Raw genomic sequence first — 100,040 nt, forward strand, 5'->3', positions numbered from 1 at the left:
AAATCGATGTTGGCAACTTGGGTAGAAAATAAGCTGCGACCGTAAATAAAATGGGCGCTGTTTCACCTGAAACTCTTCCTATTGAAAGAATCAAACCAGTCAAAATGTTCGGAAAAGCTATTGGTAAAACCACCCGGCTTGTCGTTTGCCATTTACTGGCCCCTAATGCTAAACTGGCATGCCTGAAAGTATCATCAACTGCTTTCAGGGATTCTTCAGTAGTTCGTATCACCACAGGCAGCACAAGCAATCCCAATGTTAAAGAACCAGCCAAAAGCGAATCACCAAATTCCAGTTTGTTCACGAATAATGCCATTCCAAACAAACCAAAAACAATAGAAGGAACTCCTGCAAGATTATTAGTCATTTGCTTAATGATCTTTTTCCCCCAGCCGTCCTTCACATATTCATTCATATAAATGGCAGCCAGAACCCCGACAGGAAACGCAAAAAGCATACTTCCCAAAACCAGGCAAAGCGTTCCGATAATTGCCGGATAAATTCCGCCCTGCGTCATTCCCTCTTTTGGCATTTCAGTAATAAATTCCCAACTGATAACGCTAAATCCTTTAATTACAATAAAAGCCAATATAATAAATAAAAGAGCTACAATCGAATAACTTATGAGCTGAAACAACCCGAAAGCTATACTTTGATTCCTTCTTTTAACTTTTGCCAATCGATTTTCTTTCTTCATTTTTTAGTGCTTTTTATGCGAATTTCTATGAGTTACCACTTCGACCAGCATATTAATACAAAAAGTGATAATGAATAAGATACAACCTAATGCGAACAATGCTTTATAGTGCATCCCTCCACTTGCCGCTTCTCCAAGTTCTGCTGCAATCGTAGCAGGTATTGTTCTAACCGGCGCTAACAGAGTATGCGGAATTACAGCGGCATTTCCGGTAACCATCAAAACCGCCATAGTTTCACCAATTGCACGCCCAATTCCAAGAATAGCTCCTGCAGTAATCCCGGACGCAGAATATGGTATAACAACTTTATAAATAGTTTGCCAGTGACTTGCCCCTAAAGCCAGACTTGCTTCTTTCATGGCACGCGGCGTGTTATTCATAGCATCTTCTGAAATCGTTATAATCGTCGGTAATGCCATAATTGCCAACACTATACTACCAGCCAGACCAGTTTCTCCCACAGGCAGATTAAAAACATCCTGCACCAAAGGAACAATTACAACCAAACCAAAGAATCCATAAACTACGGATGGTATTCCAGCCAACAATTCGATTAAAGGTTTAAGGAAGTTACGGGTACGTTTTCTGGCAATTTCACTTAAATAGATAGCGGCAGCCAAACCAATAGGCAAAGCAATCAATATTGCTCCGAAACTCACCCAAAGCGTACCTAAAATTAAAGGCTTAACCCCCATTTGAGCAACAGGATGCGCAGTTGGAAACCACTCTTCCCCTGATAAAAATTCTCGAACAGTTATCTTATTGATATCCAGTTCTCTCCCATGAAAGTTATTGGATTTGTATTTTTCCGAGAAAAATGCGATTACACCTGGTGTTTTAGACACATACTCATCTATCTTCTCAGGAAAATGTTCAAAGTTTTCACCTAACTCTTCTTCCGAATAAAACTCCGTAATATCTTCTGTGCGAAACGGAACAATTGGTTCATTCTTACCACCTAACGCCGACCAGTTTGTTATTTTTTTATCAAAAATATCCTTAATCTGAGCCGGTTCAAGTTTTTTAATTGTATTCGATGGATGAACCGCCAGTAAAAAGCCTTCCTCAATTGGTTTTTTATTAAAAACACCTACTCCTTCAATAAAAAGAAAAAACACTATCAAGACAACCGTGATACTTGTAGTAGCACTACTCAGCATCAGAATCGTTTCTATTACTTTTTCCTTTATTTGCTTAAAATTTGTTTTCAAATCTGTGATTTTATTTTCACCGCAAAAGTACACGAGGCAACCTTTAAGGATGTATTCTCTTTATTAACCTTGTGTTAAGTTAGTGTTAAGTAGGCACTTATAAATTTACTAATTTCTTTTTTGTTTACATAAAAAAAAGGCAACCTTAAAACAGATTGCCCTTTCCAAGTATAATAAAAACCTTTTCTTAGTTTAACGGAATATAACCTACTTCAGAAACCACCTTCTGACCTTCAGGTGATAAGGCATAATCTACAACCACTTTAACTTTTGCCGCATTTGCTTTATCAAACATGTAAAACAAAGGTCTTGCAATTGGATAACTTTTATCTTTAGCAGCCGCAATAGAAGGTGCTACAAATGTTTTACCCTGGTCATAAGAAACAGCAATATGTTTCACCTCTTTAGATTCGTAAGCCAACCCAACGTAGCCAATCGCACCTTTAGTCTGTCCAACCGCTTGTACAATAGCACCTGTAGCAGGCATACTTAAAACATCTGCTGCATAATTCTTTTTATCCATTACTTCTTCTTTAAAGAACTCATAAGTTCCTGAAGAAGACTCTCTTGAGTAAGTAACGATTTTCTCGTCTGCTCCACCAACCTCTTTCCAGTTTTTGATTTCTCCCGTATAGATTTTTTCAATTTGCTCGCGCGTTAACTGACCAACTTTATTCGCAGGGTTAACAATTACCGCCAATGCATCAAACGCGATAGTGACTTTTTCCACTTCTTTTTTACCTTCAGAAAATTTCAATTTCTCTTCTGTTTTTAAATCTCTGGAAGCCATTGCGATATCTGTAGTTCCCTCTAAAAGAGCAGTTATACCAACACCGGTACCTCCTCCAACTACAGTAACACTAACATCCTTGTTATTCTTCATCATTTCTTCAGATTCTTTTTGCGCTAAAGGCAAAACAGTATCACTACCTTTGATTGTTACGGCAGTCGCTGTTGAAGCCGTTTCAGTAGCCGTTGCTCCTTCTTCGTTTTTTCCTTTACCACAACTTAACATTCCAATTAAAGGCAACATTAAGAATAATGCTTTTTTTGTCATTTGTTTATCGTTTTAATTTTAATGCAAAAGTATTTGAGATATATTAACTTATTGTTAACCCTGCATTATTGAACTGTTATTTTTACTTTCTCTAATGTAGAGTTAATTTCTTAATTCTAATAAATTACATTTGATTTTTAATTATTTATTTACGTAAAAATCACTTTTTTATAAAAAGCATTGAAAGATTTTTAAACTCATCCGCAAACTCTAATTTTGTACAATAAAAAAGCGTTGATTTCTCAACGCTTTTTTATTTTTTAAAAATTAAACTGTGCCTGTAGACGCAACAAACTTCCTTTTTGATGATTGTCTCTCTTAGCTGCATCTTCATATATCCTGTCTGATATAGTATAATCTGCAACAAATTCGAAGTTTTTAAAAGGCTGCCATTCCACACCAATCTCTAGATCGTTAACTTTATAACTTCTGGCATCCAGCTCATGTTTTTTTCCACCTTCATACCAATGATACTTTACAAAAGGAAACAAAACGTGATTTTTAATTTTGGCATTGTACGTAATTTGTCCGTATGCTCCCTCAAGTTGCTTTTCTTCAATTGTATTGTTTACAGGGTTGTATTGAGGCCCTTTCCCAATATTTGCCTCACCTTGAAAACCAAAAGGCTTTGGATACCATACAAAGTGAACAGCTGCTCTTTGATCCGTAAATTCAGGATTACCATTTTCAATTAATGGAGCATTTGTACCTGTGGTAAGAGTATTCACAACATATTTACCATTGTAAGCCTGAATACCTGTTTCAAAAATCTGACCGTTGTCCAACACAACAGGATAAGTAAACCTTGCAACAATATGCTGGCTGGTGTTAGCTTCCGGACGGTTAGCAGTCTGACCATTAAACATACCAACACCAAAAACCCCATAATCTCCCGAACCTTTTAATCCGTCGTCTACTAATTTTTTAAACAATTGCCTTTTTTCTTTAGTAGCCCAATAAAAGAATATACCTAAGTCACGCTCATTTGCAACCGCACTATTCAAAGCATCTGCACGATCAAGAGCCAGACGATTTTGAGAAGACTGCAAGTTTTCAAAACCAAAAGGTATTTTACTTTGCCCTACTCTAATTCTGTATTCTTTATCTTTGTCTAAATTTAAGTCAAAATATGCATCTCTTATTTGAAAGAAATGCTTACCAGTTGGAGAAGCATCCGATGCAAAATCAGGTTGAATATATATATACAATCTCTCATGAACATCGCCGGAAAAAACAAGTCGTGCTCTTCTCAGAAAAAAGCTGTTTTTTCCTCCCCAAGATCTGTCGCACTGTTCACATCCCAAATCAGGATTTGTTTCTAACAACTTATTATATCTCACTTGTGCATATCCTCTCAGGGAAATTTTATCATACCATTTCTTTTCTTCCTTTTTAGGAGCAACTTCTTGAGGAGGAACTTCAGTTTTTGTTTCCACAGTCGGTTCTTGTGCCGAAGCCATTAATGATAATAACAGCAGAGACTGTAATAAAAATTTCTTCATTTTAATAAATAATTACCGTTGTTTAAATTCTGCGCAAACTTAAGGTTAAACATTGTTTCCAATATTAACTTAAGGTTATGTTTGCGGTAACTTACTGTAAAATCAAACAGTTTTTTTCATTAAAAAAACATAGCACTCCTCTAATAACAAGGGTTTCATCTTGAATCAAACGAAAAAGCATACTTTTTTTTTAAAATAACGAAACAAACTTAACTTTATAAGTTTTTACTTATTCAAAATAAAAAAATTATCTTGACTATAAAACCACAATTTCCTTTTATCAATAAGTTAGATCAAAAATCAAATCATTTAATTATAATCAACGGCTATAATACACCCACTAGCATATTTCCCACAAAAAAAGGGCAGCAAATATCATCGCCACCCTTTTCTTTATTGAACCTGAAAAACTATTCGTTTTCTTCAGTTGATTTCTTTTTAAAAATTGTAGTAAAATCTAGATTGTAAGTCAAAGCCAACTGATAAGTATGGTTATTTTCCTTATGAATCCCATCTCCTTTTTCAATGAACTGGTTCATATAACCGGTTTGGATATTACAATCTTTATTAAATCTCCAACCTAAAGCAAAGTACAAACGGTTCTGATCGAAAATGTTAGCCGTAACGTGTTTTCCGAAGTTTACAAAAATCTCATCGGAAGCAACAAAGAACAAAGTGTTATCCTTCATCTCCGGATTAGACAACGGAACCTGAACTCTGAAACGGTAACGGGCTCTTTGACGGAATCTCCAATCTTCCGCATTTGGATTAGCAGCCAGGTAAGCATCAGATGGTCTTGTATAATCAACACCATTTTCCTTAACTAAATTGGCTAACCATCTTTGCTCCAAACGAAAACGACTGTCATATTGGAAACGGCCGATATGTTCGTGATTAATGACAAACTGCTCCCAGATTCGCTGCTCGTTAAATGCATACTGATTGAATCTTGGAGTAGGTGTTTCTTTGGCTAATTCACCATACTCAAATGTTTCAACATAAGCCCAACCTGCCGTTACCATATAGGTTTTATTGATTTTGTAATCGACGCCAAATCGGACCAGGTTTTGCATTTGTTCTGAAAACCCCTCATTTCTTCTCCATTGTAATTCAGTATGAAGTCCCCACTTCTCCGAAAGCTTGTGATTTCCTGTATAAAAAATCCAGGCATTGTACTGATCTACTTTGGGATCGAAAGTTTGGGCAAAAGCCCCATTAGAAAAAGATAAAATCGTTAAAAATACGGTGATAAAAATTCTTTTCATTTTGTGTTGTCTTAATCTTTAGGCAAAACTAGTGCTATTTATCAATATTAAGTTAATGTTCGCATTCTGAAAACTTAAAATATCCGTTATCTTTTTAATTATCACTACTTTTGCAGCACAAATAAATTATAGTATCTGCATCTGATTTCCTTTTGCATTAAAACCGAAGTATACCATTAATAATGAATCTGTCTGAAATCCTATCTCCAAGTTGTTTCATATCCTTTAAAGCGGAAATAGGTTCGTATTCGTTGCCGGAACGGTTCACCTTTCCGTTTTATTATGAACCGCATCCGTTAAGCATTTTGGCAGCCAAGGAATTACAGAACTATCTCGAAAACCAAACGGATTGGGAACATAACTTCGGTTTGGATGAAAATCAGGAAGGATTGGTTATCGGAAAAATGTTTGGCGTGATGGTCGTTCGAAACCATCAAAATGAAATCGGTTACTTAGCGGCTTTTTCAGGAAAATTGGCTGATAAAAACAGTCATCCATTATTTGTCCCGCCAATTTACGATATGCTCGAAGAAGACAGTTTTTTCATCAAAGGGATTAAAGAACTCAATAAGATCAATGAGCGAATCGAAATCTTGGAAAACAATCCGGATTTCATTTCACTTACCAAAGAACTTCAAATCGAAACAAATTCGGCTGAACAGAAAATTGAAGATCAGAAAGTAAAAATGAGCGAGGCAAAAAAAGCCCGTAAACTGCTTCGAAAAAAAGCTCAGGAAGAAAATATGGATGCCGAATCATTGGAAACTTACATGAATGAATTAGTTCGTGAAAGTTTAAAAGACAAGTTTCTGATGAGAGAACTTACCAGCTATCTTGAGGAACGTCTCTCGGAAATAAAGAAAAAAATTACTGTTTATGCTGACGAAATCGCTTTCTTAAAAGAAGAACGCAAACAAAAATCGGCCAATTTGCAGCAACAACTTTTCGACCAGTATCATTTCCTTAATAATAAAGGTGAAACCAAAAGCCTTTGCAATATTTTTGAAGCAACGGCTTTACTTAAACCGCCTGCCGCTGCAGGAGAATGTGCTGCGCCAAAACTTCTGCAATATGCCTATCTGAATAATCTAGAGCCTATTGCCATGGCTGAATTCTGGTGGGGCGAATCACCTAAATCAGAAATACGCAAGCACGGTCAGTTCTATCCGGCATGTCGTGGAAAATGTGAACCAATCTTAGGTCATATGCTTGAAGGTCTTGAAGTGGATGAAAATCCGCTATTGGTGAATCCGGCGTTGGGTGTTCAGATTGAAACGATTTATGAAGACGATTATTTAGCTGTCATCAACAAACCAGCCGAATTCCTGTCGGTTCCCGGTATTAATATTCTGGATTCTGTTTACGAACGTATGAAACTGAAATACCCAGAAGCGACCGGTCCGTTAATCGTTCATCGCCTCGATATGGCAACTTCCGGATTATTGCTGATTGCGAAAGACAAAGACTCTCACAAACTTTTACAGGGACAATTTATAAAACGAACCGTTAAAAAAAGATATACAGCTTTGCTAAACGGAATCGTAACCGGAAACGAAGGCGAAATCGATCTACCTTTGCGAATCGATTTAGACGACCGTCCGCGACAATTAGTCTGCTACGAATACGGAAAACCGGCAAAAACAAAATGGAAAGTTGTTGAGAGGAACAACCAGCAAACCAGAGTACATTTCTGGCCAATCACAGGAAGAACACATCAATTAAGAATGCACGCTTCACACGCTTCCGGATTAAACTGTCCGATTGTTGGCGACGATTTGTATGGAAAAAAAGCCGATCGCCTTCACCTGCACGCCGAATGGATAGAATTCAAACATCCGGTATCAAGAGAAACGATGACTTTCGAAGTTGCTGCAGAATTTTAAAGCTCGATTTTCATTAAAGCTTCCAGCACATAATCATGCATTACCTGTTTGTAATCCAAATGAGTAACGATGCGTAATTTTCCTTTACCCATCGAGCTTATGAAAATATTCTTCTGTTTTAATTTTTCCATCAGCAATGCTTCATCAAACTGAGGCTTAACAGAAAAAATAAGAATATTGGTTTCGATTGGCTCCACAGTATCCACCCAGTACAATCGTTGTAATAAAGCACCGATTTCTTTCGCACGACGATGATCTTCTTCCAATCTACCTACATTATGTTGTAAAGCATACAATCCCGCGGCCGCCAAATAACCAATCTGACGCATTCCTCCACCTAATACTTTACGGATTCGCAATGCTCTGTGAATTGTTTCTTTGTCTCCCAAAAGCAAAGATCCCACAGGAGCTCCCATTCCTTTAGACAAACAAACGGATATTGTATCAAATAATTCACCGTATTGTTTCGGATGCTGGCGCTTGGCCACCAAAGCGTTCCATAAACGTGCACCATCCAAATGGTATTTCAGATTGTTATCGACACAAACCTGTTTAATCCTTTTTAGTTCCTCTATATCATAACAAGCTCCCCCTCCTTTATTGGTTGTATTTTCGATGCAAACCAAAGAGGTTTTAGGATTGTGGTAAAATTCAGGATCAGTGATATGTTCCTCAACCTGAAGGGATGTAATCATTCCGCGATTTCCATCAACCAGCGAACACGAAACGCCGCTGTTAAATGATGCTCCTCCTGCTTCATACAAATAAACATGGGCCCATTTATCACAAATCAGCTGATCTCCTGGCTGGGTATGCAGTTTAATTGCCGCTTGATTTGCCATGGTTCCCGATGGAAAAAACAATGCCGCCTCCATTCCGAACAAATCCGCTACCGTTTCTTCCAATTCCACTGCCGTAGGATCCTGACGGTAAACGTCATCGCCCACTTTGGCACGAAACATATACTGCAACATTTCCTGGGTTGGTTTGGTAACCGTATCGCTAACTAAATTAATTTCCATATTCTAAAAAGGAATGTCTATTTTTGCGGGATAAAACTACAATTTTTATGGTAAATACCGAACAGATTAAGGATATTATTGAGCGCCTTGGTGCGTTAAGGAGGTATCTTTGACGTCGACAAGAAACTTATCGAGATAGCCAACGAGGAAGAAAAAACCTTTGCTCCTGACTTTTGGAACAACGCCAAGGAAGCAGAAGTTATTGTCAGAAACCTGAGATCCAAGAAAAAATGGGTGGAAGATTATGAAAAAGCCAATAACTTAAGCGAAGAACTACAGTTAATTTATGAATTCTTCAAAGAAGGCGATGCTACCGAAGAAGAGCTTGATCAGCATTACCATACTACACTTTTACATATTGAAAATATTGAATTCAGGAATATGCTTTCAGATGAAGGCGATAACTTGAGTGCAGTACTTCAGATTACAGCCGGAGCCGGAGGAACAGAAAGTTGCGACTGGGCTTCGATGCTGATGCGTATGTACCTGATGTGGGGTGAAAAACAAGGCTATAAAATCAAGGAACTAAACTTCCAGGAAGGTGATGTGGCCGGAATTAAAACCGTTACACTGGAAATTGAAGGCGATTATTCCTTTGGATATTTAAAAGGTGAAAATGGCGTACACCGTTTGGTCCGCATTTCTCCTTTTGACAGTAACGGAAAACGTCACACTTCATTTGCATCCGTATACGTTTATCCTTTGGTGGATGATACCATCGAAATTGAAATCAGTCCTGCCGATATTGAAATCACTACTGCACGCTCAAGTGGTGCCGGTGGTCAGAACGTAAATAAGGTAGAAACAAAAGTTCAGTTGGTTCACAAGCCTACTGGAATTCAGATCCAGTGTTCGGAAACACGTTCACAGCATGATAACCGTCAGCGTGCGATGCAGATGTTACGTTCTCAGTTATATGAAATCGAACTAAAAAAGAAAATGGCGCAACGTGCTGATATCGAAGCCGGAAAGATGAAAATCGAATGGGGTTCACAAATCCGAAACTACGTGATGCACCCGTATAAATTGGTTAAAGATGTACGTACCAGCTACGAAACCAGCGACGTAGACGGCGTTATGAATGGGGACCTCGATGAATTCCTGAAAGCCTATCTGATGATGATGGGACAGAAGGAAGAATAAACCCAAAAGTAAAAAATCCCTTAATTAAGGGATTTTTTACTTTATATCAAGATTCACAACCATGAGGTCACGGGTTCAACTCCCGTCTTTGCTACAAGAACAAATTACCTTAGAATCAGCGGATTAGTACACACTAATCCGCTTTTTTTATGTCTACATTTTCGCTAAAAGTATTTACTTGCTAAGAAATAAGTGCAGAACTGTTCTTCTACCAATGCCATGTATCTTTCCTTGTGTTCATCAGGCAGAAATAAATTGTCAATCCATTCATTGTACGGCAATGCCTTTATTTGTTTTTTCGGTTAGCCCCAAACCAATACCACTTTCAAAATGCTCCACTTCTCTCTTTCATTCCGGCTCGCAACATGTCTATTTTTATCCAGAAGTCTCTGTTGGTTTCTTTAGGTTTTGGACGATGTCTTCAATAAGAACAGTGAACATAAAGAAACTCCATAAGCAAAAGAGGCAAGTATTATCACCGTCATAAAACCTGCTTCTATGGCAATTAAAGCTGCCAGGGAAGCACTGATTACAGACATGCATCCGTTAACACCCCAGGCCCATGGGACATTTTTTTCTTCAATGTGCGACAGTAATTTCAAACCTATGGGAAAAGGGAAACCCATTATAAAAGAGGGGATTATGACCAAAGTTATCAATACTGATATTCTTTGAAAAGCAGCCAGTCCTAAAATATTTTCAAGCAATGAAGGAAGAAAAAATGAATAAAGTAATAGCAGCGAGACGATCATTAAAAGGATAAACTTTAAAGTATGACGGTTTATAGGGTAATATGATGAAACCAAACTACCGATTCCCGAACCTAACATCATAATTCCTATAACCAAAGTGGCAGCATATACGGGATTGCCCAGAAACAATATGAATTTTTGCATAAAAACAATTTCGAGAAACATATATCCGATACCAATGCAACTGAAATATAAAAATGTCCAATTCCTGCTTTTGCCCTTCCACCCAATTTTGAAAAGAGGTAAAATAATAAGCACTATTGCAAGTAGCGAAATCTGAACAACAGTCAGTAATAATATAATAAATCCCAGTTCTATAAACGGAACAGAATCCGATCCAAACAGTGCGGAAAGTTTGGGTAAACTTTTTAAGCGAAGAAACTGTGAAAAATAAGGTTTGTTGTCCGTTGCGGGTTGCAGTTGAAAATCATATTCTGTGTAAAATTCTTCTCTCTTTGCCTTATCCGATAAAATTTGATCAATGAATTTAAAATAGGTAGGGTCGCTCATGCCATTGTATTTAGTACGCTCATCTTTGGAAATGTCAGGGAGCAGAACCGGATCAAAATAATAACGGTCGCAAAATTTTCTAATCCTACCAGTTTCAATTTCTGTCAGTGAAGATTTTTTTAAAATAAAAGTAATGGTTCCCCAATTTCTAACAGCAGCTAAATGCATTTCAGGATTGGCAATTTTGATTTCATCCATCACTTCGGCAATTGTTGATGCAATTTTCAAAGGGTTCCTGAAAGGATAATCCATCCATGCTGTTATACATACCATTCCGTCATTATCAAGCAAATTCCACATCTGCAAAAAAGCTTCCTTGGTCAGAATATATTCTTCCCGTGTGGCATGCAAGCCGGATGTCCCACCGAAGTCACCAATAATCGGAAACTGAATAAGATTGTATTTGTTTTTTGTGAAAGTCAAAAATGTGCGTGGTTCAATGGTATGCAGGTGTACGGCAGTATTATAAAATAGAGAATCATTATCTGAAGCAAGTTCATGCGTTAAAAGATCAGAGATTGCCGAGTGAGGTTCAACAGCATCGATGAAAGAGGCATTCCTCCTGAGTGCATGAGAAACAAACATACCTGTGCCTGAATGAAGTGTCAACACATTATTTATTTTCTTCAATTCATAAGGAAGAGCGCTGGTAGTATAATCAAGAAGATGAAAAGTATCTTTTACACTCCATGAAATTAACGGACCATACCAGTCGCCATTATTAAAGACTGCCTTTTTAACCGGGACTTCCCCGGTAAAGGAAAGACTTAATCCGGGTGCATAACGTAAAGCATCTGCGGATACCACCTGAACCAATCCATAAGGACTGGCTTTTTCCAATGAAATAGTTGCATTCGGGAGATTGAGTGTGCGGCTCAGGCTTTTGTATTCAGATGCGACAAGGGTGACGGGATAAAAAATCCTAAACGAACATATCGCGGTTGCTGTCGCTGCAAAAACAATCATCAGTTTGTGAATATCCTTTGTAAATAAAATTATTCCTGCAGCTATTGCTATCATTGAAACAACAGCCGGTAATGAAGCCGGAACAAAATACCATGCAAGCAGGGCTGCAATAACTGCCCCAATACCCGATCCGAGAAGATTGGAAAAATAATACTTTCCTATTTGAGAAACATTACCTATAAAAATAATTCCAAGTGCTAATGCACCGCAGAAAAAGGGAAGAAAATACAACAGGTAATTAATTACCAGAGCAAACCATTGCTTGCGTTCCACGAATAAAAGATAGGAGTCAAACCGCACCATGTCACTATTGCCAACCCATAATGGTAAAAGCATTAGTACCCCGCTGAGAATCATAAGAAATGGCAGTAATGTTTTACTTTGACGAAGCAGTACATCACGTTTTAACGAAAGAAAAGTGCCTGAAGCACCAAATCCCAGTAATGCTATAGAAATAACCATGTATGCATAATGATGCCATTGTGTGAACGACAGCACTTGTATGATGGCAATCTGGTATGCAATCAGAGCGATCGACAGCAACCCCGTGGCTGCAAGAAGGCGACTGGGATAGTTGAACATTTCTTTCATTTATTTTCTTGTAAAAGGGACAAACCGCACAGGCATCTTTGCCGATGTCCGGATCTTTCCTTTGGACTTTTCTATTAACATGAGTTCCTGAACCATAAAAGGCGACCCTACCGGAATAATCATTTTCCCGCCTTCTTTAAGCTGTTCAATTAATGATGGAGGAACATGTTCTGCAGCAGCTGTAACAACAATGGCATCATAAGGAGCATGTTCTTTCCAGCCATAATATCCGTCAGCGGTTTTAACATGCACATTTTTATAGTTCAAATTGGCAAGACGGCTGGCCGCCTGTTTGCTCAATTCATCAACAATCTCAATGGTGTAAACTTCACTTACAATTTCAGACAGTACTGCTGCCTGATAGCCTGATCCCGTACCAATTTCAAGTACGCGGTGAACAGGTTTCGGATTTATTATTTCGGTCATATAAGCAACTATGTATGGTTGCGATATGGTTTGACCATAGCCGATAGGTAACGGACCGTCTCCATAAGCATCCGAAACTTTATCAGATGGAACAAAGCGATGGCGTGGTACTTTTCGCATTGCATCAAGCACTGCAGCATTTTTTACACCCCTGCTTTGTATCTGATTCTTCACCATTTCTACACGTTTCTTTGAAAAGTTGTCTGTCTGGGTCGAAAACAACGCTCCTATTAATAATAAAAATAATGCAGATTTCATGATTATGAGATTTAAATAATAATCAAATCAAAAATTGCTCTCTATCAAAGTTAGTGATTTCAGGAATAAATTCAGGGTCAACCATACTTAAATAACTACCTGTATTTAAGTTTTTTAAATAAAAACATATTACCTTAAACATGCTAAAGTAAAGCCTAAACAAGAAATAGAAAACCTCAAGAAGACATGTGATGGAAACTAATCTGTCCCTCTGAACTGGAACCGGAACTGTGTCAGGACCCGTATTAAGTATTTTGTCCAATATCCATTCAATAGTTCGGTTTTGATTAGAAACCTTTTTATGGATATAATAATTCAGGTTACAGTCTCGACTTCTTGTTGTTTAGGAAAAGGCAAATCCAATTCAACATCTAGCTGATCTTTCACGTGCAAGATATTCTTTACCAGTTCAGCAAAGTCATATACTTTTCACATCTTGCCAACTGATAACCTCTCAAAGTTTTACTTTTCAAACACAACTGTTTCCGCAGTAGCACCCAGGTTGAACAAATGTTCTTTAATGTTTTTTACAAATTCATCAGGACCACACAAATAAAAATGTTGCCCGAAGTCACCAATGTTTTCAATAAGGAAATTACGGTCTATTCTGCGTCCGGTGAATCCAATAACATTTTCGCGCGTAAATATTCTTATAAAATCATTTTTAAGCATGAATTGAAACTCCCCTTCCATGATTACATCAGAAGATGTTTTATTGGAGTAAATTAAACTGTTGCCCCTCAGTTGTCCTTTTATATAAAGGTCCCGAAATATGGAAACAAACGGAGTTATGCCGGCTCCTGCTGCAATAAAAACTCCAGGACCCTTATACTGGATTGCACCAAAAACATCATGAAGAATCAGTTCTGCTCCTGCATTCATACGCCCCAGCATATTTGTTACTCCTTCATGATCAGTGTAAATCTTTATCATAAATTCAAGATAGTTTTGCTCCCTTAAACAAGTAAAAGTAAATGGCCGCAATTTCTTTTCCCATCCCGGAATGTTAAGAGAAACATCGGTTGCCTGTCCCGGAATAAAATCATAACCCGCAGGCTTTTCAACAACAAAACGCTTAACATCATGGGTAATGAAATGCGCCTCTATTATTTTAACGATATACTTATTCATTTTGCACGTATTATATTACTTATAAATTTACCAAATTCATGAGTATAATATTCCAACTTGTTCAATAATTTATTGAATCTCACGAACCCTGTAACGATTAGCACAATACCTGAAGTTAGGGTTAATTACTTAATCTAAATTGATATTTCACATTTACTCTATTTTAAACTGTCACAAATGAGTTTGACCTATACTATATTAGAGTATGTCTGAAAAGAAAAGGTTACACTTAGGGTTATGATTTTATATCAGTCAGAAGAATTGAACCAAAAAGAGAAATATAAAGGCATAAAAAAATCCCTCAAGTGAGGGATTTTATCGTAAACATTGAAATGAAGTTATTTATTAGAAAACAAACATTGCTCGTTCGCTCATCATGTCATAAACCTCTTCACCGATTTGCTCTAAAACTTCTTCGTTGGTGTGGTTCATGATAACTCTGTCAATCATGTCAACAATTGTTTCCATATCCGATTCAACCAAACCACGAGTTGTGATTGCCGGGGTTCCCACACGGATTCCTGAAGTCACGAAAGGAGATTTATCATCAAACGGAACCATATTTTTGTTAACCGTAATATCCGCTTTTACCAAAGCATTTTCAGCTTCTTTTCCTGAAATATTTTTATTTCTCAAATCGATCAACATCATGTGATTGTCAGTTCCGCCGGAAATGATATTGTAGCCTCTTTTTACAAAAGCTTCCGCCATTGCTTTGGCATTTTTCTGAACCTGCATTGCATAACGGAAAAACTCATCTGTTAATGCTTCACCGAAAGCAACTGCTTTAGCAGCAATAATATGTTCTAACGGACCACCCTGATTTCCGGGGAAAACCGACATATCCAATATGTGCGACATCATTCTGATTTCGCCTTTCGGAGTCGTTAAGCCCCATGGATTCTCGAAATCTTTACCCATCATGATCATTCCGCCTCTTGGTCCACGTAATGTTTTATGAGTTGTTGTAGTAACGATATGACAATGAGGAATCGGATCGTTCATCAATCCTTTAGCAATTAAACCTGCAGGGTGTGCAATGTCAGCCATTAAGATAGCCCCAACAGAATCAGCGATTTCACGGAAACGTTTGAAATCCATGTCACGGGAATAAGCCGAAGCACCCGCGATGATTAATTTAGGTTGTTCTTTGGTAGCGATTTCCTGAATGATATCATAGTTCAAACGACCGGTCTCTTTCTCTACTCCGTAAAAAGTAGTCTGGTATAATTTACCTGAAAAGTTTACTGGAGAACCATGTGTCAGGTGACCACCGTGAGATAAATCGAAACCTAAAATTTTATCTCCAGGCTTCAAACACGCTGCAAGAACAGCTGAATTTGCCTGTGAACCGGAATGTGGCTGTACATTAACATACTCAGCTCCAAATAAAGCCTTTGCTCTGTCGATGGCAATTTGCTCGATAACATCCACTACCTCACATCCACCATAATATCTTTTTCCAGGATAGCCTTCTGCATATTTATTAGTTAGTACCGAACCAGCTGCTTCCATTACTTGGTCGCTCACAAAGTTCTCAGATGCAATAAGTTCCAATCCGTGGATTTGTCTGTCTTGTTCTTCAAGAATTAAGTCGAAAATTTGTTCGTCGCGTTGCATTTTTCAATTATTTTGTTAAATGGAGTTCAAAAATACGAAAAGTGTTTGGTAAAATCACAATACAAAGTATATTTGATGTATCAAAATATGAACATACAAAAAACACAATATCATGGCAATTACAGCAAACGATCCCAATAGAAAATCATGGTTACATGTACCTGAAAACAGTGATTTTCCTATTCAGAATATTCCTTTCGGTGTTTTTATCACTAAAGAAGATGTAGTTACCATCGGAACCCGAATTGGTGATTTTGCCATTGACATGGGCGCTTTACAACAACTAGGGTACTTTGAAGGTATTGATTTGACAGACGATATGTTCATGCAGGACACGCTGAACGACTTTATCGGAGATGGTAAAAAAACCTGGAGACAGGTACGTAACCGTCTTGCAGATATTTTTGATGAAACCAATGCAACTTTAAGAGATAACAAAGCACACCGTGATGTGGCTATTTTCAATATTGATGATGTAGAAATGCAATTACCGGTTCATATCGGTGATTATACCGATTTCTATTCAAGTAAAGAACACGCTACCAATGTGGGTAAAATGTTCCGTGATCCGGAAAATGCTTTATTGCCGAACTGGCTGCACATCCCTGTTGGTTACCACGGAAGAAGTTCTACAATCGTTCCATCCGGAATTCCAGTTCACCGACCAATGGGACAAACATTGCCAAATGGTGAAACACAACCCGTATTTGGTCCTTCCCGTTTAGTGGATTTCGAATTGGAAACTGCTTTTATTACAACGGATGCTAATATTATGGGTGAAAACATTCCCGTAACTGAAGCGGAAGATTATATTTTCGGAATGGTTTTATTGAACGACTGGAGTGCGCGTGATATCCAAAAATGGGAGTATATACCACTTGGACCATTCTTAGCTAAAAACTTTGCATCATCCATTTCTCCTTGGATTGTAACATTGGATGCATTGGAGCCGTTCAGAACTGCTTCTCCTAAGCAGGAACCGAAACCGCTTCCTTATTTGCAGCAACCCGGTGATCATGCTTTCGACATTAATCTTGAAGTATCCATTGCTCCTGAGGACAGTGAGGAAACCTTAGTATGTAAATCCAATTTCAAATACATGTATTGGACGATGAGTCAACAATTGGCGCATCATACCATTAACGGTTGCAGAATTAACTCGGGTGACATGATGGGTTCCGGTACTATTTCCGGATCGACCGAAGACAGCTTTGGGTCTATGTTGGAATTAACCTGGGGCGGAAAAAATCCGCTAAAAATGAAAGACGGTTCCGAGCGTAAATTCATTAATGACGGTGATACCGTTATCATGCGTGGTTTCTGCCAGAATCATAATGTACGCATTGGATTCGGAGAAGTTGCCAGCAAATTACTGCCACCGATTACAACGAAATAATAAAAATCACAAAACTCCGAAATTCAACCTTCGGAGTTTTTTTATGCTTTTCCATTAAATCCGGCTTAGCCCCGATGGAAACGGCATCCTTTTTGTCTCGTTTTTTTTAAAACGAGACAAAAAGATATAGTGTACAGCGGGATTAGCTCACAAAAAATTATATTTTTGTCAAAATTCTATGTTTTATGAATAAAATTTATACTCTACTTATTTTATTGCTTTTCGCATTTTCATGTGGCGTTAAAAGCACTCAAAGTATGCTGAGTGATGGTGATTATGATCGTGCCATCAACCGTGCATTCGAAGCTTTGCGAACCAATAAAAATGCCAAAGGAAAACAGGATTATGTTTATCTGATGGAAGAAGCTTTTGCTAAGGCGAAACAACGTGATTTAGCCGATATCGAAATGTTGGCTAAGGACGCCAATCCTGCAAATTTGGAAAAAATCCACAATTTATATCTTGGATTAAACAACCGTCAGGAAAAAATCCGACCGTTATTGCCTTTATATTTAATTGATGCACATCGAAATGCAGCTTTCGATTTCGATAACTATTCGGACCAGATTATCAGCAGTAAAAATGCTTTGTCAAAATATCTTTATGACAACTCAAAATTAATGTTGGAGTCAAATGACAAGATGAGCTGCCGTAAAGCTTATGAGGATTTCGTTTACCTGGAAAGCATTAACCCAGGATACAAAGACGTAAAAAAATTAACCGATGATGCTAAGTTTAAAGGAACTGATTTCGTGAATGTTTTCACTAAAAACGAGACCAATATGGTTATTCCTTCTCAATTGCAAAACGACTTATTGGATTTCAGCACATTCGGATTAAACGACAAGTGGACCGTTTACCACAGTAACCGTCAGAAAGGAATTCATTATGATTATGGATTGATTGTAAACTTCCGTCAGATTAACATTTCTCCGGAACAGATCAAAGAGAAAGAATTCATAAAGGAAAAGCAGATTAAAGACGGAACCAAGACATTGGTTGATGCTAATGGAAATGTTGTAAAAGACAGTTTAGGCCACCCGATAAAAGTAGACAACTTCAAGACAATCCGTGTAAATATTTACGAATTCAAGCAGTTTAAAGCTTGTCAGGTTGCAGCTAAAGTTGATTACATCGATTTCAAAACCAACCAGCTTATTGAAACGTTTCCGTTAGCAAGCGAGTTCATGTTCGAACATATTTATGCTAATTACAATGGCGACAAGCGAGCTTGCGATGAGAGTTACCTACCTTATTTCGATTTGAGGGCGGTACCTTTCCCAAGTAACGAAAAAATGGTTTACGATTCTGGTGAAGACTTGAAAGGGAAACTGAAGAATATCATAACCCGCAATAAATTCAGGAAATAATTTAACCTTACTATTTAAAAAACACTTTCGATTTGAGAGTGTTTTTTTTATTCGTTTTTTTAAAAAAATAAGTTTTTTCTTTCAAATTTAACTTACGAATACTACTTTAGTGTTTTAAACTATTTTATATGAAAACACAATTAGTATTCGCCGCCACATTGATCAGCAGTTTAACGATGCAAGCGCAAAAACTGGAACAACCCAAACAGCTTCCGGTAAAAGAATCGTTCAATAATCCTGTAGTTTCTCCGGATGGCAAATTTGTATTACTGACAAAAGAACACAATCAGGGAGTGTATCTTTTGAACGTGAAAGAAAACAAGGTCAAACAGATTTCGAATAGTAGCGGCAGCGGTTATGCCTATACCTGGAATCAAAATAGCTCGACTTTTTACTTTCGGGAAAAGAGCAAAGCTGATTACCATTCTCATGCCGTTATTGCTTCTTACGACATTAAATCCAAAAAATTAAAGAAGCAAAATGGAACAAACCCTAATTGGCTCCCTTCATTTAAAGGATTTGAAGAAAACAAAACAGTAGTTTATACCAATCTTTCCACCTTAAAAATTGAAGCAAGAGATTTAGAAACTCAAAAAAGCTGGGTAATTACCAATGAGAATGGACAATATTACAACGCCGTTATATCAAATAACGGAAAAAAAGTGGCGGTTCACAAAGGAGCTGATATTTACATTTATGATATTGACGGAAAAAGCACAGGTACAAAAATCGGAACCGGAATTGCTACTTCATGGTCACAAGATGACAAATATCTCATTGGTTTTTTAGATGAAAGTAAAGATGGCCATACCGTAAGCAACTCAGATTTATATTTGTTTGACGTCGAATTCCATAAATCAAAAAAATTGACGGACACGAAAGACATTTACGAAATGTTCCCTTGTTTTTATGGCAACGATAAAGTAATGTTTTCCGATGACAAAACCGGTAAAATTTATGTTTCTGAATTAAACCTGTAAGCCATGAAAAATATATTGAAACTCATTTTTGTCGTTTTGATTTCTTTCACGGCAAAAGCTCAGATAATAGTCATAGATCCAGGACACGGTTACGGAGCTACCACAAGTGATAATCCAGACGGCAGAACGGCAACAGAAATAGAAACCTCACTGGAAGTAGGCCTGAGAACGAAAAACTTAATCCAAAATTCCTGTACCTCATGGACTGTACAAATGACGAGAACCACAAATCTAAACAGTTGGATTTCGGTAACTCAAAGAGCTCAAATGGCCAACAACTGGAACGCAGACCGACTTTTAAGTATTCATTGCAACGCTGGAGGCGGCACCGGAACGGAAACATTTTACTGCACAGATAGTGATACAAACACGCCGCCGGATATTGCTTTTGCACAAAAAATCCAAACGGACATGTCCACTAACGGTTCCTGGAACAACAGGCGATGTGTGGAAGACAATAGTTTTCTTGCCTATCATCTCGGGGTTTTAAAATATTCTTCTGCTACCGGATGTTTGAATGAAATAGGCTTTGTGGATTCTGCTGATGCAACTAAACTCACTAGTTCGACGTGGAGAGACACTTTTGCGCTTTCCTATTTCAATTCACTGAAGGCTAATTTAAATATCACTTGTTCTGCTCCAATGCCAGGTTCTTTCTCTTTAACAGCTACACCAGAATGCAACGGTTCTACGAGCCAGATTAAATTAATCTGGACAACCTCCGCTAATGCGAATTCGTATGATATTTACAGAAATGGAGCCTTGTATGCGAGCAACGTAACAGGAAATCAATTTCTCAATACTTACATAACCAGCGGAACATCATATACTTATTCGCTTAAGGCTAAAAACGCAACCGGTACGACAAACAATTCCAACGGAACATTAACTGCAACGGCATTAGTATGTCCGCCAGGAAGTTTCACACTTACAGCTACACCAACCTGCGGAGGTACAACCAGCACCATAAATTTATCGTGGACAGTATCGGCAAATGCTACAAGTTATGATATATACAGAAACGGTAATCTCTATGCATCGAATCTAACCGCAACAACGTTTGCAAATACCTATCTCATTTCAGCTGGATCGACGTACACTTATTACATCAAAGCTAAAAACAGTGAAGGCTCGGTTATCAATTCCAACGGAACACAAACCGTGACCGCGGTTAATTGTTCTGCAAAGACTGCTGTAGAAAATATCGAAATGGATTCAAATGCTTCCAAAACAGAAATTATTGTAAGTCCGAATCCAACTACCGGAATTTTAAATTTGAAGATAAACGATTTAAAAAACATAAGCATTGAATTTACACTTTTCGATTCCACCGGAAAACCGGTTGATAAGACTCAAATTCAATCGAATGAGAATGATTTAGAGCATAAAATTGACATCAGCCATTTAGCAAACGGGATGTATTTCGCAAAAATTAAAATTAGTGGACAAGAATATATCAGGAAAATAATTAAGCAATAAAACCATGTTTTAACTGTGAAATCCGAAGTTTTTGCTTCGGATTTCTTTTTATTAAAACACTGTAAGTCAACAACATATTTTAAATTTTTTCATTTTTTAAACATTTTTATTTGCATTTATATTTTTAATTTCTATACATTTGCAGCAATGAAAAAAACAACGTTACATAGTAACCTTTCTACACGGAAAACACTGACCCTTACTTCACGGTCAGAGCGGTCGACATTCTAGTACCCGAGTTTTTCAATTATTTTTTCATTTCTCATTTTTCCCGTTTTGGATCAATTTGCATTTTTTTTAGGATTATCATGTCTTAACCTTTTTACACATTCTCAACCGTTTGTAACTATTACAATCCGGCCGTAAGGTCTGCTGCCTTCCTATTTGGAACAAGTGCGTCTTGTTCCCTCCTCATCCCAATTTTCTTTTTTATCTATTAATCAATTATTCATCATTGCTTTAAAATGAATATAACCATTGCTGTCGCTCAGAAAGAGCACTATGATTTTGCACAGTTGATTTGTGACACCATTCAGACTTCCGCCCTTCAGAGAGGAACCGGAATAGCAAAGCGTACTCCTGAATACATCAGAAAAAAGATTGATCAGCAAGAAGCGGTCATTGCTCTAGTCGATGAGAAATTTGCAGGTTTTTGCTATATCGAGAGTTGGGAACACGGCAAGTTTGTAGCCCATTCCGGCCTTATTGTTCATCCTGATTTTCGTCATTTGGGTCTGGCTAAAAAAATTAAATCGTTTGTATTTGATTATTCGCAGAAAAAATATCCAAACGCCAAAATATTCGGAATTACAACGGGTTTAGCGGTCATGAAAATCAACTCGGAATTAGGATATCGCCCGGTTCCTTTTTCAGAATTAACAGACGACCCCAGTTTTTGGGCAGGCTGCAAAACCTGTACGAACTATGACATTCTTCAGCGCAAGGAAAACAAAATGTGCCTTTGCACCGGAATGTTATACGACCCGAATGAGAAGAAAAATCAAAAAGAAGAATACAATTTTAATCAAAAAGTGCTGTCACGTTTAAAAAGCATAAAGCAGGCACTTTTCCTAAAAAAATAATAAAAATGGCGAAAGTAGTTTTAGCATACAGCGGCGGATTAGATACCTCATACTGTTTAAAATATTTAATCAAGAACGGATTTGAAGTACATACCGTTTTAGTCAACACCGGAGGTTTTTCGGAAGAAGAATTAACCGCTATCGAAAAGAGAGCTTATGAATTAGGAAGTGCTCAGCACACTAATTTAGATATCGTAGAAAAATACTATGAGAAAGCAATCAAGTACCTGATTTTCGGAAACGTTTTAAAAAACAACACCTACCCGCTTTCCGTAAGCGCCGAAAGGGTTTTTCAGGCTTTGGAAGTCATCAAATATGCAAAATCAATTGGCGCATCGGCAATCGCTCACGGAAGTACGGGCGCAGGAAACGACCAGATAAGATTTGATTTGATTTTCAAAACCATAGCCCCGGAAATTGAAATCATTACGCCTATCAGGGACTTAAAATTATCAAGACAGGAGGAAGTCGAATTCTTGCAGGAAAACGGCGTTAGCTATTCATGGAAAAAAGCACAATATTCCATCAACAAAGGAATTTGGGGCACCAGTGTGGGCGGAAAAGAAACGCTAACTTCTCACCTTCCCTTACCGGAAGAGGCTTATCCTTCACAATTACAAAAAGAAACACCCGAAAAAGTGATTTTGGAATTTGAAAAGGGCGAACTCATCAGTATCAATGGTGAAAAAAAATCACCGGCACAAAACATCATCACACTTGAAAACATGGCAAACGCTTTTGCCATCGGAAGGGATATTCACGTTGGCGACACCATCATCGGTATCAAAGGAAGAGTCGGTTTTGAAGCAGCAGCACCTCTGATTATCATCAAAGCACATCATCTTTTGGAGAAACACGTCTTATCAAAATGGCAGCAATACTGGAAAGAGCAATTGGGTAATTGGTACGGAATGTTATTTCACGAAGGACAATTTTTAGATCCGGTGATGAGAAACATCGAAACATTCCTGACCGACACGCAAGCAACTGTAAACGGAAAAGTGACCGTAACCCTGAAGCCGTACCATTTTTCACTGGAGGGAATCGAATCGGAGAACGATCTGATGAACACGCAATTTGGACAATACGGCGAAATGAATAATGCCTGGACTGCCGATGACGCCAAGGGATTCATCAAGATTCTGGGTAACGCACAAATGATTTATTCACAAGTAAACGAACTGAATTATGATTAACATAGGAATTATTGGCGGTTCAGGTTATACTGCCGGAGAATTACTAAGATTATTACTGAATCATCCTGAAGTTAACGTTGATTTTGTTTACAGTACGACCAATGCAGGGAAATCAATTTCTAGTGTACATCAGGATTTATTAGGTGAAACCGATTTAAAATTCACGGACAAAGTTAATCCAAACGTGAATGTTGTTTTTCTGTGCCTGGGTCACGGAAAGTCTAAGTCGTTTATAAAAGAGAATGCATTTTCATCTCAAACCAAAATAATCGATTTAGGAAACGATTTCAGACTGAAAAATGATGCAGCTTTCAATGATGGTGAATTTATATATGGACTTCCGGAAATGAATAAAATGCAAATCAAAAAAGCACAATTCATTGCCAATCCGGGCTGTTTCGCTACGGCAATTCAGTTGGCTTTGCTTCCCTTGGCGGAAAATAACCTGTTGAAAGATACCATTCATGTAAATGCGACTACAGGCAGTACCGGCGCGGGAGTACAACCATCGGAAACCACGCATCACAGTTGGAGAAACAACAACATGTCCCATTACAAAGCTTTTGAACATCAACATTTGGGAGAAATCATTCAGAGTCTGAAACAAACACAAAACGGTTTTGATCAGGAGGTTTTATTCATCCCGAATCGCGGGGATTTCACCAGAGGGATTTTTGCAACGCTTTACACAAAAACGGACAAGTCATTGGAGGAAATTGCGAAACTGTACGAAAGCTATTTTCAAAATGACCCTTTTGTGAATGTGACTACCGACGCCATCCATCTGAAACAAGTGGTGCAAACCAATAAATGCAATATCAGCCTGATGAAAAAAGGTGATTATCTGTTGGTTACTTCCATCATTGATAATCTGGTGAAAGGCGCTTCCGGTCAGGCTATCCAAAACATGAACCTGATGTTTGGACTAGAAGAAAAAACAGGTTTACAACTAAAATCAGGCAATTTTTAAAATTTACGACTATGAGTTTATTCGAAGTTTATCCGATATACAACATTACCCCAACAAAAGCTTTAGGAGCTAAAGTCTGGGACGAAAACAATCAGGAATATCTTGACTTCTATGGGGGCCACGGCGTGATTTCCATTGGTCATTCACATCCAGCCTACGTGAAAGCTATCACTGAACAGGTTAATAAAATCGGATTTTATTCCAATTCGATTGTAAACCCGATTCAGGAACAATTGGCACAAAAACTAACCGAACTTTCCGGTTATCCTGATTATTCCTTATTTCTGTGCAATTCAGGTGCTGAAGCCAATGAGAATGCACTGAAACTGGCTTCTTTCCACAACAAAAAATCTAAGGTAATCGCATTTGAAAAATCATTTCACGGCAGAACATCGGCATCTGTTGCGGTAACTGACAATCCTTCTATCGTGGCACCATTGAACAAGAACCATGAGGTTGTTTTTCTTCCATTAAACGAAATCGAAATGGTAAAAAATGAAATCGCCAAAAATGATGTCTGCGCCGTAATCATCGAAGGGATTCAAGGCGTTGGCGGATTGGATGAAGGCACAACCGAATTCTTTCAACAGTTGGAAAAAATCTGCATCTATAACAATGTGGTTTTGATTTTAGACGAAATTCAAAGCGGATATGGCAGATCGGGGAAGTTTTTCGCTCATCAGCATCATGGCATTCAGCCGGATATTATCTCAATGGCAAAAGGAATGGGCAACGGTTTTCCTATCGGCGGCATTCTAATCAGTCCGAAATTCAAGGCTTCCCACGGATTGTTAGGGACAACTTTCGGAGGTAATCATCTGGCTTGTGCAGCTGCCCTTTCGGTTTTGGAAACGGTGGAAAAGGAAAACCTGTTAAGCAATGTAAACGAAACTACAGCTTATTTCAAACAACAAGTAGAACAGTTTTCTCAAATCAAAAAAATAAAAGGAAAAGGATTGATGCTCGGACTGGAATTTGATTTTGACGTGAGCGAATTACGAAAAAAACTGATTCACAACGAACGTATTTTCACTGGAAGCGCTTCACAGAAAAACCTGTTGCGAATACTTCCACCACTTTCCATCACGAAACAAGACGTTGATTTTTTTGTGAATGGACTTGGAAGTCAGTTAAAAGAGATAAGCAATAAGGGATAAGAAACCCATAACTCATAATTCATATGAAACATTTCACATCAGTTAACGATATACAGGATTTAAATGAACTTTTGCTTTTGGCAAAACAAATTAAATCCGCGCCTTATGAAAACAAAACGTTAGGCGAAAATAAAACCATCGGGTTATTGTTTTTCAACCCGAGTTTAAGAACCAGATTGAGCACTCAAAAAGCGGCGACCAATCTCGGCATGAATACCATAGTGATGAACCTCAACAATGACGGTTGGAACCTGGAATTTGAAGACGGTGCCATCATGAACGGAAATAAAGCCGAGCACATAAAAGAAGCCGCTCAGGTAGTTTCACAGTACTGCGACATTATCGCCATCAGAAGTTTTCCGACTTTAACTGACAAGGTGCAAGACGAAGAAGAACAGGTGATTAATTCGTTCAAAAAATACGCTTCGGTTCCGGTTATCAGCCTTGAGGGAGCTACTGAACATCCGCTGCAGGCCGTAGCTGATATACTGACTATTTCGGAATTCAAAACTAAAAAAAGACCAAAAGTGGTTTTGACTTGGGCACCGCATCCGAAAGCCCTGCCGCACGCGGTTCCTAATTCATTCGTAAAAATGATGCAGTTGTCCGATGTTGACTTCGTGATTACACATCCGAAAGGTTATGAACTGAATCCGGAAATTACCAATAAGAGCAAAATTATACATGATCAAGAGGAAGCATTTAAAGATGCCGATTTCATCTATGCCAAAAACTGGAGCAATTACAACGATTATGGTCAAATCACTTCTCAGGATACTTCGTGGACAGTAACTTCGGAAAAAATGCAACTGACGAATAACGCAAAATTCATGCACTGCCTCCCGGTGAGAAGAAATCAGATTGTAACCGATGCTGTTTTGGATGGTGAGAATTCAATTGTTATTGATCAGGCAAATAACAGAACTTTTGCCACACAGGCGATTCTAACTCAAATCTTAGAAAATCATGGTAAGTAAACCCAAAATAACGATAGTAAAAATTGGCGGAAACGTGATAGACGATGCCAAAGCGCTTTCAGAAGTCTTACTGGCATTTTCAAAAATTGAGGGTGCTAAAATATTGGTTCACGGAGGCGGAAAAGAAGCCAGCAGATTAGCCGAAAAATTAGGTTTGACACCACAAATGATTGAGGGAAGAAGAATCACTGATGCCCCGATGTTAGATGTGGTAGTGATGACCTATGCCGGCTTACTGAATAAAAAAATTGTTGCTCAACTGAATGCCTTCGGAACAAATTCCATTGGTTTTTCAGGTGCTGACGGTAATGTAATTCTGTCAGAAAAGAGAGAAAAAGGTACTGTTGATTTTGGGTTCGCAGGCGATGTTGTTTCGGTAAACCATCAGTTATTGAAAACACTTTTAATATCTGATATTCTTCCGGTTTTTTGTGCCATAACCCATGATGGAAACGGGCAATTATTAAACACCAATGCCGATACGATTGCCGGTGAAATCTCCATTGCTCTGACACCTTATTACGATGTCGAATTATGCTACTGTTTTGAAAAAAATGGTGTTTTGATGAATTGGGAGGATGATGCTTCTGTAATTGAGATTCTAAACGGAGAGAAATATGATGATTTGAGTAAAACCGGCGCCATTCACTCCGGGATGATTCCAAAACTAAACAACTGTTTTGAAGCTTTGGAAAAAGGGGTCAAAAAAGTAATTATTGGCCACCATTCGTTAATCGGAAATGAAAATTCAATCCATACAGCCATTCAATTATAAGCCAATGAAATCGCCACTAACAACAGGTTTGCGCAAGCAAACGCCAACAAATAAAAAGGCGATACCATATATGACCGCTAAAAAATAAAATTTACATATATGAAAACCATAGAAAATTTGACACTAGAAGCCATCAGTCTTTTAAGAGAATTGATTGAAACGCCGTCCTTTTCAAGTGAAGAAGATAAAACTGCGCTTTTAATTGAAAACTGGTTTGAAAAAAATAACATTCCGTTTCAAAGGGAAAACAATAATATCTGGGCGTACAACCTTCATTTTGACGATGCAAAACCGACCTTCCTATTGAATTCGCATCATGACACCGTAAAACCGAATCTGGGATATACGTTAGATCCGTTCACGGCAATTGAAGAAGGCGGTAAATTATTTGGTTTGGGAAGTAACGATGCGGGCGGATGTCTGGTTTCCCTTCTGGCAACTTTCGCTCATTTTTATGCGATGGAAAATTTGTCGCACAACATTGTTATTGTGGCTTCCGCCGAAGAAGAAAGCAGCGGTCCAAACGGATTAAACAGTGTACTGAAAAACCTGCCGGAATTGGATTGCGCTATCGTTGGAGAACCAACCGAAATGCAATTGGCTATAGCCGAAAAAGGTTTATTGGTTTTAGATGTAATCGTTAAAGGAACCGCAAGTCATGCAGCACATCAAAATTTTGACAACCCGATTTATAAAGCTACTCATCTAATCAATTGGTTTAATACTTATTCTTTTGAAAAAGTATCCGAAACTTTAGGCCCGGTGAAGATGACCGTTACCCAAATCAATGCGGGAAAACAGCACAATGTTGTTCCTTCGGAATGCCATCTGGTTGTCGACATCCGAGTAAATGATTGTTATTCAAATGAAGAAATATTGAAAATTGTTACCGAAAATATCGATGCGGAAATCAAACCCCGCTCATTACACCTTCGTTCTTCATCAATCGATAAAAACCATAAATTGGTTCAAAGCGGAATCAATTTAGGAAGAACCACTTACGGCTCCCCAACCCTATCTGATCAATCAGTTTTAAGCTGCCAGTCGTTAAAATTAGGACCGGGAAATTCCCTGCGTTCACACTCGGCTGACGAGTTTATATTCATTAACGAAATTGAAGAGGGCATCAGCTTGTATACTAAAATACTGTCCGGTTTCCTTCTGAAAAACTAAAAGACAATACTACTATGAAACTTTGGGAAAAAGGCATTGCCACCGATCAAAAAATAGAGCAGTTCACGGTTGGAAACGACAGGGAGCTGGATACTGTTTTAGCCAAGTACGATATTTTGGGTTCAATGGCTCATGCAAAGATGCTGGCGGAGACAAATTTGCTCTCACAAGAAGAAGCAAACAGTTTATGTATTGCTTTAAATGAACTTCTATTAAAAATTGAAAATAAAAATTTTATCATTGAAAATAACTTTGAAGATATTCATTCCAAAATCGAATTTCTGCTGATTGAAAAACTGGGCGATACCGGAAAGAAAATCCATACCGCGCGTTCCAGAAACGATCAGGTTTTAGTCGATGTTCATTTGTATCTGAAAGATGAAATCATCACCATTAAAAACCTCATCAAAGAACTTTTCGATTTACTGATGGAATTGGCCGATAAAAATAAAGATGTGTTACTTCCGGGTTACACTCACTTACAGGTTGCTATGCCATCCTCTTTCGGATTGTGGTTTTCTGCGTATGCCGAAAGTCTGATTGACGATATCACGATGCTTAACGCCGCCTTACAAGTTGTTGATCAGAATCCGTTAGGCTCGGCTGCCGGGTATGGAAGCTCCTTCCCTATCGACAGAACGTTCACCACTGAAGCGTTGGGTTTTTCTACTATGAAACACAATGTGGTAGCCGCACAAATGAGCAGAGGGAAATCGGAGAAAATCATGGCTTTTGCAATGAGCAGTGTCGCCGGAACCTTGTCGAAACTGGCCATGGACGTTTGTTTGTATTTAAGTCAGAATTTCGACTTTATTGCCCTTCCCGCTCATCTCACAACCGGTTCGAGCATCATGCCTCACAAGAAAAATCCGGACATTTTTGAACTGATCAGAGGGAAGTCCAACAAAATTCAGAGTCTGCCTTACGAACTGACATTGCTCACAAACAATCTTCCCAGCGGTTACCACAGGGATTTTCAGTTGCTAAAAGAAGGCTTATTTCCGGCTATCGAAAACCTTAAATCATGTCTTGAAATGACACATTACGCCATTAAAGACATTAAAGTGAAAGAGAATATTTTAAACGATGAAAAATATAAATACTCCTTCACCGTTGATACTATCAATCAAATGGTTGTAAGCGGAATTCCGTTCAGGGATGCTTATAAAATGGTTGCAGATCAGATTGAAAACGGTACTTTTACAGTTCCTGAAAGCACCAATCATACACATGAAGGAAGCATCAATAATCTGTGCCTGGAAGAAATTAAAAAGAAAATGGAGTTTAGTTTTTAAATAAAAAAGCTGCACTGATGCAGCTTTTTTTATTTATACGAATCTTTTCAAATCTTCCGCAGCAATATCGCTGTGGGAGGCATCATAAACCGTTTTCCCTTCTTTAACAATTATCATTTGCGGCGATTGATGAACCACTCCAAACATGGAAGCGATCTCATTTGAAATTTCCCGATGTTTGAGCAAATCCAAAAAATATGGCGTAACTTTATCCTTCAAATCAAATTCGTTTTCAAACTGCTTTAACGCCATTCTGCTGATACTGCAACGCGTACTGTGTTTGAAGATTACAACCGGATTTTCATGTGACAATTCTGTTATTTCATTTAATTGCTCCAAATCAGTAAGTGATATCCAATCCATATTTAGCCGAGGACTTTCATCACTTACACTACCGAAAATATTTTTTATAAAACTCATTATTTGTCTGATTTTACGACATTTTGTCTTGATTTAACTTCAAAAAAGAAGGAAACAAGTCATTTTGTCCTGATTTTAACATTGGAACACAAATTGTCCATTGCAATGCAAAGCTAAACAATTACAACAACGATAAATAGTATTTAACAATATGAATTTAAATAATTTAACCATTAAATCGCAAGAAGCTTTGCAACAGGCACAGCAAATTGCGCAAGGAAACGGGCAGCAACAACTTGAGAACGAACACATTTTTAAAGGCATTCTTGAAATTGATGAGAACGTTACCCCTTTCATTTTGAAAAAACTGAATGTAAACATTAATCTGTTCAAGCAAATTCTGGACAGCACCATTCAGAGTTTCCCTAAGGTATCCGGCGGGGACATAATGCTATCAAGAGAAGCAAACAACTCACTTTTGGAAGCCAATAATATTGCTAAAAAAATGAACGATGAATACGTTTCCATCGAGCATTTGATTCTAGCTATTTTCAAATCAAGAAGCAAAGTTGCTCAGATTTTGAAAGATCAGGGTGTTACCGAAAAAGAACTGGAAGCTGCCATTGCTGAAATCCGTAAAGGAGAACGAGTAACCTCAGCGTCTGCCGAAGAAACATACAACGCCTTGAACAAATACGCTAAAAACCTCAACGAATTAGCCAGAACCGGAAAATTAGACCCTGTTATTGGCCGTGATGAGGAAATACGCCGCGTATTGCAAATCCTAACCCGAAGAACAAAAAACAACCCAATGTTGATCGGTGAACCCGGTGTGGGTAAAACCGCCATTGCCGAAGGATTAGCGCACAGAATCATAGCTGGTGACGTTCCGGAAAACCTGAAAGACAAAATTGTTTTTTCCTTAGACATGGGAGCGCTGATTGCCGGTGCCAAATACAAAGGAGAATTTGAGGAACGCTTAAAATCGGTAGTAAAAGAAGTTACTTCCGCTGAAGGGGACATTGTCCTTTTCATTGATGAAATCCACACTTTGGTAGGTGCCGGAGGTGGCGAAGGAGCGATGGATGCTGCTAACATTTTGAAACCGGCTTTGGCCAGAGGTGAACTGAGAGCTATCGGAGCCACAACGCTTGACGAATATCAAAAGTATTTTGAAAAAGACAAAGCTTTGGAACGACGTTTCCAAAAGGTAATGATAGACGAGCCCGATACGGAAAGTGCGATTTCTATCCTGCGTGGTATTAAAGAAAAATACGAAACACATCACAAAGTACGCATCAAAGACGAAGCTATTATTGCTGCGGTGGAATTATCACAACGTTACATTACAAATCGTTTTTTGCCGGATAAAGCCATCGACTTAATGGATGAAGCCGCATCAAAACTTCGAATGGAAATCAACTCCAAACCCGAAGAACTGGATGTTTTGGATCGAAAAATCATGCAATTGGAAATCGAAATTGAAGCCATTAAACGCGAGAATGACGAGAATAAATTAAAAGTTCTCGGCATGGATCTGGCTAATCTGAAAGAAGAACGCAATGTAATTTTTACCAAATGGAAATCGGAAAAAGATGTTGTTGACAATATTCAAAACGTAAAACAACAGATTGAAGATTTCAAATCAGAAGCCGAACGTGCTGAACGCGATGGAGATTATGGAAAAGTTGCCGAAATCCGATATGGCAAAATCAAGGAAGCTCAGGAAAAACTGGACGGTCTTCAAAAACAATTGCAGGAGAACCAATCTGAAAAATCGCTGATAAAAGAAGAAGTAACTCACGAAGATATTGCCGAAGTCGTAGCCAAATGGACCGGTGTTCCGGTAACAAAAATGCTGCAGAGCGAGCGTGAAAAACTACTGAAACTGGAAGATGAATTACGTCACCGCGTTGTTGGTCAGGAAGAAGCTATTCAGGCAATCAGTGATGCTGTGCGACGTAGCCGTGCTGGACTGCAAGATCCTAAGAAACCTATCGGAACATTCCTTTTCTTAGGAACTACCGGTGTTGGTAAAACCGAATTAGCTAAAGCTTTGGCTGAATATTTATTCGATGATGAAAATGCGATGACGCGTATCGACATGAGTGAATACCAGGAACGTCACAGTGTGAGCCGTTTGGTGGGAGCACCACCGGGATATGTTGGATATGATGAAGGCGGTCAGTTAACCGAAGCCGTTCGACGCAAACCTTATTCTGTTGTCTTGTTAGATGAAATTGAAAAAGCACATCCGGACACGTTCAACATCTTATTGCAAGTATTGGATGAAGGACGCTTAACGGATAATAAAGGTCGTTTGGCTGATTTCAAAAACACAATTATTATTATGACTTCCAATATGGGAAGCGCTATCATACAGGAAAAATTTGAAAATCTGAAAGGCGGAGTTGAAGCTGCTACCGAAACCGCTAAAACGGAAGTCTTAGGTTTGCTGAAAGAAACAGTTCGTCCTGAATTTATCAATCGTATTGATGAAATTGTAATGTTCACTCCGCTTAGCAGTGAAGACATCGGAAAAATAGTTCTTTTGCAGCTTAAAAATGTGATCAAAATGGTAGCTCATCAACATATCATGATGGATGCCACACCTGAAGCAATCGCTTATCTCTCAGAAAAAGGATATGACCCACAATTCGGGGCGAGACCTGTAAAACGAGTGATTCAGAAAGAGGTTCTTAACGAATTATCAAAAGAGATACTATCCGGTAAAGTTTCAACTGACAGCAACATATTATTGGATTGTTTTGACGGAAAATTGGTTTTCAGAAACCATATCGATTCTGACAAGTAAAAGTCGCGCAGTACGTTAATCAATATAAAAACCCTGACAGTTTTAAACTATCAGGGTTTTTTATTTAAAATAATTGAAAAATCAAGACTTTGTATACCGCCACAAAGTAAATCATCTTGTTTTCAATTCAACTAAAAAAAATTACGCAATATTATGTCCTTATTTCAAAGGATAAGCATACGTAAAATCTCTTAAAAATTATTTGGAGTGCTCAATACGATACTTGGCACTTTCCCAAATCGGATTGTAAATTATAAGATGTCTTTTGTATTGGTCCGGAGTAAGGATTTTTTGAATTTTAGAATTCTGCTCTCGGACAATTTTATCAACACCTGCTCTATACTGTTCTTTTGTTTTGGTTCTGTCTTTGTTGATGTAGCTTAACTTATTGGTATAATCGCTTATAATCTTAGCGTACTTTTTTTCTACCGCCGGACTCATCCCAATGGTTTTGACTTCCTTTTTGTAATTCTGGCGGATCTTTTCGGCCTCTTTTTCGGTATAGAGTCTTTTCGTAACCACTTTATTCTTATTGGTCTGACTCTTAGGTTTAGTGGTCTGAGTCGTTGTCGTTGTGGTCTGACTTAAAACAGTTAAACTGAACAACAGAACAAACGCCAGAATTAGTTTTTTCAATGATTCCATAATTTTGATTGTTTTTAAAATTACTACCTAAAACTTGTCACTAATTTAGTAAATATTCCACAAAATCAATACATTATTCTGACAAATGTCTGAAAATAATAAAAACATAAACACATTTATTTTTCTATTTTTGACACCCTAATTAAAAAACCAAAATGAAAGAGTTTACCCTTAATGAAAAACTAAAGCATCTTTTCTCTTTCCCTGTGATAGTTGCAGCTTTAGGTTATTTCGTTGATATTTATGATTTGTTGTTATTTGGAATCGTAAGAATACCTAGCCTGAAAGACCTGAATTTAGATGTTGACTCTGCAGGGACATTGATTTTAAATTATCAGATGACAGGGTTATTATTGGGGGGTATTCTCTGGGGAATTCTAGGAGATAAAAAAGGAAGGCTCTCTGTACTTTTCGGTTCTATTCTGGTTTATTCCATAGCAAATATTGCCTGCGGTTTTTTACCGCAAATGCCTTTTGAAGATAAAACGACTGTGTATGCCCTACTCCGCTTTATTGCCGGAATTGGGCTGGCTGGAGAATTAGGAGCCGGAATTACCCTGGTATCTGAATCTTTACCCAAACAACTTCGCGCCATTGGAACTTCGATAGTGGCCGGTTTCGGATTATTAGGAGCTGTTGTGGCACAATTAACCGTAGAATTGGCCGGCGAATGGACCGTAGCCTACTTTATCGGTGGCGCTTTGGGACTGATGTTACTGTTTCTTCGTGTAAGCGTAGTTGAATCAGGAATTTATAAAAACATCAAACATTCCGCTTCAATAAAAAAAGGAAATTTCTTTTCCTTCTTTACGGACTGGAATCGTTTTGTTAAATACATGAAATGCATAGCTATCGGATTACCTACCTGGTTTTGTATCGGCATCTTAGCTATGATGGCCAATCAGTTTGCACCCGTTATGGGAATCACTTCAATTGTGCCGGGAAAAGCTATTATGTGGGCTTATGTCGGTATTTCGGCAGGTGATTTTGCCAGTGGATTTATTTCGCATTGGCTTCATTCCAGAAAAAAAGCCATTTTATATATGATGTTGTTTACACTTATCGGGGTTTGTCTGCTTCTTTTTAACGGTGCAAAATCTGAAAATGCCTATTATTTTTACTGCGCATGGCTTGGACTGGGAACCGGATATTGGGCAATGTTCGTAACCGTTGGATCTGAACAATTCGGTACAAATATCAGAAGCACAGCTACAACCACCATTCCGAATATGGTGCGCGGACTCCTTCCCGTAATGCTGATTGCTTTTGATAATCTTAAAATAAATAGTGGCGTGATTATGGCTGCGGCTTTAGTCGGATGCATGGCTTTTGGGTTAGCCATTTATTCTACTCTGACAATCGAGGAAACGCACAATAAGGATTTAGATTTCAATGAATAAAAAAAGCGGTCTTAGAAAGGCCGCTTTTTTTATATATATTTTAGATTACGCTATCAGTGATCTAACCTTTTAGAATATCACCTTTAGAGTTTACCACAATTTTTTTTGTTTCATCCCCTTTGGCAAGCTGGATATTATATTGTTTTTTCTTTATATCTCCATCTTCTTGAGAATATAAGTATTTATCGTTAACGATTTTCCAACCAGGATAAGTTTTATAGACATTATAAATAACGGCTGATGGAAGTTTTACGTTGTTGTATTTTTCAACAACACTCATTAATTTACCATTTTCGTCATAAGTTGCTGCAAGTGAACCGTCTTTAACTTTCATGGTCACCAAATAATTTTCGTGACCTTCATAGTCTTTACCTAAGTCATAAGCTATGAAAGCTTCTTGCAGACTTTTGATTTTTTCATCCTGATTTTCATATTCCGGAAGATAAACCGAAAAATCGGTTCCAGCTCTTTTAATTACCATCTCAGGCAATTTTTTGGTTTCCATAGTACCTTCAGCCGGCGCCGAAGTTGTCTTAACCTGTGAATAGCCCGTAAATGCGAAAGCTACACTAACTAATAAATAAATGATTGATTTCATAATGCTCGATTTTTGATTAAGTAATTTATTGATTAATAACGCATCAATTCTAAGGCATACCATTTTACTTCCCCTTTTTGTTAAATGATGTACGTTACTTTGATTCAAAAATATAATACCTGCATTAGCAACCAATTCTCTTTCTACGGATATTTAACCTTCCTTACAAGAATCCGGCACATGTAGTTTTGGAGTTTAACAGAGTAAAGTTAGGAGTTTAAATAAGTTAGGCATGTTAAATTTATCTGTAAGTTATGTTATAATTATGCCAACGTATTATTATTATTTTTCATAAAAAAAGCTATCAAATGATAGCTTCATATTGTTTTGTAAATTCTGTTGATTGGGATTACAACACCTTGCTTCAGGATAATCCTCTCTTCTGTTAAGCCCCAAATAGTTGTATCGACCATTTTTTTTGACGTATCATCTTCAAAATAAATCTTGATTTTATGGTGTTCTAAATTCCCCAAAGTCAGCGCCCTGTCTAATTCATCTTTTCGCTGTTTGATAGCCTCTTTATCATCATCAAGTACATCTGTAGTCGGAAAGTTCAATGAACCGATTCTTTCTTTGTCTATAACTTCAAAATTGTAATCCATAATATTATTAGTTAGTTTTGGTTCTCTAATTTAATAATTTTTCTTAAAAGAAAGAATAAATGACATTTTTTTTAGTAATTTTCTTCTGTTATTCTAAAAAACAAATCAACTCTTATAAAATATGATCACTTTCGATTTCACCGTATTTCCTGTCATAACAACCAAACGTTTAATTCTACGCCAGATTACCAATAAAGATGCCCCCGAAATGTTTGCTTTACGGTCAAATCCGGAAATCATGAAATATATTCCGAGAGAACTTCCAAAAACGATTGAGGATGCAATAACTCATATTGAATATATGCAGGGACTTTTAGAAAATAATGAATGTATCAATTGGGCTATTTGCCTTAAAGAAGACAATCGCCTGATTGGGAACATCGGTTATTTCAGGATGCAACCCGAAAATCACAGGGCAGAATTGGGCTATATGCTTTCAAAAGACTTCCACGGTAAAGGAATTATGCAGGAAGCACTCACTGAAATCATCAATTACGGTTTTAATAAAATGAAACTGCATTCTATTGAAGCCATAACCGATCCTGAAAATTTTGCTTCATGGAAACTTTTAGAAAAAAACGGTTTTATCCGTGAAGGCCATTTCAAAGAAGACTGCTACTGGCAGGGAAAATACCTTGACAGTTATGTGTATTCGCTATTGAACCGCAACGATTAAAATTTACGCCATGGAAAAATCAACACAACCGCATCAGCAATCCACGGTAATTTATCTCATTCGTCATGCTGAAAAAAAAGCTGATTTAAGCAACCCAGGTTTAACCCAGGCCGGTTTAAATCGTGCTGAAAACTGGGGCAGGATATTTTCGGAAATAGCTTTTGATACAATTTACAGTACCGATTACCTTCGAACAATCCAGACGGTCGCCCCTACAGCTCGTGAAAGTAAAAAAGAAATCACAAAATACAGTTCAAGGCTTTTCGATTCAGAACAATTCAAACAGGATTGTTTTGGAAAAAATGTTTTGGTAGTCGGACACATGAATACCATTCCCGTTATTGTCAACAGACTGATTAACCGCAATATTTATGAGGATATTGACGAAAATATTTATGGAAATCTTTATATCATAACTATCACCGAAAATACTATTACACATCAATTGCTTAAATTACCTTAAGCTATTGTACTTTCTTCATTTTGTTCTTACATTTGCCATCCTATGCTAAAAACGGTCAACATACTTAATAAAAGAGCCAAATTCGATTATGAAATACTCGAAAAATACACGGCTGGAATTGTATTGACCGGAACCGAAATAAAATCCATCCGACTGGGTAAAGCTGGAATTGCCGAAAGTTTTTGCGAATTCCATGGAACCGAACTTTTCGTAATCAATTCACACATAGAAGAATACCTTTACGGAACACACTACAATCACAAGGCAAAAAGCGAACGTAAATTACTTTTAAACAAACGTGAGCTCAGAGGCCTTTTAAAAAGTGTTCAGAACAAAGGATTGACTATTATCCCCCTTCGTCTTTTTACAAACGAAAAAGGATTGGCAAAACTTGACATAGCGCTATGCAGAGGCAAGAAAAATTACGACAAGCGCGACACTATAAAAGACCGTGATGTAAAACGGGATTTAGACCGTGTAAAAAAGTCCTTCTAACTTTAATTTTCAACACTTTACAAAACTTTATAATATTTTTCTTAAATTGGTATAAACTTAAACAGGTATACCATGAAAAGATATTTAGCCTTGTTTTTACTCACCTCTCTTATGAGCTGTAGCAGTGCGGACACAGTTATTGTCAACAGCTGGAAAGATCCCGAATCGAATGCAGCAAAAGAGCAGTTTAAAAAAGTAATGGTAGTTGCATTAGTTAAAGATGATAAAACCAGAAGAAATATTGAAAATGCAATTGTCGACAACAATCCGATATTTAAAAGTTCCTACGCTTTCCTAAATGGAACAACCGTCGAGCTTACAAAAGAACAACGCTTAAGCATCCTTAAAAGCGAAAATTTCGACGGGGTGATAACAATGCGATTGGTTAACATGGAAAAAGAGACTACTTATGTTCCTGGTACTAACACCGGGATGTATTATGGCGGAATGGGATACGGTTATGGCTATGGATTCGACAACTGGTATGGCTATTATTCACCCAATTTCTATACTCCGGGCTATTATCAGGAAAACACTTCCTATATGGTTGAAACAAATGTCTTTTCCTTAAATCAGAATAAATTGGTTTGGACCGGAACTACAAAATCCACTAACATTACAGATGCAGAAACTACAACCCGTAATATCATGATAGAAGTTGTAAAACAGATGGAAAAAGATGGGTTTTTAGATCCAAAAAGAAAATAAAAAACGAATATAAATAAAAAGGCTGTCTGCAAATAATAATGTTTCGCAGACAGCCTTTTCAGTATTTACTACATTTTAATTTTTATCTTCCAAAAGCGGAACAAAACGGAAATCCCCAAATTCGTGTTTTTCAAATTGGGTTTCGTTTTTTCTTACAAGTAAAGTCATCACCTGCACGTCTTCACCAACAGGGATAACCAAACGCCCCCCTATTTTCAATTGCGCCATTAAAGGCTGAGGGATATAAGGCGCTCCGGCAGTTACAATAATACTGTCAAACGGAGCAAAATTTGGCAATCCTTTATATCCGTCCCCAAAAGCAAGGTGTTTGGGACGAATACCTAATTTCGGCAATAGTAAAGACGTTGATTTGAACAATTCATTTTGTCTTTCAATCGAATATACCTTTGCGCCCATCGTATATAAAACCGCAGTCTGATAGCCGGAACCCGTTCCGATTTCCAATACCTTATCGTCTTTTTTAACCTGTAATAATTCAGTTTGAAAGGCAACAGTATAAGGTTGCGAAATCGTTTGACCCGCGGCGATTGGAAACGGTTTATCCTGATAGGCAAAATCCTCAAAACTCGAATTCAAAAATAAATGTCTCGGAATCTTTCTGATAGCTTCCAATACATTTTTATCGGTAATTCCTTTTCTTTCCAAAAGGCTTACCAACTGATTTCGAAGTCCTTGATGTTTGGCTAAATCTCTCACTTTTTTGGCATATTTATTTATGTAAAATTAGGCTTAAAAACCGTAAAAACAAAAGTCAAAACCCGAAACTTTACACCAAAAAACATTAAACATTAAACAAATAAATTATACTTTTGTTCAAAATAAATTTCTATGCTTAAAGTAGGCGTTTTAGGTGCAGGTCACCTTGGAAAAATACATTTACGATTACTCAATCAATCAGAAAAATATGAATTAGTAGGCTTTTACGATGAAAATCAGGAATATGCCGAAAAAATTGCCGCCGAATTTGGTTATAAACGATTCGACACCATTGCAAAATTAATCCACGCTGTAGACGTTGTTGATATTGTAACACCTACCCTTTCCCACTATAAATGCGCAAAAGTTGCCATCAAATCAGGAAAACACGTTTTTATTGAAAAACCAATTTCGACTACTGTAGAAGAAGCAGAAGAAATTATCGCTTTAGCCAAAGAATACAACATTAAAGGTCAGGTTGGCCATGTGGAACGCTTCAATCCTGCCTTTAAAGCGGTGAAAGACAAAATTGAAAATCCAATGTTTATCGAAACACACCGATTGGCAGAATTTAATCCGAGAGGAACAGATGTTCCGGTAGTTTTAGATTTAATGATACACGACATTGATGCGATTTTGAGTGTTGTACAATCAAAAGTAAAAAGCGTAAATGCAAGTGGTGTAGCGGTAATCAGTGATTCTCCAGACATTTCCAATGCCCGTCTTGAATTCGAAAACGGTTGTGTGGCCAATATAACTTCAAGCCGAATTTCAATGAAGAACATGCGTAAATCGCGATTCTTCCAAAAAGATGCTTATATCTCTGTGGATTATCTTGATAAAGTTTGTGAAGTCGTTAAGATGAAAGACGCTCCTGAAGTTCCGGGAGATTTCGACATGATTTTACAGAATGCCGAAGGCATTAAAAAGCAAATCTATTACGATAATCCGTCAGTGGAACAAAATAATGCCATCTTAGACGAACTGGAAACTTTCGCAGATGCCATCTATAACAATACAACACCTGTTGTAACGTTGGAGCAGGCAACCGAAGCATTACGAGTAGCATATCAGATTATCGACTGCATGGAAAAAAATTAATCTTTAAATTTTTAAATCTTTAAATACAAAAATGAAAAACATAGCTGTAATCGGATCAGGAACCATGGGTAACGGAATTGCACATACTTTTGCGCAATCAGGTTTCACCGTAAAATTGATTGATATTTCAGAAAAAGCCTTGGAAAAAGGAATGGCAACAATCGCTGCTAACCTTGACAGAATGGTTGCAAAAGGCTCTATTACAGAAGAAGACAAACATAAAACAATCGGAAACATCATTACTTATACAGACGTTAAAGATGGTGTTGTAGGTTGTGATTTAGTAGTGGAAGCAGCTACAGAAAATGTTACATTAAAATTAAACATCTTCAAACAATTAAGTGAAGTTTGTGATCATAACGTAATTTTAGCTACCAATACATCCTCAATTTCAATCACTCAAATTGCAGCTCAGGTAGTTCATCCTGAAAGAGTTATCGGAATGCATTTTATGAATCCGGTGCCTATCATGAAATTAGTGGAAATCATCCGTGGCTACAACACTACCGATGAAGTTACTAAAATCATCATGGATTTATCAGTTAAATTAGGAAAAACTCCAACGGAAGTAAATGATTATCCTGGTTTCGTAGCTAACAGAATCCTTATGCCGATGATCAACGAATCTATCGAAACATTATACAATGGCGTAGCAGGTGTTCAGGAAATCGACACGGTTATGAAATTAGGTATGGCGCATCCAATGGGACCATTACAATTGGCTGATTTTATAGGTCTTGACGTATGTTTATCCATCTTAAACGTAATGTACGACGGTTTCAAAAACCCTAAATATGCACCATGTCCATTATTGGTAAACATGGTTATGGCAGGTAAATTAGGAGTTAAATCAGGTGAAGGCTTCTATGATTACTCTGAAAGCAAAAAAGCGGAAAAAGTTTCTAAACAATTCGTATAAAAGTAAAAAGGGAAAAGAGAAAAGGGAGAAGCCAACCGCTTATCCCTTTTCTCTAATCACTTATCCCTCAATAAATGGCCAAAATAATTCCTTTCAAAGCAGTTCGTCCTACACCTGATAAAGTCAGCCTTGTAACTTCACGTTCCTATGACGATTACGGAGCAGCCGAACTGGCATCCCATCTTGAGTTCAACCCTTTTTCTTTCTTACATATTCTTAATCCTGCTTATGTAAACCAACAAAAGTTAGGTTGGGAAAAGCGGTTTAAATTGGTAGAACACAAATATCAGGATTTTAAGAATGAGGGAATTTTGATTCAGGAAGAAAGCCCTGCCTTCTATCTGTATGAAATTCATTCAAACAGACATACATTTACGGGTATTTTAGCCGGAACTTCCGTTGAAGATTATCAAAAAAACATTATCAAAAAACACGAAGACACACTACAATACCGTGTGGATTTGTTTAAGGATTATTTGCACGAGACAGGCTTTAATACTGAGCCGGTCTTAATAACATACAAAGACAACCCGGCTCTTTCGGATTGGATTGTAAACAAGAAAAAATCACGGCCCGTTTATGAGTTTTCGACCACTAACAAAGAGAAACATATTCTTTGGTCGGTTTCAGACTCAGAAGAAATAAATTGGCTGGAAAAACAATTTTCGGAAATCGGCACGTTGTATATAGCTGATGGTCACCATCGTTCGGCTTCTTCCGAATTATTGTATGAAGAAAACAAAGCTTCCGGAAATGTAAATCTGAATTATTTCATGAGTTTCCTGATTCCTGATTCTAACGTTAAGATTTACGAATACAATCGTGTGATAAACGATCTAAACGGCCATTCGAAAGACGATTTCATCAAAAAAATTGCCAAAAACTTCGTCATAAAAACTAAAAAGCAAGAGTTGTGGAAGCCCAGACATAAGTTTGAGTTCGGAATGTACCTTGATGGCGAATTTTATGCTTTACGATTGAAAGAAGAGCAATTTTCATTTAAAAATGTGCTGGAGCGTTTAGATGCACAAATTTTATACGATACAATATTACATCCCATTTTAGGCCTGGGAGATTTACGCACCGATGAACGCATCGCCTATGTACCAGGAACAAAATCAATCACTTCAATAAAAGACATGGTGGATGGCGGAGAATTCAAAGTAGGTTTCATGCTCTACCCTATCAACATTGAGGAAATTAAAGCCATAGCCGATTTAAACATGATCATGCCTCCCAAAAGCACTTATATTGAACCTAAATTCAGAAGTGGTTTGGTGGTGTATGAGTTATGATGTATGAATTCAGAAGTTTGAAATAATAGTAGATGGATTTTAAACAGATTCTTTACTAATTTTGTAAGAGGATCTATTAGTCTTAATTTATTATTCAAGCAAAGTTTTAATCATGTTTTTTAAACAATAAACTATGTCAATCCAATCCAATCTTCAGCATATAAAATCCACATTGCCATCAGATGTAACATTGGTAGCAGTTTCCAAAACCAAACCGGTTAGTGATTTGACGGAAGCCTACGAAGCCGGTCAGCGTATTTTCGGTGAAAACAAAGTTCAGGAAATGACCGAAAAATGGCAGCAAATGCCAAAAGATATTCAATGGCACATGATTGGCCATGTTCAGACGAACAAGGTTAAATATATGGTTCCTTTTGTAAAACTGATTCATGGTGTTGACAGTTTTAAACTGCTTAAAGAGATTGACAGACAAGGCAAGAGATACAGAAAAACAATCAATTGTCTGCTGCAGGTTTATATTGCGGAAGAAGAAACCAAATTCGGCTTAAATGAAACTGAAATTGATGAAATACTGAATTCTGAAGAGTTCAAAGATTTTCAAAACATAAGAATCGTTGGTTTGATGGGAATGGCAACTTTCACAGAGAATCAGGAACAAATTAAAAAAGAATTTCAGCATCTTAAGCAGATTTTCGACAAATACAAAGAATTTTCAGCTTTCAACTTTCAACTTTCAATCCTCTCTATGGGAATGTCAGGCGATTATGAACTCGCAATTGAATGTGGAAGTAATATGGTTCGGATTGGAAGTAGTATATTTGGAGAGCGAAATTAATATTAAGGATTACTTAGTCCTATAAATTGACAATCCTATAACTTAACTGTAAACTGACTTGTACGCGATTTTAGACATAGAAACCACCGGAGGACAATACAACGAAGAAGGAATTACTGAAATTGCCATCTATCGCTTCGATGGTCATGAAATTGTGGACCAGTTTATCAGTTTGGTCAACCCTGAAATTCCCATTCAGCCTTTTGTAGTGAAGCTTACCGGAATAAACAATGCAATGCTGCGTTCGGCTCCAAAGTTTTACGAAGTAGCAAAACGTATTATTGAAATTACGGACGGTTGTACTATTGTGGCTCATAATGCGTCATTTGACTACCGAATCCTCCGTACGGAATTTCGACGTCTGGGTTATGATTTCAGCAAACCTACACTTTGTACCGTAGAGCTTTCCAAAAAATTGCTTCCCGGACATCATTCCTATAGTTTGGGCAAATTAGTCAGAGCCTTGGGAATTCCTATGGCCGACAGACATCGTGCAACCGGAGATGCCATGGCAACGGTAAAACTTTTCAAAATGCTTTTATCTAAAGACTTAGAAAAAGAAATCGTGAAAAGTTATATCAAAACCGAAATAAAAGCGGGCATATCTCCCAAATTATTGGATATCATCGATGGAGTCCCTTCAAAAACAGGGATTTATTACATCCATCGCGAAGACGGTACCATCATTTACATAGGAAAAAGCAAGAATATCAAAAAAAGGGTAAATCAGCACTTTACCAGTTCCGATCGTAAGGCAAAAAAACTGCAAAATGAGGTGTTTGCCGTTACTTTCGAAGAAACCGGCAGCGAATTGATCGCGCTTTTAAAAGAAAGTGAAGAGATCAAAGTAAACCGTCCTCCTTATAACAGATCGCAACGCAAAACCATTTTCCCGTTTGCGTTGTATGCAGAAAAAAACAAGAATGGTTATATTGCTTTACAAGTGCAAAAAGCAGATGGAAGAAAAAAAGAAATCACTTCTTTTTCAACTTTGATTGAAGGAAAATCACTGTTGCATAAAATTACGGAAGAAAATAATCTCTGCCAGAAAATAAACGGTTTATATGATACCAAAAAAAGTTGTTTTCAGTATGATTTAAAACAATGCTATGGCGCTTGTATCGGGGAAGAAGCTCCCGAAGACTACAACAAACGCGTTACTCATTTCATTGAGAACAATCAGTTGCAAAACCAAAGCATGGTAATTGTCGATCAAGGGCGAAACGTAAATGAACGAAGCGCCGTACTGATTGAAAACGGAATCTACAAAGGCTATTGTTTTTATGATTTGAATTATCAGATTAACAATATCGATATCCTGAAAAACATCATTATCCCGATGGAAAACAACAGGGATTCCAGAAACATTATTCTGAATTACGTCCGAAAAAAGAAAGTTATTAAAATTGTCAGGTTTTAATTAACTTTAAAGTATCTTTTTTTACGTACCATGAAAAAAATTAAATCTGAATATGAACTTCTTCGGCAGAGAATTTACATCATAGTTTACGGTTCAAATACTGTTGCCGGTCGTCTTTTCGATATAGTTTTACTAGGCGTTATTCTTCTGAGTGTCTTATTGGTTATGCTGGAATCCGTGGAACATCTGGATCAAAAATACCATTCCACTATAATTGTATTGGAATGGATCATAACAGTTTGTTTCACTTTAGAATACGTGCTTCGGATTCTTTGCAACAAAAAACCATTTACTTTTATTTTCAGCTTCTACGGTATTGTCGATTTCATTTCGATTCTGCCGATGTATCTATCCTTTTTCATTCCGGGCTCCCGAATACTTTCCGTGATTAGGGCGTTGCGTTTGCTTCGTTTGTTTGGTATATTGAATTTAGTCCACATCACAGGTCAGGAATCACAGTTAAAACTAGCCATAAAAGCCAGCCGATCGAAAATCATCGTGTTTATTTACTTCGTCTTAATTGTTTCCATATTATTGGGTGCCATAATGTATGTTGTTGAAGGAAAAGAAAGTGGTTTTACCAGTATCCCTACCAGCATTTATTGGTGCATCGTTACCCTGACAACCGTTGGATACGGAGATATTGCACCGGTTACTATACCTGGACAAATTATAGCTTCCTGTATTATGATCTTAGGTTACGGAATTATTGCCGTACCAACAGGAATCGTTACAGCCGAATTTACAGCTGCGAAAAGAAATCAGAAATCGATCCAAATCGCCAAAAAATGCCCGTCCTGTTCTACAATAGTCACTGTTGAAGACGCGAAATATTGTTATCATTGCGGCGAAAAATTAGACAATGAATAATTACCTTATTACCATTATTGGTCCGACAGCCATTGGAAAAACAGCTTTAAGCATTAAATTGGCACAGCATTTTGGCTGCGACATAATTTCTTGTGACAGCCGACAATTTTTCAAGGAAATGACTATTGGAACCGCTGTTCCTCATCCGGAAGAACTGGCAGCGGCGAAACATCATTTCATTCAGAACAAATCTGTTTTTGAAGCGTATTCCGTCGGTGATTTTGAAACGGATGCCATAGCTAAACTGGAAGAACTTTTCAAGAAAAACAACGTTCAAATCATGGTAGGCGGATCAGGATTGTATGTTGATGCTGTACTGAAAGGTTTTGATGATTTTCCCGATATTGATGCTTCTGTGCGCGAGGAAATCAATGCCAAATATGATGCATTGGGAATTAATTATCTTCAGGATTCCTTAAAAGAGCTGGACACTGATTATTATAACAAGATACTTTCCGAGAATCCCCAAACCCTTCAAAATCCTCAACGAATGAAACGTTTTGTGGAAGTTTGTTTGGGCAGCGGCAAGCCCTATTCATCTTTTATCGGTCAGAAAAAAAACAACCGAAACTTCACTCCGATTGTAATTGGTTTGGAAGCCGAAAGGGAAAAAATGTACGAACGTATTAACCTTCGTGTTGATTTAATGATGCAGGAAGGATTATTGGAAGAAGCAAAAGCTTTGTATCCAAACAAACATTTAAATGCGCTGCAAACTGTGGGTTACCGCGAATTGTTTGATTATTTCGACGGAAGAGCAACCTTGGATTTTGCCATTGAAGAAATCAAGAAAAATACACGCCGATTTGCCAAACGCCAGATTACCTGGTTTAAACGTTCGGAAAATGCAATGTGGTTTGATTATCAAACTGATGTTTCGGAAATCATTAACTTTGTTGAGGAAAAAGGGACAAGATATAAGGCATAAGGACTAAATATAAATTTCTTTTCACTTTTCACTTTTCACTTTTCACTCACAACTAATAACTAATAACTCCAAAAAAATGCCAGTATCACCAAATTTCACTTCTGTATATACACACGAATGGGACATTAATTTTACCCTTTGCGCGTCAAATGCTTATTTGAAATATGTTGATTTGTGCAATTTGCTTCAATTGACCGCTGCGGAACATTCCATTTTAGGAGGGCTGAGTTTTAACGACATGCAACAACACCATCAGGCTTGGGTATTGAGCAGGATTCGTATTGAAATTGAAGCTTTACCGAAGTGGCAGGATAATGTGAGCATTAAAACGTGGATTGAAAACCTGGAAGGTTCCCGTTCGATTCGTAATATAGAAATGTACCTTAACGGAAAGAAAATAGCCGGAGCCACTACGTATTGGGCAGTTTTCAATACCCAACACCGAAAAGCGGAACCTTTGGCCTTACCGCACGAACACTTTGAAAAATACCCGGATCACAAAGCAACCAGCCAAAGTTTTTCACGAATAAATGTTTTACAGGATACAGAGAAAATTACGGAACGAACTGTAGTTTTATCGGACTTGGACATTGTAAACCATGTGAACAACACTAAGTACTTGGAATGGTGCCTGGATACGATGAATCCGAAAACGATTCTTAAGCAGGAAATCAAAAGTCTGGAAATGAACTTCCTGAGAGAATTAAACCTTAAAGACCACGTTGAAATTCACGCGGATGGAAGCCGAAATTTTTTCACGGTTACCAAAGATGACAAAGTTTGCTTTGCACTGGTTTTGGAAAAGAAATAAAGTTGTAATCAGTACTACTTCTGTTGATTGCCCCTAACCCGGATTAAAGCGAAAAGTACTTTGAGCAAAAAAAATTAGAAGTTCCTGAATAAAAAAAGCGACCAAAGGGAGCTCTTTATTGTGCTTTGGAACTACTTTTTTTTTAATCAAAATCTTGAAGCGGAAAGCCGGAACAGTTCCAAATAAAAAAAGCCCTGATTTCTCAGAGCTTCTTTCCAATAATATAATTAATCTATGAATTATTCGGCTGCTTTTCCTTTGACTACCAAACGGAAACCTTCACCGTGAATATTTAAGATTTCGACTTCATCGTCCTGTTTCAGGTATTTACGCAATTTGGCAATATAAACATCCATGCTTCTGGAAGTGAAGTAGTTATCATCTCTCCAGATTTTTGTTAACGCTAATTCACGCGGCATTAAATCGTTTTCATGCAATGCCAACATTTTCAGTAATTCATTTTCCTTAGGCGACAATTTGATTGGTTCGTCACCCGGGAAAGTTAAGAAACGTAGTTTTGAATTCAGGTGGAATTTACCTATTTCGAATTCAAAACGTGTATTGTCAGTTTTGGTTTCAGAAGCTTTACGCATGATAATTGCTTTGATTTTCATCAATAATACTTCCGAATCAAATGGTTTGTTCAAATAGTCATCGGCTCCAACTTTATACCCTTTCAATACATCCTCTTTCATCGATTTGGCCGTAAGGAAAATAATAGGCACTTCTTTGTTTTTCTCACGTATCTCACGAGCTAAAGTATAACCATCCTTATAAGGCATCATCACGTCAAGAATACACAAATCATAGTTGTCTTTCTTGAACTTTTCGAAACCTTCCATTCCGTTTTTGGCCAGAGTAACATCGAAATCATTTATTATCAAATAATCTTTCAATACTGCTCCGAAATTTGGATCATCTTCTACTAAGAGAATTTTTTTGTTAGTTGTATCCATATTTTTTTAATTAATTAAAGGCATTTTAATCGTAAAGGTACTTCCCTTCCCTTTCTCACTTTCCACAAAAATCTGACCATTATGGTCATCCACAATTCTTTTTACATAAGCCAATCCTAAACCGTGTCCTTTAACATTGTGTAAATCACCGGTATGCTCCCTGTAAAATTTTTCAAATATTCTTTTTATAGCCACTTTACTCATTCCTGCCCCATGATCTTTAACTGATATGAGGACAAAATCTTTCACATTTTCCGTTGAAACCTCAATTAAAGGGGCTTCGGGAGAATATTTTATGGCATTGTCCAGAATGTTAACCATTACGTTGGTAAAGTGAACATCATTCAGCAAAATTGTGGTCCGTTTTGCCTGAAGATTACTCTTAATCACACCGCCGCGATCTTCTACGATCAGGTTAACGTGCTCGATGGCTTCTTCAATAATTTCATGAACATTCGTTGGTTCTTTGCTTATTTCCAATTCCCGGCGCTCCAACTTGGAAATTCGGAGAACGTTTTCCACTTGGGCATGCATTCGTTTGTTTTCGTCACGAATCATCTGCAGATAGCGTTCTACTTTTTCCCGGTCTTCCATGATTTTTGGGTTTTTAATCGCATCTAAAGCAAGATTGATAGTTGCAATAGGCGTTTTAAACTCATGGGTCATATTGTTGATGAAATCGGTTTTAATTTCCGAAATCTGCTTTTGTCTTATCAGCTGGTTTAAAGCACTGAAATAGGCTACAATAATTACTAGGGTAAAAATCAGCGAAAGCGACGTGATTCCAATCAATGATCTAAACAGGAATTTCCCTTTCTGCGGAAAACTCACCAGCAACTGGTATTTGTTTTCATTGTCATTATCGGTAAACACAGGAATTCCGTAGGTTGATTTCTTATCGTAATTAAAATCCTCCGACTTGATTTTCGTCGCCAGACCATCGCTGTAAATACCAAATTCAAAAGGTGTTTTTACACCATATTGTCTCAATTCGCTTTCAAGCATGGCATGAAGTCGCTCATTTGAAATCCTGTCTTGTAAAGGTTTTAAGGCTACTATATCCTTAAAATAGATTTCAAATTGAGCTTTATCCAAAATATCCAGCGATCCGGATTTTTCAACCGTAATATCAGGTGTATTGGACTTTTGTATCGCAGAGTTATCAATAAGATTCCCATTATAGATTTCTGTTTTTCGTTTGGCTACAAAACTCTTTAACGGAACGGAATCGGAATTTTTATCAAAGAACGAACGATTTAAACTATAATCTTCTGAAATGATTGTATTGGAATAAATGATCTGCTCATTTGTCTTCGGATCACGCTCCACAAAGAAATATTCTTTTAAATCACTTTGTTTTGGCGCTTTCCCAATACTGTCTTTCAGCTTAATGTATTTTCTGTTAAACTCAAATGCCTCTTGCTGCTGCAGTTTGTTGGCAACATTTCCTATAACTTGCAGAACATGAAACTTGAATTGTTCTTCGTTATTTTTATAGGAACTTTCAATCCAATACAACTGAACGAGAATTATCCCTAAAAGAGACATACTCATTAACACAACAAGTAATCGGAAACGCGTTTTATTCATCCAAACAAAATTAACATTTTAACATTTAGACCTTAAAAACATTAACCAAACATTAACATCTGCTAAAGTTTTTACATTTTATTCAATTCTTTAAGAATTTCACTAACATTTTTTTTAACTTCAGCCAGATCGCTATTTTTCACAATATAATCCGACAAGGGAATTTTTTTTTCATCAGGCCATTGATGCGACATTCGCTCTAAAACCTGTTCCTCCGTCACCTTATCACGATTCATTACCCTTTGGATTCTTAATTCCTTAGGTGCTGTAACCAAAATAATTTTGTCACAATCTTTATAACTGCCGCTTTCAAAAAGGATGGCTGCTTCTTTAATAACAAAAGTGTGATTCTCGTGTGCTTTCACCCAGTTTAAAAAGTGATTCCTGACTTCCGGATGAACAATACTGTTTAATTTCTTTAACTGTTCCGGAGCAGAAAAAACGATATCAGCGATTTTCTTTTTATTTAACCGATTGCCATCACTGATATTCTCTACAAAGACCGATTGTATTTTTTTTATCATTTCGGGAGTGTCCATCAGTTTTTTAGCCTCATCATCAGCTATATACACCGGGACACCGACTTCTTCAAAATAACCGGCAACGGTTGATTTTCCGCTCCCAATTCCACCTGTAAGTCCGATTATCTTTGTCATATTACTTTTTAAAAAACAACTCCGGGAAAGCTTTCTCAGGCTGCTGCTTTTTTATTTTGATTTTGATGAAAGACTGCAAAAAACCGACTCCATATCCAACAAATTGGAAAGCTGCTGCAAAAACAGATAAAAATCCAATCCACGGATTCATATTTTCAGTTGCCCCAATCCAGAATAAGAGTATAAAATAGGCTGCATATACTTTAATCGGAAGAGAAAAACCGAAGATTAACAAAATCACAGAAACCACGAATCCTAATAAAAAAAGTGTCGGAAACCAAAATGTTATCTTACTGTGTTTTGGATACCATGAATCTAATATTGGTCTTGCTTTTCCAAATTTGTTCACTTGTTTGTAGAATTTACCGAAATCGATCCTGCGTTTATGATATACATAGGAATCTTTAAAAAGTCTGGTTTTGAAACCTAATTTCCATAGACGGATCGACAAGTCCGGATCTTCGCCAGGATGGATGTTCCCGAAACCTCCGGAAGCTTCAAAAGCCTTCTTCGACAATCCCATATTAAAACTCCTTGGCTGGAATTTACCTATCTTTTCAGATCCTCCCCGAACACCTCCGGTTGTCAAAAAAGATGTCATCGTAAAATTTATTGCTTTTTGAACGGATGAAAAAGAATCCAATGCATTATCAGGACCTCCAAAGCAATCCACGAATTCCTTTTTTAGATTTTCATCGACCGATGCCAAGTAATTTTCAGGTAAAATACAATCGGAATCCAGTATGAGAAAATAACTTCCCATAGCATGTTTCATACCGAAATTTCTTGAATCACCAGGCCCTGAATTAGGTTTATTAAAATAGGAAATAAAAATTTTTCCCTCATATTTTTTCACTACATCGTAGCAAGGGATTGATGAGCCATCTTCAATGATAACAACCTCAAAATCTTCATGATAATTCTGCTCTGCTAAGCTTTTCAGCAGTTCCTCAACTTCATCAGGACGGTTATAAACCGGAATAATAAACGAAAAATACATTACTGCAACTAAATTTTAACAAAGATACTGCTATAAAAACAAAAAGCCGCTTCAGAAAGCGGCTTTTTAAACTATTTAATCGATTTTGTTATTGCTTTACAACTTTAATCGTTTTAGTCAAACCTTCAGCAGTAACCTTAACAATATAGTTTCCTGCATTTAAATTTGACATATCAATTTGCCCTTGTGCAATATTTAATGTCTTAGTTAAAACTTTCTGGCCTAACATATTATAAACTTCTACAGAAGAAATTTCGCTTGAATAAGATACATTCAATACATTTCTAACAGGATTTGGATAGGCTTTGAATGAAGTCGCATCAAATTGAGCAGTTCCAAGCAGTGTGGCCGTTCCAGACAAACTAACTGTTAAAGGCCCTTCCAAGCCATCTTCCAATTCATCCCATTGTCCGATATTCACCCAATATTGACCCGGGGCCAAAGCTGTTAATTCTAGTGTTTCGTCTATACCTGAATAACCATCATCCTTAGAACCTACACAAGTAAAGGTTCCACAACTTCCCGAATATACAGCTAGTTCAGGATCCCAACCGGTCACCCCTGTCAATGAAATTGCTACATCACCTGCTGTTGCAACTGTAAAAGTGTACCATACACCATCATTCATACCATCTTCACAATTTAAAACAAAACCGGTATTATTAGTTGCCCCTAATGCATTCTGAGAATTTGAATATGGAAATGACGCGATTGAAATTGCATTCGCACAATTATCATTCACAGGTGGAGCACAAGATGGCGATACACATTGAATTGACAGTACATGACATTCTTCATCCACTCCACAGGCTGCATCAGTATGAATATGTAATCGAACTGTACTAACTGTAATATTATTTACTGTAAGTGGTGAAACTCCGCTGGCAATAACAGTATTTGACTGATCTGTCACCGTTAGATAACCACCTGATGCACCTGAAGATGCAAATTCATAATTATTTCCTACTATGATTCCTGAGATTGTTGCATATTCACCAGCATAATTGCATTCATCAATTTCCTGGACGCTTCCGTTATTCAATGAATTTACAGCAGATTCTGGCCATTCTTCAGTACTCAAGCACTGACCAAATGAGGCTGTTGAGATCAACAACAATAAAAAAGTAATTTTTTTCATACATTTAATTATTTAGATTTTGCTCAAAAATACTAATTAATATCACAAAACAAACAATCTGTGTATTTTTTATAACAAAAAAATAATACTATTTCTTACATATTTAAATCACAATTTAATCATAACGTATATTTACATAGAATTCTAAAAGTAATTCCCCTACAAAAAAAGGCTGTCTTTTTCAGACAGCCTTTTTTAATTTATAGGACTAATAAATTATCGTTTTACCACTTTGATCGTCTTTGTTAAACCTTCAGAAGTAACCTTAACAACATAGTTACCCGCATTTAAGTTTGACATATCGATTTGTCCTTGTGCTACGTTTAATGTCTTCGCTAGCACTTTCTGACCTAACATATTATAAACTTCTACTGAAGAAATCTCAGCCGAATAGGTTAAATTCAACACGTCTTTAACTGGGTTTGGATAAGCTTTGAATACAGTTGTATCAAAATCAGCAGCACTTAAAGTTGCATCATAAGCAGAAATCGAGAATTCACTAGAATTTTGAGCCGGAGCCGCAACACCAGATTTCCAAACTCCAACATAAAGAGTTTCTCCCGGGGTACGATTTGTCAGTGACAACGACGACAAACCATATTGACTATACTCACCATCATTATCAGAACAAGCTACTGGAACCAACGTCCCACATGCACCTGAGAAAGCCCCAATAACCGTATCCACCAATTGGTATGAAGGAGTAATAAATGTTTCAATTTTTAAATTCCCTGAAGCAGGAACCACTACACTATACCAAACATCTGCTGCAAAATTGGTCGCACAACTTGGAGCTACACCCGAAGTTGTAGTAGCACCCCAAATAGTCCCAGTAATATAGTTATCCTGAAATACACCACCTGTTGTTAATGCAATTGCATTAGCACAAATATCATTTACCGGAGGAGCTGGAGGAGGTGGTAAAGTCGTAAAAGAAACAGTTGACCAAACACCGTAAACACCTGAACAATCCGTTCTAACATGTAAATAATATACTGTCTCAGGAGACAAAGGACTTGCACTAAATGAATTTGTTGCAGTGTCAGTCCCAGCTCCAACCGGATCAGAAGCTACCTGATCTAAAACATACTGATAACCACCTGCCACTGAATTCCATGTAATAGTAGCCGCTGAATCAGTTATGTTACTCGCAGTCAATCCAGATAAATCAGCACACGGAGGAGTCAATCTCAGATTAAAATTGTCAATTGAAAAATCAATATCAGCATTTCCGTTATCAGTTCCCTCCACAGCGCGAAATGCAAAACGAACATTCTGTCCTGCATAAGCATCCAAATCAATAATATTTGAAGTTCCTATATTTGAAGGTACATTAGTGTTATTATAGGTATACAAAACTGTCCAGTTGTTCACATCATTTGAAACTAAAACCTGAACCACGTCATCAGACTCCCAAGGAGTAGTTGGTGCAGAAGTTAAATTGTGTTGATTTGCAGCAGCATCGAATTTAAGTTCATAACCCGTTGCAGGAATAGTAAACAGCGGGGATACAACCCATTCATTACCAGTATTCCAGGCAATGTTATAACTAAATGCACCTGTAGAACCATTATTTGCGAACCCATCTTCAAACCATGCACTACCTATAAAAGTTCCAGGTCCGGCCGCTAAATCACCGTTTTTACCTTTCTGCCAGCATCCTGGTAAATAAGTTGTAAAATCTTCTGACACCGGAACACTAACTGCCCCACAAGTAGTAAAAGTAGTTTCCGCACAACCCGTTGCATCACCAATGGCATTATAAGGAATTACTTTTACATAATAAGTTGTTCCCGGAGTCAAAGTTCCTAAAGTATAATCAGTTACGTTACCAACATACTGCATATTCAAGATATCAGATTCTCCTGCAGTGGTCCCTACATTCAATTTATACCCAGTTGTCCCACCAGCTGCAACTGGCCATTTAATTCGAGAATCTATCACATTCACTGCACCATTCGCTGGAACATTCAACGCAGTGCAAACCGGAGCTTCGGTAGGTGTAAATGCAACTTCCACATCTATAGATATAGTAACGTCATCAGGATATTGATCCAGATTAGCCGAGGTAATTGTCAGTGTTGAAAATCCAGTAATATCAACATTATCAAAACTGCCACCACATCCGGTAATTGGAGTTCCTCCATCTACTGAAAGCGAAAAATTAAACCAAGAAGAACATCTGTCCGAAATTAAACTTTGGCCAGGTCTCTTTAACGTCATAGTTACACCTGTCCCTGTTCCATGACAGATAATATCAGATGCATTGATTGTTAATACTGTCGGCCTATTCCCATTATTTGGGTCGACATCCTTACCAGAAACAGTAAACGTTTGTTTACAAATGGATTGCGAAAAAGACTGCAACCCAAACACTAAAAGAAAAATTAAAAAAGTAAATTTTTTCATAAATGTAAATATTTGAATTTTGTCAAAATTATCAATTTTTTTAACAAAACAAACATTTTACATGTTTTTATAACTAACAATTGTTTATATTTTTTCAACATACTGTTCCAAATTTAAAAAAATACAACATTCAACACCTTTAAAATCAATTAATCTAAAAAAACGTTGTTATATTCACTTTTTGTTATATTATTTTTACACCTAAAAAAAGCTGTCTAAAAAAGACAGCTTTTAAAAATAAATAGAGCAATCTATTACTGTTTCACCACTTTAATTGTTTTGATTAAACCATCAGCAGTAGCGACATTAACAATATAATTCCCGCCATTTAAGTTTGACAAATCGATTTGCCCTTGTGCAACATTCAATAACTTAGTCATTACTTTCTGACCTAACATATTATAAACTTCCACAGAAGAAATCTCTGTTGCATAGGATAAATTCAACACGTCTTTCACAGGATTAGGATAAGCTTTGAATGCAGCGGTATCAAATTGAGCATTCCCAAGTAGTGCTGCAGTTCCGGACAAACCTATTGTTAAAGAACCTTCCGCATTATCTGAAGTACCACTATAATGTCCAATATTGATCCAATATTGACCTGGAGCCAAAGCTGTCAGATTAAGTGTTTCGGCACCTCCTGCAGCTCCATTATCAACAGAACCAGCACAAACAAAAGCACCACAACCTCCTGAATAAACAGCTACTTCAGGATCCCAGCCTGTCACTCCTGTAAGCGAAATAGTTATATTTCCAGTAGTTCCAACAGTAAAAGTGTACCAAACACCATCATTCATCCCCGAAGTTGATGAACAAGTAGAAATAGCACCTGCATTATTAGTTGCCGATGTTGCATCCTGAGTATTTGTGTACGGTAATTGAGCAATCACAGCAGCATTAACACACGCATCATTAGCAGGCGGAGTACCAAGTGTTGTAAAAGAAACTGTTGACCAAGAACTCAATGTTCCTGAACAATCCGTTCTAACATGGAAATAGTACGTTGTCAAAGGAGATAATGGCGTCGCATTGAAAGTAGCCAATGTAGTAGCAGTCCCTGAACCGGCAGGATCAGCAGCATTAGCATCTAAAACATATTGATAACCTGACACCGACGGAACCACTCCCCAAGAAATATTTGCTGAATTATGAGTTACATTGCTTGCCGCTACGTTTATAGGCGCACTGCACGCAGGTGTAACTGTAATACTAATATTATCTACTGATAAATTAAATTGATTTATTCCGGAATAAGCCTGGAAACCAAAATAATAAACCCCTGTCGCAGAAGGCGTAAAATCAATCTGATTATATTGGATTGCATTCTGATTAATCGCTGAATGATCCGCCAGCACATTTGTCATTGAAGCAGAAGCAGCTGAAGTACCATAAGCAACTTTCAATTTCTCAACATAATTTGTTGCGTTATTTCCATAATTATATGAAATTCTATATGATGTTCCGGCAGTCAAATTGATTCCCTGAGTAAAAAACCAAGTATTGGCCGAATATGTTGAATGGTATACGTAAGTTAAAGCTTTAGTTGTAAATCCATAACCAGGCGCACTTGCAGTAGCCCAGACATTACCCGTTCCATTATTAACTACTAATGCACAAGCTGGTATAGCAGGGGTCGTTACACTTTCGAAATCTTGCAAATAAGGAATATTAACCGCCGCACATGGAGTTATAAAACTATACGGCCCAGCCCAAGTACTGGTTCCATTTGCCTGACAATCAGTCTGAACATAATATTGATAAGCTGTGATTGGCGACAAACCTGAAAGCAGGTGTGGATTAGCCACTCCATTAACAATTGTTCCTGTTCCTAATGCAAAACCTGAAGGTCCCCATTGAATATTCCATAATGTTTCTGAACCTCCCGCAGTCCAAAATAAACTTGCAGATGAAGAAGTCAGATTATTTGCTCCTAGAGCCGTTGGTGGCTCACAAGTAGGCACTAACTCTATGTTGATATTACCAATATGAAAATCATAATCTGCCGCATTATCTACAGGACCATCCGTTCCCCTAAAAGCAATTTGCACAGTCTGACCTGTATAAGCTGAAAGATCAAATAAATAATCCGTCAGGACATTTGTCAACGTAGTTGTGTTTGCCGCATTGAAAGTATGTAAAACAGCCCAAGACAAACCACAACCATCTGCAGATATTAAAACATCAACTTTATCATCAGTTCCTGCCATTCTTTCCGAATCAACAGCTCCGGATGCAAATTCTGTAATAGCTGCTTTAAATTTAAGACGGCTGGCAGCAGTCAAACTAACCTTAGGGCTTATAACCCATTCATTTCTTGAATTTGTGTATAAATTCAATTTTGCACTTGAACCAAGCACGCTGGAATTAATCCATCCGGAAGTAGCTCCTGCAGGAGCTGCATCAGATGGCGTAGAACCAATAGCGGTAACTATAGATGATTCATACCATCCTGGGAATACCGTACTCAAATTAGATCCTGTAAAACCAGAAAAATTATTATTAACAGGAAGTGTAGCTGTTGACGGTTGCAAAGTTAGAACCGAAGCTGCATTTGTTCCTGAAGTTACATTATAATAATATTCATAAGGACCTGAACCACATCTTACATACTCATAAACCTTAAAGTAATAAGTTGTATTACAAACTAGTCCGGATACAGAAACACTAGCACCTGTTCCATCATACACGATTTGCTGTCCACTTCCAGCATAAAGGGCATTAGCCGTAATGGCCGGTTGACCACTGCTATTTACCGGATCTGTTATACTGGCATTATTGCTGACAACAACCATTCTTCTGCTTCCACTTCCATTTGTCCAGTTTGCTGTTGTATTGGTATATTGTGTAGATGTAAAGTTTAAAGCCGATGCTTGTGTTGCAGGAGCTATAGCACTTTGCACATCAGCAATTGTTGAATAATCAAACATACCAGAATTTGTACAAGTAACTTTTAACCTGTATTGGATATTTGTTCCAGCAAATGCAGGTGGCGCATAATTTAAAGTAGTAGCACCTGCTCCTCCGGTTGCATTAGTCCAAGAGCCTCCACTGTTAGTTGATTCTTCCCATTGATAAGTCAAACCGATCACACCTGATGTTGAACCAGATACAACAAAACTAGGAGGAATAGTTCCAGAACAAATATTCTGAAAAGCAGGCGTAACCGTACCCGCTACAGGCGAACCAGAACAAGGTGATCCAAAAGTAATCTGAACATTAGGTCTGTTATTTGAAACCGTTCCATTAGCGATAGGAGCTGTAGTATCTTGTTGCCAGTATTCGTGTTGTGAAGTTGCCGTAGAATATCTAACTGAATTCCCAGAAGATCCCCCTGAATTACCACCACCTCCAAAATTAGCTTCAACAAGAACCATTAAGTTATTACTGCCGCCTGTATAATTGAAAGGGACTGATAAATTGATTGTATTCCAGCCAACAACCGGAGTTACAGACCCTGAGTACACTTGAGTTGCTCCAGAAATTTGATTAGCCCACGTTCCCGCTGTTAAAGCAGAACTAGCTGTTTCCATTAAATAAACAACGATTGGCCTGGCTGCTCCGGCAGTGTTTGCCTGCCATGAGAGATTAACAATATTTCCGCCACTGCCAATTTCTGCTGCGGTATAAAGTGAAGCCGACCTTTCATAGCCATAAAAGTTACCCAAAGGGTACCTTTGCGTAGAAGTACCAGCCCCAATTGTAATTGTTTGCGCATTCAATCCTATAAAAGAAAAGAGCAGCAAACAAATAAAAAAAGTAATTTTTTTCATGCTTTTGTTTTTTTAGTTTAAGTTGCTGAATTTAACATATTTGATAAATATTGTAACGTAAAAACAAATCAAATAACAAAAACGTCTTTAATTGTTTATATATAAACAATTAAAGATAGATTTTACCTACATATTGAATAAATAGCTATACTTTTTGTTAAATTTTTATTATGAATTAAACAAAAATCAGCTATTACCATTTTTTTAACATAATGATAAATAATAATTAACAAATATTTACTTACTTTTTTGTAAAATTTCATCACCAATCTTCTGAATTAAGACTTTTACCTCCTAATCAATAAAAAAGTATTGATACTTTTCGATTTTTTAAATAGTATAGCATTGGATAATAACTCCAAAAAAAAAACTCACGACAAGCGTGAGTTTTTTGAAATCTTTATTTTAATATTTTATTTATGCGATACTTGGCACCTGAACCATTTCATCAGCATCTGCTAAATAATCCACTCCTTCGAAACCAAATCCGAACAAGTTTAAGAAATCTTGTTTATAACCCGCCAAATCACCGATTTCTGCAAGAGATTCTGTTGTGGATTCATTCCATAATTTAGCAATTCTTCCCTGTACATCTTCTCTCATTTCCCAATCGTCAATTCGAATTCTTCCCTTATTATCAGTTGGAATTGCAGAACCGTTATATAATCGCTGTTCGAACAATCGCTGCATCTGTTCAATACAACCTTCATGGATTCCCTCCTCTTTCATGATTTTATACAACAATGAAATATAAAGTGGAATCACAGGAATTGCTGAACTCGCCTGAGTCACCAAAGCTTTGTTAACTGAAACGTATGCTTTTCCATTAATATCTTTTAACTTATCTGTAATCTCGAAAGCAGTAGCCTCCAAGTGGTCTTTAGCTCTTCCGATTGTACCTTTTCTGTAAACCGCTTCAGTAACTTCCGGCCCGATATAAGAATAAGCCACTGTCATAGCTCCATCAGCTAAAACACCAGCCGCTTTCATGGCGTCCATCCACATTGACCAGTCTTCACCTCCCATTACTACAACAGTGTTGTCAATATCTTCCTGATTAGCCGGATCGATAGAAACCTGAGAAACATTTCCTGTGTGGAAATCAACCGTTTTATTTGTAAAAGTATTTCCGATAGGCTTTAAAACCGAACGGTGTGTAACTCCCGTTGTAGGATGAACACGAACTGGGGAAGCCAAACTGTAGATTATCAAGTCAACCTGACCTAAATCAGCTTTAATCATATCGATGGTTTGCTGTTTCACTTCATTTGAAAAAGCATCACCATTAATACTTTTAGCATACAAACCTGCTTTTTTTGCCTCTTGTTCAAAAGCCGCTGTATTATACCAACCCGGCGAAGCAGTTTTCCCTTCTGCAGGTTCTTTTTCAAAAAACACTCCTATAGTAGAAGCTCCCGAACCAAAAGCACTGGTAATTCTTGAGGCTAAACCAAATCCTGTAGAAGCACCAATAACCAATACACGCTTCGGTGCGTTAATTTCACCTTTTGATTTTACATATTCAATTTGATTTTTTACGTTTTGTTCGCACCCTTTTGGATGAGCGGTCAAACAAATAAATCCTCGCATTCTAGGTTCTATAATCATGTCCTAATATTTTATTTATCTAGTTTTAGTTTGTTGTTTGTATGAAAAATAAAGCGTAACAAAAGTAAGTTAAAAAATTAATTCAACAACGCTTTTGCATGATTTAGCGCCGAATCAGAAATGTCTTTACCTGACAGCATTTCGGCAATTTCAGTAATTCTTTCTTCTTCAGAAAGCAACTTCAATTCGGAAATCGTACTTTCACCAAAAGCAGATTTAAATACTTTGTAGTGCTGTTGCCCTTTAGCAGCTATTTGAGGTAAATGTGTGATGGCAAAAACCTGCATTTGAGCACTCATCCTTTTCATGATATCTCCCATCTTATGCGCAATTTCCCCAGACACTCCCGTATCAATTTCATCAAAAATAATGGTCGGCAATTTGGAATATTCGGCTAAAATCGATTTTACAGCTAACATAATTCGAGATAATTCCCCTCCAGAAGCCACTTTTTTTAACAGCCCAAAATCCGTTCCTTTATTTGCAGAGAACAACAACTGGACTTCGTCTTTTCCTAAAGTATTATAAGTTTCCGATGGTTTAATTTCAAATTGAAAACGGGCATTTGGCATTCCGAGTTGCGACAAGACAGAAGAAATCTTTTCCGTTAGAATCGGAACTGCGTTTTTTCTGTTTACTGAAATTGAATCCGCCAACACATCAAGACTTTCAACATGTTTCAGAATTTCGCTTTCCAATGTATTGATCGTATTCTCCAAATCGTCAGCTAAAACGACTTTAGTATCCAAATCGTTTTGAATCACCAGTAACTCTTCCACGGAATTCACCTGATGCTTCTTTTGCAGCGAATAAATGGTTTGCAGTTTTTGATGAACCAAATCAAGCTGTTCAGGATCATTCACAAGCTTTTCCGATAGATTGTAAAGCTCGTTTGAAATATCATCAAATTCGATCAAAATAGAGGATACACGCTCTGCCAATTCACTGAATTCAGGTGTCAAACCAGAAATTTTTTGCAGTGAAGCTTTAACCTCTTTTATGTTTTGAATGATTCCGATTTGCTCTTCATTAGTCAAAGCAATAGATTTATCCAAAGCTTCTTTTATAAACTCAACGTTATTGAGTTTTTCATAAATATGCTCAAGTTCTAATTGCTCTCCCTCTTTCAAATTTGCAGCGAGCAATTCTTCAAGCAAAAACGAATTGTAGTCTTGTTCTTTTGCCAGTGCATCTTTTTCAGAAATCAGTTTCTTTAACCGGGCTTTAACCGATTTGTATTCCGATAACTGAATGTTGTATTGCCCTAAAATTTCTGAATTTCCGGCAACAGCATCCAAAATCTGAATCTGATAGGCTTCTTCTGATAATTCCCTTGTCTGATGCTGGGAATGAATATCAAGCAGAAAATCGCCCAGTTCCTGCAATTCATTAAGATTTACCGGACTATCATTTACAAATGCCCTGGATTTTCCGGAAGGAAGAATTTCCCTTCTAATGATGGTTACATCTTCATAATCCAAATCATTATCTGAGAAAAAAGATTTTAAATTGTATTTATCAATCTTAAACTGTGCTTCAATTACACACTTTTGTTCTTTGTCTTTTAACGAAGTCAGATCGGCCCGTTTACCTAAAACCAAACCCAAAGCACCTAAAAGAATAGATTTTCCCGCACCTGTTTCTCCGGTAATGATAGACAATTGCCCGGAAAAATTCATTTCCAACTGTTCAATCAGCGCAAAGTTCTTGATAGTTAAGTGTGTAAGCATAAATTGTGTCTGAAGATAGATTAAAACACAAATTTAGTATTTTATATTATTCCATTTTGAGGAATTTAAAGGAGAAATCCTGTTGAGAGTATCCGATAAATCAGTGATGTCAACACTAGGTCCTCCTGAGAAAATATAGACGATTTCATCAGCCTTAGCGTCAAAAAAGACTCTCGTTAGAAAGGCATTCGGACGAACAGAATGAATTTTTGAAACCGTTTTTATTGCTTTGGTAATATTTTGTTTCGCCGTTTTCTGATCTTCAGCCATTTTATCCATACCCAACTGATGGTATTCATATAAAGCGTCACGATAAGGTGTAAAGGTATTTGACAACAAATCGTTTATCAGATAATATCGGTTTTGTTTTTTTTCTGTTTGCGTCCAACCTGCAGAACCACTTGATTGAGCAAGGTTCGCCATATTAGAAGCAGCTTCCAGGTATTTGGTACCTCCTTGATTTGAAAAAGTATCAGCGTCCAAACCTATAATTATATTAGCATAAAAAGCCACCATAGCTACTAAATTTGAATCATAGCTATTGGGATTGTAAATAAAGTTTTCAAATTCTACATACCTGAAATTAAACTCCTTATCATTATAGTTAAAAACAGGCGATGTATATGTTGAGTTAAAAACAGGCCTTGATGACTGCACCTGAAGCGTACATTGGAAATCATTATTATCATAGGACTGAACGGTAATGAACATACTGCAATCGATACGCTCATTATTGGCGAAATTCTTTGTTGACCATTTGGTGTTGTTGACAAACTCCCCAAGCGAACGCTCCAACGTTTTAAATATCTGCACATTAGACGCTGTAATCTGATCATAATTAACTTTTACGGTACACTTCAATTCCTGGCTATATCCAAAAAATGAAATAAATAAAAGTCCGATAAGAATCCAATTACGCATATTGTTTTACTATTTTATTAACGATATCCTGAGCTACTTCTTCTTTGGATTTTAAATCCATTGGTTCAATTACAAAATTCTTATCAATAAAAGTCACTTTATTGGTTGGCTTACCAAAACCAGCGCCTTCATCATTCAATGAATTAAGAACTATCAAATCTAAGTTTTTTTTCTGAATTTTCTGCTTTGCGTGTTCAATTTCATTTTCCGTTTCCAAAGCAAATCCGATTAAAAACTGATGTTTTTTTATTTCTCCAAGCGATGCAAGGATATCCTTTGTTTTTTCCAATTCTATGGAAAATGCTTCTTCGTTCTTTTTTATTTTCTGTGAAGCTACGTTTTTAGGTCGATAATCAGCTACTGCCGCGGCAGCTACTGCAACATCAACCTCATTAAAGTATTGGTGACAAACATCATACATCTCCTGAGCAGAAGTTACTCTTTCTACTTTTACCAAACCATGTTTTAGCTGAAGGTGTGTAGGTCCGGAAACAAGGATGACTTCAGCACCAAGATCGGCTGCAGCCCTTGCAATATCAAATCCCATTTTTCCTGTGGAATGATTTCCTATAAAACGAACCGGATCGATGGCTTCATAAGTAGGCCCGGCCGTAACCAATATCTTTTTGCCTTTTAAAGGAAGTTTGCTCTCTAGGTCTTTTTCCAGAAAAGAAACAATATTTTCAGGTTCTGCCATTCTGCCTTCACCGGAAAGTCCGCTGGCCAACTCGCCGCTTTCTGCAGGGATCATGATATTCCCAAAATCCTGCAAAGTTTCAAAACTAGCTAATGTAGATGGGTGTTTGTACATATCCAGGTCCATTGCAGGTGCAAAATAAACCGGACATTTTGCCGATAAATAAGTAGCAATTAAAAGGTTGTCGCAATTACCGTTCACCATTTTGGAAAGTGTGTTGGCAGTTGCCGGAGCAATGAGCATTAAGTCGGCCCAAAGTCCAAAATCCACATGATTGTTCCATTCGGCTTCTTCCTCTTCTTCATTTATAAAGGTAGAGTAAACCGGATTTTTGGAAAGCGTGGACAGCGTTAGCGGGGTAACAAAATCTTTAGAAGCAGGTGTCATGATTACCTGAACCTGAGCACCTGCTTTTATAAGTAGTCTAACTAACGTTGCTGTTTTATATGCGGCTATCCCTCCGGAAACACCGAGTAATACTTTTTTACCGCTTAAAACAGACATAGTTTCGTTTTATTGTTGATTAGAATCTCTGTAGTAGATTTTACCCTCTAACCACTCCTGAACTGCTAATGCATGTGGCTTTGGCAATTTTTCGTAAAACTTCGAAACTTCGATTTGCTCTTTGTTTTCAAAGATTTCCTCAAGACTATCATTGTAAGTAGCAAACTCCTCAAGCTTATCGATCAATTCTTTTTTGATTTCAGAATTGATTTGATTAGCTCTTCTTGCCATAATAGTAATCGCTTCATACACATTTCCCGTTGGCTCTTCGATTTTACTTTTATTGTAAGTTACCGTGTTTACAGGAGCTGTAGTCTTCTTTAAATCCATACTTAATTATTTAGAAAATTTTTGTAATTCAACATCAATTAGTGCCAGTTTTTCGTCGGCATCTTTTTTATACTTTGTATCTGCTTTATATCGCATTAAGCTTGCATGAGCAAGTTTTGCGCTATTCAAACGCTCTTCCATTTTAGAGAAAATACTCTTCATTGCATAGTTGTATGAAAAATCAAATTTATAATACAACGCTTCTTCTTTAAACTGTGTTCCCGGATAATCGGAAATAAAATTATCAAGCGCTTTAATACCTGCTTTGTAATCGTTTATCGGATTCTGAACCATTCCGTAAGCTTTAGCGATTTCGAAAGCCTTTTTCTCTAATTTATCTCTGAGTTCAACAATAATCTTGTTTGCCTCAGCAAAATATTCAGAGTTCGGATAATTATTAATGAACGTTTGCAATTTATCAATTGCTTTATCAGTATCCGTCTGATCTAACGAATAAACCGGCGATAACTTTGAGTACGATTTAGCAGATAAAAAATAAGCTTCTTCTCTGTGTTCACTTTTCGGATACGTTGCAGCGAATGATTCAAACTGATAGCCCGCCAAATAATACTGCTCTGTTTTATAATACGACTGCGCAAACATGTAAAACAATTTTTCAGCCTGAGGCTTACCCCTGTTAGGACCTGCTATCTGTTCAAATAAACGGATGGCTTTTTCATATTTCCCTTTCTCGTATTTCTGGGTTGCTATTTCATATTTAAAAGCTAAATCTTCTGATTTTAAAGCTTTTTGATAAGGACTGCAAGAAACAAACAATACTGAAAAAAGTAAAAAATATAAAAATTTGTTCATGTTTTTATTTTCGTTATTATGCCTCTACCCTCAATTTTCATTGATTTAAAAGCAACTGCAAAGTTAATTATTAATTATTGATAACAAAATCTTTTTTTTACGCCAAAAAAACAAAAGATGCCGGTTTAAAGGCATCTTTCGGCAAACGCTTTTTTAAAGCGTTTTATTATACTTATTGAGCTCCGTTTCCGTTACCGCTAAAACTCTTCATATCATTATCAAACAGATACAAACCACCTTTATCGTCACCAATCAGGTTTATTTTATCCAAAATAGTTCGAGCCGTTGCTTCTTCTTCTATTTGTTCCGAAACATACCACTGCAAGAAATTATGCGTTGCATAATCGCGCTCTTCCAACGAAACATGCACTAATTCGTTGATGCTCGTTGAAACCATAACCTCATGCTCATACAATTGTGTGAACAGTGCTTTAAATGATGAACAATCCAACACCGGATGAATTACCGCAGGGATTTCCGCTTCACCACCTCGCTGATTGGCATACTTTACCAATTTAAGCATGTGCATACGCTCTTCATCTGATTGTTTGTACATAAATGCAGAAATACCTTCAAAGCCCTGAACTTCAGCCCAAGACGCCATTGCCAAATAAATTTGTGAAGAATCCGCTTCTACCTTAATCTGTTTATTAATTGCCTCCTGAATAGTTTTAGATAACATAGCTTTACAGTTTTTAATGTTTTGCTAATTTACAATTTTCTTTACAAAAGCATCAAGTCGATTTGCTAAATCTTCGTTAACGTTCACCAACGGTAAACGCAATGTATTCTCCGACAAGCCTAACGATTTGAAAATTTCTTTTATCCCTCCAGGATTTCCCTGTTCAAAAATCATATCAATACTATCAGCCAATAAATAATGCAATTTATAAGCTTCATCTACTTTTCGCTGTAATCCCAAACGAACCATTTCTGAGAATTCTTTCGGGAAACCTTCTCCGATAACCGAGATAACTCCTGCCCCACCGGCCAAAACCATAGGAAGCGTAATCATATCATCTCCTGAAATCACAAGAAAATCTTTTGGTTTATCCTGAATTAATTTCATCGCCTGAACAATATCCCCTGCTGCTTCTTTAATTCCGATAACATTTTTGAAGTCATTCGCCAGACGCATTACCGTTGAAGGCAACATATTACTTGCCGTTCTTCCCGGTACGTTATACAAAATTACAGGTAGCGGAGACGCTTCTGCAACCATTTTGAAATGCTGATAAATTCCTTCCTGAGTAGGCTTGTTGTAATAAGGAGAAACTGAAAGAATAGCTGAAAAACCTGAAAAATCTCTAGTTTTCAACTCCTCAACCACTTTCGCTGTATTATTTCCTCCTACACCTAAAACCAACGGCAATCTTCCGTTGTTAGCCTCTTTAATGGTACTGATAACCAATTCTTTCTCTTCAGAACTAAGGGTTGCTGATTCGGCAGTGGTTCCCAGAACAACCAAATATTCCACACCTCCGTCGATAACATAATTTACGATTCTTTTAAGCGCTTCTACGTCAACAGAAAAATCCTTTTTAAATGGGGTTACCAAAGCAACACCCGTTCCCATAAATGATTGCATTTTTATACTTTGTTTAAAATTTTTAAATATTTGAATAATTCGGAAACAAATTCCTGATGCTTTTCAGCCATGGTTCCGATCATAAAACTATTCAGTCGTTTGTCGATTGTTGAAAATCCAACCTTAAACCCCGCTTTTGACTGCAACGTAACCAATTTAAGTATCGGTTTTTCGACATCATAATAGCTGATCAGCATATCAACCGGTTTCTGAATAAAATCAGACACTTCCTTTTTTTGAAATTCCCCTTTAAATGAAACATTTCTTCTGGAGAAAAAAGGATTTTCAAAAGTTTCTCTTTTTTTGATCTGATCCTTATATATCAAAACATCGATTGCATTCCGTGAAATACCTCCGGCAACCAGATCCTCAATCAGTTCACTTTCTTTTGTAAAATAACTCTCATCAATAAGCAAACCGACTGTTTGTATTTTTTCCTGAGTAACGTCCGGCTTATAATTTAACAAGGATTTTTTAATCAAATTTTTAATCACAAAATCCTTCATAAATCTTAAAAACATAGTAATTTTACTTAAAATACGTATTAAACTAACTAAGACACATTACGGATGGTAAAGTTAAGAAAGTATTACCGTTTTAGCACATTATTTATTACAGCTTTTTCGGTTTTTTTGTTGGTTTCCTGTGGCGGAAACAAATACTATAATTCCAAAATTGAAGGAAAACAAATTGCCATTACCGAGCAAGCCGGCGAAGTAGCAGCGATTGATAATTTCATAAAACCCTATCGCGAACACATCGATAAAGAACTCGACAGCGTTTTGGCGTATGCTCCGGAAACGTTAGATAAAAGCAAAGGAGAATGGCAAACAACCATTGGAAATCTGATGGCTGACATGACTGTTGAAATGGTCAATCCTATTTTTGTTTCCCGCGAAAATAAAAACATCGATATCTGTCTTTTGAACCATGGCGGTATCCGCGCCGTTTTACCTAAAGGAGATGTAACAATCCGAACAGCTTATGAAATAATGCCTTTCGACAACAGCGTAGTGATTGTTGAACTCAAAGGAACCGAAATCCGTGAAATGGCTAATTACATTTTGAAAGAAAAAAAACCCCATCCTCTTAATGGATTGAAAATTGTTGCCGATAAAAAAACTTTGGCTGTTAAATCTTTGACTGTAAACGAAAAACCTCTTGAAGATTCTAAAACATATTATGTGGTTACATCTGATTATTTATCAAGCGGTGGAGACAACATGAATTTCTTTAAGAAATCAGAGAAATTATACGATATGAACTACAAACTGAGGCATTTGATAATAGATTACTTCAAAAAAGTGGATACAATACCTGTTATCAGCTCAAAAAGAATTATCCTGGAATAAAAAATTGTACGATGAAAAGAAGAGCTTTCTTAAAAAATACCGCAGCCAGTTCAGCACTGTTAACTCTGGGAGGATTATCGTTGAGTAGTTTCGATACTCCGGATTCGATATCGGTTAAAACCAAAAAACTGACCATACTTCACACCAATGATGTTCACAGCCACATCGATCCTTTTCCAGCCACTGATCCAAAAAATCCAAATCTGGGAGGCATAGCAAGAAGAGCTGCCATCATAGAAAAGATAAGAAAAGAAGAAGAAAATGTACTGTTGCTTGATGCAGGCGATATTTTCCAAGGAACTCCATATTTCAACTATTATGGAGGTGAATTGGAATTCCGATTAATGAGTATGCTTCAATATGATGTCGCCACAATGGGCAACCATGATTTCGATAATGGTGTAGATGGTTTTTACGCTCAACTGCCTCATGCAAAATTTGACTTCGTTTCTGCCAATTACGATTTTAAAAACACCATTCTGAACGGTCTTGTAAAACCATACAAAATCATACATAAAGACGGAATCAAGATTGGCATTTTCGGCCTAGGGATTGAATTACAGGGATTGGTAAATAAACAACTTTACAAAGAAACTGTTTATAACAACCCGGTTGAAATCGCCCAGGATATGACGCGCATCCTGAAACAGGAAAACAACTGTGACCTCATAATCGCCTTATCACACTTAGGTTATAAGTATCCCAATAATCCCGAAAAAATCTGCGATGTAACTGTTGCACAAAAAACAAAAGATATCGACTTAATCATAGGCGGACACACCCATACTTTTCTCGATAAACCGGTGATTGAAAAAAATATCGAGGGAAAAGAAATTCTGATTAATCAGGTAGGATGCTACGGACTTAATTTAGGAAGGATAGATTTCTATTTCGACAAAAAGAACAAAGCAACATCAAATTCCGGCAGAAGCATTATAGTTTAATTGTTTCTTTCGGTTTTTCATCATCAATACACTTCGATAGAAAACGTACTGTGAAACGGAGTATGCAGCAATTATCATAGGCCTGAAAATCGGAATTGAAACATAATAGAAATCAACTACGACTAAAAATTGCATAAAAGTTGCAATAATCACACTTATAAGGATATAAGTATTCACTTTGTCTGAGTAGATAAAATAGTTTGCCATAACCAAACCGCCTATTGCTATTACCAGAGCGCCGTTAATTATAAAGAAGATGTATGCCTGACCTAAACTATCACTGATAAGCCCAAGAACGGTTATCGACAACATTAAAAAAGGCAACGTCCCAATTATAAACGGCGTGGATTGTGGAAACCTGAATTTTTTAATCAGCAAAAGAAACACAAATAACCTGCTTAAAAAAGTATTGAAAGCCCCTACAATAAACATTGTTTTACCAGCATTGATAAAACAAATATTTGCAATCCAAATAAAGAAAAGGGATAATACAAAATAACGATTTATTTTAGTTTCGGTTCTAATATACATCAAAACCAAAACAGGCATCAACAATGGCTTAAAAACATACAACAAAGGAGAATATTTTAAATATTCCGCATAAATCAAAATTAAGCTTATAACCACATAAGCCAGCGCTAGTACTTTTGTTAATTTATCTTTTCCCATTTAGAAATCCATTCCTATTCCATTGCTTAGGTTCTAAAACAACTATTATTACGTGTTTTTTATATAACTATTATTACGATTTCTTTGTCTGCTTTTTTTCGTCAGAAAGTACTTGGTTAAATAATAGTATGACAAAACCTGAGCTAAGTTATTCACATACTCCAAAATCTCTATTTCAAAATAATCTTTTTTAAGAACGTAAAAAACATCAGAAATTATAAATGACAAACTCGCTAACAGCATAAAGGTCGTATATCGAGACGGAAGCATAATATAGTTCCATGATGATATAAAACCAATTAACACCAAAACAACTCCGTAAATCACTAACAACCAAACATATTCTGTTCTGGAGGCCATCACAATATCCATTAAGCTAACTTGTAAAAAAACAAGCAAAAAAATACATATCAGCAAAACCAGCAAGTGGGTCCTATTGACAAAATGATATCGTATCCGTATAAAATCATCAAAAATCCCTTTGAAATAAATAAGATAACCCAAAAGAAAGAGCGATATAATTAACGGAAAAAAACTATCGGGATCGATAAGCGTTATCATATCACAAGCGAAAAACAAACTGACAATAGCCATGTAAACCCAGTTCACTATCATCTTTTTTTCCTGCAAATAATAAAACACGATTGCTGGTACAATAACAGGTTTTGAAATCAGCATCAACTCTGTATTATTAAGAATTACTGATAACATAAAAACGGCGCTGGCAATAAAATACAAAAGCAAAGCTGGCTTATTCATCATCCTCATCATAACTCAATTGGCTTGTATAATGGTTTTGGTGCAAAAAGTATTTTACCAGAAAATAAAAAGAAATAACCTGGCAACAAACATTGATATTTATAAACACCTGAAAATGATCGTAATAATTGTAAAGTATATGAAACAAATCGCTGATGATAAAACAGATGATCGTCATCAAAACAAAAAAACTTGCTGTATTATTTTTAAGGATGTAGTACATCAAAATCGCAACACTTAACAACATTAATACTACCCCATAAACCATCAGCAAACCAAAATTGGAACCTGAAGCATTAAAAACGAGCGACATAGCAATATAAAGTAAACTCACCAAAATGGCTATAACTGTAAAAACGGTCAGGATTTTTAAATTCGAAATTTCTGGATTCTTAATTTTCAGCAAATCCCCGGTAACACTGAAAGTCAGTATGGAATAAGCAAAAAGATTCAATAAAATTAACGGGATAAGTAGATTTTTACTGTCAACAAGAATAATCATGTCACCTACAAAAAAAAGCAACAAAATCAATGAAGACATTAGTTGAGGCTTTGATTTGCTTTCCTGCCAATAATAAAAATAAATGGCCGGAAAAATCATTGGCTTAAATAAAAGCGCAAATGTATCATCCCATTGAAAAGCAATGGAGAAAACATACATCAGTGATGCCGCAAAATATAACAGTAAAGCAGGTGTGCTTTTATTCATTTATCATTTTTATAAAATCATCCTCGCTGATGATCGGAATATTCAACTGATTTGCTTTTTCAAGTTTTGCAGGCCCCATGTTGTCCCCGGCAACCACAAAATGCGTTTTTGCTGAAATGGAGCTCCCAACTTTCCCACCGTTATCTTCGATTGCTTTCTTTAAATCATCGCGTGAAAACTTTTCGAAAACACCTGAAACCACAAAGGTTTTGCCAGAAAGAAGATCTGAGATTGTCGTATCAGCTGTTGCCAATACTTCAAGTTGAACACCGTAACTTTTCAGTCTGCCAATAATAGCCCTATTTTCTAGATTATCAAAAAATTCAACCACACTTTGGGCGATTTTTTCACCTATTTCGTCGACTAAAATCAACTCCGTTAATGAAGCAGAAGCTATCGCATCTATGGATTTATAATGTTTTGCCAATTTTTTTGCAACCGTTTCACCCACGTAACGGATTCCCAAAGCGTATAAAACACGTTCAAAAGGAATGTTTTTCGAATTTTCAATCCCCTTTACCATGTTGTCAGCCGATTTTTCAGCCATACGTTCCAGTGGAATAATCTGCTCTTTTTTCAGCTCGTATAAATCCGCATAATTGGTAACCAAATCATTATTATAAAGCAAGGCGACCGTTTCCCCTCCCAAACCTTCAATATCCATTGCCTTACGGGAAATGAAATGCTGAATTCGGCCTATGATCTGAGGTGGACAACCGTAATAATTCGGGCAATAATGATTTGCTTCTCCTTCTTTACGTTCTAACTGAGTCTGGCATTCCGGACAATGTGTTATATAATTTGTGACCTCCGAATTCTGGGGGCGTTTATTCAAATCAACCGCAACAATTTTAGGAATGATTTCCCCTCCTTTTTCCACAAAAACTTCGTCACCAATACGAATATCAAGTTTTTCAATCTGATCGGCATTATGAAGCGAAGCTCTTTTTACTACGGTTCCTGCCAACTGAACTGGCTCCAAATTGGCAACCGGTGTAATTGCTCCTGTTCTTCCTACCTGATAGGAGATCGAATTTAAACGGGTTGACACCTGTTCTGCTTTAAATTTATAGGCAATAGCCCAACGTGGTGATTTTGCAGTATAGCCTAATTCATCCTGTTGATGCAGGTTGTTAATCTTCACTACAACCCCATCGGTTTCATAAGGCATTTCATGGCGGTGCTTGTCCCAATGATTAATAAATTCAAGGACCTCATCCATATTTTTAGCCAAACGGGATTGGGTCGGCACTTTAAAACCCCATTGACGTGCTTTTTCCAGACCATCGAAATGAGTGGCAATTGGCAAATTATTTCCAACCAAAGAATACAGTAAACAATCCAACGGACGTTTGGCCACTTCCGAACTGTCCTGTAATTTTAAACTTCCAGAAGCCGTGTTTCTTGGATTTGCATACGGAGTTTCGCCGATTTCAATCAGATCTTGGTTCATTTTTTCAAAACCTGCAAAAGGTAATATGATTTCTCCCCGGATGTCAAACTTCTGCGGAAAATCACCTTTCAGTTTAATTGGAACTGCTTTTATCGTTTTAATATTATTGGTTACATCATCACCCTGAAATCCGTCTCCTCTAGTGACTGCTCTTTTCAGTTTTCCGTTTTCATAGGAAATATTAATAGATGCACCATCATATTTAAGTTCACAAGTATATTCAAGCGGAGCATCGCCTAAAATCTTACGGGCGCGTTTCTCCCAATCCAGTAAATCTTCTTTTGAATAAGAGTTATCCAGTGAATACATGCGGTATTCGTGAACAACGGTTTCGAAATTTTTAGTAACCGTCCCTCCTACTCTTTGCGTAGGTGAATTTTCATCAAAATATTCGGGGTGTTTTGCTTCAAGTTCTTGAAGTTCTTTGAGTTTTATATCAAATTCGTAATCGGAAATCGTGGGATTATCCAATACATAATAGTTATAATTATGCTGATTAAGTTCGTCCCGGAGGGCTTGAATCGTCTGCAAAACATCCATAAAAAAGAAAAATTGGCTAGATTAGTTTGATGCAACTAATTTAAACCAATTTTCCGAATATCCTTTTTTAAAACAGTAAAACTATTGCTCTAAAATACCGTTCATCTGCTCAAACAATTCACCTTGGGTAAAAATAGCACCCTGTTGAATTAAATTGAATATTTCCGTGTTTCTGTCGTCTGCAAAAACTTTCTGGCCGCGCTGAATTTCAACATTATCCGTAAACAAATTATCACTCAGCCATTGCAAACCTTCTTTTTTAAGCAGATCCACTTCCGGTATCAGGGAACGAATAATAATCGTCATCATATGAATCTCGGTACAGTGGAAAAGGAAAATATAATTTTTAGAATAATGCTCCAGGTATTTCGCATTACCCAAAACCCCTTCCCAAATCAAATCGGAGAAAACATCAATTTCCTGTTCGGCTACTTCCGGTGTTTTATTCTTGATAGAATCCCATTCACTTTTGTCAATAGACTGTGAAGCCAGAAAGTTAATAAATTCCGGGTGCAGTTCTTCCAGCTGTTCCTTTGTAAGACGTGTATATTTCATTTTGAATCCGAAGTGTTTTGAATCGGGTAATCGAAAGTTATAAAGTTATAAAAAAAGTCCCGATTTACATCGGGACTTTTCTACTTATCTTTTTAGAAATTAAGCTTGTTCAGCGATAATTTCGTAAGCTAATTCAACGATTACATCACGGTGTAAACGAACTGAAGCAGTATATTTACCAGTACGTTTAACGATACCTGAAGTGATGAATTTTTTGTCGATAGATTGACCGTTTTTCTCTAAAATCTCAGCGATGTCAGCATTAGTAACTGATCCGAATAATTTCTCACCACCTGCTTTAGCAGTAATCTTGATATCTAAAGCTTTTAAAGCCTCACCGATAGCTTTCGCATCAGCAACGATTTTAGCTTCTTTGTGAGCTTTTTGTTTTAGGTTTTCAGCCAAAACTTTTTTAGCAGAAGGTGTCGCTAAAATAGCAAAACCTTGAGGGATTAAGAAGTTACGACCGTAACCTGGTTTTACAGATACTACGTCATCTTTAAATCCTAAATTCTGAACGTCTTGTTTTAAAATAAGTTCCATGTTGTTGTCCTTATGTTTTAGAAGTTAGGTTCCATTTGACCGGAAACCAACAACTGTAATTTTTAATTATTTTAATAAATCGGCCACGTATGGCATTAAAGCTAAGTGACGAGCTCTCTTAACAGCTACAGACACTTTTCTTTGGTATTTTAATGAAGTTCCAGTTAAACGACGAGGAAGAATTTTTCCTTGCTCGTTAACGAATTTCAATAAGAAATCTGCATCTTTATAATCGATATATTTGATTCCAGATTTTTTGAAACGACAATACTTTTTAGTTTTGTTAGTTTCTATATTTAAAGGCGTTAGATATCTGATATCTCCGTCTTTTTTTCCTGAAGCGGATTGTTGTAAAGTTGCCATAATAATTATGCTTTAGCTGCTTTTAATTTTGCTCTTCTTCTTTCTGCCCAAGCTACCGCGTGTTTGTCTAAACTTACAGTTAAGAAACGCATAACTCTTTCGTCACGTCTGAATTCAGTTTCTAAAGCGATTAAAATCTCTCCAGATACTTTGAATTCGAACAAATGGTAAAAACCACTTTTCTTGTGTTGGATTTCGTAAGCCATTTTCTTTAAGCCCCAATCCTCTTTTGACACCATCTCTGCTCCTTTAGAAGTAAGAAAATCTTCAAACTTGCTAACTGTTTCCTTTACCTGTTGTTCAGATAAAACGGGATTCAAGATGAAAACAGTTTCATAATGATTCATAGTAAAAATATTTATTTGTTATAAAATTGGGTGCAAAAATAACGATTTAAATTTAACCTGCAATACCATTTTAGGTATTTTAGACGAAATGCAACTTTTTCACATATTTCTTTTGGATATTGAAACAATTTAATTATTTTTATTTCGATAATAACTCTTAACCACTAAGCTTATGAAAATAAATTGTATAGTAGTTGATGATAGTAGCATCCAAAGATTGACAATTACCAAATTGGTAAACGACAACCCAAATCTGGAGCTTGTAGGCGAATTTTCTAATGCTGTGGAAGCCAAAAACTGTATCACAAACAAGAATGTGGATTTGGTTTTTTTGGACATCGAAATGCCTGTCATAAATGGTTTCGACCTTTTGGACGGTTTAAAAGCAAAACCGCAGGTAATTTTCATTACCTCAAAGGCCGAGTATGCGGTAAAAGCATTTGATTATGCCGCGACGGATTACCTTCACAAACCCATTACACGAGAACGCTTTGCCCAGGCCGTAAAAAAAGCCATTAGCATGATCTCGTTAAGTAAAGAAAACGGTGGTGAAGAAGAAAGCCCTCATATCTTTATCAAGAGTAACCTAAAAAAACTGAAAATTTACATCTCACGAATCAAATGGATCGAAGCTTACGGCGATTATGTTAAAGTAATCACCGAAGAAGACAATCACTTGGTTCTATCAACCATGAAAGCCTTTGAAAACGAATTACCTAAAGAAAAATTCATCCGTGTTCACAAGTCATTCATTGTAAACATTGATAAAATTGAAAAATTCAACAGCAAATTTGCAGAAATCGGTTCGAATAAAATTCCGTTGAGCCGCAACAAAAAAGAAGACTTGGTAAAAGCTATCGAAAACGGTTAATAATTATCGACATTAATTGTAACTTTTATAGCTCTATATTGAGCAATTGCCTCAAAACTATTCAGTACGCGCTGGATAGTTTTTTTTGTTTGTCCCAAATGGTTCTGATTCGGAATCTTAATCAGAATCGTTCTGATATATTCATTGCGAATACGACTTATAGCCGGTTCTTCCGGACCCAAAACAGGAATCTGCAATTGCTGTACCAAAACGTTATACAACCATAACGAACCTTCCTTCAGCTTATCAAAATCCCTGTGCTTTAACGTTAACTTTACCAAACGGTAATATGGCGGATATTTGAAATTATGACGCTCATACACAAGCTCATTATACATCCCGTTATAATCATTGTGCGTTACCTGCTGAATGATATTGTGGTACGGATTATAGGTCTGAATCATCACTTTTCCGGATTTCTCACTCCTGCCCGCCCGTCCGGCAACCTGCATCATCATCTGGTAGGCCCGCTCGTGTGAACGGAAATCCGGTTGGTTCAGCATATTATCAGCATTCATCACACCTACCAATGTTACATTATCGAAATGCAATCCTTTGGCCAGCATTTGTGTGCCCACCAAGACATCTATTTCCTGATTCTTAAACGAATCAATAATTTTCTCGTACCCAAATTTACCTCTTGTGGTATCCTGATCCATTCTTCCGATGGTTTTTTCCGGAAACAGCTTCTTGAGTTCAATTTCAATCTGCTCCGTACCAAAACCTTTTGTTGACAAATCCACCGACTGACAGGCATGACAATGCGTTGGATTCGCAATCGAATGGCCACAGTAATGACAACGCAATTGGTTTTTAAATTTATAATAGGTCAAACTCACATCACAGCTTGGACATTGAGGCACGTGTCCGCATGTCATACATTCCACAAAAGGAGAATAACCGCGACGGTTCTGAAACAAGATTACCTGTTCTCCTTTAGATAAAGCTTCCGTCATCGCTTCCAACAAATCATCGCTGAAATGCCCGTTCATTTTCTTCCGCTTATACTTGTCTTTTAAATCCACCAGATAGATTTGAGGCAAAACAACATTTCCGAAACGTTCAAAAAGTTCAACCAAACCATATTTTTTTGCCTTTACATTATGATAGGTTTCCAGACTCGGAGTCGCAGAACCCAGTAGCACTTTAGCTTTGTGCTGGGACGCCAGAACAATGGCTGCATCACGGGCATGATAGCGTGGTGCAGGATCGAATTGCTTGAAAGTCTGTTCATGCTCTTCGTCGATAACTATCAGTCCTAAATTGGAGAATGGCAAAAACAACGCCGAACGGGCGCCGATGACAATCTTTGCCTTTTCAGAGTTTTGCAGCACCTGATTCCACACTTCTATTCTTTCGTTATTGGAGTATTTGGAATGAAAAACCGCCACCTGATTACCGAAATAGGCCGTCAACCTTGTTACCAGTTGTGTGGTTAACGCTATTTCAGGTAGTAAGTACAAAACCTGCTTTCCCTCACTGATACATTCTTCAATCAGTTTGATGTAGATTTCAGTTTTACCCGAAGCTGTCACGCCATGCAGTAAAGTAACCGCATGTTTTTCGAAACATTCTTTAATTTCATCAAAGGCTTTTTGCTGCGGAAGGCTCAACTGAAATCCCGTCTCATCATCTTTTTCAAATGAAACCCGATCTTCGGCTATATAATATTCTTCAAAAATTTCCTTGTCAACCAATGATTTCACCACAGCCGAAGTACTTCCTGAAATCTCCAGCAGCTGCTTCACAGAAACCGGTTTTTTTTCTTTGGCATTCAACTGAAAATAATGCATAACCAGTTCGCGTTGCTTTTGGGCACGTGAAAGGATTTCCATTAATTCCGATAATTGCTCCTGCTGCAAAAACTCTTCCTGTAAACGAATGTAACGCGTTAGTTTTGGCTTATACTTTTCAGCAACTTCTTCCTGAAGAACCAAAACGTTTTTTGTCAGCATCGCATTTAAAACCGGAAACACGTTTTTCTTCCCAAGAATAGAAACGATATCTTCCACTTTTAAAGCCGATTGCTGTTGAAGAGCCTGATAGATAAGAAATTCACTATCTGAAAGCTCACTACCATCAATCTCCGATTCTTTTTTAGCCGAAATGATGGTTTCGCTTTCCAAAAGAAATCCGGATGGCAAAGCACTTTTAAACACTTCACCTATGGAACACATGTAATAGTTTGCAATCCATTGCCAATGTTCGATTTGAAATTCATTGACAACCGGCGCTTCGTCTAATATCTGATGAATCTCCTTAGCCTGATAAAGTGTTGGAGCATTCTGATGTAAATCAATAACCAAAGCCGTATAGATTTTGCTTTTCCCGAAAGGAACAGCCACACGCATCCCCTTTTTGATGTACTGGTACTCAGCTTCCGAAACCAGATAGGTAAAGGTCTTGGGTAGGGCTAACGGTAAAACGACTTCGACAAAATGCGGCATAGATTTCTTTTGAGTTACAAATATAAGTTACCGGAATTTATTTTGGATAGTAATTCATGAATTTAAAGTCAGTGATGTTAGTGGCTAAAAACCGGTCCAATCCACACCTTAAGTCACCAAAAACAACACATAATCAATTAGTTACAATAGCTAAACGGGTTTTATTTCGTAAATTTGATAAATAAAATCTCAAAATTCGAAAAGATGAAAAAGTTTATTTTACATATGTCGATTTTTGTTTTTTTAGTTGTTACTGTAATTAGCATAAAATGCTCGGTTGAAGGGATAACCTTTCCTTCAGATGATAATATTGGCGAAACGAAAACCATTAAAGTCAAAGAATACAAAACCAATTTACCTATATCAGGCGCAAAATTTACTACCTATTATTGTAAAGAGCATGATTTTGAATTTGGAGGTTGTCTCGAAGAGGTAGCATTGTCAACATGCACAACAAATAATAATGGCGCTTGTAATTGTGCTTTTCCTGAAAGGTCATTTAATCGAATCTCCATAGAACGTAATGATTATTGGTCAAAACATTTTCAGATTGAATCCAATAATGTGTATACACTTCAACCACAAGCCTGGGTTACCATCAACTTTAACACCGAGACTGAATACCCTGCTACAAGTCAATTTTTCATTAGAATTAATGGCGAAATTCAAAGTATACCAATTAGCATCCAAGCTGTCAACAATTCCACTAGGGTTTTAACAGTATTTGGAAATGAAGAAAACAGAGTGGTTTGGGAGCTGCGTGAAACATTTAATATGACTTCTCCACTTCTTAATTCAGGAAATTTCACATTAAATCCTAAGAAACTTGAACATTTGAAATACACCTTACATTATTGAATATCCTGATATTTATAGGCCGACTGCGATATATTGTTACAAACCGTAAGAGCTAACCCATCCAAAACATTACCGAAAAGTTCAAAAGTTTCTTCCCTTAGCCCTGATGGAAGCGACATCCTTTTGTGGAGCTTTAGCGGAACAAAAGATAAGCGGACAGCAGGAACATGGAAACCAAAGAAGCCTGAACGGTTCGCTTCAAAAACAAAAAAAACTGCCCAGCGGACAGTTCTTTCAGTTATATTTTAAAAGGCTATTTGCCTAACATCTTTTCTTTAAGATTTTTATCGGCCGGTTTTCCTGACAGCCATATTCCGAATAACGCTTTTTTGAAATCGGTACCATCGATAACCCCTTTTTCTTTTCCGTTTTTGGAAACCACTACGCCTTTTCCGGGTACATTTACAATATCAAATACGTCGCCTTTTTTAATTTCATCTTTGAAACAAGCTTTAAACTGGGTGATTTTAGCTTTTATAGGTGCTGTATTTTTATTGGTTGAATTTTCAAATCCTTCATTTACGGCATCGATCATTTTTTCGCTAGTAATCATTCCGGAAATAATGGTCAGCTTAATGGCCGCCGGATCAGCACTATTGATGATTTCACCAGCATTATTACTCTTTTTTGAAAGATACAAAGCGCCCACATATAAGTCAATCCACATTTTTTCGCGGATTCCTGCTCCGTTGAGCACTAAATTTTGTCCTTCGAGCGTTACCTTTTGCGCTACTTTAACTCCGCCCACTTCAGTTGTCTGAGCTGTTGCCGAAAATAAACCAACTACGGTTACCAATAATAAGGTTAAGAATTGTTTTTTCATAATGGCTGTTTTTTGTTTTTGTTTCCGTTAAATATAATATTTTTTCTTTTATGATTATTGATTATTGCATTCAATTCGAATCCCAATAATAAAATCATACAGTTAATCCATATATAAAACATTAAAACAAGAAGCGTACCAATTGACCCATACAATTCGTTGTAGCTTGCAAACCGCACCACATAAATTCCAAACACATAAGAAGTCACAACAACCAAAACAGTTGTTAACATGGCTCCGGCATTAAAAAAGGGAATCTGTTTGGTTTCCCTGGTACCGTATTTGAACAAAATAGAACTCCCCACGAAAAGCATTATCAAAAGGAAAGCGTTTCGCGCCCACCAAACCAGTAAAGCATCATCCAACTGGAACTTGTTTGAAAATTTCTGAACAAAAACTTCGGAAATTACTATCGAAGATATAGTTATGATGAGCAGAAAAGTAAAAATCAGCGACAAACCAATGGCAATGGCGTATTGGCGGAAATAACCTCTTTTTATCTCGATGTGAAGCGAAGATTCAAATCCGCCCAGAACAGCATTTAAACCGTTGGACATCAAGAATATCGACATAAGAATACCAAAAGAAAGCAAGCTCTTGTAGGAGTTGTTCATAATATCCTTAAGAATAGTTTCTATTGCGTCATAAGTGTTTGGTGGCACGCTGTCTGCCACAAATTGCAGAAAATCTTCCTGAAAACCTTCCAATGGGATATACGGAATCAAATTCAGAATAAACAGTGCAAACGGAAAAAGCGCCATGAAAAAGCTGAAAGCAATGGCGGCGGCACGATAGGAAAAAGCACCCTGGGCAATTCCGATTCCGTACAATTCCAATATTTCATAGAGGGACGTACCTTCCAAACCCGGAACAGTAACTTTTTTGCAAAAAGCCATGAGCTTATTGAGCACCGGAATTTTCTCGATATATTCTTCTATTTCTTTGGACATTTTTTTATAAAAAAGGGTTAAGGGATAAGAAAAAGGGATAAGTGTAAAAGGAACTACTTATATTAAAAATAGCTACTTTTCCCTTATCTCTTACTACTTTTCTCCATTGTTCATATTTATATAGCTTTCAGACTCAAATCTAAATTATAAATCGAATGGGTTAATGCTCCGGATGATACAAAATCCACACCACATTCTGCAAATTCGCGTACTGTGGTTTCATCGATTCCACCAGAAGATTCCGTCAGACATTTATCACCAATCATTTCCACCGCTTTGCGTGTAGCTTCAAAATCGAAATTATCCAACAAAATTCGATATACACCTTCACTCTGAAGAATTTCTGCAACTTCATCCAGATTACGGGCTTCAACGATGATTTTCAAATCAAGGTTGTTTTCCTTCAAATAAGCGTTCGTTTTCTCAATTGCCTTGGTAATTCCGCCCGAAAAATCAATATGATTATCCTTTAACATAATCATATCGTATAAAGCAAAACGATGATTTTCACCCCCGGCAATCTTAACGGCCCATTTTTCAATGGCGCGAATGCCCGGCGTAGTTTTTCGTGTATCCAGAATTTTAGTTTTAGTACCCTCCAACAAATCCACAAATACTTTAGTTTTAGTGGCAATAGCACTCATTCGCTGCATGGCATTCAGCACAAGACGTTCCGCTTTAAGAATGGATTGCGAACTTCCCGAAACGTGAAACACGACATCGCCATATTTCACCTGTGCTCCATCGTTGATAAAGACTTCTACTTCAAGATTCGGATCGACAAACTGAAACACCATTTTGGCAAATTCCACTCCGGCAATTATTCCGTCGTCTTTTACCAAAAGTTTCGCTTTGCCGGTGGCAGATGCCGGAATACAGGCTAACGAGCTGTGATCGCCATCTCCCACATCTTCCCTGATGGCATTTGTTATTATTATTTCGAGTTCCTTTTGAAACTGAGCTTCTGAAATCATATTCAAACAATTTAATTGCTAAAATAAAACATATTTTTAATCTCACAGCAATATTTTCGTCAAGTTTTCCTCCATTTGTCAGTCATTTTTTCAACAAAAAACAACTATTAAAAGTTATTGTTGAATTCAGAGACTATCCTATTTACAGAGGAATACTCGTTGGAAAAGTATGTACCCAAAAAATTTCACTGATCAACAGAAATAAAATTCAACGCTTAATTTATCAGGTAAAACTAAAAGCCTACAATCTGAATTTCGTCAGTTAATAATCTTCGAATTTATTGGAAAAACGACATCGCATACAATCCCTACAAGAATTACCAAAACATAACAGTCTAAAAACCAACCACTTCCACTCCATTTTTTTCGATAAAAACATAAGAAAAATCGTTAATCTTCATATTTATTTATAATCAATTTCTTACCTTTGATAATGTTGCATTGTAAAAAAAATACTAAAAAAAATATTAGTTATTTTTTGAAAAATACCTACAAAACATTTATAACATTCTGACTACAGATAAAATACACTAAAAAAACGTCAAAAACAAAGTATGCAACAGGGATGCTGAAAACTGAATAGAGTAAGCTTTAAACATTTTAAATAACTTAAAATGAAAAAAGTAACAAAAATTGAATGGACTTTCCACACTTCTAATCAGGAAGGAAGTGGAACAGATTCACAAGTAACCATCAAAATATTTAGAGATGGTGACCTGCTGGCTTTTATTAACCAAGAACCAGGCGAGACAGCTCGTCTAGACAGGGGCGAGAATGGAACATATTGGTGGGTATTTAAAAATCCAACCAGACTTGGGACTGCAGAATCAGGACAAGTGGTTCCTTACACTGAAAATTTTCCAAACGGAGTTCAAGGACATTTGAAAGTTCAATTCGAAATATGGGGAGATGATGCCTGGCGAATTGGAACAATAGAAAGCAAAGTAGTATCAGGGGAAAAGGTAGGAATACCCGGAACTATTGACTCCTGGAGTTGGAAAGAAAGTTCAGAAAGTTTTGTATTTAATGGGGAGGATGTATTGAGCAGTAACAGTAGCGAAGGCATTCGTAAACTTAATTTAAATTACTAATTAATATCCTACCGCTTCAGAGTTATTTGGATATACAGCATGACCACACAACAAAGCATTTACAAAACATAGGTTGTTGCAGTATAATTTGGCTAGTGAAAGAAATTTAGCAATTATTATTTAAACGATACCATTAAAATACCGGCTTCATAAAGCTGGCAGGACGTTATACATTATACTGAAGCAAAATATTGCCTAATAATAAAAATTTAAAAAAGGAGTAAGCTGAAAATCCGATCAAGAGTAGGCATAAAATTAAGAGCAATGAAAAATGATTTAGAAATTAAATTTAGAACTGTTGCATCAGTTTCAGATGAACAGATTCAGTCAATTATCGACTCGCCATCGGTTAATGAGTATCTAAAGGGATGCAAATACCGTATTTTATCAACCCATTTTTTCGATAGAGATAAAAAAGAAAAAGACCTTAAGGAATGCCAGAGTAATTTTTCAGATTTTAACCAAATAACCGTATATAATTATACCCACAACCGTTGTTTGCTTATCAAAATCAAATCGTGGAAAACAAAAGCAGTTGAAATTACTGAATCCGTTTTTCAGCCTGAACCCAATGACGAAGAATTCGAAGAAGCGGTAAATCTGCTTCTGAAAAAACACAAGGACATAAAAACCTATCTTGATGAAAAATCTGTACGGATATACAAACCCATGCCTCCAACTTTAGATATCCCCTTGCCTGATGGTGAAATTCAAAGAACAGTCAATGTTGGGATTTCCTCTGATACGAAAAAAATAAGGAATGAAATTGTTGGTGTAAATATGATAACTCATGATATACACCAATTTGAAAATGGTGCACCTTTTGGCGCTCATGCCGATAGTGGTCATTGTGGTCTTCCCGATGCGAACCAACCAACTACAAATCGTGGAACTTCTGGCAAATGCTGGGTAACAGTTACCCAAGCAGGTAAAGTTATTTGGAAATTTTTGGTAATACGGCCTTCTGCTTCTTCCGGCACTAAAGGATCAGGTATTGAACTAAAATATGTTGATTATAAAGGGAAACGTGTTTTATATCAAGCCCATGTACCTATTCTGAATGTACTCTATGACATTCCTCCCTGTGGACCTTTCAGAGACTGGCAACATCAGGAGGGCATGTTCAATGCTGTTGGAAAAGATATTGCGCCCGGAATTAGACTTTGCAGTACCCCTGCAACAACCATACTTGACACGGATAATGATTCGGGAAATTTCAAGGGGGTTGCCATATATGTTAAGGGCCAGGAAGTGGTTTTAGTAAGCGAAATGGAAGCTGGCTGGTATCGATATGTTAGCGAGTGGAGACTTCATGCAGACGGCACGATACGTCCGCGATTTGGTTTTGGAGCTGTGCAAAACAGTTGTGTTTGCAATAAACATCATCATCATGTTTACTGGAGATTTGATTTTGATATTGAAACACCTGGCAATAATCTTGTTCAGGAATTCAATGACCCTATCTTGGTTGGGAATTCCAAATGGCACAATAAATCTTTTGAAATAAGAAGGCCGAAAGACAGCAGTAGAAAAAGAAAATGGAAAATAAGTAATACCCGATCCGGTTCAGCTTATGAAATTATTCCCGGAGATAAAGATGGCAAAGCAGATAGTTTTGGTGTTGGCGATTTATGGGTTTTACGATACCATGGAGGATCGGAAATAGATGATGGGATCACTGTAGTTGGTGGTACACCTGCACAATGCATGGCACATATCGACAAATTTGTCAATGGGGAATCTATTGTCAATAAAGATGTCGTGGTTTGGTATGCCGCTCACTTTACGCACGATTTGAAAGTTGAAACGGGGCATATTGTAGGTCCTACTTTAAAATGTGTCAAATGGTAATGCTCGCCCTTCATTGTCATATATCAATAACCATGATCTTTTAGAGACGCCAATTTTATTGCTTTACAATGTACTTCAACACATAAAAAAAACAATTGACAATATGTTGTAGCTCGAACTCACAACATCGGTTTTGCAATAGAGCGGCCAATGTATTTTGCATAAAAGTTTGTACAAAGTTCAACAATTGTGCTCCGTATGAACATTAGTGCTAAAAAGTTCCACCATCGCAAAGCCGCAAAACGTTGTGCATCATGCGTCGACAACCAATGAAACTCAAAAATGTAAAAGTATATCGCAGCAGTTTAACCTAAGCATATTAATCTCAAAAAAAAAATACTATGGCAACATTTGAATTAATACCAGCAAACTCGGAAATTCTTGCTATTCATGCAGCACTCTTGCCGATAGGCCCCAAAGGTAAAGTCATTATTTTTGGTGGTGATGAACACAATCAGGCGCAGGCAGGCCGGGATGCTTACCCGGCTAATCCGACAGATGTTGATAACACCAGAATCTATGATGCGGATACAAAAACAATAATAGGCTGTACATCCCCTACAACAGATGTGTTTTGCAGCGGACATGCTTTTTTAGGCGATGGACGGCTTGTCATTGGAGGAGGAACAGAATCTTGGGAAGGAGGTGCCGGTCCTGGTGGAGGTCATGGGCATGGCTTAGGAAATTTTGGAGGACATCAGGCTTGTTGGGTTTATAATTACTTAAGAAATAACTGGGATCGCATCGCTGATTTCAACTTTGATAATACATTCTGTAAAACAGGTGGAGGAAGATGGTACCCCACTCTTTTAACCCTTCCTAATGGAGACTTGATTGCATTTTCAGGTCATCCCAGCAGAAGAAGTGACAATTGGCACAATAATGATATTCCAGAAAAATATAGTCAGACATCACAGAGATGGAACTGGATAAAACCTACAGCTTCTGCACTTAATTTTTATCCAAGAATCTATTTAGTAAAAGGAGGACTGTTATTCATTTGTGTAGCAGAAGATGGAACCAGTCGTTTTTATAATCCCGTAACAGGTGATTTTGAAGGCGCTTCCGCCTCAGCTCCTGTGGAGGATATTTACACTGGATGGGATAACACATCAGTCCTTTTACCTTTATTACCTAATGAAAATTACCGGGCTCGAATATTAATGTGTAATGATGTTAATCCTAAAAAAATTGATTTGGAAGCGGCAACACTTGGATGGCAAAATGCAGGGACAAGAACAGGGGCTGCAGCAGGTAAGGTACGTAAATTCGGTATCTCCACGATATTGCCTAATGGGGAAATTTTAGTGCTTGGAGGCGTTGATAATTCTGGACTGGATACAACTGCTGTATTGGAACCGGAAGTATATGAGCCGGGAATCAATTGGAGTACCGGAACATATTCCAATGTTGAAAGTTGGCAATCGCTGGCAGCAGACCCAAATAGCGTTGCACGTAATTACCACTCCACCAATATACTACTTCCAGACGGCAGTGTATTTACAGCTGGTTCCAGTCATAATGTAAGTTCAGGAGACCCTGCAACTGTTGGAGAAATGCGAATGGTAATCTTTAAACCTGATTATTTCGACAATCCCTCAAGGCCAACCTTAAATTCAACTGCTGTTAGCACCACTTATGGAAAACAAATAAGTATTGACACCCCAGATGCCGGCAATATTCAACGAGTTGCTTTAATTCGTAATGGTTCAAACACACATGCCTTCAATCCAGATCAGCGTTATGTAGGCTTAAACTTTATCAAGTTTAGCGCTGACAAATTAATCGCTTCCATTCCAACAGATCCCTCTGTATTGCCTCCAGGTTATTATATGCTGTGGATTATTAATAATGCAGGACTACCGTGCAGACTTGCAAAATTTATTCGTATTGCTTTTCAAAACTGTGAGATAATTACAGACCATAGCACCTTTTCTGTTTTGGAAATAGATGCCCAACCTGTAGGAAATGCAGTATTTCAAAATGCCTTTTACGTGGTTTATGACGGGTTTCTCCCCTCAGAGTTAAACAATTTTAGTGTTGCACCGAACATAACCTTTAATGCAGTTATTGGAGGAGCATCTATTGCCGACATGTCCGCAATACATGTTGACACCTTATATGAAAACCCATCGCTTCCACCTGATGTACCACAAAAAGTAACTTTTGTTTTCAATATAAGATTCACTTCCAACAATGCTTTCAGTTTTGCAGAGTTATCAAAAGATGTAAGAATTTCAGCTACACTGTTACAAAATACCTGTGAAGCAATTGTCAATTTAACTAAAGCCCCTAATCCATATATGGTTGATGGTTCCACATCATGGCTAAGTGTTGACTTGAGAGTATTCCAAATGAAAGAGGGCGGTCCTACACGAGCCACTATCGCTCAAGGTTCTTCTGGTAACATATTTATAGGGCAACTCCTTGACAGATTTAATGATAGGAGCATCTATACTACCGATGAGTTTCACCCATTTAATGACATAAGCACAGATCTTAATACAAGCCAATTAGAATGGCTGGAAACTTCGGAAGGTGTAAGGGTATTTAATTATGCGGTTGCGAAAGTACGTTATAAAGCACCGGTTCCTACACCTCCTTCAGGAGCAAATGATGCAATAAATGTAAAAGTATTTTTCAGGCTTTTTAATGCAGCTATAACGAATGCGATTTACAATCCGAATGGTAATTATAATAAGGCCGGAACAGGCGGAAATACAATTAGTGTAATAGGCAAGGAAGGCGGCTTAATTACTTCAATTCCTTTTTTTGCCGAGCCGCGCGTAAACTATTCTGCTTCACTGATGGCTTCTCAAACAGATCCGAGAAATATGAAAACTTTACCTGCAAAAGGCAATGTTGAATCAGTTGTATATTTTGGCTGCTGGCTTGATTTTAATCAACCTGGTCAAATGATACCGGTTAATGAGGACGCCACACATGCAACATCTCTTGTAAATCTGCAAACAAGTGTTAGAGGAATTCACCCTTGTTTAATAGCCGAAATTTATTTTGAAGATGATCCAACTCGCGTTGGCGCGACACCGGGCTCAAGTGATAATTTATCTCAGCGAAATCTGGTCATTGCCCACTCTGATAACCCTGGCAGCTTATCTACTCACACCGTACAGCATACATTTGAAATAAAACCATCTCAATTCAGCTTACCAACGAATCATCACGGACATGAAATGCATATGGAAGCTTTTGATGCTCGTAAGCAACGAAGAGGCCCGGATTTTTTAATCATCCACTGGAATAACCTGCCAAGAGACAGTAAAATAGTTGTTTATATGCCCGATGTAAAAACAGATGATATTCTAGCTCTTGAAGACTATGCTCGGCTTTCTCCAACAAAAATTAAAAAGGAGGATGAAAACAGTTTCAGTTTCATTAGTTCGGATATTAATTATATTCCGGTTCCTGGAGGCTTCCAAAAAAATATCCCTGGATTACTTACTATAGAATTGCCAAACAATATTGTGAAAGGGCAATTATTTAAAGTACTTGTACAGCAGGCAAGATTTTACGGCAATGCTCGAAGAATAATAGGAAGTTTTCAATTTAATATTCCTGTCAGCACCGCCGAACGTATACTTAAAATAGAGATGAGGAATCTTTCGATACTGCAATACGTTCGACAAACAATGGCAACAACAGATCCATGGAGATTGATATTCGACAGGTATATAACAGGGGTTTCTGATAAGGTAGATGGTTTAGGAGGCAATGCCTCTAACGTTCCGGCAGCTCCGGATGACCGATGGCTTTACAATATTGACAAAGATTTACCAATGGCTGACACTATCATTAAGTTATTTAACCATTGCTGTAAAAGGATTTCATTTTTACTACTGATTATATTTGTGATTTTGGCAATATTGCTGATATATCTTATTCTAAAAACTGAATAGACAAATTAAACAACAGCACGGACACACAACGACATATTGGTAATAGGTGGACTAAAGGAATCAATGAAACATTTTGGAAATGAGTTCGTGGGCAGAAAATCCCATCTATATCCAATATGTGGCTGTTAGTGTCAATACTGTGAAAACAAACAAACCAAAAATGATTTACAGACAAACAACGATACATGATAAGAGTTACAACATAAGAGCCTAGGAACATTTGCCCAAAATATTCACATTAAGAAATTATCCGTAAACTGACTAAGAAGGTTTAACTTCAGGTACAAGAGCCGGAATACAGGCTAACAAACTATGATTACCATTACCCACATCTTTCCTGATGGGATTTGTTATTATTATTTCGAGCCCCTTTTGAAACTGAACTTCTGAAATCATAATTAAACTATTTAATTGATAATATAAAACATATTTTTAATCTCACAGCATTATTCAACCATGTTTTACGCTATTTTACAGCCATTTCTCGACAAAAAACAACTATTTAAAAGTAAGATTTTACATGTATTTTTATTATTTTTGCTAATTAACTATACGCCTTATGAAAGATTTTACGCCTTTTACTTTTACTTTAGAAGAATATAACGGTCAGAAGGTTATCTTCATCCAATTTGACTATAATAAAACACTTAAAAATCAGATAAAAGAACTAAAGGGGGCCTGCTGGAATTCCAAATTACAAACATGGTATGTACCTGATACTGTTGAATACAGAACACTTTTTAATCTGCCGGAGGTGTATACAGTTGGCAAGCGCGTGCTCTCGAAAATTTCAGACCGTAATCGTGATGAAATAGACCGTTTGATACTACAACTTAAATTGAAGGGCTACAGTCCGAATACTATTCGATCCTATGTGAACGAGTTTGCGCAATACCTTTATTTTTTAAAAGATAATCCGGCCCAGGAATGTGGTGAGAAAGAAGTGCGCAGTTATCTGATTTATTGCATTGATGACCTCCGATTAACCGAAAACACACTGCACAGCAGAATCAACGCAGTAAAGTTCTACTATGAAAAAGTTCTGTTTCAGGAAAAGATTTTCCTGGAGATTCCGCGACCAAAGAAGCAAAGCAAACTGCCAAAAGCACTCAACATGCATGAAGTGCGTAAAATTCTTGATGCCACAGAAAATTTAAAACACAATACTATGCTCAAGCTCTGTTATGGCATGGGATTGAGGCTGAGCGAAATAGTCAACTTAAAAATAGCGAACATAGACAGTAAAAACATGCGGGTACATATTGAACGAGGTAAAGGAAAAAAAGACCGTTTTGTAAATTTACCCGATAGTGTACTCGAGCAGCTTCGCTCCTACTATATTGAATACAAACCAAAAGTTTATTTATTTGAAGGACAATACGGTGGACAGTACAGTTCCCGTGCCGTGCAAGAAGTTTTTAAGAAATCGTTGAATAAAGCCAATATCAGCAAAAAAGTAGGCATTCACAGCCTACGCCACAGTTTTGCCACCCATTTGCTGGAAAACGGCACCGACATAAGGTTCATACAGGAATTACTGGGACACAACGACCTTAAGACCACCTTTGTTTACACCCATGTTTCCGACAAAACTATCAGAAAAATCATTAGTCCTCTTGATAACTTATAATTAATTTCTATATTTGAAACTATCAGTGTGCTAAAAATATATTTTGAATATATTCAAAAAAACGAAATGCATTTTTCACAATATATTTTCACAACATACTGATTTTAAAGGAATTTATAAACAAATGTATTTAGTCTAGAACTGCGTATATACATGAGTTAGCAAACATTTAGGCATAACGAATCGTAAGTATTGTCGATACTGTGACGATTTTATAAAAAAATATCTAAAGAATGAAATTTTACTACTATTTATTATTCAGAATACACAAAACTTTATCTAAAAACAAAAACTATTCAGAGAAAGACATTGTTATTTTTACATCATTGATTTCCTCAATATATATACTCTTTTTGATGTTAACTATCTATTTCACTATAGATGTATTTTATTTACACGTTACAAATTATATAGACATCAATAAACTTTCATTTGTGTTTATTTTATTAGGAATCTCATATTTGAATTACTATTTCATCATTCGTAATAAAAAATATTTAGACCATAATTTTAATGAAGATAAAATGGGTGGTTATCTTATTATTGCATCATTAGGTATTATTTTTACAATCTTTATTATCATAGCAAATAAAAATAGAGAAAGATTAAATAATGATAGAAAAATTACATTTAATGAAAAGCAATTAAATCATACTCTGTAGAACAATTAAACGTCTGCTAACAGCGGTTTTAAGAAATGGCGGCTTTAGGGATATATCGGTAATGGTTAGTGTTTGCACTTCTCTCCTATTCTTCAACTTTTTTCTTTCAAACTTTTCGGTATATTTGTAAACATCAGTAACAAAATTCCGCCACTTCTTAAAGCCGGCGGGACGTTATGTGCAAGCTTAAAACAAAACTATGCCAATAATACACCTTGACAGCAACATTTACAGACAATTAGGCCTTAAATTCAAAGAGAATATTGATTACAAAAACCTCACGACTCTTTTGGAGGGTTCGGGTAGTGAATTTGGCTTACTTGAGGTTGTTCTAGAGGAGTTAATGGACTACTATAAAATTGATATTTTTGGTTCTATACTAACCGACCATGAAAAACTTTTTAAAAGGTATCAAGCAAATCCATATCTAGATGACATTGAAATTCCAGATACTTCGACTCCTTTAAATAAAGCAGTTGAAAAAATAAAAACAGATTTAACTGAAGGAAAAAATTTTTCAGAAATCCCTCTTGTTCATCCTAACTTACTGCTTGATTTTCTTTTGCAAAATAAACGGTTTGGTAAAAAAGATAATACTAGAGATTTTTTAATTTTTTATACTCTTGTTTCATTATGCAAAAAAAACAAAAGTGATTATTTTGTTTTAATATCTCAGGATGAAATATTTATAAATAATGATTTTTTTAAAAAAATTATAACAAAAGATAAAATAACAAATCTTAAGATATATCAATCTATTTCAGAATTCATAAAAGATTTTGGTCCAAAATTAGATTTTATTACTCAAGACCTATTACTTGAAAGCATTCATCTAGGAGAAATAGAAAAAGAGCTAATGAATGATATAAAATGTTTTCCATCGTACGTTAGTCAATTTTACTCCGAGAAAGAAGGAAAAGAAATCCCTGATATTGAAAGTCTAAAAATTGGTAAAATCGAGGTTCATGATTTTTATGTCTTTAAAAATTATGACACTAATACATTAACTCTAAATTTATCTTTAAAAGTAAATATAAAAGCTATTTATCAACCTGAAATAAAAAAGGATAAACTTGATGAATATTTGAGTTCATTGGATTACAATCCATACTCAAGACATAAAAATAATTTTGACAAAGATGGAAGAGCAATTTTTGAGGGCAACGTGTTATTCATATTTGAAGGCATAGTTGATGAAAAAAATAATTTAATTAATCAATTGTCATTTGTTGATTTTATTCCAGACTATTTTACAGTCGAAGAACTAAAAAAACAAATTGCTGACAAACAATTAGTAATTCTCGAAAATAATACTTGTCAACATGAATTAGATACTGAAAATGGATTTTGGAAAAATTCAAAATATGGAGGAGGGCTTTCTTGGCATTACAAATGTAAAAAATGTGGGATCGAATTCGATACTGGAGATTATTATGATTAAAAGCCAGCACATAACAGCGGTTTTGTGCAAGCGGGGTTTTTAGGGTTTATCGGTGGTGGTCAGTGTTTGCACTTTCTTCTTCGAAGTGAGGCTTTTTCTTTCAATCTTTTCGGTATATTTGTAAGCATCAGTAATAAAAATCCCCGCCTGACACAAAGCCGGCGGGACGTTGTAGGCAATTTAGCCAAACTGAAACTCGAAAAAGAATACTCAAAAAAATAAAAACAAATTATATGTCAAACGGTTTCGACTTAAAAGATATTGCAGAATTTTATTCAAAGAAAAGTGATTCAGATATAATACATATTGCAACTCAAAATGCAAGAGGTTTAAAACCTGGTGTTTTAGAAATTATAGAAAATGAAATAAAAAAAAGAAATTTAAATCCAAATATTCTTGAAGGTGCCAAAGCTCAAAACAAAGAATATTCATTGGAAGAAATAAACGAATTGTCTCAAAAATTGAGAAGTTTACCTTGTCCATTATGCGGAAGTAAAACTGCGAAACTTAATGGTACAATAATGCATACTGTTAAAAGTTTTATTGTCTTCTCAAGTTTTAGAAAAGAACCTATAATTGCCTGCCCAGATTGTTTAGATAAAAAAAATGAAGAATCTATAGCTTCAACAGCTTTATTAGGTTGGTGGGGAATTCCAGGGGGAATTTTGCAAACACCAATTTATATTTACAATAATATTAAAGAAAAGAAAGAAAACAGAGTTACAGAATCAAATGGAACATTGTTAGGTTTCACTTTGCAAAATGTTGGACAAATAGAAACTTATAAAGATGATGCAGAAAAATTAAAGCTGATAATAAAATACGTGAAAAAATAAACTGCCTACAACAGCGGTTTTCTGCAATGGCGGGTTTAGGGATTTATTTGGGATGGCTAGTGTTTGCATTTCTTCTTTAAACAGAAGTTTTTTCCTTACTACTTTTCGGTATATTTGTAAACGTCAGTAATAAAAAACCGCCACTGACAGAAAGCCGGCGGGACGTTAGCGGTAATTTTACAAAACTAAACTTTGAATTGGAATTAGGTGGAAAACATATAGATTTTATAATTGGATTATCAATATTCATAATCAAATTTGGACTATTAAGTTTTGTGCTAAATATTTTCTATTTTGTTTTATTTAAAAAAATCAAAATTATCTTTTCAACCTCTATAAAGTCACATTTAATATTATTTGGTTCATTACTTGTATTCATTAACTGTTTACAATCATTTGGCATAATAATACATGGATTTACTCCACCAGAACTAATTAAACAAATAATTTGGTCATCAATTATTATTTTAATCTTAATATTCCAATTAAGGTTACATTCTCATCTATTCAAAACCAAATTTTTAATATTACCTAATGGCAAATTCTTACTTATTTTTAATCAATTGTATTACTCAATTATCTTTATAATAATATTTATCAAGCTATTTCCTTTGAAAATGCTATAAAAACTACCGCTAACAGCGGTTTTGTGAAATTGGGGTTTTAGGCAAAATTTAATGGTAATTTTATATATTTGACTTCAGTTCTAATGGAATGGTTTGGGAACAAAAATCCCCAACTCCACAAAGCCGGCGGGACGTTAACGGCAACCGACGAGACGCGACGGTAAACAGCAGTCGCAAACAATTAAATAGCCAAAAAGTTCCTAACCGCACCTGGAAAACTCCTTACTGCAAGTTAAAACTCCTGACTGCAGATCTAAAACTCCTAACTACGGATGTAAAACTCATGACTGCGGATGTAAAACTCATGACTGCGGATGTAAAACTCCTGACTGCGGATGTAAAACTCATGACTGCGGATGTAAAACTCATGACTGCGGATGTAAAACTTCTGACTGCGGATGTAAAACTTCTGACTGCGGATGTAATACTCCTAACTGCAAAAAGAAATATAGGAACTCAAAGACGGCAGCCGTTAACAGCGGTTTTGTGCAAGTGGGGTTTGGTTGTGTATCTGTAATGGCCAGTGTTTGCACTTCCTCCTTTTTTTCAACTTTTTCTTTCAAACTTTTAGGTATATTTGTAAACATCAGTAACAAAAATCCCCACCTGCCACAAAGCCGGCGGGACGTTAGTGGCAAGGCTATGACGACACAACCCGTCAGACAAAATCGGGTTCTTTTTGACATTTTATATTTTAGCAGTTGCTTAAATAAACAAATTGACTACCTTTGTGCTATGGACAACAATTCTTGTATAAGACAACAAGCGGACATTAAACAAATAAACCGCTGTAAAGACCGAGTTTCAGAACTCAACGGCTCGTTTGACTATTTATCGAACGGACTTGAATTGGCAGGAAACAACGTAAGACTGAAAATTCTATTTCTGCTCTATGAAGAAAAACGACTTTGTGTTTGTGATATAAGCGACATTCTCGGTATGACAATTTCAGCAGTTTCACAACACTTGAGAAAACTCAAAGACAGAAAACTTATTGAAACCGAACGAGAAGCACAAACCATTTTTTACTCGTTGACAAAAGAGTATGAAAAAATGCTGAAACCGTTTTTCAAAATACTTGACGAAAACAAAATATTAGAAACATTATGAAAACAGACAACAAACTAATCGGAGCAGGACTTTTAACAGCAATTGCAGCTTCATTGTGTTGCATTACACCTGTCTTGGCTCTCATTGCAGGAACAAGCGGACTTGCTTCTACTTTTTCTTGGCTCGAACCTTTCAGACCGTATTTTATCGGTTTGACAATTTTGGTTCTTGGTTTTGCTTGGTATCAAAAGTTGAAACCTAAAAAGCAAATTGACTGCAACTGTGAGACAGAAGAAAAACCAAAATTCATTCAGTCAAAAATGTTTTTAGGAATTGTAACAGCATTTGCAATCGTTATGCTTGCCTTTCCATACTATTCAAGCATTTTCTACCCAAAGAAAGAAAAGCAAATCATAGTAGTGGACAAATCCAATATTCAAAAAGTAAAATTTACGATTAGCGGAATGACTTGTGCGAGTTGCGAAGAACACGTAAATCACGAAGTAAATAAATTGACAGGAATAATAAGTTCAAACGCTTCATATGAAAATGGAAATGCAATCATAGAATTTGACAACTCAAAAACAAATATTTCTGAAATCGAAAAAGCAATAAACTCAACAGGATATTCTGTAACCGACAAAAAAGAAAATTAAAATGGAAATCAAATTACAATCAACAATAACTTGCCCCAACTGCGGACATAAGAAAGAAGAAACAATGCCGACAGACGCTTGCCAATATTTTTACGAATGTGAAAAATGCAAACAAGTTCTAAAACCAAAACAAGGCGACTGCTGTGTTTATTGTAGCTACGGAAGTGTTGCTTGTCCACCAATTCAGCAGGACAAAAAATGTTGCTGACAGACGGAAAACAAAGAAGCCCAGCCACTAACAGCGGTTTGGCAAAAGTGGCGGTTCAGTGCTTCGTATGACAGTTTTTCGTAAATTTGAAGTGTGTGCTTCGTATGAACATTTGTGGTTAAATCGCCACCTTCGCCAAGCCGCAAAACGTTAGCCGTAATATTCGAAAAACGTAAACGTAAACCTAAAAATAATCAAATGAAAAAAAACTTAATTATTCCTATATTACTTTTACTAAGCAACACAATTTTCGCGCAAAGTAATAAATGTAACATCAAACAAATCCAACTTGAAACATATGACTTTGCAACCTCAAAATTAGAGTTGGTTCAAAAAGGTTTTTCTAACCTTGATGCATTAATACAATCGTCGATAGACATTAAAGATAAAAAAATTGAAAAAATTACTTACTACCTGATTTTACCCGAAAACTCATATAGTGGAGTAAATAAAAAAGAAATTACAGTTTGGGATGGATTACATAAATTTATTTTTGAAAAAGTAAATTCTTGCATTAAAAACGATTCCGATTTTGAAAATACTTCAATGATAGTATTTCGAATACCTCTAAGCAAAGAAAATATTCAAATGGCAATTAATGAGGTGAATTCTAAAAAATAAATGGAAAATTAAATACTACGGCTAACAGCGGTTTTAAGAAATGGCGGGTTTAGGGATTTATCGGTAATGGACAGTGAATATTTTTCTTCTCCGAAGTGAGGCTTTTTCTTTCAATCTTTTCGGTATATTTGTAAACATCAGTTACAAATCATCCGCCACTTCTTAAAGCCGGCGGGACGTTAGTGGCAACTGCTGAAAAACGCAACTTAAAAGGAATGACCATCAATATAAAACTTTTAATTTATCTTGCTTTTGGATTTATAGCTTCAACTATAATCGGAACATTATCGCATGAATTTGGTCATTATTTAATCGCTGAAACATTAGGATATGACGCATCTATAAATTATGCTTCAACAAGTTACTCCAATAGCAAAGAATTTGTTGAGAATGATTCTTTTTGGATAACTCTTGGCGGTCCTTTAGAGACAATTATTACGGGAACAATTGGATTTACTTTTTTAATCGTAAATAGAAAATCATTTGAAAAAAGCGATAGATTAAATTTAAACCAATGGGTAATAATATTTATTTCTTTGTTTTGGTTAAGACAACTTGCTAATCTCTTTATGGGATTAACAGGCTTATTAAAAAGAGGCCATTTTTCTACTAGAAGTGATGAATCAAAGTTGGATTACTTTTTTAATCTCAAAACTGGAACAACTTTAAGCCTAACAGCAATTCTGGCGGCAATAATTTTAGCAATTATTGTCTATAAATTTATTCCTCGAAAACAATTATTCACATTTTTAATATCAGGGATTGTTGGTGGTATTAGCGGTTATTACTTATGGCTAGTTGCTTTTGGTAAAATCATATTGCCATAAATTGCAGCAGCCACTAACAGCGGTTTTGTGCAAGCGGGGTTTTGGGTGTTTATCGGTAATGGTCAGTGTTTGCACTTCCTTCATTCTTTGAAATTTTTTCTTTCAGACTTTTAGGTATATTTGTAAACATCAGTAATAAAAATCCCCGCCTGCCACAAAGCCGGCGGGACGTTAGCAGCAAGCATCAAAAACAATCCGCAAAATGAACGACCATAGAGATCTATTTGAAAATTTATTTGACGACGGTTTTGACTCCAACACTTTTAAAGTTGATAATTTAAAACTATATGATAAATACGAAAAAATAGACTTCAAAAAGATTCAAGAAATTTATATTTCACCCGAAACAGAAAGATTGAGTTTAAAAAACAAATTTGATAAACTAAAAAATGTGGATGGCTTTGTCCATCTTATTGATGGAATATCTCTTGAAATATCAAACGAAATAATTAAATATTTTAAGCTAAGAGACAAATCCATTGAAAAAATTACTTCAATAACAAAAGAAGAAGTTGAACATAATTTAGGAAAAGCGGATAAAGAATTAACTGAAGGAATTATGTGGGCTACAGGCTATGTTGTTGAATCAAGAGTTTTGGTTTATAACAAAGCAAAATTATTTATTCATATAGACAACGAGACAAATAGAATTTGTGAAATTCGTTACGGAGATGTTAACGAGAATGTTTATGATTAAAGAGAAATGCCAGCTGCTAACAGCGGTTTTGTGCAAGCGGGGGTTTGGGTGTTTATCGGTAATGGTCAGTGTTTGCACTTCTCTCCTATTTTTCAACTTTTTTCTTTCAGTCTTTTCGGTATATTTGTAAACATTAGTAATAAAAATCCCCGCCTGACACAAAGCCGGCGGGACGTTAGCCGTCATACTAACCAAAAAATGAGAATACCTAAAATGAGAATACCTACAATAATAAAGAGAATTGGAAATTATTTCTTCGCATTAATCTTAGCTATCGGTTGCATATTTGCCGGCGTTTTAGCTATTGAAACATCAAAATTAAATCTTAACCAACTAGATGTTTTTACAGGGAAGATTATTGAGAAAGGTATCACAAGTAATAGTTCAAATGTTAGTGGAAAAGGCGAAATCAGATCCGATGTTTTTTTTGTAAAACTTGAAGGACTAAATCAAATCTTAGCCACTTATAATCCAAAAAAAGATTATGAAAAACTAAATCAGAGTTTAAGTGTTGGTGATATTATAAAAGTATACTTTAGAAAATCAAATAGCACGAACAAAGCTAATATTGCTACATTCCAAATCGAAAAAAATAACGAAATAATACTCAACAAAGATGATTATCAATCTCGCGAGGGAATTGCTGGGTATTTTATGATAATTGGTGGAATCGTTTTAGTAGGATTAGCTGTCTATGGAGACAGAAAACATTATTGGAAGAAAAAGTAAGTACGTCGGCTAACAGCGGTTTTGTGAAAGTGGGGTTTTAAGGCAAAATTTAAAGGTTATTTTATATATTTGACTTCAGTCTTAATGGAAAGGTTTGGGAACAAAAATCCCCACCTCCACAAAGCCGGCGGGACGTTGTGCGATATTTTACCCAAACTAAACGTAAACTAAAATGAAAAATAAACTATTTGTAGTAATGCTAATTTCAATATTTGTTTTATCGTGCGAAGAAAACAAAAAATCAGAAAATAAAATTTCTGAAAATATTGGCGTTATTAAAACCGAAAATAACCAAAATGAAGACTTAAAAAAACAAATAACAGAATTCATAACGTGGTACGGAAAAAACGAGAAAAAACTACACGAGTTTGAATTAGTAAATAATTCATACAATGAAATTATAGACTCTACAAAATTTTACTCTGTGAATTTTGAAAATACTGAAAAATACTTATCTGAATTTAGAAAAAGTGGTTTGTTCTCAGAAAGATATATTGAAAATCAAAGAAGGTATTTTAAAGAATGTGAAAAAAACTTAATTGCATATCCTGAAAATGATGGCCCTCCTTCAGGTTTCGATCATGACATTGTAATGAAATCACAAGATTTTGTAATGGAAGAGTTAATCCGAGATTTAAAAGTTGAAAATGTTCAAATTTTAAATAAAACGGCTAAGTTAACAGCTAATTTTGGCTATGACTATAAACTTCAAATTACATTATCAGAAGAAAATAAAATTTGGAAAATCGACAATATCGAAAGATTAGGTTTTGAGGAAAATTAAAAAACATCGCACAACAGCGGTTTTCTGCAATGGCGGGTTTAGG

General features: G+C 36.6%; 92 protein-coding genes and 1 pseudogene (1 of these 93 cut by a window edge). 49 read left to right on the top strand and 44 right to left on the bottom strand.

Going from position 1 to position 100,040, the window contains the following annotated elements; all coding sequences use genetic code 11:
• The 5 genes from pstA to FEDK69T_RS14090 form a co-directional block, all read right to left on the bottom strand.
• On the bottom strand, nt 1–697 hold the 5' portion of the coding sequence (gene pstA / locus FEDK69T_RS14070) for a phosphate ABC transporter permease PstA (protein ID WP_023574848.1). The gene continues 182 nt to the left of window position 1, outside the view; the window shows 697 of its 879 coding nt (coding positions 1–697); the start codon lies at nt 695–697; the stop codon falls past the left edge of the window.
• A gap of 3 nt (nt 698–700) precedes the next feature.
• Complete coding sequence (pstC, locus tag FEDK69T_RS14075) at nt 701–1,909, bottom strand: phosphate ABC transporter permease subunit PstC (protein ID WP_023574849.1); 1,209 nt, start codon at nt 1,907–1,909, stop codon at nt 701–703.
• Between the two features lie 187 nt (nt 1,910–2,096).
• A complete protein-coding gene (locus FEDK69T_RS14080; RefSeq protein WP_023574850.1) occupies nt 2,097–2,966 on the bottom strand; it encodes a PstS family phosphate ABC transporter substrate-binding protein in 870 nt (289 codons plus the stop codon).
• Between the two features lie 260 nt (nt 2,967–3,226).
• Nucleotides 3,227–4,468 (bottom strand): porin, encoded by a 1,242-nt coding sequence (locus tag FEDK69T_RS14085; protein ID WP_023574851.1) that lies wholly within the window; start codon nt 4,466–4,468, stop codon nt 3,227–3,229.
• Between the two features lie 410 nt (nt 4,469–4,878).
• Nucleotides 4,879–5,733 carry a DUF2490 domain-containing protein gene (locus FEDK69T_RS14090; RefSeq protein WP_023574852.1) on the bottom strand — a complete coding sequence of 285 codons (855 nt, stop codon included), beginning with the start codon at nt 5,731–5,733 and terminating at the stop codon, nt 4,879–4,881.
• 182 nt (nt 5,734–5,915) lie between these two features.
• Here FEDK69T_RS14090 and FEDK69T_RS14095 point away from each other — a divergent pair, with 182 nt between their 5' ends.
• Nucleotides 5,916–7,616 carry an RluA family pseudouridine synthase gene (locus tag FEDK69T_RS14095; protein ID WP_023574853.1) on the top strand — a complete coding sequence of 567 codons (1,701 nt, stop codon included), beginning with the start codon at nt 5,916–5,918 and terminating at the stop codon, nt 7,614–7,616.
• On the opposite strand, the gene FEDK69T_RS14100 is transcribed toward FEDK69T_RS14095, so the two are convergent.
• Nucleotides 7,613–8,638 (bottom strand): threonine aldolase family protein, encoded by a 1,026-nt coding sequence (locus tag FEDK69T_RS14100; protein ID WP_023574854.1) that lies wholly within the window; start codon nt 8,636–8,638, stop codon nt 7,613–7,615. The genes FEDK69T_RS14095 and FEDK69T_RS14100 overlap by 4 nt on opposite strands.
• A gap of 47 nt (nt 8,639–8,685) precedes the next feature.
• Between FEDK69T_RS14100 and prfB the strand changes: the two genes are divergently transcribed.
• A protein-coding gene (gene prfB / locus FEDK69T_RS14105; RefSeq protein WP_117612556.1) for a peptide chain release factor 2 occupies nt 8,686–9,781 on the top strand; the annotation gives its coding sequence in 2 pieces (ribosomal slippage) (nt 8,686–8,748 and nt 8,750–9,781; 1,095 coding nt in all).
• Nucleotides 9,782–10,182: 401 nt separating this feature from the next.
• Here prfB and FEDK69T_RS14110 read toward each other — a convergent pair.
• The 4 genes from FEDK69T_RS14110 to glyA form a co-directional block, all read right to left on the bottom strand.
• Nucleotides 10,183–12,591 carry a spermidine synthase-like protein gene (locus FEDK69T_RS14110; RefSeq protein ID WP_131494755.1) on the bottom strand — a complete coding sequence of 803 codons (2,409 nt, stop codon included), beginning with the start codon at nt 12,589–12,591 and terminating at the stop codon, nt 10,183–10,185.
• Between the two features lie 9 nt (nt 12,592–12,600).
• Nucleotides 12,601–13,284 carry a protein-L-isoaspartate(D-aspartate) O-methyltransferase gene (locus tag FEDK69T_RS14115; RefSeq protein ID WP_023574858.1) on the bottom strand — a complete coding sequence of 228 codons (684 nt, stop codon included), beginning with the start codon at nt 13,282–13,284 and terminating at the stop codon, nt 12,601–12,603.
• A 462-nt stretch (nt 13,285–13,746) separates the two neighbouring features.
• Nucleotides 13,747–14,415, bottom strand: coding sequence for an FAD-binding oxidoreductase (locus FEDK69T_RS14120; RefSeq protein WP_023574860.1), 669 nt, complete (start codon nt 14,413–14,415; stop codon nt 13,747–13,749).
• Between the two features lie 345 nt (nt 14,416–14,760).
• Entirely contained in the window at nt 14,761–16,035 is a 1,275-nt protein-coding gene (glyA, locus tag FEDK69T_RS14125; RefSeq protein ID WP_023574861.1) for a serine hydroxymethyltransferase, read from the bottom strand.
• Nucleotides 16,036–16,147: 112 nt separating this feature from the next.
• Between glyA and fahA the strand changes: the two genes are divergently transcribed.
• The 12 genes from fahA to argH all read left to right on the top strand — a co-directional run bounded on the left by fahA (nt 16,148) and on the right by argH (nt 29,885).
• Nucleotides 16,148–17,431: a fumarylacetoacetase gene (fahA, locus tag FEDK69T_RS14130; protein ID WP_023574862.1), complete on the top strand. Its 1,284-nt coding sequence runs from the start codon at nt 16,148–16,150 to the stop codon at nt 17,429–17,431.
• A 185-nt stretch (nt 17,432–17,616) separates the two neighbouring features.
• The gene (locus FEDK69T_RS14135; protein ID WP_023574863.1) at nt 17,617–18,801 is read left to right on the top strand and encodes a hypothetical protein; all 1,185 of its coding nucleotides are present in this window, start codon (nt 17,617–17,619) and stop codon (nt 18,799–18,801) included.
• 128 nt (nt 18,802–18,929) lie between these two features.
• A complete protein-coding gene (locus FEDK69T_RS14140) occupies nt 18,930–19,781 on the top strand; it encodes a hypothetical protein (RefSeq protein ID WP_023574864.1) in 852 nt (283 codons plus the stop codon).
• Between the two features lie 3 nt (nt 19,782–19,784).
• Nucleotides 19,785–21,260 (top strand): N-acetylmuramoyl-L-alanine amidase, encoded by a 1,476-nt coding sequence (locus FEDK69T_RS14145; protein ID WP_023574865.1) that lies wholly within the window; start codon nt 19,785–19,787, stop codon nt 21,258–21,260.
• 464 nt (nt 21,261–21,724) lie between these two features.
• Nucleotides 21,725–22,342 (top strand): GNAT family N-acetyltransferase, encoded by a 618-nt coding sequence (locus tag FEDK69T_RS14150; protein WP_023574866.1) that lies wholly within the window; start codon nt 21,725–21,727, stop codon nt 22,340–22,342.
• Nucleotides 22,343–22,347: 5 nt separating this feature from the next.
• A complete protein-coding gene (argG, locus tag FEDK69T_RS14155; RefSeq protein ID WP_023574867.1) occupies nt 22,348–23,538 on the top strand; it encodes an argininosuccinate synthase in 1,191 nt (396 codons plus the stop codon).
• Nucleotides 23,531–24,508: an N-acetyl-gamma-glutamyl-phosphate reductase gene (gene argC / locus FEDK69T_RS14160; protein ID WP_035630425.1), complete on the top strand. Its 978-nt coding sequence runs from the start codon at nt 23,531–23,533 to the stop codon at nt 24,506–24,508. The genes argG and argC overlap by 8 nt, the downstream gene beginning before the upstream one ends.
• An 11-nt stretch (nt 24,509–24,519) precedes the next feature.
• The gene (locus tag FEDK69T_RS14165) at nt 24,520–25,665 is read left to right on the top strand and encodes an aspartate aminotransferase family protein (RefSeq protein ID WP_023574869.1); all 1,146 of its coding nucleotides are present in this window, start codon (nt 24,520–24,522) and stop codon (nt 25,663–25,665) included.
• Nucleotides 25,666–25,688: 23 nt separating this feature from the next.
• Nucleotides 25,689–26,642, top strand: coding sequence for an N-acetylornithine carbamoyltransferase (locus tag FEDK69T_RS14170; protein WP_023574870.1), 954 nt, complete (start codon nt 25,689–25,691; stop codon nt 26,640–26,642).
• On the top strand, nt 26,632–27,417 hold the full coding sequence (gene argB, locus FEDK69T_RS14175) for an acetylglutamate kinase (protein WP_035630424.1): 786 nt from the start codon (nt 26,632–26,634) through the stop codon (nt 27,415–27,417). Before FEDK69T_RS14170 ends, argB begins: the two co-directional genes overlap by 11 nt.
• 99 nt (nt 27,418–27,516) lie before the next feature.
• Nucleotides 27,517–28,590: a M20 family metallo-hydrolase gene (locus FEDK69T_RS14180; RefSeq protein WP_023574872.1), complete on the top strand. Its 1,074-nt coding sequence runs from the start codon at nt 27,517–27,519 to the stop codon at nt 28,588–28,590.
• Nucleotides 28,591–28,604: 14 nt separating this feature from the next.
• Complete coding sequence (argH, locus tag FEDK69T_RS14185; RefSeq protein WP_023574873.1) at nt 28,605–29,885, top strand: argininosuccinate lyase; 1,281 nt, start codon at nt 28,605–28,607, stop codon at nt 29,883–29,885.
• Nucleotides 29,886–29,918: 33 nt separating this feature from the next.
• Here the strand turns inward: argH and ytxJ are convergent, their stop codons facing one another.
• On the bottom strand, nt 29,919–30,305 hold the full coding sequence (ytxJ, locus tag FEDK69T_RS14190; protein WP_023574874.1) for a bacillithiol system redox-active protein YtxJ: 387 nt from the start codon (nt 30,303–30,305) through the stop codon (nt 29,919–29,921).
• A gap of 151 nt (nt 30,306–30,456) precedes the next feature.
• On the opposite strand from ytxJ, the gene clpB reads away from it, so the two are divergent.
• Nucleotides 30,457–33,060: an ATP-dependent chaperone ClpB gene (clpB, locus tag FEDK69T_RS14195; protein WP_023574876.1), complete on the top strand. Its 2,604-nt coding sequence runs from the start codon at nt 30,457–30,459 to the stop codon at nt 33,058–33,060.
• A 198-nt stretch (nt 33,061–33,258) separates the two neighbouring features.
• On the opposite strand, the gene FEDK69T_RS14200 is transcribed toward clpB, so the two are convergent.
• The gene (locus tag FEDK69T_RS14200; RefSeq protein ID WP_023574877.1) at nt 33,259–33,705 is read right to left on the bottom strand and encodes a hypothetical protein; all 447 of its coding nucleotides are present in this window, start codon (nt 33,703–33,705) and stop codon (nt 33,259–33,261) included.
• Nucleotides 33,706–33,860: 155 nt separating this feature from the next.
• Between FEDK69T_RS14200 and FEDK69T_RS14205 the strand changes: the two genes are divergently transcribed.
• Nucleotides 33,861–35,105 carry an MFS transporter gene (locus FEDK69T_RS14205; protein WP_023574878.1) on the top strand — a complete coding sequence of 415 codons (1,245 nt, stop codon included), beginning with the start codon at nt 33,861–33,863 and terminating at the stop codon, nt 35,103–35,105.
• A 61-nt stretch (nt 35,106–35,166) separates the two neighbouring features.
• Here FEDK69T_RS14205 and FEDK69T_RS14210 read toward each other — a convergent pair whose 3' ends face one another.
• Both FEDK69T_RS14210 and FEDK69T_RS14215 read right to left on the bottom strand, forming a co-directional pair.
• The gene (locus FEDK69T_RS14210) at nt 35,167–35,703 is read right to left on the bottom strand and encodes a hypothetical protein (RefSeq protein WP_023574879.1); all 537 of its coding nucleotides are present in this window, start codon (nt 35,701–35,703) and stop codon (nt 35,167–35,169) included.
• 317 nt (nt 35,704–36,020) lie between these two features.
• Nucleotides 36,021–36,305 (bottom strand): hypothetical protein, encoded by a 285-nt coding sequence (locus tag FEDK69T_RS14215; RefSeq protein WP_023574880.1) that lies wholly within the window; start codon nt 36,303–36,305, stop codon nt 36,021–36,023.
• 121 nt (nt 36,306–36,426) lie between these two features.
• Between FEDK69T_RS14215 and FEDK69T_RS14220 the strand changes: the two genes are divergently transcribed.
• The 4 genes from FEDK69T_RS14220 (at nt 36,427) to FEDK69T_RS14235 (ending at nt 38,647) form a co-directional block, all read left to right on the top strand.
• Nucleotides 36,427–36,981, top strand: a complete 555-nt coding sequence (locus tag FEDK69T_RS14220; RefSeq protein ID WP_023574881.1) for a GNAT family N-acetyltransferase — start codon at nt 36,427–36,429, stop codon at nt 36,979–36,981.
• Between the two features lie 10 nt (nt 36,982–36,991).
• Nucleotides 36,992–37,444, top strand: coding sequence for a SixA phosphatase family protein (locus FEDK69T_RS14225; protein WP_023574882.1), 453 nt, complete (start codon nt 36,992–36,994; stop codon nt 37,442–37,444).
• A 42-nt stretch (nt 37,445–37,486) separates the two neighbouring features.
• On the top strand, nt 37,487–37,939 hold the full coding sequence (gene smpB / locus FEDK69T_RS14230; protein WP_023574883.1) for an SsrA-binding protein SmpB: 453 nt from the start codon (nt 37,487–37,489) through the stop codon (nt 37,937–37,939).
• 72 nt (nt 37,940–38,011) lie between these two features.
• Nucleotides 38,012–38,647 (top strand): hypothetical protein, encoded by a 636-nt coding sequence (locus FEDK69T_RS14235; protein ID WP_023574884.1) that lies wholly within the window; start codon nt 38,012–38,014, stop codon nt 38,645–38,647.
• Between the two features lie 75 nt (nt 38,648–38,722).
• Here FEDK69T_RS14235 and FEDK69T_RS14240 read toward each other — a convergent pair whose 3' ends face one another.
• Nucleotides 38,723–39,364, bottom strand: a complete 642-nt coding sequence (locus FEDK69T_RS14240; protein ID WP_035630421.1) for a protein-L-isoaspartate(D-aspartate) O-methyltransferase — start codon at nt 39,362–39,364, stop codon at nt 38,723–38,725.
• Between the two features lie 132 nt (nt 39,365–39,496).
• Here FEDK69T_RS14240 and FEDK69T_RS14245 point away from each other — a divergent pair, with 132 nt between their 5' ends.
• From FEDK69T_RS14245 to FEDK69T_RS14280, 8 genes are all read left to right on the top strand, one after another.
• On the top strand, nt 39,497–40,465 hold the full coding sequence (locus tag FEDK69T_RS14245) for a Gfo/Idh/MocA family protein (protein ID WP_023574886.1): 969 nt from the start codon (nt 39,497–39,499) through the stop codon (nt 40,463–40,465).
• 31 nt (nt 40,466–40,496) lie between these two features.
• Entirely contained in the window at nt 40,497–41,384 is an 888-nt protein-coding gene (locus FEDK69T_RS14250) for a 3-hydroxyacyl-CoA dehydrogenase family protein (RefSeq protein ID WP_023574887.1), read from the top strand.
• 74 nt (nt 41,385–41,458) lie between these two features.
• Nucleotides 41,459–42,679: a DUF1015 domain-containing protein gene (locus FEDK69T_RS14255; protein WP_023574888.1), complete on the top strand. Its 1,221-nt coding sequence runs from the start codon at nt 41,459–41,461 to the stop codon at nt 42,677–42,679.
• Nucleotides 42,680–42,812: 133 nt separating this feature from the next.
• Nucleotides 42,813–43,475: a YggS family pyridoxal phosphate-dependent enzyme gene (locus tag FEDK69T_RS14260; RefSeq protein ID WP_023574889.1), complete on the top strand. Its 663-nt coding sequence runs from the start codon at nt 42,813–42,815 to the stop codon at nt 43,473–43,475.
• Between the two features lie 58 nt (nt 43,476–43,533).
• Nucleotides 43,534–44,895, top strand: coding sequence for an exonuclease domain-containing protein (locus FEDK69T_RS14265; protein WP_023574890.1), 1,362 nt, complete (start codon nt 43,534–43,536; stop codon nt 44,893–44,895).
• Nucleotides 44,896–44,925: 30 nt separating this feature from the next.
• Nucleotides 44,926–45,765 carry an ion transporter gene (locus FEDK69T_RS14270; RefSeq protein ID WP_035630419.1) on the top strand — a complete coding sequence of 280 codons (840 nt, stop codon included), beginning with the start codon at nt 44,926–44,928 and terminating at the stop codon, nt 45,763–45,765.
• Nucleotides 45,758–46,693, top strand: a complete 936-nt coding sequence (miaA, locus tag FEDK69T_RS14275) for a tRNA (adenosine(37)-N6)-dimethylallyltransferase MiaA (protein ID WP_023574891.1) — start codon at nt 45,758–45,760, stop codon at nt 46,691–46,693. Before FEDK69T_RS14270 ends, miaA begins: the two co-directional genes overlap by 8 nt.
• Before the next feature lie 76 nt (nt 46,694–46,769).
• Entirely contained in the window at nt 46,770–47,504 is a 735-nt protein-coding gene (locus FEDK69T_RS14280; protein ID WP_035630416.1) for an acyl-[acyl-carrier-protein] thioesterase, read from the top strand.
• A 239-nt stretch (nt 47,505–47,743) separates the two neighbouring features.
• Here the strand turns inward: FEDK69T_RS14280 and FEDK69T_RS14290 are convergent, their stop codons facing one another.
• From FEDK69T_RS14290 to FEDK69T_RS14365, 16 genes are all read right to left on the bottom strand, one after another.
• On the bottom strand, nt 47,744–48,460 hold the full coding sequence (locus tag FEDK69T_RS14290) for a response regulator transcription factor (RefSeq protein ID WP_023574894.1): 717 nt from the start codon (nt 48,458–48,460) through the stop codon (nt 47,744–47,746).
• Between the two features lie 6 nt (nt 48,461–48,466).
• Nucleotides 48,467–50,050, bottom strand: coding sequence for a sensor histidine kinase (locus FEDK69T_RS14295; protein WP_023574895.1), 1,584 nt, complete (start codon nt 50,048–50,050; stop codon nt 48,467–48,469).
• 71 nt (nt 50,051–50,121) lie between these two features.
• Entirely contained in the window at nt 50,122–50,706 is a 585-nt protein-coding gene (coaE, locus tag FEDK69T_RS14300; protein ID WP_023574896.1) for a dephospho-CoA kinase, read from the bottom strand.
• A gap of 1 nt (nt 50,707) precedes the next feature.
• Complete coding sequence (locus FEDK69T_RS14305) at nt 50,708–51,706, bottom strand: glycosyltransferase (protein ID WP_023574897.1); 999 nt, start codon at nt 51,704–51,706, stop codon at nt 50,708–50,710.
• An 88-nt stretch (nt 51,707–51,794) separates the two neighbouring features.
• Complete coding sequence (locus FEDK69T_RS14310; protein WP_162147254.1) at nt 51,795–52,787, bottom strand: DVUA0089 family protein; 993 nt, start codon at nt 52,785–52,787, stop codon at nt 51,795–51,797.
• A gap of 273 nt (nt 52,788–53,060) precedes the next feature.
• On the bottom strand, nt 53,061–55,253 hold the full coding sequence (locus FEDK69T_RS14315) for a T9SS-dependent choice-of-anchor J family protein (protein WP_023574899.1): 2,193 nt from the start codon (nt 55,251–55,253) through the stop codon (nt 53,061–53,063).
• A 254-nt stretch (nt 55,254–55,507) separates the two neighbouring features.
• Nucleotides 55,508–59,023: a T9SS-dependent choice-of-anchor J family protein gene (locus tag FEDK69T_RS14320; RefSeq protein ID WP_023574900.1), complete on the bottom strand. Its 3,516-nt coding sequence runs from the start codon at nt 59,021–59,023 to the stop codon at nt 55,508–55,510.
• 417 nt (nt 59,024–59,440) lie between these two features.
• Nucleotides 59,441–60,631 (bottom strand): enoyl-ACP reductase FabV, encoded by a 1,191-nt coding sequence (gene fabV, locus FEDK69T_RS14325; protein WP_023574901.1) that lies wholly within the window; start codon nt 60,629–60,631, stop codon nt 59,441–59,443.
• Between the two features lie 77 nt (nt 60,632–60,708).
• On the bottom strand, nt 60,709–62,361 hold the full coding sequence (gene recN, locus FEDK69T_RS14330; protein ID WP_023574902.1) for a DNA repair protein RecN: 1,653 nt from the start codon (nt 62,359–62,361) through the stop codon (nt 60,709–60,711).
• 33 nt (nt 62,362–62,394) lie between these two features.
• The gene (porD, locus tag FEDK69T_RS14335) at nt 62,395–63,282 is read right to left on the bottom strand and encodes a type IX secretion system protein PorD (RefSeq protein WP_035630414.1); all 888 of its coding nucleotides are present in this window, start codon (nt 63,280–63,282) and stop codon (nt 62,395–62,397) included.
• Complete coding sequence (gene coaBC / locus FEDK69T_RS14340; protein ID WP_023574903.1) at nt 63,275–64,483, bottom strand: bifunctional phosphopantothenoylcysteine decarboxylase/phosphopantothenate--cysteine ligase CoaBC; 1,209 nt, start codon at nt 64,481–64,483, stop codon at nt 63,275–63,277. Before coaBC ends, porD begins: the two co-directional genes overlap by 8 nt.
• Before the next feature lie 9 nt (nt 64,484–64,492).
• Nucleotides 64,493–64,813 (bottom strand): DNA-directed RNA polymerase subunit omega, encoded by a 321-nt coding sequence (locus FEDK69T_RS14345; RefSeq protein ID WP_023574904.1) that lies wholly within the window; start codon nt 64,811–64,813, stop codon nt 64,493–64,495.
• A 6-nt stretch (nt 64,814–64,819) separates the two neighbouring features.
• Nucleotides 64,820–65,626, bottom strand: coding sequence for an outer membrane protein assembly factor BamD (locus tag FEDK69T_RS14350; RefSeq protein ID WP_023574905.1), 807 nt, complete (start codon nt 65,624–65,626; stop codon nt 64,820–64,822).
• Nucleotides 65,627–65,798: 172 nt separating this feature from the next.
• Nucleotides 65,799–66,308, bottom strand: a complete 510-nt coding sequence (locus FEDK69T_RS14355) for a ferritin (RefSeq protein ID WP_023574906.1) — start codon at nt 66,306–66,308, stop codon at nt 65,799–65,801.
• A gap of 24 nt (nt 66,309–66,332) precedes the next feature.
• Nucleotides 66,333–67,214, bottom strand: a complete 882-nt coding sequence (gene dapA, locus FEDK69T_RS14360) for a 4-hydroxy-tetrahydrodipicolinate synthase (protein ID WP_023574907.1) — start codon at nt 67,212–67,214, stop codon at nt 66,333–66,335.
• 2 nt (nt 67,215–67,216) lie between these two features.
• A complete protein-coding gene (locus FEDK69T_RS14365) occupies nt 67,217–67,735 on the bottom strand; it encodes a DUF6913 domain-containing protein (protein WP_035630411.1) in 519 nt (172 codons plus the stop codon).
• 48 nt (nt 67,736–67,783) lie between these two features.
• On the opposite strand from FEDK69T_RS14365, the gene FEDK69T_RS14370 reads away from it, so the two are divergent.
• Nucleotides 67,784–68,566: a 5'-nucleotidase C-terminal domain-containing protein gene (locus FEDK69T_RS14370; protein ID WP_023574909.1), complete on the top strand. Its 783-nt coding sequence runs from the start codon at nt 67,784–67,786 to the stop codon at nt 68,564–68,566.
• A gap of 11 nt (nt 68,567–68,577) precedes the next feature.
• Nucleotides 68,578–69,510, top strand: coding sequence for a bifunctional metallophosphatase/5'-nucleotidase (locus FEDK69T_RS14375; RefSeq protein ID WP_023574910.1), 933 nt, complete (start codon nt 68,578–68,580; stop codon nt 69,508–69,510).
• On the opposite strand, the gene FEDK69T_RS14380 is transcribed toward FEDK69T_RS14375, so the two are convergent.
• From FEDK69T_RS14380 to rpsF, 8 genes are all read right to left on the bottom strand, one after another.
• Nucleotides 69,481–70,179 carry a hypothetical protein gene (locus FEDK69T_RS14380; protein WP_023574911.1) on the bottom strand — a complete coding sequence of 233 codons (699 nt, stop codon included), beginning with the start codon at nt 70,177–70,179 and terminating at the stop codon, nt 69,481–69,483. The genes FEDK69T_RS14375 and FEDK69T_RS14380 overlap by 30 nt on opposite strands.
• A 48-nt stretch (nt 70,180–70,227) precedes the next feature.
• Nucleotides 70,228–70,941 (bottom strand): lysoplasmalogenase family protein, encoded by a 714-nt coding sequence (locus FEDK69T_RS14385; protein WP_162147255.1) that lies wholly within the window; start codon nt 70,939–70,941, stop codon nt 70,228–70,230.
• On the bottom strand, nt 70,931–71,647 hold the full coding sequence (locus FEDK69T_RS14390; RefSeq protein ID WP_035630407.1) for a hypothetical protein: 717 nt from the start codon (nt 71,645–71,647) through the stop codon (nt 70,931–70,933). Before FEDK69T_RS14390 ends, FEDK69T_RS14385 begins: the two co-directional genes overlap by 11 nt.
• Nucleotides 71,640–73,640 carry an NAD-dependent DNA ligase LigA gene (gene ligA, locus FEDK69T_RS14395; protein ID WP_023574913.1) on the bottom strand — a complete coding sequence of 667 codons (2,001 nt, stop codon included), beginning with the start codon at nt 73,638–73,640 and terminating at the stop codon, nt 71,640–71,642. The genes FEDK69T_RS14390 and ligA overlap by 8 nt, the downstream gene beginning before the upstream one ends.
• A gap of 81 nt (nt 73,641–73,721) precedes the next feature.
• On the bottom strand, nt 73,722–74,195 hold the full coding sequence (locus FEDK69T_RS14400) for a DUF6495 family protein (protein ID WP_023574914.1): 474 nt from the start codon (nt 74,193–74,195) through the stop codon (nt 73,722–73,724).
• 99 nt (nt 74,196–74,294) lie between these two features.
• Complete coding sequence (gene rplI, locus FEDK69T_RS14405; protein ID WP_023574915.1) at nt 74,295–74,738, bottom strand: 50S ribosomal protein L9; 444 nt, start codon at nt 74,736–74,738, stop codon at nt 74,295–74,297.
• A 66-nt stretch (nt 74,739–74,804) separates the two neighbouring features.
• Nucleotides 74,805–75,101, bottom strand: a complete 297-nt coding sequence (gene rpsR, locus FEDK69T_RS14410; protein ID WP_007138295.1) for a 30S ribosomal protein S18 — start codon at nt 75,099–75,101, stop codon at nt 74,805–74,807.
• A 5-nt stretch (nt 75,102–75,106) separates the two neighbouring features.
• Nucleotides 75,107–75,448, bottom strand: a complete 342-nt coding sequence (gene rpsF, locus FEDK69T_RS14415; RefSeq protein ID WP_023574916.1) for a 30S ribosomal protein S6 — start codon at nt 75,446–75,448, stop codon at nt 75,107–75,109.
• A gap of 172 nt (nt 75,449–75,620) precedes the next feature.
• Between rpsF and FEDK69T_RS14420 the strand changes: the two genes are divergently transcribed.
• Nucleotides 75,621–76,319, top strand: coding sequence for a LytR/AlgR family response regulator transcription factor (locus FEDK69T_RS14420; protein WP_035630403.1), 699 nt, complete (start codon nt 75,621–75,623; stop codon nt 76,317–76,319).
• Here FEDK69T_RS14420 and priA read toward each other — a convergent pair.
• Nucleotides 76,316–78,766: a replication restart helicase PriA gene (gene priA, locus FEDK69T_RS14425; protein WP_023574918.1), complete on the bottom strand. Its 2,451-nt coding sequence runs from the start codon at nt 78,764–78,766 to the stop codon at nt 76,316–76,318. The genes FEDK69T_RS14420 and priA overlap by 4 nt on opposite strands.
• Nucleotides 78,767–78,970: 204 nt before the next feature.
• On the opposite strand from priA, the gene FEDK69T_RS14430 reads away from it, so the two are divergent.
• The gene (locus FEDK69T_RS14430; RefSeq protein WP_023574919.1) at nt 78,971–79,624 is read left to right on the top strand and encodes a hypothetical protein; all 654 of its coding nucleotides are present in this window, start codon (nt 78,971–78,973) and stop codon (nt 79,622–79,624) included.
• Between the two features lie 253 nt (nt 79,625–79,877).
• Here the strand turns inward: FEDK69T_RS14430 and FEDK69T_RS14435 are convergent, their stop codons facing one another.
• The 3 genes from FEDK69T_RS14435 to nadC all read right to left on the bottom strand — a co-directional run bounded on the left by FEDK69T_RS14435 (nt 79,878) and on the right by nadC (nt 82,371).
• Nucleotides 79,878–80,447, bottom strand: a complete 570-nt coding sequence (locus tag FEDK69T_RS14435; RefSeq protein ID WP_035630400.1) for a chalcone isomerase family protein — start codon at nt 80,445–80,447, stop codon at nt 79,878–79,880.
• Nucleotides 80,444–81,397 (bottom strand): YihY/virulence factor BrkB family protein, encoded by a 954-nt coding sequence (locus FEDK69T_RS14440; RefSeq protein WP_023574922.1) that lies wholly within the window; start codon nt 81,395–81,397, stop codon nt 80,444–80,446. Before FEDK69T_RS14440 ends, FEDK69T_RS14435 begins: the two co-directional genes overlap by 4 nt.
• A gap of 116 nt (nt 81,398–81,513) precedes the next feature.
• Complete coding sequence (nadC, locus tag FEDK69T_RS14445; RefSeq protein ID WP_023574924.1) at nt 81,514–82,371, bottom strand: carboxylating nicotinate-nucleotide diphosphorylase; 858 nt, start codon at nt 82,369–82,371, stop codon at nt 81,514–81,516.
• Nucleotides 82,372–82,985: 614 nt separating this feature from the next.
• Here nadC and FEDK69T_RS14450 point away from each other — a divergent pair.
• The 4 genes from FEDK69T_RS14450 to FEDK69T_RS16160 all read left to right on the top strand — a co-directional run bounded on the left by FEDK69T_RS14450 (nt 82,986) and on the right by FEDK69T_RS16160 (nt 89,444).
• Nucleotides 82,986–83,462: a hypothetical protein gene (locus FEDK69T_RS14450; RefSeq protein ID WP_023574925.1), complete on the top strand. Its 477-nt coding sequence runs from the start codon at nt 82,986–82,988 to the stop codon at nt 83,460–83,462.
• 264 nt (nt 83,463–83,726) lie between these two features.
• Entirely contained in the window at nt 83,727–85,313 is a 1,587-nt protein-coding gene (locus FEDK69T_RS14455) for a hypothetical protein (protein WP_023574926.1), read from the top strand.
• 341 nt (nt 85,314–85,654) lie between these two features.
• Nucleotides 85,655–89,230, top strand: a complete 3,576-nt coding sequence (locus FEDK69T_RS14460) for a galactose oxidase early set domain-containing protein (RefSeq protein ID WP_023574927.1) — start codon at nt 85,655–85,657, stop codon at nt 89,228–89,230.
• Nucleotides 89,231–89,309: 79 nt separating this feature from the next.
• Nucleotides 89,310–89,444, top strand: coding sequence for a hypothetical protein (locus FEDK69T_RS16160; RefSeq protein WP_023574928.1), 135 nt, complete (start codon nt 89,310–89,312; stop codon nt 89,442–89,444).
• A 74-nt stretch (nt 89,445–89,518) separates the two neighbouring features.
• Here the strand turns inward: FEDK69T_RS16160 and FEDK69T_RS16125 are convergent.
• Nucleotides 89,519–89,626, bottom strand: a pseudogene (locus FEDK69T_RS16125) (carboxylating nicotinate-nucleotide diphosphorylase); the annotation flags it as partial.
• A 163-nt stretch (nt 89,627–89,789) separates the two neighbouring features.
• Here FEDK69T_RS16125 and FEDK69T_RS14465 point away from each other — a divergent pair.
• The 13 genes from FEDK69T_RS14465 (at nt 89,790) to FEDK69T_RS14520 (ending at nt 99,997) form a co-directional block, all read left to right on the top strand.
• Nucleotides 89,790–90,860, top strand: coding sequence for a tyrosine-type recombinase/integrase (locus tag FEDK69T_RS14465; protein WP_023574929.1), 1,071 nt, complete (start codon nt 89,790–89,792; stop codon nt 90,858–90,860).
• A gap of 233 nt (nt 90,861–91,093) precedes the next feature.
• A complete protein-coding gene (locus FEDK69T_RS14470; protein ID WP_023574930.1) occupies nt 91,094–91,522 on the top strand; it encodes a hypothetical protein in 429 nt (142 codons plus the stop codon).
• 199 nt (nt 91,523–91,721) lie between these two features.
• Nucleotides 91,722–92,963: a hypothetical protein gene (locus FEDK69T_RS14475; protein WP_023574931.1), complete on the top strand. Its 1,242-nt coding sequence runs from the start codon at nt 91,722–91,724 to the stop codon at nt 92,961–92,963.
• A 233-nt stretch (nt 92,964–93,196) separates the two neighbouring features.
• Complete coding sequence (locus tag FEDK69T_RS14480; RefSeq protein ID WP_023574933.1) at nt 93,197–93,799, top strand: hypothetical protein; 603 nt, start codon at nt 93,197–93,199, stop codon at nt 93,797–93,799.
• 714 nt (nt 93,800–94,513) lie between these two features.
• The gene (locus tag FEDK69T_RS14485; protein ID WP_035656435.1) at nt 94,514–94,942 is read left to right on the top strand and encodes a hypothetical protein; all 429 of its coding nucleotides are present in this window, start codon (nt 94,514–94,516) and stop codon (nt 94,940–94,942) included.
• Nucleotides 94,943–95,160: 218 nt separating this feature from the next.
• Nucleotides 95,161–95,535 carry an ArsR/SmtB family transcription factor gene (locus FEDK69T_RS14490; RefSeq protein ID WP_026728957.1) on the top strand — a complete coding sequence of 125 codons (375 nt, stop codon included), beginning with the start codon at nt 95,161–95,163 and terminating at the stop codon, nt 95,533–95,535.
• Complete coding sequence (gene merTP, locus FEDK69T_RS14495) at nt 95,532–96,131, top strand: mercuric transport protein MerTP (protein ID WP_035630394.1); 600 nt, start codon at nt 95,532–95,534, stop codon at nt 96,129–96,131. Before FEDK69T_RS14490 ends, merTP begins: the two co-directional genes overlap by 4 nt.
• Before the next feature lies 1 nt (nt 96,132).
• A complete protein-coding gene (locus tag FEDK69T_RS16130) occupies nt 96,133–96,339 on the top strand; it encodes a GDCCVxC domain-containing (seleno)protein (RefSeq protein WP_069796431.1) in 207 nt (68 codons plus the stop codon).
• Nucleotides 96,340–96,537: 198 nt separating this feature from the next.
• Nucleotides 96,538–96,960, top strand: a complete 423-nt coding sequence (locus tag FEDK69T_RS14500; protein ID WP_023574937.1) for a hypothetical protein — start codon at nt 96,538–96,540, stop codon at nt 96,958–96,960.
• Nucleotides 96,961–97,142: 182 nt separating this feature from the next.
• A complete protein-coding gene (locus FEDK69T_RS14505) occupies nt 97,143–97,787 on the top strand; it encodes a hypothetical protein (RefSeq protein WP_035630389.1) in 645 nt (214 codons plus the stop codon).
• 202 nt (nt 97,788–97,989) lie between these two features.
• Nucleotides 97,990–98,484: a hypothetical protein gene (locus FEDK69T_RS14510; RefSeq protein ID WP_023574940.1), complete on the top strand. Its 495-nt coding sequence runs from the start codon at nt 97,990–97,992 to the stop codon at nt 98,482–98,484.
• 6 nt (nt 98,485–98,490) lie between these two features.
• Entirely contained in the window at nt 98,491–99,213 is a 723-nt protein-coding gene (locus FEDK69T_RS14515) for a hypothetical protein (RefSeq protein ID WP_023574941.1), read from the top strand.
• 172 nt (nt 99,214–99,385) lie between these two features.
• Nucleotides 99,386–99,997: a DUF3828 domain-containing protein gene (locus FEDK69T_RS14520; protein WP_117612555.1), complete on the top strand. Its 612-nt coding sequence runs from the start codon at nt 99,386–99,388 to the stop codon at nt 99,995–99,997.
• Nucleotides 99,998–100,040: the final 43 nt, after the last annotated feature.

The organism is Flavobacterium enshiense DK69 (genome assembly GCF_000498495.1).
Lineage (GTDB): Bacteria > Bacteroidota > Bacteroidia > Flavobacteriales > Flavobacteriaceae > Flavobacterium > Flavobacterium enshiense.

What these genes read in the sequence shown, in the direction of transcription:
- FEDK69T_RS14390 (WP_035630407.1), bottom strand. Translation starts at nt 71,647, where the DNA reads ATGAATAAAAGCACACCTGCTTTACTGTTATATTTTGCGGCATCACTG.
- FEDK69T_RS14430 (WP_023574919.1), top strand. Translation starts at nt 78,971, where the DNA reads ATGAAAAAGTTTATTTTACATATGTCGATTTTTGTTTTTTTAGTTGTT.
- FEDK69T_RS14135 (WP_023574863.1), top strand. Translation starts at nt 17,617, where the DNA reads ATGAATAAAATTTATACTCTACTTATTTTATTGCTTTTCGCATTTTCA.
- glyA (WP_023574861.1), bottom strand. Translation starts at nt 16,035, where the DNA reads ATGCAACGCGACGAACAAATTTTCGACTTAATTCTTGAAGAACAAGAC.
- argH (WP_023574873.1), top strand. Translation starts at nt 28,605, where the DNA reads ATGAAACTTTGGGAAAAAGGCATTGCCACCGATCAAAAAATAGAGCAG.
- ytxJ (WP_023574874.1), bottom strand. Translation starts at nt 30,305, where the DNA reads ATGAGTTTTATAAAAAATATTTTCGGTAGTGTAAGTGATGAAAGTCCT.
- FEDK69T_RS14200 (WP_023574877.1), bottom strand. Translation starts at nt 33,705, where the DNA reads ATGGAATCATTGAAAAAACTAATTCTGGCGTTTGTTCTGTTGTTCAGT.
- FEDK69T_RS14165 (WP_023574869.1), top strand. Translation starts at nt 24,520, where the DNA reads ATGAGTTTATTCGAAGTTTATCCGATATACAACATTACCCCAACAAAA.
- FEDK69T_RS14115 (WP_023574858.1), bottom strand. Translation starts at nt 13,284, where the DNA reads ATGAAATCTGCATTATTTTTATTATTAATAGGAGCGTTGTTTTCGACC.
- FEDK69T_RS14085 (WP_023574851.1), bottom strand. Translation starts at nt 4,468, where the DNA reads ATGAAGAAATTTTTATTACAGTCTCTGCTGTTATTATCATTAATGGCT.
- FEDK69T_RS14220 (WP_023574881.1), top strand. Translation starts at nt 36,427, where the DNA reads ATGATCACTTTCGATTTCACCGTATTTCCTGTCATAACAACCAAACGT.
- priA (WP_023574918.1), bottom strand. Translation starts at nt 78,766, where the DNA reads ATGCCGCATTTTGTCGAAGTCGTTTTACCGTTAGCCCTACCCAAGACC.
- FEDK69T_RS14225 (WP_023574882.1), top strand. Translation starts at nt 36,992, where the DNA reads ATGGAAAAATCAACACAACCGCATCAGCAATCCACGGTAATTTATCTC.
- argG (WP_023574867.1), top strand. Translation starts at nt 22,348, where the DNA reads ATGGCGAAAGTAGTTTTAGCATACAGCGGCGGATTAGATACCTCATAC.
- FEDK69T_RS14215 (WP_023574880.1), bottom strand. Translation starts at nt 36,305, where the DNA reads ATGGATTACAATTTTGAAGTTATAGACAAAGAAAGAATCGGTTCATTG.
- FEDK69T_RS14270 (WP_035630419.1), top strand. Translation starts at nt 44,926, where the DNA reads ATGAAAAAAATTAAATCTGAATATGAACTTCTTCGGCAGAGAATTTAC.
- FEDK69T_RS14450 (WP_023574925.1), top strand. Translation starts at nt 82,986, where the DNA reads ATGAAAAAAGTAACAAAAATTGAATGGACTTTCCACACTTCTAATCAG.
- FEDK69T_RS14475 (WP_023574931.1), top strand. Translation starts at nt 91,722, where the DNA reads ATGCCAATAATACACCTTGACAGCAACATTTACAGACAATTAGGCCTT.
- FEDK69T_RS14375 (WP_023574910.1), top strand. Translation starts at nt 68,578, where the DNA reads ATGAAAAGAAGAGCTTTCTTAAAAAATACCGCAGCCAGTTCAGCACTG.
- recN (WP_023574902.1), bottom strand. Translation starts at nt 62,361, where the DNA reads ATGCTTACACACTTAACTATCAAGAACTTTGCGCTGATTGAACAGTTG.
- FEDK69T_RS14245 (WP_023574886.1), top strand. Translation starts at nt 39,497, where the DNA reads ATGCTTAAAGTAGGCGTTTTAGGTGCAGGTCACCTTGGAAAAATACAT.
- FEDK69T_RS14515 (WP_023574941.1), top strand. Translation starts at nt 98,491, where the DNA reads ATGCCAGCTGCTAACAGCGGTTTTGTGCAAGCGGGGGTTTGGGTGTTT.
- FEDK69T_RS14260 (WP_023574889.1), top strand. Translation starts at nt 42,813, where the DNA reads ATGTCAATCCAATCCAATCTTCAGCATATAAAATCCACATTGCCATCA.
- FEDK69T_RS14490 (WP_026728957.1), top strand. Translation starts at nt 95,161, where the DNA reads ATGGACAACAATTCTTGTATAAGACAACAAGCGGACATTAAACAAATA.
- fabV (WP_023574901.1), bottom strand. Translation starts at nt 60,631, where the DNA reads ATGATTATAGAACCTAGAATGCGAGGATTTATTTGTTTGACCGCTCAT.
- FEDK69T_RS14150 (WP_023574866.1), top strand. Translation starts at nt 21,725, where the DNA reads ATGAATATAACCATTGCTGTCGCTCAGAAAGAGCACTATGATTTTGCA.
- ligA (WP_023574913.1), bottom strand. Translation starts at nt 73,640, where the DNA reads ATGGATGTTTTGCAGACGATTCAAGCCCTCCGGGACGAACTTAATCAG.
- FEDK69T_RS14205 (WP_023574878.1), top strand. Translation starts at nt 33,861, where the DNA reads ATGAAAGAGTTTACCCTTAATGAAAAACTAAAGCATCTTTTCTCTTTC.
- FEDK69T_RS14180 (WP_023574872.1), top strand. Translation starts at nt 27,517, where the DNA reads ATGAAAACCATAGAAAATTTGACACTAGAAGCCATCAGTCTTTTAAGA.
- FEDK69T_RS14355 (WP_023574906.1), bottom strand. Translation starts at nt 66,308, where the DNA reads ATGTTATCTAAAACTATTCAGGAGGCAATTAATAAACAGATTAAGGTA.
- FEDK69T_RS14120 (WP_023574860.1), bottom strand. Translation starts at nt 14,415, where the DNA reads ATGAATAAGTATATCGTTAAAATAATAGAGGCGCATTTCATTACCCAT.
- argB (WP_035630424.1), top strand. Translation starts at nt 26,632, where the DNA reads ATGGTAAGTAAACCCAAAATAACGATAGTAAAAATTGGCGGAAACGTG.
- FEDK69T_RS14510 (WP_023574940.1), top strand. Translation starts at nt 97,990, where the DNA reads ATGAACGACCATAGAGATCTATTTGAAAATTTATTTGACGACGGTTTT.
- FEDK69T_RS14145 (WP_023574865.1), top strand. Translation starts at nt 19,785, where the DNA reads ATGAAAAATATATTGAAACTCATTTTTGTCGTTTTGATTTCTTTCACG.
- FEDK69T_RS16160 (WP_023574928.1), top strand. Translation starts at nt 89,310, where the DNA reads ATGAGTTCGTGGGCAGAAAATCCCATCTATATCCAATATGTGGCTGTT.
- FEDK69T_RS14250 (WP_023574887.1), top strand. Translation starts at nt 40,497, where the DNA reads ATGAAAAACATAGCTGTAATCGGATCAGGAACCATGGGTAACGGAATT.
- FEDK69T_RS14255 (WP_023574888.1), top strand. Translation starts at nt 41,459, where the DNA reads ATGGCCAAAATAATTCCTTTCAAAGCAGTTCGTCCTACACCTGATAAA.
- FEDK69T_RS14455 (WP_023574926.1), top strand. Translation starts at nt 83,727, where the DNA reads ATGAAAAATGATTTAGAAATTAAATTTAGAACTGTTGCATCAGTTTCA.
- FEDK69T_RS14350 (WP_023574905.1), bottom strand. Translation starts at nt 65,626, where the DNA reads ATGAACAAATTTTTATATTTTTTACTTTTTTCAGTATTGTTTGTTTCT.
- FEDK69T_RS14290 (WP_023574894.1), bottom strand. Translation starts at nt 48,460, where the DNA reads ATGGATACAACTAACAAAAAAATTCTCTTAGTAGAAGATGATCCAAAT.
- FEDK69T_RS14315 (WP_023574899.1), bottom strand. Translation starts at nt 55,253, where the DNA reads ATGAAAAAATTTACTTTTTTAATTTTTCTTTTAGTGTTTGGGTTGCAG.
- FEDK69T_RS14170 (WP_023574870.1), top strand. Translation starts at nt 25,689, where the DNA reads ATGAAACATTTCACATCAGTTAACGATATACAGGATTTAAATGAACTT.
- coaBC (WP_023574903.1), bottom strand. Translation starts at nt 64,483, where the DNA reads ATGTCTGTTTTAAGCGGTAAAAAAGTATTACTCGGTGTTTCCGGAGGG.
- FEDK69T_RS14440 (WP_023574922.1), bottom strand. Translation starts at nt 81,397, where the DNA reads ATGTCCAAAGAAATAGAAGAATATATCGAGAAAATTCCGGTGCTCAAT.
- FEDK69T_RS14235 (WP_023574884.1), top strand. Translation starts at nt 38,012, where the DNA reads ATGAAAAGATATTTAGCCTTGTTTTTACTCACCTCTCTTATGAGCTGT.
- FEDK69T_RS14500 (WP_023574937.1), top strand. Translation starts at nt 96,538, where the DNA reads ATGAAAAAAAACTTAATTATTCCTATATTACTTTTACTAAGCAACACA.
- FEDK69T_RS14100 (WP_023574854.1), bottom strand. Translation starts at nt 8,638, where the DNA reads ATGGAAATTAATTTAGTTAGCGATACGGTTACCAAACCAACCCAGGAA.
- rpsF (WP_023574916.1), bottom strand. Translation starts at nt 75,448, where the DNA reads ATGAATCATTATGAAACTGTTTTCATCTTGAATCCCGTTTTATCTGAA.
- FEDK69T_RS14465 (WP_023574929.1), top strand. Translation starts at nt 89,790, where the DNA reads ATGAAAGATTTTACGCCTTTTACTTTTACTTTAGAAGAATATAACGGT.
- FEDK69T_RS14400 (WP_023574914.1), bottom strand. Translation starts at nt 74,195, where the DNA reads ATGAAATATACACGTCTTACAAAGGAACAGCTGGAAGAACTGCACCCG.
- FEDK69T_RS14140 (WP_023574864.1), top strand. Translation starts at nt 18,930, where the DNA reads ATGAAAACACAATTAGTATTCGCCGCCACATTGATCAGCAGTTTAACG.
- dapA (WP_023574907.1), bottom strand. Translation starts at nt 67,214, where the DNA reads ATGCAATCATTTATGGGAACGGGTGTTGCTTTGGTAACCCCATTTAAA.
- rpsR (WP_007138295.1), bottom strand. Translation starts at nt 75,101, where the DNA reads ATGGCAACTTTACAACAATCCGCTTCAGGAAAAAAAGACGGAGATATC.
- rplI (WP_023574915.1), bottom strand. Translation starts at nt 74,738, where the DNA reads ATGGAACTTATTTTAAAACAAGACGTTCAGAATTTAGGATTTAAAGAT.
- FEDK69T_RS14520 (WP_117612555.1), top strand. Translation starts at nt 99,386, where the DNA reads ATGAAAAATAAACTATTTGTAGTAATGCTAATTTCAATATTTGTTTTA.
- FEDK69T_RS14320 (WP_023574900.1), bottom strand. Translation starts at nt 59,023, where the DNA reads ATGAAAAAAATTACTTTTTTTATTTGTTTGCTGCTCTTTTCTTTTATA.
- FEDK69T_RS14460 (WP_023574927.1), top strand. Translation starts at nt 85,655, where the DNA reads ATGGCAACATTTGAATTAATACCAGCAAACTCGGAAATTCTTGCTATT.
- FEDK69T_RS14420 (WP_035630403.1), top strand. Translation starts at nt 75,621, where the DNA reads ATGAAAATAAATTGTATAGTAGTTGATGATAGTAGCATCCAAAGATTG.
- FEDK69T_RS14380 (WP_023574911.1), bottom strand. Translation starts at nt 70,179, where the DNA reads ATGGGAAAAGATAAATTAACAAAAGTACTAGCGCTGGCTTATGTGGTT.
- FEDK69T_RS14095 (WP_023574853.1), top strand. Translation starts at nt 5,916, where the DNA reads ATGAATCTGTCTGAAATCCTATCTCCAAGTTGTTTCATATCCTTTAAA.
- smpB (WP_023574883.1), top strand. Translation starts at nt 37,487, where the DNA reads ATGCTAAAAACGGTCAACATACTTAATAAAAGAGCCAAATTCGATTAT.
- FEDK69T_RS14090 (WP_023574852.1), bottom strand. Translation starts at nt 5,733, where the DNA reads ATGAAAAGAATTTTTATCACCGTATTTTTAACGATTTTATCTTTTTCT.
- coaE (WP_023574896.1), bottom strand. Translation starts at nt 50,706, where the DNA reads ATGACAAAGATAATCGGACTTACAGGTGGAATTGGGAGCGGAAAATCA.
- FEDK69T_RS14435 (WP_035630400.1), bottom strand. Translation starts at nt 80,447, where the DNA reads ATGAAAAAACAATTCTTAACCTTATTATTGGTAACCGTAGTTGGTTTA.
- merTP (WP_035630394.1), top strand. Translation starts at nt 95,532, where the DNA reads ATGAAAACAGACAACAAACTAATCGGAGCAGGACTTTTAACAGCAATT.
- FEDK69T_RS14210 (WP_023574879.1), bottom strand. Translation starts at nt 35,703, where the DNA reads ATGAAATCAATCATTTATTTATTAGTTAGTGTAGCTTTCGCATTTACG.
- FEDK69T_RS14345 (WP_023574904.1), bottom strand. Translation starts at nt 64,813, where the DNA reads ATGGATTTAAAGAAGACTACAGCTCCTGTAAACACGGTAACTTACAAT.
- FEDK69T_RS14305 (WP_023574897.1), bottom strand. Translation starts at nt 51,706, where the DNA reads ATGTATTTTTCGTTTATTATTCCGGTTTATAACCGTCCTGATGAAGTT.
- porD (WP_035630414.1), bottom strand. Translation starts at nt 63,282, where the DNA reads ATGCGTAATTGGATTCTTATCGGACTTTTATTTATTTCATTTTTTGGA.
- FEDK69T_RS14295 (WP_023574895.1), bottom strand. Translation starts at nt 50,050, where the DNA reads ATGAATAAAACGCGTTTCCGATTACTTGTTGTGTTAATGAGTATGTCT.
- FEDK69T_RS14470 (WP_023574930.1), top strand. Translation starts at nt 91,094, where the DNA reads ATGAAATTTTACTACTATTTATTATTCAGAATACACAAAACTTTATCT.
- FEDK69T_RS14280 (WP_035630416.1), top strand. Translation starts at nt 46,770, where the DNA reads ATGCCAGTATCACCAAATTTCACTTCTGTATATACACACGAATGGGAC.
- FEDK69T_RS14080 (WP_023574850.1), bottom strand. Translation starts at nt 2,966, where the DNA reads ATGACAAAAAAAGCATTATTCTTAATGTTGCCTTTAATTGGAATGTTA.
- fahA (WP_023574862.1), top strand. Translation starts at nt 16,148, where the DNA reads ATGGCAATTACAGCAAACGATCCCAATAGAAAATCATGGTTACATGTA.
- FEDK69T_RS14485 (WP_035656435.1), top strand. Translation starts at nt 94,514, where the DNA reads ATGGTTTGGGAACAAAAATCCCCAACTCCACAAAGCCGGCGGGACGTT.
- clpB (WP_023574876.1), top strand. Translation starts at nt 30,457, where the DNA reads ATGAATTTAAATAATTTAACCATTAAATCGCAAGAAGCTTTGCAACAG.
- nadC (WP_023574924.1), bottom strand. Translation starts at nt 82,371, where the DNA reads ATGATTTCAGAAGCTCAGTTTCAAAAGGAACTCGAAATAATAATAACA.
- FEDK69T_RS16130 (WP_069796431.1), top strand. Translation starts at nt 96,133, where the DNA reads ATGGAAATCAAATTACAATCAACAATAACTTGCCCCAACTGCGGACAT.
- argC (WP_035630425.1), top strand. Translation starts at nt 23,531, where the DNA reads ATGATTAACATAGGAATTATTGGCGGTTCAGGTTATACTGCCGGAGAA.
- FEDK69T_RS14385 (WP_162147255.1), bottom strand. Translation starts at nt 70,941, where the DNA reads ATGATGAATAAGCCAGCTTTGCTTTTGTATTTTATTGCCAGCGCCGTT.
- FEDK69T_RS14365 (WP_035630411.1), bottom strand. Translation starts at nt 67,735, where the DNA reads ATGTTTTTAAGATTTATGAAGGATTTTGTGATTAAAAATTTGATTAAA.
- FEDK69T_RS14370 (WP_023574909.1), top strand. Translation starts at nt 67,784, where the DNA reads ATGGTAAAGTTAAGAAAGTATTACCGTTTTAGCACATTATTTATTACA.
- miaA (WP_023574891.1), top strand. Translation starts at nt 45,758, where the DNA reads ATGAATAATTACCTTATTACCATTATTGGTCCGACAGCCATTGGAAAA.
- FEDK69T_RS14110 (WP_131494755.1), bottom strand. Translation starts at nt 12,591, where the DNA reads ATGTTCAACTATCCCAGTCGCCTTCTTGCAGCCACGGGGTTGCTGTCG.
- FEDK69T_RS14480 (WP_023574933.1), top strand. Translation starts at nt 93,197, where the DNA reads ATGTCAAACGGTTTCGACTTAAAAGATATTGCAGAATTTTATTCAAAG.